94 protein-coding genes and 5 tRNA genes (2 of these 99 running past the window's edge) are annotated in these 115,015 nt (G+C 67.7%); 67 read left to right on the top strand and 32 right to left on the bottom strand.

Annotated features, from left to right (window positions below):
- On the top strand, nucleotides 1–168 hold the 3' end of the coding sequence (locus tag HNR11_RS05350) for an HAD family hydrolase (RefSeq protein ID WP_425488256.1). It extends 696 nt beyond the left edge of the window; 168 of the gene's 864 nt are visible here — the last part of the coding sequence; the start codon falls outside the window, past its left edge; it ends in the stop codon at nucleotides 166–168.
- Between the two features lie 127 nt (nucleotides 169–295).
- Here HNR11_RS05350 and HNR11_RS05355 read toward each other — a convergent pair whose 3' ends face one another.
- A complete protein-coding gene (locus tag HNR11_RS05355) occupies nucleotides 296–2,011 on the bottom strand; it encodes a carbon starvation CstA family protein (protein ID WP_179441442.1) in 1,716 nt (571 codons plus the stop codon).
- A gap of 138 nt (nucleotides 2,012–2,149) precedes the next feature.
- On the opposite strand from HNR11_RS05355, the gene HNR11_RS05360 reads away from it, so the two are divergent.
- The 21 genes from HNR11_RS05360 (at nucleotide 2,150) to HNR11_RS05460 (ending at nucleotide 25,242) form a co-directional block, all read left to right on the top strand.
- Entirely contained in the window at nucleotides 2,150–2,917 is a 768-nt protein-coding gene (locus tag HNR11_RS05360; RefSeq protein ID WP_179441443.1) for a GNAT family N-acetyltransferase, read from the top strand.
- The gene (locus tag HNR11_RS05365) at nucleotides 2,910–4,172 is read left to right on the top strand and encodes a DNA glycosylase AlkZ-like family protein (RefSeq protein ID WP_179441444.1); all 1,263 of its coding nucleotides are present in this window, start codon (nucleotides 2,910–2,912) and stop codon (nucleotides 4,170–4,172) included. The genes HNR11_RS05360 and HNR11_RS05365 overlap by 8 nt, the downstream gene beginning before the upstream one ends.
- A gap of 173 nt (nucleotides 4,173–4,345) precedes the next feature.
- Nucleotides 4,346–4,825: an inorganic diphosphatase gene (locus HNR11_RS05370; RefSeq protein ID WP_058888177.1), complete on the top strand. Its 480-nt coding sequence runs from the start codon at nucleotides 4,346–4,348 to the stop codon at nucleotides 4,823–4,825.
- A 223-nt stretch (nucleotides 4,826–5,048) separates the two neighbouring features.
- Nucleotides 5,049–5,879 (top strand): oxidoreductase, encoded by an 831-nt coding sequence (locus HNR11_RS05375; RefSeq protein WP_058887998.1) that lies wholly within the window; start codon nucleotides 5,049–5,051, stop codon nucleotides 5,877–5,879.
- A 48-nt stretch (nucleotides 5,880–5,927) separates the two neighbouring features.
- Nucleotides 5,928–6,998 carry a zinc-dependent metalloprotease gene (locus HNR11_RS05380; protein WP_179441445.1) on the top strand — a complete coding sequence of 357 codons (1,071 nt, stop codon included), beginning with the start codon at nucleotides 5,928–5,930 and terminating at the stop codon, nucleotides 6,996–6,998.
- On the top strand, nucleotides 6,995–8,026 hold the full coding sequence (gene tilS / locus HNR11_RS05385; RefSeq protein WP_343050594.1) for a tRNA lysidine(34) synthetase TilS: 1,032 nt from the start codon (nucleotides 6,995–6,997) through the stop codon (nucleotides 8,024–8,026). Before HNR11_RS05380 ends, tilS begins: the two co-directional genes overlap by 4 nt.
- Before the next feature lie 39 nt (nucleotides 8,027–8,065).
- On the top strand, nucleotides 8,066–8,617 hold the full coding sequence (gene hpt, locus HNR11_RS05390; protein WP_179441447.1) for a hypoxanthine phosphoribosyltransferase: 552 nt from the start codon (nucleotides 8,066–8,068) through the stop codon (nucleotides 8,615–8,617).
- 111 nt (nucleotides 8,618–8,728) lie between these two features.
- Entirely contained in the window at nucleotides 8,729–10,690 is a 1,962-nt protein-coding gene (gene ftsH / locus HNR11_RS05395) for an ATP-dependent zinc metalloprotease FtsH (protein WP_058888001.1), read from the top strand.
- A complete protein-coding gene (gene folE / locus HNR11_RS05400; protein ID WP_179441448.1) occupies nucleotides 10,683–11,306 on the top strand; it encodes a GTP cyclohydrolase I FolE in 624 nt (207 codons plus the stop codon). The genes ftsH and folE overlap by 8 nt, the downstream gene beginning before the upstream one ends.
- 103 nt (nucleotides 11,307–11,409) lie before the next feature.
- Entirely contained in the window at nucleotides 11,410–12,234 is an 825-nt protein-coding gene (folP, locus tag HNR11_RS05405; protein ID WP_179441449.1) for a dihydropteroate synthase, read from the top strand.
- Between the two features lie 4 nt (nucleotides 12,235–12,238).
- Nucleotides 12,239–13,216, top strand: coding sequence for a 2-amino-4-hydroxy-6-hydroxymethyldihydropteridine diphosphokinase (gene folK, locus HNR11_RS05410; protein WP_179441450.1), 978 nt, complete (start codon nucleotides 12,239–12,241; stop codon nucleotides 13,214–13,216).
- A complete protein-coding gene (locus tag HNR11_RS05415) occupies nucleotides 13,213–13,761 on the top strand; it encodes a DUF3180 family protein (protein ID WP_179441451.1) in 549 nt (182 codons plus the stop codon). Before folK ends, HNR11_RS05415 begins: the two co-directional genes overlap by 4 nt.
- Entirely contained in the window at nucleotides 13,742–14,254 is a 513-nt protein-coding gene (locus HNR11_RS05420) for a PH domain-containing protein (RefSeq protein WP_179441452.1), read from the top strand. The genes HNR11_RS05415 and HNR11_RS05420 overlap by 20 nt, the downstream gene beginning before the upstream one ends.
- A gap of 8 nt (nucleotides 14,255–14,262) precedes the next feature.
- The gene (locus tag HNR11_RS05425) at nucleotides 14,263–16,131 is read left to right on the top strand and encodes a PH domain-containing protein (protein ID WP_179441453.1); all 1,869 of its coding nucleotides are present in this window, start codon (nucleotides 14,263–14,265) and stop codon (nucleotides 16,129–16,131) included.
- Entirely contained in the window at nucleotides 16,121–17,047 is a 927-nt protein-coding gene (locus HNR11_RS05430) for a DUF2520 domain-containing protein (protein WP_218849657.1), read from the top strand. The genes HNR11_RS05425 and HNR11_RS05430 overlap by 11 nt, the downstream gene beginning before the upstream one ends.
- 31 nt (nucleotides 17,048–17,078) lie before the next feature.
- A complete protein-coding gene (gene panC / locus HNR11_RS05435; protein ID WP_179441454.1) occupies nucleotides 17,079–18,020 on the top strand; it encodes a pantoate--beta-alanine ligase in 942 nt (313 codons plus the stop codon).
- A 9-nt stretch (nucleotides 18,021–18,029) separates the two neighbouring features.
- A complete protein-coding gene (locus tag HNR11_RS05440) occupies nucleotides 18,030–20,015 on the top strand; it encodes a M13 family metallopeptidase (RefSeq protein WP_179441455.1) in 1,986 nt (661 codons plus the stop codon).
- Between the two features lie 143 nt (nucleotides 20,016–20,158).
- Nucleotides 20,159–21,688, top strand: a complete 1,530-nt coding sequence (lysS, locus tag HNR11_RS05445) for a lysine--tRNA ligase (RefSeq protein ID WP_179441456.1) — start codon at nucleotides 20,159–20,161, stop codon at nucleotides 21,686–21,688.
- A gap of 79 nt (nucleotides 21,689–21,767) precedes the next feature.
- On the top strand, nucleotides 21,768–21,956 hold the full coding sequence (locus tag HNR11_RS05450) for a hypothetical protein (protein ID WP_179441457.1): 189 nt from the start codon (nucleotides 21,768–21,770) through the stop codon (nucleotides 21,954–21,956).
- A gap of 253 nt (nucleotides 21,957–22,209) precedes the next feature.
- The gene (locus HNR11_RS05455) at nucleotides 22,210–22,512 is read left to right on the top strand and encodes a histone-like nucleoid-structuring protein Lsr2 (protein WP_058888012.1); all 303 of its coding nucleotides are present in this window, start codon (nucleotides 22,210–22,212) and stop codon (nucleotides 22,510–22,512) included.
- A 213-nt stretch (nucleotides 22,513–22,725) separates the two neighbouring features.
- Nucleotides 22,726–25,242, top strand: a complete 2,517-nt coding sequence (locus HNR11_RS05460; RefSeq protein ID WP_058888013.1) for an ATP-dependent Clp protease ATP-binding subunit — start codon at nucleotides 22,726–22,728, stop codon at nucleotides 25,240–25,242.
- Nucleotides 25,243–25,381: 139 nt separating this feature from the next.
- On the opposite strand, the gene HNR11_RS05465 is transcribed toward HNR11_RS05460, so the two are convergent.
- Nucleotides 25,382–25,840: a DUF3817 domain-containing protein gene (locus HNR11_RS05465; protein WP_179441458.1), complete on the bottom strand. Its 459-nt coding sequence runs from the start codon at nucleotides 25,838–25,840 to the stop codon at nucleotides 25,382–25,384.
- A gap of 103 nt (nucleotides 25,841–25,943) precedes the next feature.
- Here HNR11_RS05465 and radA point away from each other — a divergent pair, with 103 nt between their 5' ends.
- Nucleotides 25,944–27,362, top strand: coding sequence for a DNA repair protein RadA (gene radA, locus HNR11_RS05470; protein ID WP_058888015.1), 1,419 nt, complete (start codon nucleotides 25,944–25,946; stop codon nucleotides 27,360–27,362).
- Nucleotides 27,363–27,414: 52 nt separating this feature from the next.
- Here radA and HNR11_RS05475 read toward each other — a convergent pair whose 3' ends face one another.
- The 3 genes from HNR11_RS05475 to arsB form a co-directional block, all read right to left on the bottom strand.
- Entirely contained in the window at nucleotides 27,415–28,482 is a 1,068-nt protein-coding gene (locus tag HNR11_RS05475) for an HhH-GPD family protein (protein WP_179441459.1), read from the bottom strand.
- Nucleotides 28,483–28,615: 133 nt separating this feature from the next.
- Nucleotides 28,616–29,026, bottom strand: a complete 411-nt coding sequence (locus HNR11_RS05480; protein WP_179441460.1) for an arsenate reductase ArsC — start codon at nucleotides 29,024–29,026, stop codon at nucleotides 28,616–28,618.
- A 34-nt stretch (nucleotides 29,027–29,060) separates the two neighbouring features.
- Nucleotides 29,061–30,188, bottom strand: a complete 1,128-nt coding sequence (arsB, locus tag HNR11_RS05485; protein WP_343050595.1) for an ACR3 family arsenite efflux transporter — start codon at nucleotides 30,186–30,188, stop codon at nucleotides 29,061–29,063.
- 162 nt (nucleotides 30,189–30,350) lie between these two features.
- Here arsB and HNR11_RS05490 point away from each other — a divergent pair, with 162 nt between their 5' ends.
- From HNR11_RS05490 to HNR11_RS05505, 4 genes are all read left to right on the top strand, one after another.
- Complete coding sequence (locus HNR11_RS05490) at nucleotides 30,351–30,698, top strand: ArsR/SmtB family transcription factor (protein WP_083504668.1); 348 nt, start codon at nucleotides 30,351–30,353, stop codon at nucleotides 30,696–30,698.
- Nucleotides 30,698–31,237 (top strand): arsenate-mycothiol transferase ArsC, encoded by a 540-nt coding sequence (locus HNR11_RS05495; RefSeq protein WP_179441461.1) that lies wholly within the window; start codon nucleotides 30,698–30,700, stop codon nucleotides 31,235–31,237. The genes HNR11_RS05490 and HNR11_RS05495 overlap by 1 nt, the downstream gene beginning before the upstream one ends.
- Nucleotides 31,238–31,272: 35 nt before the next feature.
- Nucleotides 31,273–31,977 (top strand): hypothetical protein, encoded by a 705-nt coding sequence (locus tag HNR11_RS05500; RefSeq protein WP_179441462.1) that lies wholly within the window; start codon nucleotides 31,273–31,275, stop codon nucleotides 31,975–31,977.
- A 67-nt stretch (nucleotides 31,978–32,044) separates the two neighbouring features.
- Nucleotides 32,045–32,551 (top strand): amino-acid N-acetyltransferase, encoded by a 507-nt coding sequence (locus tag HNR11_RS05505; RefSeq protein WP_058888019.1) that lies wholly within the window; start codon nucleotides 32,045–32,047, stop codon nucleotides 32,549–32,551.
- Nucleotides 32,552–32,607: 56 nt separating this feature from the next.
- Here HNR11_RS05505 and HNR11_RS05510 read toward each other — a convergent pair whose 3' ends face one another.
- The gene (locus tag HNR11_RS05510; protein ID WP_058888183.1) at nucleotides 32,608–33,753 is read right to left on the bottom strand and encodes an FUSC family protein; all 1,146 of its coding nucleotides are present in this window, start codon (nucleotides 33,751–33,753) and stop codon (nucleotides 32,608–32,610) included.
- Between the two features lie 278 nt (nucleotides 33,754–34,031).
- Here HNR11_RS05510 and pstS point away from each other — a divergent pair, with 278 nt between their 5' ends.
- The 4 genes from pstS (at nucleotide 34,032) to pstB (ending at nucleotide 38,253) form a co-directional block, all read left to right on the top strand.
- Entirely contained in the window at nucleotides 34,032–35,144 is a 1,113-nt protein-coding gene (gene pstS / locus HNR11_RS05515; RefSeq protein WP_179441463.1) for a phosphate ABC transporter substrate-binding protein PstS, read from the top strand.
- Nucleotides 35,145–35,275: 131 nt separating this feature from the next.
- Nucleotides 35,276–36,211 carry a phosphate ABC transporter permease subunit PstC gene (pstC, locus tag HNR11_RS05520; protein WP_058888021.1) on the top strand — a complete coding sequence of 312 codons (936 nt, stop codon included), beginning with the start codon at nucleotides 35,276–35,278 and terminating at the stop codon, nucleotides 36,209–36,211.
- Nucleotides 36,211–37,419: a phosphate ABC transporter permease PstA gene (gene pstA / locus HNR11_RS05525; RefSeq protein ID WP_179441464.1), complete on the top strand. Its 1,209-nt coding sequence runs from the start codon at nucleotides 36,211–36,213 to the stop codon at nucleotides 37,417–37,419. Before pstC ends, pstA begins: the two co-directional genes overlap by 1 nt.
- A gap of 54 nt (nucleotides 37,420–37,473) precedes the next feature.
- Entirely contained in the window at nucleotides 37,474–38,253 is a 780-nt protein-coding gene (gene pstB / locus HNR11_RS05530; protein ID WP_179441465.1) for a phosphate ABC transporter ATP-binding protein PstB, read from the top strand.
- Between the two features lie 8 nt (nucleotides 38,254–38,261).
- Here pstB and HNR11_RS05535 read toward each other — a convergent pair whose 3' ends face one another.
- The 3 genes from HNR11_RS05535 to HNR11_RS05545 all read right to left on the bottom strand — a co-directional run bounded on the left by HNR11_RS05535 (nucleotide 38,262) and on the right by HNR11_RS05545 (nucleotide 40,337).
- The gene (locus HNR11_RS05535) at nucleotides 38,262–39,278 is read right to left on the bottom strand and encodes an inorganic phosphate transporter (protein ID WP_179441466.1); all 1,017 of its coding nucleotides are present in this window, start codon (nucleotides 39,276–39,278) and stop codon (nucleotides 38,262–38,264) included.
- Nucleotides 39,279–39,287: 9 nt separating this feature from the next.
- Entirely contained in the window at nucleotides 39,288–39,905 is a 618-nt protein-coding gene (locus tag HNR11_RS05540) for a DUF47 domain-containing protein (protein WP_058888024.1), read from the bottom strand.
- 356 nt (nucleotides 39,906–40,261) lie between these two features.
- Nucleotides 40,262–40,337: transfer RNA gene (locus HNR11_RS05545), tRNA-Lys, on the bottom strand.
- 126 nt (nucleotides 40,338–40,463) lie between these two features.
- Between HNR11_RS05545 and HNR11_RS05550 the strand changes: the two genes are divergently transcribed.
- From HNR11_RS05550 to HNR11_RS05590, 9 genes are all read left to right on the top strand, one after another.
- On the top strand, nucleotides 40,464–41,093 hold the full coding sequence (locus HNR11_RS05550; RefSeq protein ID WP_058888025.1) for a hypothetical protein: 630 nt from the start codon (nucleotides 40,464–40,466) through the stop codon (nucleotides 41,091–41,093).
- A 193-nt stretch (nucleotides 41,094–41,286) separates the two neighbouring features.
- Entirely contained in the window at nucleotides 41,287–42,867 is a 1,581-nt protein-coding gene (locus tag HNR11_RS05555) for a hypothetical protein (protein WP_179441467.1), read from the top strand.
- A 29-nt stretch (nucleotides 42,868–42,896) separates the two neighbouring features.
- The gene (locus HNR11_RS05560; RefSeq protein WP_343050596.1) at nucleotides 42,897–44,264 is read left to right on the top strand and encodes an MFS transporter; all 1,368 of its coding nucleotides are present in this window, start codon (nucleotides 42,897–42,899) and stop codon (nucleotides 44,262–44,264) included.
- Between the two features lie 145 nt (nucleotides 44,265–44,409).
- Nucleotides 44,410–45,495, top strand: coding sequence for a BMP family lipoprotein (locus HNR11_RS05565; RefSeq protein WP_179441468.1), 1,086 nt, complete (start codon nucleotides 44,410–44,412; stop codon nucleotides 45,493–45,495).
- Nucleotides 45,496–45,539: 44 nt separating this feature from the next.
- Nucleotides 45,540–47,129: an ABC transporter ATP-binding protein gene (locus HNR11_RS05570; RefSeq protein WP_179441469.1), complete on the top strand. Its 1,590-nt coding sequence runs from the start codon at nucleotides 45,540–45,542 to the stop codon at nucleotides 47,127–47,129.
- A gap of 23 nt (nucleotides 47,130–47,152) precedes the next feature.
- On the top strand, nucleotides 47,153–48,553 hold the full coding sequence (locus HNR11_RS05575; protein WP_179442875.1) for an ABC transporter permease: 1,401 nt from the start codon (nucleotides 47,153–47,155) through the stop codon (nucleotides 48,551–48,553).
- Complete coding sequence (locus HNR11_RS05580; protein ID WP_179441470.1) at nucleotides 48,550–49,851, top strand: ABC transporter permease subunit; 1,302 nt, start codon at nucleotides 48,550–48,552, stop codon at nucleotides 49,849–49,851. The genes HNR11_RS05575 and HNR11_RS05580 overlap by 4 nt, the downstream gene beginning before the upstream one ends.
- A gap of 99 nt (nucleotides 49,852–49,950) precedes the next feature.
- Nucleotides 49,951–50,445 (top strand): CBS domain-containing protein, encoded by a 495-nt coding sequence (locus tag HNR11_RS05585; protein ID WP_179441471.1) that lies wholly within the window; start codon nucleotides 49,951–49,953, stop codon nucleotides 50,443–50,445.
- A gap of 80 nt (nucleotides 50,446–50,525) precedes the next feature.
- Nucleotides 50,526–51,368, top strand: a complete 843-nt coding sequence (locus HNR11_RS05590) for an NAD-dependent epimerase/dehydratase family protein (protein ID WP_179441472.1) — start codon at nucleotides 50,526–50,528, stop codon at nucleotides 51,366–51,368.
- A 120-nt stretch (nucleotides 51,369–51,488) separates the two neighbouring features.
- Here the strand turns inward: HNR11_RS05590 and HNR11_RS05595 are convergent, their stop codons facing one another.
- Both HNR11_RS05595 and HNR11_RS05600 read right to left on the bottom strand, forming a co-directional pair.
- Complete coding sequence (locus tag HNR11_RS05595) at nucleotides 51,489–53,165, bottom strand: VC_2705 family sodium/solute symporter (protein WP_179441473.1); 1,677 nt, start codon at nucleotides 53,163–53,165, stop codon at nucleotides 51,489–51,491.
- A complete protein-coding gene (locus tag HNR11_RS05600) occupies nucleotides 53,162–53,488 on the bottom strand; it encodes a DUF4212 domain-containing protein (RefSeq protein WP_083504672.1) in 327 nt (108 codons plus the stop codon). The genes HNR11_RS05595 and HNR11_RS05600 overlap by 4 nt, the downstream gene beginning before the upstream one ends.
- Before the next feature lie 276 nt (nucleotides 53,489–53,764).
- On the opposite strand from HNR11_RS05600, the gene HNR11_RS05605 reads away from it, so the two are divergent.
- Genes HNR11_RS05605 through HNR11_RS05625 form a run of 5 tightly spaced genes read left to right on the top strand, consistent with a single transcriptional unit; the run spans nucleotide 53,765 to nucleotide 58,488 of the window.
- Nucleotides 53,765–54,247: a hypothetical protein gene (locus tag HNR11_RS05605; protein WP_058888034.1), complete on the top strand. Its 483-nt coding sequence runs from the start codon at nucleotides 53,765–53,767 to the stop codon at nucleotides 54,245–54,247.
- A complete protein-coding gene (locus HNR11_RS05610; protein ID WP_343050598.1) occupies nucleotides 54,232–54,657 on the top strand; it encodes a hypothetical protein in 426 nt (141 codons plus the stop codon). Before HNR11_RS05605 ends, HNR11_RS05610 begins: the two co-directional genes overlap by 16 nt.
- The gene (locus HNR11_RS05615; protein WP_179441474.1) at nucleotides 54,654–56,336 is read left to right on the top strand and encodes a sodium/solute symporter; all 1,683 of its coding nucleotides are present in this window, start codon (nucleotides 54,654–54,656) and stop codon (nucleotides 56,334–56,336) included. Before HNR11_RS05610 ends, HNR11_RS05615 begins: the two co-directional genes overlap by 4 nt.
- The gene (locus HNR11_RS05620; RefSeq protein WP_179441475.1) at nucleotides 56,326–57,651 is read left to right on the top strand and encodes a histidine kinase; all 1,326 of its coding nucleotides are present in this window, start codon (nucleotides 56,326–56,328) and stop codon (nucleotides 57,649–57,651) included. Before HNR11_RS05615 ends, HNR11_RS05620 begins: the two co-directional genes overlap by 11 nt.
- Before the next feature lie 42 nt (nucleotides 57,652–57,693).
- Nucleotides 57,694–58,488 carry a LytR/AlgR family response regulator transcription factor gene (locus HNR11_RS05625; protein WP_179441476.1) on the top strand — a complete coding sequence of 265 codons (795 nt, stop codon included), beginning with the start codon at nucleotides 57,694–57,696 and terminating at the stop codon, nucleotides 58,486–58,488.
- A 34-nt stretch (nucleotides 58,489–58,522) separates the two neighbouring features.
- Here the strand turns inward: HNR11_RS05625 and HNR11_RS05630 are convergent, their stop codons facing one another.
- Entirely contained in the window at nucleotides 58,523–59,185 is a 663-nt protein-coding gene (locus HNR11_RS05630; RefSeq protein ID WP_179441477.1) for a hypothetical protein, read from the bottom strand.
- Nucleotides 59,186–59,418: 233 nt separating this feature from the next.
- Here HNR11_RS05630 and HNR11_RS05635 point away from each other — a divergent pair, with 233 nt between their 5' ends.
- On the top strand, nucleotides 59,419–60,249 hold the full coding sequence (locus HNR11_RS05635) for an aldo/keto reductase (protein ID WP_179441478.1): 831 nt from the start codon (nucleotides 59,419–59,421) through the stop codon (nucleotides 60,247–60,249).
- A 154-nt stretch (nucleotides 60,250–60,403) separates the two neighbouring features.
- Here HNR11_RS05635 and HNR11_RS05640 read toward each other — a convergent pair whose 3' ends face one another.
- Nucleotides 60,404–62,497 (bottom strand): BCCT family transporter, encoded by a 2,094-nt coding sequence (locus HNR11_RS05640; RefSeq protein WP_179441479.1) that lies wholly within the window; start codon nucleotides 62,495–62,497, stop codon nucleotides 60,404–60,406.
- A gap of 483 nt (nucleotides 62,498–62,980) precedes the next feature.
- Between HNR11_RS05640 and HNR11_RS05645 the strand changes: the two genes are divergently transcribed.
- From HNR11_RS05645 to HNR11_RS13990, 4 genes are all read left to right on the top strand, one after another.
- The gene (locus tag HNR11_RS05645; protein ID WP_179441480.1) at nucleotides 62,981–64,207 is read left to right on the top strand and encodes an endonuclease/exonuclease/phosphatase family protein; all 1,227 of its coding nucleotides are present in this window, start codon (nucleotides 62,981–62,983) and stop codon (nucleotides 64,205–64,207) included.
- 42 nt (nucleotides 64,208–64,249) lie between these two features.
- Complete coding sequence (locus tag HNR11_RS05650; protein ID WP_179441481.1) at nucleotides 64,250–65,230, top strand: hypothetical protein; 981 nt, start codon at nucleotides 64,250–64,252, stop codon at nucleotides 65,228–65,230.
- A gap of 110 nt (nucleotides 65,231–65,340) precedes the next feature.
- Nucleotides 65,341–66,396 carry a glycerophosphodiester phosphodiesterase gene (locus tag HNR11_RS05655; RefSeq protein WP_246310325.1) on the top strand — a complete coding sequence of 352 codons (1,056 nt, stop codon included), beginning with the start codon at nucleotides 65,341–65,343 and terminating at the stop codon, nucleotides 66,394–66,396.
- An 84-nt stretch (nucleotides 66,397–66,480) separates the two neighbouring features.
- Entirely contained in the window at nucleotides 66,481–67,716 is a 1,236-nt protein-coding gene (locus HNR11_RS13990; protein WP_246310326.1) for a universal stress protein, read from the top strand.
- Between the two features lie 210 nt (nucleotides 67,717–67,926).
- Here the strand turns inward: HNR11_RS13990 and HNR11_RS14255 are convergent, their stop codons facing one another.
- Both HNR11_RS14255 and HNR11_RS05670 read right to left on the bottom strand, forming a co-directional pair.
- Entirely contained in the window at nucleotides 67,927–69,933 is a 2,007-nt protein-coding gene (locus HNR11_RS14255) for an NlpC/P60 family protein (RefSeq protein WP_179441482.1), read from the bottom strand.
- 446 nt (nucleotides 69,934–70,379) lie between these two features.
- Nucleotides 70,380–70,745: a metallopeptidase family protein gene (locus HNR11_RS05670; RefSeq protein WP_179441483.1), complete on the bottom strand. Its 366-nt coding sequence runs from the start codon at nucleotides 70,743–70,745 to the stop codon at nucleotides 70,380–70,382.
- 104 nt (nucleotides 70,746–70,849) lie between these two features.
- Here HNR11_RS05670 and HNR11_RS05675 point away from each other — a divergent pair.
- From HNR11_RS05675 to HNR11_RS05690, 4 genes are all read left to right on the top strand, one after another.
- Nucleotides 70,850–70,922: transfer RNA gene (locus tag HNR11_RS05675), tRNA-Glu, on the top strand.
- A gap of 123 nt (nucleotides 70,923–71,045) precedes the next feature.
- Nucleotides 71,046–71,119 (top strand) — tRNA-Asp (locus HNR11_RS05680).
- A 61-nt stretch (nucleotides 71,120–71,180) separates the two neighbouring features.
- A tRNA-Phe gene (locus tag HNR11_RS05685) sits at nucleotides 71,181–71,253 on the top strand.
- A gap of 271 nt (nucleotides 71,254–71,524) precedes the next feature.
- On the top strand, nucleotides 71,525–72,013 hold the full coding sequence (locus HNR11_RS05690) for a CinA family protein (protein ID WP_179441484.1): 489 nt from the start codon (nucleotides 71,525–71,527) through the stop codon (nucleotides 72,011–72,013).
- Nucleotides 72,014–72,153: 140 nt separating this feature from the next.
- Here the strand turns inward: HNR11_RS05690 and fdhA are convergent, their stop codons facing one another.
- Nucleotides 72,154–73,371, bottom strand: coding sequence for a formaldehyde dehydrogenase, glutathione-independent (gene fdhA, locus HNR11_RS05695; RefSeq protein WP_179441485.1), 1,218 nt, complete (start codon nucleotides 73,369–73,371; stop codon nucleotides 72,154–72,156).
- 139 nt (nucleotides 73,372–73,510) lie between these two features.
- Between fdhA and HNR11_RS05700 the strand changes: the two genes are divergently transcribed.
- Nucleotides 73,511–74,758, top strand: coding sequence for a helix-turn-helix transcriptional regulator (locus HNR11_RS05700; RefSeq protein WP_179441486.1), 1,248 nt, complete (start codon nucleotides 73,511–73,513; stop codon nucleotides 74,756–74,758).
- A gap of 76 nt (nucleotides 74,759–74,834) precedes the next feature.
- Here HNR11_RS05700 and HNR11_RS05705 read toward each other — a convergent pair whose 3' ends face one another.
- Together HNR11_RS05705 and HNR11_RS05710 are read right to left on the bottom strand one after the other, a co-directional pair.
- Nucleotides 74,835–75,755 carry an alpha/beta hydrolase gene (locus tag HNR11_RS05705; RefSeq protein ID WP_179441487.1) on the bottom strand — a complete coding sequence of 307 codons (921 nt, stop codon included), beginning with the start codon at nucleotides 75,753–75,755 and terminating at the stop codon, nucleotides 74,835–74,837.
- A 173-nt stretch (nucleotides 75,756–75,928) separates the two neighbouring features.
- Nucleotides 75,929–77,230, bottom strand: a complete 1,302-nt coding sequence (locus HNR11_RS05710) for a M1 family metallopeptidase (protein WP_179441488.1) — start codon at nucleotides 77,228–77,230, stop codon at nucleotides 75,929–75,931.
- 134 nt (nucleotides 77,231–77,364) lie between these two features.
- Between HNR11_RS05710 and HNR11_RS05715 the strand changes: the two genes are divergently transcribed.
- Nucleotides 77,365–77,979, top strand: a complete 615-nt coding sequence (locus tag HNR11_RS05715; protein ID WP_179441489.1) for a 4'-phosphopantetheinyl transferase family protein — start codon at nucleotides 77,365–77,367, stop codon at nucleotides 77,977–77,979.
- A gap of 68 nt (nucleotides 77,980–78,047) precedes the next feature.
- On the opposite strand, the gene HNR11_RS05720 is transcribed toward HNR11_RS05715, so the two are convergent.
- The 4 genes from HNR11_RS05720 to HNR11_RS05735 all read right to left on the bottom strand — a co-directional run bounded on the left by HNR11_RS05720 (nucleotide 78,048) and on the right by HNR11_RS05735 (nucleotide 84,694).
- A complete protein-coding gene (locus HNR11_RS05720; protein WP_179441490.1) occupies nucleotides 78,048–78,251 on the bottom strand; it encodes a hypothetical protein in 204 nt (67 codons plus the stop codon).
- 110 nt (nucleotides 78,252–78,361) lie between these two features.
- Complete coding sequence (locus HNR11_RS05725) at nucleotides 78,362–79,534, bottom strand: heparan-alpha-glucosaminide N-acetyltransferase domain-containing protein (RefSeq protein ID WP_179441491.1); 1,173 nt, start codon at nucleotides 79,532–79,534, stop codon at nucleotides 78,362–78,364.
- 59 nt (nucleotides 79,535–79,593) lie between these two features.
- A complete protein-coding gene (gene dapA, locus HNR11_RS05730; RefSeq protein WP_179441492.1) occupies nucleotides 79,594–80,595 on the bottom strand; it encodes a 4-hydroxy-tetrahydrodipicolinate synthase in 1,002 nt (333 codons plus the stop codon).
- A 31-nt stretch (nucleotides 80,596–80,626) separates the two neighbouring features.
- A complete protein-coding gene (locus tag HNR11_RS05735) occupies nucleotides 80,627–84,694 on the bottom strand; it encodes a Pls/PosA family non-ribosomal peptide synthetase (RefSeq protein WP_179441493.1) in 4,068 nt (1,355 codons plus the stop codon).
- Nucleotides 84,695–85,332: 638 nt separating this feature from the next.
- Between HNR11_RS05735 and HNR11_RS05740 the strand changes: the two genes are divergently transcribed.
- Entirely contained in the window at nucleotides 85,333–85,911 is a 579-nt protein-coding gene (locus HNR11_RS05740; protein WP_179441494.1) for a sigma-70 family RNA polymerase sigma factor, read from the top strand.
- Between the two features lie 423 nt (nucleotides 85,912–86,334).
- Nucleotides 86,335–87,240 carry a DUF4282 domain-containing protein gene (locus HNR11_RS05745; protein WP_179441495.1) on the top strand — a complete coding sequence of 302 codons (906 nt, stop codon included), beginning with the start codon at nucleotides 86,335–86,337 and terminating at the stop codon, nucleotides 87,238–87,240.
- 93 nt (nucleotides 87,241–87,333) lie between these two features.
- Here HNR11_RS05745 and HNR11_RS05750 read toward each other — a convergent pair whose 3' ends face one another.
- Nucleotides 87,334–88,137 (bottom strand): exodeoxyribonuclease III, encoded by an 804-nt coding sequence (locus HNR11_RS05750; RefSeq protein WP_179441496.1) that lies wholly within the window; start codon nucleotides 88,135–88,137, stop codon nucleotides 87,334–87,336.
- 100 nt (nucleotides 88,138–88,237) lie between these two features.
- Nucleotides 88,238–89,065, bottom strand: coding sequence for an ammonia-dependent NAD(+) synthetase (gene nadE, locus HNR11_RS05755; protein ID WP_179441497.1), 828 nt, complete (start codon nucleotides 89,063–89,065; stop codon nucleotides 88,238–88,240).
- Nucleotides 89,066–89,233: 168 nt separating this feature from the next.
- Here nadE and HNR11_RS05760 point away from each other — a divergent pair, with 168 nt between their 5' ends.
- The 4 genes from HNR11_RS05760 (at nucleotide 89,234) to HNR11_RS05775 (ending at nucleotide 93,421) form a co-directional block, all read left to right on the top strand.
- A complete protein-coding gene (locus HNR11_RS05760) occupies nucleotides 89,234–90,055 on the top strand; it encodes a potassium channel family protein (RefSeq protein ID WP_246310327.1) in 822 nt (273 codons plus the stop codon).
- Nucleotides 90,056–90,069: 14 nt separating this feature from the next.
- Entirely contained in the window at nucleotides 90,070–90,687 is a 618-nt protein-coding gene (gene pyrE / locus HNR11_RS05765; protein WP_425488257.1) for an orotate phosphoribosyltransferase, read from the top strand.
- A gap of 118 nt (nucleotides 90,688–90,805) precedes the next feature.
- A complete protein-coding gene (locus HNR11_RS05770; RefSeq protein WP_179441499.1) occupies nucleotides 90,806–92,296 on the top strand; it encodes an NAD(P)-binding domain-containing protein in 1,491 nt (496 codons plus the stop codon).
- Nucleotides 92,297–92,488: 192 nt separating this feature from the next.
- The gene (locus HNR11_RS05775) at nucleotides 92,489–93,421 is read left to right on the top strand and encodes an endonuclease domain-containing protein (protein ID WP_179441500.1); all 933 of its coding nucleotides are present in this window, start codon (nucleotides 92,489–92,491) and stop codon (nucleotides 93,419–93,421) included.
- A 15-nt stretch (nucleotides 93,422–93,436) separates the two neighbouring features.
- Here HNR11_RS05775 and HNR11_RS05780 read toward each other — a convergent pair whose 3' ends face one another.
- Nucleotides 93,437–93,958, bottom strand: coding sequence for a GNAT family N-acetyltransferase (locus HNR11_RS05780; protein ID WP_179441501.1), 522 nt, complete (start codon nucleotides 93,956–93,958; stop codon nucleotides 93,437–93,439).
- A 189-nt stretch (nucleotides 93,959–94,147) separates the two neighbouring features.
- On the opposite strand from HNR11_RS05780, the gene HNR11_RS05785 reads away from it, so the two are divergent.
- Together HNR11_RS05785 and HNR11_RS05790 are read left to right on the top strand one after the other, a co-directional pair.
- Nucleotides 94,148–94,819 carry an O-methyltransferase gene (locus tag HNR11_RS05785; RefSeq protein ID WP_179441502.1) on the top strand — a complete coding sequence of 224 codons (672 nt, stop codon included), beginning with the start codon at nucleotides 94,148–94,150 and terminating at the stop codon, nucleotides 94,817–94,819.
- A 90-nt stretch (nucleotides 94,820–94,909) separates the two neighbouring features.
- Complete coding sequence (locus tag HNR11_RS05790; protein WP_179441503.1) at nucleotides 94,910–95,560, top strand: TrmH family RNA methyltransferase; 651 nt, start codon at nucleotides 94,910–94,912, stop codon at nucleotides 95,558–95,560.
- Between the two features lie 73 nt (nucleotides 95,561–95,633).
- On the opposite strand, the gene HNR11_RS05795 is transcribed toward HNR11_RS05790, so the two are convergent.
- A complete protein-coding gene (locus HNR11_RS05795) occupies nucleotides 95,634–96,212 on the bottom strand; it encodes a YdeI/OmpD-associated family protein (RefSeq protein WP_218849876.1) in 579 nt (192 codons plus the stop codon).
- Nucleotides 96,196–97,071: a Cof-type HAD-IIB family hydrolase gene (locus HNR11_RS05800; protein ID WP_179441505.1), complete on the bottom strand. Its 876-nt coding sequence runs from the start codon at nucleotides 97,069–97,071 to the stop codon at nucleotides 96,196–96,198. The genes HNR11_RS05795 and HNR11_RS05800 overlap by 17 nt, the downstream gene beginning before the upstream one ends.
- Nucleotides 97,072–97,152: 81 nt before the next feature.
- Here HNR11_RS05800 and HNR11_RS05805 point away from each other — a divergent pair.
- The 3 genes from HNR11_RS05805 (at nucleotide 97,153) to HNR11_RS05815 (ending at nucleotide 102,793) form a co-directional block, all read left to right on the top strand.
- Nucleotides 97,153–97,225: transfer RNA gene (locus HNR11_RS05805), tRNA-Ala, on the top strand.
- A 74-nt stretch (nucleotides 97,226–97,299) separates the two neighbouring features.
- Nucleotides 97,300–99,084 (top strand): DUF262 domain-containing protein, encoded by a 1,785-nt coding sequence (locus HNR11_RS05810; RefSeq protein WP_179441506.1) that lies wholly within the window; start codon nucleotides 97,300–97,302, stop codon nucleotides 99,082–99,084.
- Between the two features lie 262 nt (nucleotides 99,085–99,346).
- A complete protein-coding gene (locus tag HNR11_RS05815; protein WP_179441507.1) occupies nucleotides 99,347–102,793 on the top strand; it encodes a pyruvate carboxylase in 3,447 nt (1,148 codons plus the stop codon).
- A gap of 119 nt (nucleotides 102,794–102,912) precedes the next feature.
- Here HNR11_RS05815 and HNR11_RS05820 read toward each other — a convergent pair whose 3' ends face one another.
- From HNR11_RS05820 to HNR11_RS05840, 5 genes are all read right to left on the bottom strand, one after another.
- Nucleotides 102,913–103,671: a 4'-phosphopantetheinyl transferase family protein gene (locus tag HNR11_RS05820; RefSeq protein ID WP_179441508.1), complete on the bottom strand. Its 759-nt coding sequence runs from the start codon at nucleotides 103,669–103,671 to the stop codon at nucleotides 102,913–102,915.
- A complete protein-coding gene (locus tag HNR11_RS05825; RefSeq protein ID WP_179441509.1) occupies nucleotides 103,668–104,465 on the bottom strand; it encodes an ABC transporter permease in 798 nt (265 codons plus the stop codon). The genes HNR11_RS05820 and HNR11_RS05825 overlap by 4 nt, the downstream gene beginning before the upstream one ends.
- On the bottom strand, nucleotides 104,462–105,472 hold the full coding sequence (locus HNR11_RS05830; RefSeq protein WP_179441510.1) for an ATP-binding cassette domain-containing protein: 1,011 nt from the start codon (nucleotides 105,470–105,472) through the stop codon (nucleotides 104,462–104,464). Before HNR11_RS05830 ends, HNR11_RS05825 begins: the two co-directional genes overlap by 4 nt.
- Nucleotides 105,469–105,678 (bottom strand): MbtH family protein, encoded by a 210-nt coding sequence (locus tag HNR11_RS05835; protein WP_179441511.1) that lies wholly within the window; start codon nucleotides 105,676–105,678, stop codon nucleotides 105,469–105,471. Before HNR11_RS05835 ends, HNR11_RS05830 begins: the two co-directional genes overlap by 4 nt.
- A gap of 147 nt (nucleotides 105,679–105,825) precedes the next feature.
- Nucleotides 105,826–115,015, bottom strand: partial view of a non-ribosomal peptide synthetase gene (locus tag HNR11_RS05840; protein WP_179441512.1) — the 3' portion only. 1,535 nt of this gene lie beyond the right edge of the window; the window shows 9,190 of its 10,725 coding nt (coding positions 1,536–10,725); its start codon lies off the right edge, out of view — the gene reads right to left on this strand; its stop codon occupies nucleotides 105,826–105,828.

The following is a 115,015-nucleotide window of genomic DNA, read 5'->3' on the forward strand; positions in this document are numbered from 1 at the left end:
GCCGTCGGCGACGGTCGCAATGACATCGAGATGCTCGCTTGGGCGGCTCGCGGTGTGGCCATGGGGCAGGCGCCCCAGGAGGTCGTCGAGGCCGCCGACGAGCTCACTGCCCCGGTGGAGGAGGACGGCCTGGTCCCGGTCCTGCGGAGTCTGCTGCCGCAGGACTGACGGGAAACACATCGAGTGTGCAATTCGGCGGGTTCTTGTGACCGCTCCCGGTCGAAAACCCGAACAAATTGCACACTCGATGTGAGGGGTGGGGTGGCCGGAGGGCACCGGCGCGAACCCGCCCTGATCAGCGCAGCGGCAGCTTCTCCTCTGCGGTGAGCGCGACGTCGTCCTCGGGCTCCTTCTTCCCGCTCAGGGCCCGCTTCATGGACATGATGCATTCGGCCAGCACCCAGACCGCGGCGAAGATGATCACCACGTTGATGGAGAACAGCAGCCACTCGCCGCCGTTGAAGAAGCTGAACACCTGAACCACTGCGGCCCAGGAGCTCATCACGAGCACGAACGCCATCGGGATCAGCACCGGCAGGAACGGGCGCCTCTTGCGCATCAGCATCACCACGATGATGCCCATGGTCAGTGAGGCGAGCAGCTGGTTGGTGGTGCCGAACAGCGGCCAGATCAGCATGCCGCCGGAGCCGTCGGCGCCCTGCGAGAAGGTCAGGCCTCCGCCGATCACGATCACGATCACCGTGGCCGCGATGACGCCGATCCGGATCTTGGCCAGCTCGCCGATCTCCTGGACCACGAAGCGCATCAGGCGGACACCGGTGTCCATGGTGGTCGCGGCGAAGAGCACCGCCATGGTGGCCAGGATGGTGGCCGAGAGGTCCACCGGGATCCCGAGGCCGGCGTTGACGATGGCGCCGCCGCCCTCGACGAAGTTCCCGACCGGGTTGTCGTTGAAGGAGGCGTAGACGTCCTCCCACTGGGCCAGCGTCTGGAAGCCTGCGGTGGTCGCGATGATCGCGCCCAGCGCCAGCAGCCCCTCGCCCACGGCGCCGAAGTAGCCCACGAACCGGGCGTCGGTCTCACGGTCCAGCTGCTTGGAGGTGGTGCCGCTGGCCACAGTCCCGTGGAAGCCGGAGATCGCGCCGCAGGCGATCGTGACGAACAGCAGCGGGATCATCGAGGGCGTGCCCTCAGGCAGGTTCGTGTTGATCGCCGGGGCCACGATGGTCGGGGTGGCGAACATGGTGGCGCCGTAGAGGATGCCGAGCCCGATGAACAGCTGCACGCCGTTGATGTAGTCACGCGGCTGCAGCAGCACCCACACCGGCAGCAGCGAGGCGATGCCGGCGTAGAGGAAGAGCACGATGATCCATACGCCGTTGGGCGCCAGCCCGAAGGTGCTCTCCGGCAGGCTGATCGGGTAGGAGTTGCCCAGGATGATCAGGCCATAGAGCGCGATCACGCCGACGGCGGTCACCGCCAGCAGGTTCCAGCGGAACCGGTAGATCGCCTGACCCACGGCCAGCGCGACCAGCAGCGCGCCCCAGGTCGGGATGACCGCCCCCGGCTGGGCGACCAGCAGGTTCGAGATCACCACGGCGAAGGCGGCGACCACCATGAGCAGCAGCAGGAACACCACGACCAGGAACAGGTTGCGGCCGCGGGCGCTGATGTAGCGGCCCGAGAGGGTGCCGATCGACTGTCCGCGGTTGCGCTGGGAGGCCCAGAGGGCGCCCAGGTCGTGCATGCCCGCGATGAACACGGTGCCGATGGTCACCCAGAGGAAGGCCGGCAGCCAGCCCCAGATCACGGCGACGGCGGGCCCCACGATCGGTGCGGCCCCTGCGACCGAGGTGAAGTGGTGACCCCAGAGCACGTAACGGTTGGTGGGGACGTAGTCCACGCCGTCGTTGAACTGGTGCGCCGGCGTCTTGAACTCGGCGTTGAGCTTGTAGACCTTCTTCGCGAGGAACCGCGAATAGAGAAAATAGCCGCTCAGCATCATGGCGATGCCGATCACGGCGATGACCAGAGAATTGACCCCGTCCATCGTGTCCTCCTCATTGAGGGGTGCCTGCCCCCAAGGCAGGCACCGGTTACGGTGCGAATGATGTGATGCCAGACATAGTACGCGGCAATGTGTGACCGGGGACACCGCGTGGTTGCACCGGGAAGTTAGGATCATGTGATGCCCCAGCCCAGCGAGCCCCCGGTGACCCTCGAGAGAACTCTGGAGGAGATCTGGCCGCCCTTCGGCCTGCGCATCGAGTCTCCCCGCCTTGAGCTGCGCGTCGTGCGCGAGACCGACTTCCCCGCCTACGTGGCCGCCGCAAGCTCTGGGGTCACACACACCACCCGGAATCCCTTCCGCCAAGCCTGGAATGAGAAGGACCCGGAAGCGCTCATCAAGGCGTCGCTGCCGTTTCTCTGGTCCACCCGCTCCGCGGTGAGCCCGGAGCACTGGCATCTGGCATTCGGGGTCTTCCTCAAAGACTCCGGCGACGAGACTTCCACAGCCGGGCAGCCCGGACCTGGGCAGCCCGGACCTGGACAGCCTGGGCGCGGACAGCCTGCCGAGCTGATCGGGGTGCAGGACTGCTACGCCCACGACTGGCCCATCCTGCGCACGGTCAGTTCCGGCAGCTGGCTGCGCGCGGACCGGCAGGGTCAGGGCCTGGGCACCGAGGCTCGAGCGGCGATGCTGCTCTGGGCCTTCGACCACTTCGGCGCGGAATACGCCGAGTCGGGCGCCTATACCTGGAACGAACGCTCCCGCCGGGTCTCCGAATCCCTGGGTTACTTCACTTCCGGCACCCAGCGGGTCCCCGACGCCCACGGGGTCGAACCGGAGTGGGAGCACCTGTTCCGGCTGCCGAAGAACGACCTGCTCCGTCCGGGCTTCCAGATCCAGGTGACGGGCAACGCCGAGCTCAAGCGCTTCTTCGGCGATGACTGAGCCCGAGACTCACCTCGGCGACGCGCCCACGCCTGCCCGTACCGAAGCCCCCACCACGGCCTGCGCACCGTCGACGACGACGCCGCATCCGGTCACCGCGGACTGGGTCCGCGGCGTCGTCGTCGAAGCCCAGCACATCCCACCCCCCGCCGGTCCCGGGTTCTATGACGATGCGGCCGAGGTGCTGCGCGGCATCGGGCTGATCCAGCTGGACCCGCTGACCCGGGTCTCCACCGCCCAACGGCTCACCACGCTGACCCGGCTGCCGCGCAGCGCACGCGCCGAGGAGGTCGACTCCTCGCTCTGGCCCGCCGGGGCGCCGCTGCACGGGGAGCCGGTCTCCTTCGAGGCCTTCACCAAGGTGGCCTGTGTGTTCCCGATCGAGGACTGGCCCCTGCTGCAGCTGCGCCGGGAACGCGTCCGCGAGACCTACGGGCGGCAGCTGGACACTGGGATGCGGGAGCGGATCCGGGAGGTCGTCGCCGCGGCGCCCGACGGGTCACAGATCGGCGCCATCGAAGCCGCGCTGGGCACCACCCGCACCACCGGCTGGAACTGGTCGGAGATCAAGCAGGCGGCAGAGCTCATGGTCCGCACCGGGGAGCTGGTGATCACGGCCCGCAACGGCATCATTCGACTCTTCGACCTGCCAGAACGTGCGCTGCCCGCTGCGGTCCTTCAGGCCGCCCACCTGCCGCCGGAGCAGCTGCGCGCCGACCTGGCGCGCCGGGCCGCGGGAACCCTGGGGGTGATGACCGTGGCCGACTTCGCGCACCACTACCACCTCGCCTCCGCCGACGCCGCCCACGGCATCGCGCTGGCAGGACTCACCGAGCTGCGGGTGCCGGGCTGGAAGGACCTCGGCTACTGCGACCCGCAGCTGCTTCAACGCCCGCCCGAGGACCTGCCGCCGGCCGGCACAGCTCCCGCCGCGCAGTCCCGACTGATCGGCCCGTTCGATCCGTTGCTGCGAGACCGCGGCCGGGCTCGGCGGATCTTCGGCTTCGACTACACCTTCGAGGCCTATGTGCCCAAGGACAAGCGGCGCTATGGCCACTACGTCATGGCGGTGCTCTCCGGCACCGAGCTCGTGGGCCGGGTGGACCTCCAGCGCGTGGGCCCGGTGCTGCAGATCAACCAGGTCTTCCCCGAGCCTGGACACAGCACCCGCTCCGTGACCGCGCGCGTCCGGGCCGGAGCCAGGACGCTGGGCACCCAGCTCGGCACCCGGGTGCAGCTCCCCGAGGACCTGTGACCCTGCGACGCTGTGACCCGGCGACCCTGCGGCGCTGTGACTCCGTCCCGCTGCGAGCGGGTGCACTGTGTACGCTTGGGCGTGGAAACGGGCGCGCACCGGGGCCTCCACGGGCACCCCGCGCGGCCGCATGACGCCGCCCTTGACGCTCAACATGAGGAGGACCCGTGGCCCTGACCCACGATGTCACCATCGAAATCCCTGAAGGCTCGCGCGTGAAGTACGAGATCGACCACGAGACCCACCGGCTGCGTCTCGACCGGGTGCTCTTCACCCCGATGCAGTACCCGACCCACTACGGCTACTTCGACGACACCCTCGGAGAAGACGGTGACCCGTTGGACGCCATGGTCTGGATCCCCGGAGTGGACCTGGTTCCCGGCGTCGTCGTGGAGTCCCGCCCGGTGGGCGTGCTGAACATGACCGACGACGGCGGCGGTGACGCCAAGCTGCTCTGTGTCCCCAAGGACAAGCGCTTCGACCACATCCAGGAGCTCGAGGACGTGGATCAGTGGACGCGCCAGGAGATCGAGCACTTCTTCACCCGCTATAAGGACCTCGAGCCCGGCAAGTGGGTCAAGATCGAAGGCTGGGCCGGCCGTGCCGAGGCCGAGGCCGAGCTGACCCGCTCCATCGAGCGCTTCAAGGGCTGACCCAGCCCCACCTCTCATCGAGTGGGCGAACTGGGGATCGAATTCAGGGATCTCCCCGCCGCTCCGGCCAGGAACCCTCCCTCAAGACGCCCACTCGATGCATGCCTGCGGTCTTCTCCGTCTCCTCACGGGACCCTCCGGCCCGCCCCGACTCCCAGCGTTCGCCGCGGTCACCCGAGGGCGCTCGCGGATTCCGCCACCACCACACGCAAAGGCCCACAGCATGACCTCCCCTCAGCCCGTCGCGCTGGTCACCGGTGCCTCTTCGGGGATCGGCGCGGCGACCGCGCGCAGACTCGCCGCCGCCGGGTACCTCGTCTACGGCGCCGCGCGCCGTGCTGAGCGACTCGAGGAGCTGCGCGGAGACGGCGTCGTCCCGCTGGTGCTCGACCTGCTCGACGAGGGCTCGCTGACCACCGCGGTGAAGCAGATCCGGGAGGACACCGGACGGCTCGACGTGTTGGTGAACAACGCCGGCTACGGCTCCTTCGGTGCCGTGGAGGATGTGCCGCTGGAGGAGGCGCGCCGGCAGTTCGAGGTCAACCTCTTCGGACTGGCCCGGCTGGTGCAGCTGAGCCTGCCCATGATGCGCTCCCACGGCACCGGCACCATCATCAACGTCTCCTCGGTGGCGGGGAAGGTGGCCGGACCCCTGGGCGGGTGGTACCACGCCACGAAGTTCGCGCTCGAGGGCTTCAGCGACTCGCTGCGCCAGGAGGTGGCCCCCTTCGGGGTCCGCGTGGTGGTGGTCCAGCCCGGAGCGATCAAGACCGAATGGGGCGCCCACGCACTGGACTCGGCCCGCCGAGCCTCCGGGGACGGGGACTACGCGCACCGCGTCGAAGGGCTCGCCCGCGGGATCCTGAACCCCGCCGGCGTGCAGCGCCGCGCCTCGGGCCCCGAGGTCATCGCCCGAGTGATCGAGCGCGCCGCCACCAGCTCACGGCCACGCACCCGTTACGCGCTGGGGCACCTCGCCTGGGTGGGGCTCTTCGGCCGCCGGATGCTCAGCGACAAGCTGCTCGACCAGGTGACCGGCCGGATCATGGGCTGAGGCCCCGGCCCTGCCCCGGCTGAAGGGTTGTTGTGGTGTGATGGAGAGATGAACAGCATCTCCGAGGCTCAAGCCGGTGACCTGATGATCAACTGGGAGCTCGCCAGCACGACGGCGGCGCGAGTCGCGCCTGCGGGGCCCCGGTTCAGCGCTGCCCAGGTCCAGCAGGAGGTGGCCGCGCTGCGCGGCGCCGCCGCAGCCGCAGTGGATCACGTGCACCGGATCACCGGCCTGGATGCGGCCCAGAACCTGGGAGCCGATCCCGCCGAGACCCTGATCGTGGATCGCGCCACCTGGTCCAAGGCCAACGTGCAGAGCTTCCGGGAGCTGCTGGGACCGGCATTGAAGATCGCCCTGGAGCAGAAGCCAGAACTGGGCAGGGAGGGCTCCAACGCGCAGGTCTTCGGCTCCTCCTTCGCCGGAGCCGAGCTCGGCGCGGTGCTGGCCTTCCTCTCCGCCAACGTGCTCGGCCAGTTCGACCCCTTCACGCAGAACCGGCTGATCCTGGTCGCCCCGAACATCGTGGAGATCACTCGCGAGCTCAACGTGGTCCCCGAAGACTTCCGGCTCTGGGTGTGCCTGCACGAACAGACCCACCGGGTGCAGTTCGCCGCCGCACCGTGGCTGGCGGACCATCTGAAGTCGAAGATCACCGAGCTGAGCTCCTCCACCATGGGCATGGCCTCCGGGCTGGGTGACCGGCTCGGTGAGGTCATCGAGCAGATCCGGGCCGGGCGCGGCCTGATCGAGGTCATTCAGACTCCGCAGGACCGCGAGACGATGTCCCACCTGACTGCGGTGATGAGCCTTCTCGAAGGCCACGCGAACGTCATCATGGACGGTGTGGACGCCTCGATCGTGCCCAGCGTGAAGACCATCCGGCGGCGCTTCGAAGCCCGCGGCAAGACCCGCACCCCGTTGGAGAAGTTCATCCGCAGGCTGCTCCAGCTCGATGTCAAGGCTGCGCAGTACCGGGACGGACAGAAGTTCGTCGGGCACCTCGTGGAGACCATCGGCATGGACTCCTTCAACATCATCTGGGAATCGCCCGAGCATCTGCCCACCGAGCAGGAGCTGCACCACCCGCAGGAATGGATCGAGCGCATGAGGCTGGCGTGAGCCCGCGCTTTCCTGATGCGGTGAATCGAGCCCGGCGCGCCGTGGAGGCCGCCCTGGACCCGGAAGGCCTGACCCTGGTGGCCTGCTCCGGTGGCGCGGACTCCCTGGCCCTTGCCGCCGCCGCGGCATTTCACCACCGGCGCCGCAGCACCGCCGACGGCACGACCGGTGCCGGGCGGGTCGGCGCCGTCGTCGTCGATCACCAGCTGCACCCCGACAGCGAGGCGGTCACCGCCGCGGCGCTGACCCAGCTCACCGGCCTGGGCCTGGACCCGGTGATCTCCGTGCAGGCGAGAGTGGACCCGAACTCCACGGCCGGTCCCGAGGCTGCCGCGCGCACCGCCAGGTACCGGGCATTCGCCCAGGCGCTGGAGCAGACCGGCGCCCAGCGGATCCTGTTGGGCCATACCCGCGATGACCAGGCCGAACAGGTTCTGCTGGGGTTGGCACGCGGCTCCGGGACCCGCAGCCTCGCCGGGATCCCGGCGGTGCGCGGTCCCTTCCGGCGCCCGCTGCTGGGCCTGACCCGGGACGAGACCGAGCAGATCTGCGCCCACGCGCAGCTGAGTCCCTGGCAGGATCCGGCCAACACGGACCCTCGATTCCTGCGCTCCAGGATCCGCACCGAGATCCTGCCCTACCTGGAGGCGCGGCTGAGCAGCAGCATCACGGATTCCCTGGCGCGCACCGCGCAGATCGCCGCCGAGGACGCGGACTATCTGGATCAGGCGGCGAAGGCGCGCTTCGAGCTGCTGCTCGAGGACCCCGGCGCAGAGGGTCAGTTGAGGATGGAGCTGCAGGCGCTGGGCGACGAGCCGCCGGCGATCCGCCGCCGGGTGATCGCGCTCGCCGTCATCGCCGCGGGCGGCGCCACCCCCTCCTACGAGCGGCTCACCGCCGTGGAGAATCTCCTGCACCGCAGCGGATCCGCGGGTCCGATCGAGCTCGAGGGCGGGGTCAGCGCGCACCGCGGGACGCGGGGGAGCCCGGACTATGCGAAACTTGTCATCGTTCCACGCCTGAACTGAGGAACGCGAGACTTATCTACTAGGAGCTGGACACCACCCATGGACGCTCAGGATGTCAAAGCAGATCTCACCGAGGTGCTCTACACCAAGGAAGAGATCGACGCGAAGATCAGAGAACTTGCAGCAGTCATCGACCGGGACTACGCAGACAAGGATGTGCTGTTGGTCGGTGTCCTCAAGGGTGCGGTCATGGTCATGGCCGATCTGGCCCGGGCGCTGCGCTCGCATGTGACCATGGACTGGATGGCGGTGTCCTCCTACGGCTCCGGCACCAAGTCCTCCGGGGTGGTGCGGATCCTGAAGGACCTCGACGCGGACCTGATGAACCGGCACGTGCTCATCGTCGAGGACATCATCGACTCCGGGCTCACGCTGTCCTGGCTGAAGACCAACCTGGAGTCCCGCGGCCCGGCCACCCTGGAGATCTGCACGCTCTTCCGCAAGCCCGACGCGGTCAAGGTCGACATCGACGTGAAGTACGTCGGCATGGACATCCCGAACAAGTTCGTCGTGGGCTACGGCCTGGACTTCGCCGAGAAGTACCGCAACCTCGACTGTGTCGGGATCCTGGCTCCGCATATCTACCAGTGAGCTGGCGGCGAACGTCGCCGAACCGGTTACCCGCGCGACGTGGAGCCCGAGTACCTTTAGAGGCCCTAGCACTCAAGCCAGGCTAGGCACATCTGCGTCTGACGGAGCTGCATGAACTTCAAGAAGATCTTCACCGGCCCACTGTTCTGGATCGTCCTGGCAGTGGTGCTGCTGCTGCTCGTCGTGCCGATGATGTTCTCCTCCTCGGCCAACGGCCAGCGGGTGGACACCAATATCGGCATGGAGCTGCTCGCCGACGGTGAGGTCGTCGAAGCCTCGGTGGAGGACGGCGATCAGCGGGTCGATCTGAACCTGAGCTCGCCCTACGAGCAGGACGGTGAGGAAGTCGGCGACGTCGTCCACTTCTTCTACTCCTCGGCGCGCGCCGAGACGGTGGTCCAGGCCATCGCCGACGCCGAGCTCGAGGGCTACACCGATGAGCCCGAGCAGTCGAACTGGCTGCTCTCCATGCTCGGCTTCATGATCCCCTTCCTGATCATCGCGCTGCTCTTCATCTGGCTGCTGACCCGGATGTCCGGGGGCAACTCCCGGGTGATGCAGTTCGGCAAGTCCAAGGCCAAGATGTTCGACAAGGACATGCCCCAGGTGGCCTTCGGCGACGTGGCCGGAGCCGAGGAGGCGGTGGAGGAGCTCCACGAGATCAAGGAGTTCCTGTCCGAGCCGGAGAAGTTCCAGCGCCTGGGTGCCAAGATCCCCAAGGGCGTGCTGCTCTACGGAGCACCCGGCACCGGCAAGACCCTGCTGGCCAAGGCCGTGGCAGGGGAGGCCGGGGGAGCCTTCTACTCGATCTCCGGTTCGGACTTCGTGGAGATGTTCGTCGGCGTGGGCGCCTCCCGCGTCCGGGACCTGTTCAAGCAGGCCAAGGAGAACGCCCCGGCCATCATCTTCGTCGATGAGATCGACGCCGTGGGTCGTCAGCGCGGCGCCGGAGTCGGCGGCGGCAACGATGAGCGGGAACAGACCCTGAACCAGCTGCTGGTGGAGATGGACGGGTTCGATGCGAACACCAACATCATTGTCATCGCCGCCACCAACCGTCCCGATGTGCTGGACCCTGCGCTGCTGCGCCCCGGACGCTTCGACCGCCAGATCCCGGTGGAGGCTCCGGACTTTGCCGGGCGGCGCGCGATCCTCGAGGTCCACGCCAAGGGCAAGCCGATGGTCGAGGATGTCGACCTCAAGGCCGTGGCCCGCAAGACCCCGGGCTACACCGGCGCCGATCTCGCCAATGTGCTCAACGAGGCCGCCCTGCTCACTGCGCGCTCCAATGCGGACCTGATCGATGACCGCGCGATCGATGAGGCCATCGACCGGGTCATGGCTGGACCGCAGAAGCGCACCCGACTGATGAAGGACCACGAGCGCCGGGTTACCGCGTATCACGAGGGCGGACACGCCCTGGTCGCGGCGGCGCTGAACTACTCGGCCCCGGTCACCAAGATCACCATCCTGCCGCGCGGCCGTGCCCTGGGCTACACCATGGTCGTGCCGGAGGAGGACAAGTACTCCACCACCCGCAACGAGCTGCTGGACACCATCGCCTACGCGATGGGCGGCCGGGTGGCCGAGGAGATCGTCTTCAAGGACCCCTCCACCGGGGCCGCGAACGATATCCAGAAGGCCACCGAGACCGCGCGCCGGATGGTCACTGAATACGGCATGAGCGCCAGGGTGGGCTCGGTGAAGCTCGGCTCGTCAGACTCCAGCCCGTTCCTGGGACGCGAGATGGCCCAGGGCAAGGAGTATTCCGAGGACCTCGCCGCCGTCGTGGACTCTGAGGTCCGCGCGATCATCGATGAGGCCCATGACGAGGCCTACCATGCGCTGCACGAGAACCGGCATGTCCTGGATCGGCTCGCCGAGGAGCTGCTGCGCGTGGAGACGCTCAATGCCCACGAGGTCGCCGCGATCTTCCACGACGTGATCAAGCGTCCGGTGCGCCAGGTCTGGGAATCCTCCCCCGGGCGTCCGGTCACGATCACCTCCGAGGTGGTGCCGGAGGACCAGCGGGATCCGGACTACCAGTTCGACGGCGAGAGCACCGATGCCTGATCGGCGCAGCGCCTCGGACCCCGCCGCGTCGGCGACCCCGGGCGCGGTGGATCTGCCGCGCATCGAGGCCGCGGTGCGCGAGATCCTGCTCGCGGTGGGGGAGGACCCGCAGCGTGAGGGCCTCAAAGGCACCCCCGCCCGGGTGGCCCGGGCCTACGAGGAGGCGTTCCAGGGGCTGCGGGAGGACCCGGCCGAGCTGATGTCCACCACCTTCGACATCGGCCATGAGGAGCTCGTGCTGGTCCGCGACGTTCCCTTCTACTCCACCTGTGAGCACCATCTGGTGCCCTTCTTCGGCCACGCCCACATCGGGTACATCCCCTCCCCGGAGGGCAAGGTCACCGGTCTGAGCAAGCTGGCCCGGTTGGTGGACATCTTCGCGAAGCGCCCCCAGGTCCAGGAGCAGCTCACCACCCAGGTGGTGGACGCCCTGGTGGAGCATCTGGCACCGGGCGGTGCGATCGTCGTGGTGGAGGCCGAGCACCTGTGCATGTCCATGCGGGGAGTCTCCAAGCCCGGCGCGCGGACCATCACCTCCGCGGTGCGCGGACAGCTCCGCGACGCCGCCACCCGGGCTGAGGCGATGAGCCTGATGTTGCACGGCCGCCCGCAGTAGGCTTGATCTTTAGCCGAAGCAGCGCAGTGAAGGACCGCGGCGAAGCGTCACAGCCGAACCAGCGCAGCCGAAGCACCCCAGCGGAACCGAAGTGGAGGGCCAGATGAGCACGTCCATCATGGGGATCCTGAATCTCACCCCGGACTCTTTCTCCGACGGCGGACGCTTCGATGACGACGCCGGGACCGTCGACGTCGCCTCGGCGGTGACCGAGGCGCTGCGCATGACCCAGCTCGGGGCAGCGATGATCGACGTCGGCGGGGAGTCCACCCGGCCAGGCGCCGAGCCCACCCCGGTGGCCGAGGAGCAGCGCCGCATCCTCCCGGTGCTCAAGGAGCTGCTGGGCTGCGGGATCACGGTCTCTGTGGACACCCGCCGGGCAGCCACCGCGCTGGCCGCGCTGCAGTGCGCCGACCGCGCCGGGGTGGACCCGCGCACCCTGACCATCAACGACGTTTCCGGTGCGCTCACCGATCCCGCCATGCCGGAACTGATCGCCGAATCCGGGGCGCAGATCGTGATCACGCATAATCGCGGCGACGCCCAGAGCATGGGCGCCCTGACCGACTACGACTCGCTGCTCGAGGACGTGACCGCGGAGCTGCTCGCGGTGCGCGGGAGTTACCTTCACGCCGGGGCCCGCCGGGAGCAGCTGATCCTTGACCCCGGGATCGGGTTCTCCAAGACCCACGAACAGAACTGGGAGCTGGTCCGCGGCCTGGAGACCTTCGTCAGGCTGGGTCACCGGGTGCTCTTCGGTGCCTCTCGCAAGGGGTTCCTCGCCCCGGTCAGCTCGGGGGAGACCCGGGACACCGCCACTGCGGTGCTCTCGGCGATCGCTGCCCAGGCCGGAGTCTGGGGTGTCCGGGTCCACGACGTGCAGGCAAGCCTGGATGCTGTCCAAGTCATCGCCAAGCTGAGAAGCTAGAGAGATGTCGAGCAGGAGCAGGCCCCGTGACAGCATCCGGCTCACCGGACTCACAGCCACCGGCCACCACGGAGTCTTCGACTTCGAGAAGCGCGAGGGCCAGACCTTCCGGGTCGATGTGGAACTCACCCTGGACTTCCGTGCGGCCGGTCGCAGCGATGACCTGGCTGACACGGTCTCCTATGTGGAGATCGCCGAACTGGTCCAGGCCGGGATCACCGGGGCGCCCTTCGACCTGATCGAGGCGCTCGCCGAGCATCTGGCCCGGGCGATCCTGCGCAGAGACGAGCGCATCGCCGCGACCGAGGTGACCGTGCACAAGCCCCAGGCTCCGCTTCCGCAGAGCTTCCAGGACGTCTCGGTGACGGCCCGTCGGGACCGTGCCGACCTCTTGGCCGACCCCGCGGCCGACCTGGCCCCCGACCTGGCTGCCGGACAGACCTCCGGGCAGGACCCCGCGGGGGCATCCGGCGCCGAGGTCGCTGCGGTGCTGGCCCTGGGCTCGAACCTCGGCGAGTCCGCCGTGACCCTGGCCTCCGCGGTCACCGCGCTGGAGGGGACCCAGCGGGTCCGGGTCCTGAAGCAGTCCCCGGTGGCCCGGACCAGTCCCGTGGGAGGACCGGCCGATCAGCCGGACTTCCTGAACCAGGTCATCGAGATCGCGACCACGCTGAGCCCGCAGGAGCTGCTCCGGCGCACCCAGGCCATCGAGGCGGAGCACCACCGAGCCCGCGGCGCGGAGAACGGCGAGATCCGCTGGGGTCCGCGCACCCTGGACATCGACATCATCAGCTACGGGCAGGAGCGGATCTCCTCGGAGACGCTGCAGGTGCCGCATCCCCGGGCCGCCCAGCGCGGATTCGTGCTGGTGCCCTGGACCTGGATGGACCCACAGGCGCACCTGGCAGGGCGCCCCGTGGCCGAACTGGCCCGGGACACCGCAGACTTCGACACCGTGCAGCCGCTGGAGCATGCACCGTGAGCCGGCTCTCCGCCCTGCGCCTGCTGCTCATCGCAGCCCTGGCCGCCCTGACCGGATTCATCACCACGGTCTGGATGTCGGCCCAGGGGATGGGCTCCCCGGTGCTGCCGCGCACCTCCCTGGTCACCGTGCTCGGCATCGCGCTGATCGTGCTGACCCTGGGGCTGCTGGTCTGGCGCGACCAGCGCCGGATCGCGAGGGCCGCGGCGCAGGGCCGGCGTCGTCAGCGCAGCCTGCACCCGCTGCACGCGGTGCGGGTGCTGACCGCGGGCCAGGCCGGAGCCTATGCGGGGGCGCTGATCGCGGGCTGGCATGCGGGTATCCTCGGTGACCTGGTCCCCGCGGCGGCGCTGACCGCGCCGAACGTGAACTCATCCTTGTTGATGATCACGGGCGGCGTGATCTGGGTGATCATTGGATTCGTCGTCGAGCTGCTCTGCAGGGTTCCGCCGGATGAGAATCCAACGGGCCAGCAGCGCCGCGGACCGACCAGACGCGACACAGGACAAATACCCGAGGAGGGCTATGCCCGCGGAACCCATTGACCCCACCGGTGTCACCTGGACCCGAGTGGACGAGCGGTACATCACCGTGAAGTTCATCACCGGGATCCTCGGCTGGGCGATCACAGCGGCGATCGTCGCGACCCCGATCGTGCTCGACGCGATCGGCGTCTTCGGAGGCATTCCACTGTGGATCAAGATCGCTGTCTCCGCCGTGGTGCTGGTCTGGGCGGCCGTCGATCTGAGTCTGATCCCTCGACGCATCCGCTCCATCGGCTACCACGAGCGCGAGGACGACCTGCTGATCCGCCGCGGCATCCTCTTCCAGCGGATGGTCGCGGTGCCCTACGGGCGGCTGCAGTACGTGGACATCGAGGCCGGCCCACTGATGCGCCGCTACGGTCTGTGCACTGTGCAGCTGAAGACCGCAGCCGCGGCCACCGACGCTGTCATCCCGGGGGCCTCGCGTCAGGAGGGTGCGCGGCTTCGGGAAGAGCTCTCCATCCGTGGCCAGGCCCGGCTGGCCGGTCTGTGAGCGCGGACATGGAGGACCAGGCCACCGAGCAGCAGCCCTCCGGGGGTCAGGCTGGCGGGGAATCCGCCGCCGCGACCGAGCGGTGGTTCGATGCCAGCTGGACCAAGGTCCACCCGCTGAGCCCGCTGGTGCGCGGCGGACTCGCCGTCGTCGCGATCCCCGGCATCTTTCTCAGCTACAACTGGCAGACCTGGACGGACGCCTGGCAGGCGTTCCGCAGCGGAGAGATCCAGCGCAGCGTGGAGTCCAACCCCACGCCGTTCCTGCTCGGTGCGCTTGCAGTGCTGCTGGTGATCGCGCTGATCTTCGCCGGCTTCGTGCTCTCCTGGTGGTTCACCCGGTACAAGATCACCGCCGAGCACGTGATGATGAAATCGGGGATCTTCGTGCGCCAGCACCGTCAGGCCCGGATCGACCGGGTCCAGGCGGTGGACCTGCGCCAGCCGCTGCTGGCCCGACTCACCGGCCTCGCCGAGCTCAAGTTCGAGGTGGCAGAGGGCGACGGCACCGCCGCGACCCTGGCGTTCTTGAAGAAGACCCAGGCCGAAGAGCTGCGCTCGGAGATCATGGACCGCGCGGCGGGCCGTGACGAGCCCGCTGCGAGCGCCGAGCGCCCATCCCCCGCGCAGGGCTATCCGGCTCCGGGGCCTCTGCACGGGGCTGGGCACCCCGGCTACCCAGACCAGGCCCTCCCGGTCGACGCCGACTCAACCCAGGGCCCGTCCGGAGCGGTCCCTTCCGAGGCGGCCCAACGTCCGGCCATGGCTGCGGATCGGCTGATCGCCAAGGTCCCCACCGGTCGGCTGATCGGCTCGGTGCTCAGCGGCTGGGGCACGGTCTTCGTGCTGATCATCGTGCTCACCGCGGTGATCGGTCTCGGAATCGGCCTCAGCTTCGGCGCCGACGGCGGATCGGCCTCGGTCTGGGCGGTGCTCACCGGAGCTGCGCTTCCCGCCGTGATTCCCATGGGGATCGCCGCCATCACGATCTACTACCAGCAGTTCAGCACCGGCTTCGGATTCACCTCCACCGCCACCAGCTCCGGGCTGCGCGTGCGCTACGGACTGCTCGAGACCACCAACCAGACGATCCCGCCCGGGCGGGTGCAGGCGCTGCAGATCCAGCAGCCGGTGCTCTGGCGCCCGTTCAAGTGGTTCAAGATCGTGGTGACCGTGGCCGGCTACGGCATCGGAGAGAAGCGCTCGGTGCTGCTGCCGGTGGGCCGGCTCGACGACGTCATGGCCACCGCCGCGGAGATGTTCCCTGACCTGCAGGTTCAGAACCCCGAAGAGGTGTTCACCGCCGGTCTCACCGGTGTGGGCACGGAGCTCGGCTACTCCGAGGTGCCCCGTCGGGCCCGCTTCTTCGACCCCATCGTGCGCCGGCGGCGCGGATTCCGCACCACACCGACCGCGCTGATGTTCCGCGATGGGAGAGCCTCGCGGCAGCTGACCATGGTCCCGCATGAACGGATCCAGTCGCTGAGTCTGCACCAGGGGCCGCTGCAGCGCCGTCGGAGGATCGCAGACATCTCCATCCACTCTCCAGCCGGCCCGTTCGCGGCCAAGCTGAAGAACCAGGACCTGCACGCGGTCCAGGATCTCTTCGAATACGAGTCCCAGCAGGCCGCCAGGGCTCGGCGCTACAGCGACCGCAACCACTGGATGCGTCCCGAGGAGCTCCAGGAGTTCGAGCGCAAGGCCGCCGAGGCGCTGGCCGCACCGGAGGCCCCCCACGCTGCAGAGCCTGACGCTGCGGGTTCGCTCGCCGAGGCACCCCACGGCCCCGCCTCGCCCGCCGCACCGCAAGACCCCGCCGCACCGCGAGACCCCGCCGTACCCCCGACTCATCAGGAGCAGGAGCCCCGTGACCGTTGATCAGCCCGTGGACCCCTACGCCGCGGAGCTCCCGCCCGCCCAGCGGGAAGGCCGCCTCGGCGTCGGAGTGATCTCCGCCGGGAAGGTCGGCTCGGTGCTGGGCGCCGCGCTGCGCGGTGCCGGTCACTCGGTGATCGGCGCCCATGCCGTCTCCGAGGACTCGCGCAACCGGGCGGAGTCCCTGCTGGGCGGGGTGCCGGTGCTGGAGATCCCGGAGATCATGCGCCGCGCCGAGCTGGTGCTGCTCGCGGTGCCCGACGACGCCGTGGCCGAGCTGGTCTCCGGGCTGGCCGAGGCCGGGCACATCCAGGCCGGGCAGCTGATCGTGCACACCTCCGGGCGCTACGGCACTGAGGTGCTCGCCCCTGCCCAGAGCCGCGGGGCCATCGGGCTGGCGATCCACCCCGCGATGACCTTCACCGGGCTGAGCATGGACCTGCAGAAGCTGCACACCTGCGCCTTCGGGGTGACCGCGCCGGGCCCGGTGCTGCCGATCGCTCAGGCCCTGGTGGTGGAGATGGGCGGGGAGCCGGTGGTCATCCGGGAGCCCGACCGGCTCACCTATCACGCGGCGCTGGCGCATGCCTCGAACCACCTGAACACGATCACCGGTCAGTCCGCAGAGATGCTGCACCGGATCGGGGTGGATCATGCCGAGACCGTCCTGCGCCCGCTGATGCAGGCCTCTCTGGACAACGCGCTGGCCTCTGGGGAGAGCGCGCTGACCGGCCCGGTGGCGCGCGGCGACACCGGCACCCTGCGGCGTCACGTGCAGCTCCTGGCGGGCTCGGAGCTGCCGGCGGACATCCGCACCGCTTATATGGCGATGGCCAGGGCCACCACCCAGCGCGCCCTGGACCGCGGCGTGATCACCTCGGGGAAGGCCGCAGAGCTGCTCGACGTCCTCGACGCCTGACCCGGCGCCGTCACGGACCTAGACTGGTCCGGTGAATCCACCGCAGGTCCTGACCACCATCGCCAGTTTCCGCGCCGCGCTCGCCGAGGCGGTCGCCGGGCACCTCCAGCAGCATGGGTCCGCCCCGGTCGTCGGATTGGTCCCCACCATGGGGGCGCTGCACTCCGGGCATGGCGTGCTGATCGACGCCGCCCGGGCAGCCTCGGACATCGTCATCGCCTCGATCTTCGTGAACCCGTTGCAGTTCGACGACGACGCCGACTACCAGCACTATCCGCGCACCCCGGAGCAGGACGTCGCCCTGCTGGGCGAGCACGGGGTGGATCTGATCTTCCTCCCGGAGATCGCCGAGATGTACCCCGGTGACCCCCATCTCCCGCAGGTCCGGGTCAGCGCTGGGGAGCTCGGACATCGCTGGGAGGGCGCGGCCCGCCCCGGACACTTTGACGGGGTGGTCACCGTGGTCGCGAAGCTCTTCAACATCATGAGCCCCCCGGCGCCGGGGAGACTCGAGGCCTGGTTCGGCGCCAAAGATGCCGAGCAGGTCGCGATCATCACTCGGATGACCGCAGACCTGAACCTCGATGTGGTCATCCGCACGGTCTCGATCGTGCGCGATGAGCACGGACTTGCCCGTTCCAGCCGGAATCAGCGTCTGGATGAGCATGACTACGCTTCCGCGCTCGCGCTCTCCGCCGCGCTCTTCGCCCTGGAGGACGACGCCGCGGCCGGGCGGCCCCTGGGGCTGGCCGATCAGGTCTCGGAGCTGAACGCGACCACCGGTGTGGATCTGGACTACCTGGTGGTCGTGGACCCGGGCACCCTGCGGGAGCTTCACCCCGGAGGGGATCTGCTGGACGTGCACGGGGTCCTGCAGGGACCGGCCCTGGCGCTGATCGCGGCCCGGGTGGGTCCGGTGCGACTGATCGACAACATCTCGCTGGATCCGGGCAGGTCACAGCCTCGGGAGTAGGCTGAGTCCATGACCGACACCGCCAGCAGCAGCCCGAACGCCACCGAGTCCTTTCCGTATATCGATCCCGACGTGCGCCCCCAGGATGACCTGCAGCGCCACGTCAACGGGGAATGGCTCAAGACCGCCGAGATCCCTGCGGACATGGACGCCTATGGGTCCTTCCACGAGCTGCGTGACAAGGCCGAGGCGGATGTTCGGCAGATCCTGGAGGAGGCCGCGGCGGGAGAGATCGGCGAGGCTGACCCTGCCATCGCCGGGCGCATCGGCGCCTTCTACACCTCCTTCATGGACGCCGAGGCCGCCGAGCAGCGCGGCCTGGCGCCCATCGAGTCGATGCTCGCCCAGCTGGAGTCCGTGAGCAGCGCCGAGGACCTGGTGCGGCTCTCCGCCTCCTGGCAGCGCCAGGGCGTGGGCGGGATCTTCGTCGCCGGGGCGATGCGCGACGCCGGGGATCCCACCCGGATGCTCTGGCACGTCATGCAGTCTGGGCTCGGTCTGCCCGATGAGTCCTACTACCGCGAGGAGAAGCTCTCCGAGATCCTCGCGGCCTACCAGGAGCACCTGGTCCGGGTGCTCGAGCTCAGCGGAGTCAGCGACGCCGCCGAGGCGGCCGCCGACGTCGTCGCTCTGGAGCGGGTCATCGCGCGCAGCCACTGGGACAAGGTGACGCTGCGTGATGCGCAGAAGCGCTACAACCTGGTCACCGACGACGAGGCTGAGGCCCTGATGCCGCTGCTGCGGGAGGCGTTCGCCGGCTGGGGGCTGGCCCCGCGGCACACCGCGCAGCTCGTGCTCGCCCAGCCCGATGTGCTCCCCGGGATGCAGGCCGCGCTCACCGATCAGCCGCTGCAGACCTGGAAGCTCTGGCTGCGGGTCCAGCTGCTGCGCTGGGCCGCACCGCTGCTGCACGAGGAGCTGGTGAACGAGAACTTCGACTTCTATTCCAAGCGGCTCTCCGGGGCGCAGCAGCTCAAGGAGCGCTGGAAGCGCGGAGTCGCGCTGACCAACGCCCACCTCGGCGAGGACGTGGCGCAGATCTACGTGGCCCGGCACTACCCGCCCCAGGCGCGGGCCGCGATGGACGAGCTGATCGGTGCGCTCATCGAGGCCTACCGCGAGTCCATCAGCACGCTGAGCTGGATGGGCGAGGAGACCAGGTCACGCGCCCTCGAGAAGCTGGACGCGTTCAAGCCGATGGTCGGCTTCCCGGAACGCTGGATCGACTACTCCGGCGTCCAGGTGGACCCGGCGGACGTGGTGGCCAACGTCCGTCGCGCCGCGGCGTTCGAATGGGAGCGTGACATCGCCAAGCTCGACGAGGGACCGGACCCCGACGAGTGGCACATGAACCCGCAGACCGTGAACGCCTACTACTCTCCGCTGGAGAACGTGATCTGCTTCCCGGCCGCGATCCTGCAGCCCCCGTTCTTCTCCGCCGAGCGGGACATGGCGCAGAACTTCGGCGCCATCGGGGCAGTGATCGGACATGAGCTGGGCCACGGCTTCGATGACCAGGGATCCCGCTACGGCGCCGACGGTTCGCTGAGCAACTGGTGGACCGATGCGGATCGCAGCGCCTTCGAGGAGCGCACCTCCAAGCTGGTGGAACAGTACAGCGCCCTGGTGCCGTCCCAGGCCCCGGAGCACACGGTCAACGGCGAGCTGACCCTGGGAGAGAACATCGGGGACCTCGGCGGGCTGGGCATTGCGCACAAGGCCTACCGGGTATGGCTGCAGGCCCAGGGCACAGAAGCCGACGACGTCGAGGGCTACAGCGCCGATCAGCGGTTCTTCTTCGCCTGGGCGCAGGCCTGGCGGAACCTCACCCGTCCCGAGCGCGCGGTCACGCTGATCAGCATCGACCCACACTCTCCGGCGGAGTTCCGCGCCACCCAGGTGGTCAAGAACCTCGACGCCTTCCACGCCGCGTTCCAGACCCAGCCCGGAGACGGGATGTACCTGCCCCCGCAGGAGCGCGTCACGATCTGGTGAGCCGGGGACCGGACTGGCGGCGGGCTGGGGTGGTGTCGGGCTGAGCTGAGGGCGGGCCGAGTCAGTGCCGGGTCGGTCCGGGCCGGAGGCAGGCGAGGCCGGCGCGAGTCGGCCACGGCGCAAGGCACGTAGAATATTCGACTGTGACTGCCCAGAACTCCGCCGCCCCCGGCCCCAATGACCTTGACACCAACGACCAGCGCGCCGTGCGACTGGACAAGCGTGAGCGGCTGCTCGCCTCCGGCGTCCAGCCCTATCCCGTGGTCGTCGAGCGTTCCGCCTCGCTCGCAGAGGTCCGCGCGCGCTTCCCGGACCTTGAGCCCGGGGCCGCCACGGGCGAGACCGTGGCGGTGGCCGGTCGGGTGATGTTCGTGCGCAACACCGGCAAGCTCTGCTTCGCCACCCTGCAGGAGGGCGGCCCCGATGGCGCGGGCGTCCGACTGCAGGCGATGATCTCACTGGCCGAGGTGGGGGAGGCTGCGCTCGCCGACTGGAAGGCGCTGGTGGACCTCGGGGACCACGTGCGCGTCAGCGGAGAGGTCATCGCCTCGCGCCGCGGCGAGCTCTCCATCATGGCGAGTTCCTTCGAGATCGCTTCCAAGGCTGTCCGGCCGCTGCCGGTGCTCCATGCAGAGCTCAACGAGGAGACCCGGGTCCGTCAGCGCTACGCGGACCTGATCGTCCGCGACGAGGCGCGGCAGATGGTGTTCCGCCGGGCGGCGATCACCCGCTCCATCCGTGAGACCCTGCACGGGCGCGGATATGTGGAGGTGGAGACCCCCATGCTGCAGCTGATCCACGGCGGCGCCCAGGCGCGGCCGTTCCAGACGCACCTCAATGCCTTTGATCAGGACATGACTCTGCGCATCGCCACGGAGCTCTATCTCAAGCGGGCAGTCGTGGGCGGCATTGATCGGGTCTTCGAGATCGGCCGGGTGTTCCGCAACGAGGGCGTGGACTCCACGCATTCCCCGGAGTTCACCACCTTGGAGTCCTACGAGGCCTGGGCGGATATGTACGTGATGGCCGAGCGGATGCGCGAGATGATTCTCAACGCCGCCGACGCCGCAGGTGTCAGCCGCCAGATCGAGACCGAGCAAGGCGTCATTGACCTCGACGGCGAGTGGGCCTGGGTCTCCGTCTACCCGGGGCTCTCCGAGGCGGTCGGCACGGAGATCACTCCGGAGACTCCTGCACAGACGCTGCGTACCATCGCCGAGGAGCATCAGGTCTCGGTGGACCCGGCCTGGGACGCGCAGAAGCTGGTCCTGGAGCTCTTCGGCGAGATCGTGGAGCCCACCCTGATCCAGCCCACCTTCGTCTGCGACTATCCGCCCGCGGCACAGCCGCTGGCCCGGGCGCACCGGGAGAAGCCCGGGGTCATCGAGGCGTGGGACCTGATCATCGGCGGCATGGAGCGCGGCACCGCCTTCTCGGAGCTGGTGGACCCGGTGCTGCAGCGGGAACGGCTCGTTCAGCAGTCCCGCATGGCTGCCGCCGGGGACGACGAGGCGATGCAGCATGACGAGGACTTCCTGCGCGCCCTGGAGTACGGCGCCCCGCCCATGGGTGGGATCGGCCTGGGCATCGATCGTCTGGTGATGCTCTTCACCGGAACCGGCATCCGCGAGACGATCCTGTTCCCGCTGTTGAAACCTGAGGCTCAGGGCTGAACGCCGCGCCGATAAAACGCGTACGCTGATATTCAATGTCAGCTTCGCCTTTTAAACCTGAATGCAAGCAAGGAATCTAATGGAAAACTTCTGGACGTACTTCGAAGTTCTTGCACCCTCTATCGGCGTAGGGCTGGTCTTCTGGTTCGCGATCCGGTCTATCTTCCGGGCTGATCGAAATGAGCGCGCAGCCGAGACTCAGGTGCGGGATGAGGCCTCCGACAAGGGGTTCAAGCCCGATCAGGGGTCACCGGAAACGCGCCGCTGAATCACTCCTGTGCGCTCAATCTGATTGTTCCGGGCAACCAGTCATGACCGTCTTCGGTCTAGAAACTGGTTGCTCAACAGAAGCATCTTGCAAGCTGGTAAATCACTGAATCTGCTCGGCTTGACCAAGAATTGCTTTTGTTGAAATACTCGACACTACATAGATCGTTCTTGATCTGTCGCAGTATGAAAAAGCGTCACGAGAGATGAAACTCATGAGTCTCGACGTGTGAGTGAGCAGTGAGGTGTATGAGATGGCTCAGAAGGTAGAAGTGGTTCTCGTCGATGATCTGGACGGCACCGAAGCGAAAGAGACGGTCACTTTTGGACTGGACTCCCGTTTTTATGAGATTGACCTCAGCGATGAGCATGCCAAGGAGCTTCGCGAGACGCTGAAGAAGTACATCCGCAAGGGGCGGGCGATTGCACCGCCATCCCCCCAGAATGAGGCCCGTCAGATTCGGGACTGGGCCGTGAAGAACGGCTATCAGGTCTCCAGCAGAGGTCGCCTGCACCGCGACATCGTGGAGGCTTATCGAAACGCCAAGAAGCGCTGATCGTTCCAGTCGCTTCGGAAGGTTTCAGCACCGAGAAACCTTTGTTCTGACGTGTTGCCCGGTCGCAGCCTCATGCTGTGACCGGGCAACACGTCTCTGTGCAATCACGCCCGCCGGGCGCGTCGACTTTTCCCTACGGCGAACAGCCGCGACGTCACCCCGCAATGCCCGTAGCCTTGAGGCAGAGCACCAACGCTAGGAGTGTCTGTGGCTATGTTCGAGAGATTTACTGATCGCGCCAGGCGCGTGGTTGTGCTTGCCCAAGAAGAGGCACGCATGCTGAACCACAATTACATCGGCACCGAGCACATTCTGCTCGGCCTGATCCACGAAGGTGAGGGTGTCGCGGCCAAGGCCCTTGAGTCGCTGGACATCTCGCTGACCGGCGTGCGCGAGAAGGTGCAGGAGAAGATCGGTCCCGGCCAGAACGCGCCGAGCGGTCACATCCCGTTCACCCCGCGCGCCAAAAAGGTCCTGGAGCTCTCGCTGCGCGAAGCGCTGCAGCTGGGACACAACTACATCGGCACCGAGCACATCCTGCTGGGCCTGATCCGCGAGGGCGAGGGCGTTGCAGCCCAGGTGCTCGTGGAGCTCAATGCCGACCTGAACAAGGTCCGTCAGCAGGTCATCCAGCTGCTCTCCGGCTACTCCGGCGGCAACCAGGAGAAGGCCGGCGCCGGCGTCGGGCAGGGAAGCTCCAATGAGGGCACCCCCGCGGGCTCGGTGGTGTTGGACCAGTTCGGACGCAACCTCACCGCCGCCGCCCGTGAGGCGCAGCTGGATCCGGTGGTCGGCCGTGACTACGAGCGCGAGCGCGTGATGCAGGTGCTCTCCCGCCGCACCAAGAACAACCCGGTGCTGATCGGCGAGCCCGGCGTGGGCAAGACCGCCGTCGTCGAGGGCCTGGCCCAGGCCATCGTCAACGGTGATGTGCCGGAGCTGCTCAAGGACAAGCAGCTCTACACCCTGGACCTCGGGTCCCTGGTGGCCGGCTCCCGCTACCGCGGTGACTTCGAGGAGCGCCTGAAGAAGGTGCTCAAGGAGATCCGCACCCGCGGCGACATCATCCTCTTCATCGATGAGATCCACACCCTGGTCGGAGCAGGTGCCGCCGAGGGCGCGATCGACGCTGCGAACATCCTCAAGCCGCTGCTGGCCCGCGGTGAGCTGCAGACCATCGGCGCGACCACCCTGGATGAGTACCGCAAGCACATCGAGAAGGATGCCGCGCTGGAGCGTCGCTTCCAGCCGATCCAGGTCGAGGAGCCCTCTGTAGAGGTCACCGTGCAGATCCTGCGTGGACTGCGCGACCGCTACGAGGCCCACCACAAGGTCTCGATCACCGAGGAGGCCCTTGAAGCGGCCGCCTCGCTGGCGAACCGGTACATCAACGACCGTTTCCTTCCGGACAAGGCCATCGACCTGATCGATGAGGCCGGCGCCCGGCTGCGGATCCAGAAGATGACCGCGCCGCCGGAGCTCAAGGAGTTCGACGGCAAGATCGAGGACGTGCGGCGGGAGAAGGAATCCGCCATCGACGCCCAGGACTTCGAGGGTGCCGCCAGCCTGCGTGACAAGGAGCAGAAGCTTGTCGAAGAGCGCCAGGCCAAGGAAGACGCCTGGAAGTCCGGGCAGATCGATGAGATCGCCGAGGTCGACGCGGATCTGATCGCCGAGGTCCTCGCGTTCTCCACCGGCATCCCGGTCTTCAAGCTCACCGAGCAGGAGTCCGATCGCCTCCGCCGCATGGAGGAGGAGCTGCACAAGCGGGTCATCGGCCAGGACGAGGCGGTGAAGTCGCTCTCCCGGGCGATCCGCCGGACCCGCGCCGGGCTGAAGGACCCCAACCGTCCCTCGGGCTCGTTCATCTTCGCCGGGCCCACCGGCGTGGGCAAGACCGAGCTGGCCAAGTCCCTGGCCGAGTTCCTCTTCGGCGACGAAGAGGCGCTCATCACCTTGGACATGTCGGAGTTCTCCGAGAAGCACACGGTCTCCCGGCTCTTCGGCGCCCCTCCAGGCTACGTCGGCTACGAGGAGGGCGGTCAGCTCACCGAGAAGGTGCGCCGTCGTCCGTTCTCCGTGGTCCTCTTCGACGAGGTGGAGAAGGCCCACGCGGATCTGTTCAACTCGTTGCTGCAGATCCTTGAGGATGGTCGACTCACCGACTCCCAGGGTCGCGTCGTGGACTTCAAGAACACGGTGATCATCATGACCACCAACCTCGGCACCCGGGACATCTCCAAGGGCGTGATGACCGGCTTCACCTCCAGTGAAGACACCACCACGAACTATGAGCGGATGAAGGCCACGGTCAGCCAGGAGCTGCGCCAGCACTTCCGGCCCGAGTTCCTCAACCGCGTGGATGACACGATCGTCTTCCCGCAGCTGAAGCAGGAAGAGATTGTGAAGATCGTGGACCTCTTCGTGGACCGGCTGCGCAAGCGGCTTGCCGAGCAGGCCATGACCCTCGAGGTCACCCAGCCTGCTCGGGTGTTCCTGGCCGAGACCGGCTACGATCCGGCGATGGGTGCCCGGCCGCTGCGCCGCACCATCCAGACCCTGATCGAGGACGAGCTCTCCGAGCGGATCCTCTACGGCGAGATCCCGCACGGTGCCGGCATCTCGATCGGCGTCGAGGGCGAAGGAAAGCAGCGCAAGCTCACCTTCGAGTGGCACGACCCGCAGGATCAGATCGAGGCAGCGGAAGAACCAGCCGCCATCGAAAGCTGATCATCGCCGAGCATCATGTTCAACACAGAAGGCCCGCACCCGTTCAGGGTGCGGGCCTTCTGTGTGAGGCGTCCGCGGAAGATCTCTGCTGCCGGCCTGCAGGGCAGGCGTCCGCTCAGTCGTCTGGACGCCGGATCGTTCAGCCCCCCGGCGGGCCGATGATCAGCAGCACCACGAAGAGCGCGACGACGCCGGCCGCCAGCGCCCCGCCGATCAGCGCGGGCCGGTTCAGCAACACCCGGAGGGCGCGGTCATGCCAGCTGCTGTCCCGAGGATCCGAGGTGACCTCGGTGCGCCAAGGGCCCTCGAGCCGGCCGCTGCGCTTGAGCCAGAGATCCACCGGGATGGTCGCGTAGGGGATCACCGCGCTGATCACTGCGATCGCGGTAGGCCCGGCGCTGAAGCGCTGATTCTTCGCCACGATCACCGCAGTGGCGGCATAGGCGAGGAAGACGAAGCCGTGGATGCCGCCGCCGATGCTCACCGCGATGTCCAGGTCGTTGGTCGCGCGCAGTATCATCCCGCCGATCAGCAGGGTCCAGGACACGGCCTCGGCGAAGGCGAGCACGCGGAAGAAGGTCTTGGGGGAGCGGAACACGGGACTCCTGGGATTCAGCGAGGGATGGTGGGCTCAGAGCATCGTACGGGGTCTCTCTGGGGTGCGCCGGAATATGTCAGCCCCCGGCGGTAACGTAGGGACCATGGCAACTCGCACCGCGTCCCGGAGCACCGGTAAGTCCCGGTCCAAGGGGTCCCCCTCCTTCGAATGCACCGAATGTGGCTGGCAGACCGTGAAGTGGGTCGGCCGCTGCCCGGAGTGCCAGGCCTGGGGCTCCGTGGAGGAGAAGGGCCAGGTCACAGCCAGGACGACGGCGGCCAGCCAACTGGCCCAGCCGGCCCGGGTGATCCACGAGGTGGACGCCTCGGAGGCCGAGTTCCGCCCCACCTCCATCGGGGAGCTGGACCGGGTCCTCGGCGGCGGCCTCGTGCCCGGAGCTGTGATCCTGATGGCCGGTGAGCCCGGCGTCGGCAAGTCCACGCTGCTGCTGCAGGTGGCCTCCGCAGTGGCCCGCGCCCACCCCGACTCCCCGGTGCTGTATCTGACCGGTGAGGAGTCCGCAGCCCAGGTCAAGAAGCGCGCCGAGCGCATCGATGCGATCTCCGACGGGCTCTATCTCGCGGCGGAATCCGATCTGGGCCAGGCGCTGGGCCAGGTGGAGAAGCTCTCCCCGCAGCTGACCATCATGGACTCGGTGCAGACCTTCTCCTCAGCCGAGGTCGACGGCGCCCCCGGCGGGGTCACCCAGATCCGTGAGGTCACCGCCTCCATGATCGAGTCGGCCAAGCGCCGGAACATGACCATGATCCTGGTCGGGCATGTGACCAAGGACGGCAGCATCGCCGGGCCGCGGATGCTCGAGCATCTGGTCGACGTGGTCTGCCAGTTCGAAGGGGACCGGCATTCCCGGCTGCGGCTGCTGCGTGCGGTGAAGAACCGCTATGGCCCCACCGATGACGTCGGCTGCTTCGACCTCAACGAGGACGGGCTGACCTCACTCGCGGACCCCAGCGGGCTCTTCGTCTCGGCGATGACCGAGCGGGTCCCCGGCACCTGCATCACCATCACGCTGGAGGGCCGCAGACCGCTCACCGCGGAGGTCCAGGCGCTGGTCGCGGAGTCCCAGGCGGCACAGCCCCGCCGCGCAGTCTCCGGGCTGGACTCTCCCCGGGTCTCGATGCTGCTCGCGGTGCTGCAGCGCCGCGCCAAGCTCACCGCCCTGATGAAGTCCGAGGCCTACGTGGCCACGGTGGGCGGGGTCAAGATCACCGAACCCGCAGCGGATCTCTCCATCGCACTGGCGGTGGCTTCCGCGGCGCTGGAGAAGCCGCTGCCGAACCGGTTCGTGGCCTTCGGGGAGGTCGGCCTGGCTGGAGAGGTCCGCCCGGTGCCGGGACTGCGTCAGCGGCTGGAGGAGGCCCAGCGGCTGGGCTTCACCCACGCGATCGTGCCGCGGAAGTCCACCGAGAAGGACGCCGCCCCTGAGGGGATGCGGGTCAGGGAGGTCGGTTCGCTCGCTGAGGCGCTGAACCTGGTGCTCGACGGCGGCCAGTCGGGCTGAGCCAGAGCCAGAGTCAGAGGTAGAACAAGAGCCAGAGCCTGCCGCCTGCGGCCTACTCGGCTGCGGTCTCCCCGGCTGCGGTCTCCTCAGTGGCAGGTCCGCCGGTCGCGGGTCTGCCGGGCTTCGGTGTGGCCGAACCCTGTGATCCGGGCAGGCTGACCTGCCCGCCGTGTTCCGCGGCGAGGCCGTCGCGCAGCAGCGAATCCAGGCAGCGGCTGCGCTGCTCCGCCGAGGCCTCGGGCAGCGGCAGACCCTCGAGCAGCTCCCAGCGCCCCACGGTCTCTCCGGTGCGCAGCACCGCCATGATCGCCCCGCGCACCTGACGATCGGTGCCCGCCCAGGCCTGTCCGCGGGTCTGCTGCTCCTCGGTGGGCGGTGGCGATCCAGCGGCGCGCCAGGCGCAGAGATCCGCCACCGGGCAGATCTGACATTGCGGGGAGCGGGCGGTGCAGATCAGCGCGCCCAGCTCCATGGCCGAGGCGTTCCAGGCGCAGGCGGCGGCGCCGTCGTCGATCTCAGTGGAGGGCATCAGCTCGTGGGCGAGCCGACGCTGTGCGGAGGTGTAGGTCTTGCCCGGCAGGGCGTCCCCGGTGAAGGCGCGCGCATGGACCCGCCGGATGTTGGTGTCCACCACGACTTCGGGCTGGAAGAACGCGAAACAGGCCACGGCGGCCGCGGTGTACTCGCCCACGCCCGGAAGTGCGCGCAGCTCCGCGGCGGTGCTGGGCACCTGGCCGTCATGGTGCTCCACCATGGCCTGAGCCGCGGCCTGCAGACGCAGCGCGCGGCGCGGATAGCCCAGCCGGCCCCAGGCGGTGAGGACCTCCGCGGTGGGTGCCTGCGCGAGGTCCGCCGGCCGGGGCCAGCGCTGCATCCAGAGCTCCCAGCGCGGAAGCACCCGCACCACGGGGGTCTGCTGCAGCATGATCTCGCTGACCATCACCCCCCAGGGCGTGCAGTCGGGATCGCGCCAGGGCAGCGGCCTGGCGCTGGCCTCGAACCACTCGATCACGCGGTCATGGACCAGCGTGGGCTCGGGCGTGAACCCGATGTCGGGGCGGGGGAGCCCGCCCTGAGCGGCGAGCGGGGTGCTGGCAGGAGTCGTGCTGGCGGGTGTCATCGTGAAGAGTCTAGAGAACCCCGGCCCCGGTCGGGCTCCATAGCTGCCGTGCCCTGAGTTTGCCGTGCCCTGGGTATGCCGCGCCCTGGGGTGGCTGCGCGCCCGTGGGCGCCACGTTCCTGCCTCGCCTGACTCAGACCTTCAGGTTCAGGCTGCCGATGAGCTCCTGCACTCGGGCGCGGATGTCGTCGCGGATGACTCGAACTGCTTCGATGCCCTGACCTGCGGGGTCATCGAGCTCCCAGTCTTCATAGCGCTTGCCCGGGTAGAACGGGCACTCATCACCGCAGCCCATGGTGATCACCACATCTGAGGCTTTCACCGAATCGTCGGTGAGCTTCTTGGGGATGCTTGCGGAGATGTCGATTCCCAGCTCCGCCATGGCTTCCACTGCGATCGGATTCACGGACTCCCTCGGGGCCGTGCCGCCGGAGAAGACCTGGACAGCATCACCTGCGGTCTCCCGCAGGAATCCGGCTGCCATCTGGGAGCGTCCGGCGTTGTGGACGCAGACGAAGAGGACGGTGGGCTTGGAGGTGCTCATGGTGTTCCTTCCGGAGGGGTGCCGAACAGGGGATTCAGAGGCTGTGCGGGGCGGCAGAGGCGATGGGGCGCTCCTGCGTCGTCGAGATGTTCGATCCGTTGAAGAATCGGCGCGCCCACAGCGCCACGTAGACCAGTGCGACCAGCACCGGCACCTCGATCAGGGGTCCGACCACCCCGGCCAGGGCCTGGCCGCTGGTGGCGCCGAATGTCGCGATGGAGACTGCGATGGCGAGTTCGAAGTTGTTTCCGGCAGCGGTGAAGGACAGTGTGGTGGTGCGCTCGTATCCCATCCGCAGCAGCCAGCCGATCACCATCGAGGCGGCGAAGATGACCACGAAGTACACCAGCAGCGGGATCGCGATCCGGACCACGTCCATCGGGCTGGAGAGCACCTGGTCGCCTTGGAGTGCGAAGAGCACCACGATGGTGAAGAGCAGGCCGTAGAGCGCCCAAGGGCCGATCTTCGGCAGCACCTTGGCCTCGTACCATTCCCGGCCTCGGGCCTTCTCGCCCAGGGTCCGGGTGAGGTAGCCCGCCAGCAGCGGGATGCCCAGGAAGACCAGCACCGAGACGGTGATCGCGACGATGGAGAACTCCGCCGAGGTGGTCGCCAGCCCCAGCCAGCTCGGTAGGACCTGCAGGTAGAACCAGCCCAGCACACCGAACATGAACACCTGGAACACCGAGTTGACGGCCACCAGTACCGCAGCCGCCTCGCGGTCACCGCAGGCCAGATCGTTCCAGATCAGCACCATGGCGATGCATCGGGCCAGCCCCACGATGATCAGCCCGGTCCGGTACTCCGGCAGGTCGGCGAGGAAGACCCATGCCAGGACGAACATGAAGGCCGGGGCGAGGACCCAGTTGATCACCAGCGAGGTGATGACCAGCTTCTTGTCCTTCAGCACCCGGCCGGTCTCGTTGTAGCGGACCTTCGCCAGCACCGGGTACATCATGATCAGCAGTCCGATCGCGATGGGCAGCGAGACCCCGGCCACCTCCATGGACTCCATGGCCTCACCCACCGCGGGCACGACGGCGCCCAAGGCCAGTCCCAGCCCCATGGCCGCAAGGATCCAGACCGGGAGGAAACGATCCAGCAGCGAGAGCTTGGCCACCACTGCCGAGGTGTCGGGGACAGGTGGGGCAGACTGGGTCACGGAAACTCCTGGGAAGATCGACAAACTTCGATGCCCCGAGTATCGTCAGAAATATCGACGGATGTCAATCCATGTGATGCGCCCGCCACGTCCGTCCCTTGCGGGAGACTGGGCGGGAGAATCGAGGAGACGGGCAGCCATGCCGAACGCTGAGGAGACGCGATGACCACCGAGATCGACTGCAAGGTCCCGCCGACCCCGCAGGCGCACCGGATCCCGCTGGACCCCGAGGCGGCTGCCGAGCTCGCCGTCGGGTTCAAGGCCCTTGCAGACCCCAACCGGATCACGCTGCTCACCCTGATCGCCGCCGAGGAGTCCGGGGAGGCCTGCGTCTGTGACCTCACCGAGCCGCTCGGGCTCGGGCAGCCCACTGTCTCGCACCACCTGAAGGTGCTCGTCGACGCTGGACTGCTCACCCGGGAGAAGCGCGGCACCTGGTCCTACTACTCCGTGGTGCCCGGAGCCCAGCAAGACCTCTTCAACGCCATGACCGAAAGGACCACCCCCTGATGCGCGAGACAGCGACGAACCTCCCCGCGACCGGCGAGGACTCCACCAGCCCCTCCGATCAGCCGGTCCGCGGTGCGGAGGAGGAGATCGCCCCGGTGGCAGCCTCCACGCCGCGCAGCGAGCAGCCGGGCGTGCTCTTCGTGTGTGTGAAGAACGGTGGCAAGTCCCAGATGGCTGCCGGGCTGATGCGCCTGGAGCTCGCCACGGCCGGGCGCGAAGGCGCCGTCCTCGTCTCCTCCGCCGGCACGCGGCCCGGGTCCAAGGTCAACGCGCTCTCCGCCGAGGTGCTCGCGGAGATCGGCGCAGACATCAGTGCCGAGACCCCGAGACAGCTGACCCCGGAGGCGATGCGTGAGGCTGGGCACGTCGTCATCATCGGCGCCGAGGCGCAGGTTCAGCCGCTGGAGGGTGTGCAGATCGAGCGGTGGGAGCTCGAGGAGCCCAGTGAGCGGGGGATTGAAGGACGGGAGCGGATGGAGCTGGTCCGTGACGAGATCCACCTGCGAGTGCGCGAGCTCCGGGAACGCCTGCTCGGCTGAGAATCGACCTCAGTCTCCTCCGCTAACCTGGGGCCATGAGTTCCCAGCGAAGGCGGCAGTCTGCCGAGGTCTACCGGCGCCGACGCATCCTGGTGGCAGTCCTGGCCGTGGTGGTCCTGGCGCTGCTCGGGTGGCTCATCAGCCTTGCTCTGAGCTGGGGCCAGGACACCGAATCGGTGGTCCCAGAGCAGAGCGCCAGCTCCGAAGAGACCCCCGGAGGCTCCGAGGCAGGTTCTGAGGCGGAACCCTCCGAAGGGTCATCCCCGGACGCGGGAGGCGCCGATGATCAGGGCGCCGAGGGTGAGGACGCAGCCGAGGAGGAACAGCCTCAGGACCAGCCGGCTGAGGATGGCAGCTGCCGCACCGGGGATCTCGAGGTCCGGGCCTCCACCGGCGCTGAGTCCTATGGGCCAGGCTTCGCTCCGATGCTGATCATGGAAGTCGAGAACACCGCCGACTACGCTTGTGAGGCTGATTTGGGCACGGCCGAGCAGGAGTACCTGGTGGAGCACGCCGGGGCCACGGTCTTCTCCACCGCAGAATGTTCCGTCTCCCGCGAGTCGCTGCCGGTGCAGCTGGAGCCCGGGGAGAGCGAACAGGCGCACTTCACCTGGCCCCGCTCCGAGTCCTCCGAGGACTGCGCGGAGCCGACCTCGCTGGCGCCCGGCAGCTATGAGCTGACCGTGAGTCTCAGCGGCGTCCGCTCGGAACCCCATGAGTTCAGCCTCAGCGAGGGCTGACCCGACGAGCCGCGGGGCACGCTCGGATTCGCCTCGCCGACACCAGCTGCCCGCATAGACTGTGCCGATGGGTTCCTTCATCATCAGGCCAGCGCGCACCGCCGATGTCGCCGCCATCATGGGCATGGCGGAACCCCTGGTGGACCAGCGCGTCCTGGTGCCCAAGGAGGCCGTCGCCTACTACGAGGCGATCCAGGAGTTCGTCGTCGCCGTGGCCGAGGACGGCACCCTGATCGGTTTCGGCGCGCTGCACGTGATGTGGCAGGACCTTGCCGAGGTGCGCACCCTGGCCACCGACTCCCGCTGGCGCGGGCACGGCGTCGGTTCTGGGCTGCTTCACGAGCTCACCGCCCGAGCCCGCACGCTAGGGGTCAGTCGGGTTTTCTGTCTGACCTTCGAGGTGGACTTCTTCACCCGGCACGGCTTCGGGATCATGGATGACCAGGCGGCCGTGGATCCAGAGGTCTATACAGAGCTGCTGCGCTCGCCCGACGAGGGGGTCGCTGAATTCCTCGACCTGGCGCGGGTCAAGCCCAATACCTTGGGGAACACCAGGATGATCCTTCAGCTCTGACCCCGCGGCAGGGTGACCGGTTCGCGCCGGTCAGAGCTGCGAGGCGCTGCGGACGGTCACAGTTCAGGCAGCTGGTCCCGGGCGTCCTCATGGGATGCCCCCGTGGCCTGGAGCATGTCCACCACCAGGGTGCGCAGCAGCAGCACCACGGTCTCACCCTCCAGCGTCCCGATCCCCAGGGACTTCGGGTGCAGCCGCTGGGCCAGCGCGGAGAGGGCATCTTCGGCGGTCTCCATGCGGCGGGTGTAGGCCGATCCGGGTTCCGCCACAGCCTGGGAGAGCAGCAACGAGCATTCCGCGAACTCGTCCAAGACCGCTGCGAGGTTCTCCACTGCGCCATCACTGAGTGAGGCGTGATCCACGGTGCTGATGACCCGCCGAGCCACCACCCGCATGCTGCGCACCGAGAGATCCACCTGATCGGCCACCTCTGCCATGTGCCGGACATAGTGGCGGTGCTTCCGGTAGGCCGGGGAGAAGACGGTGAGCTCCTTGGCTGAGCGCACCGCGTTGCGCAGCTCATCGATCTGCGGCTGCAGGCCGCGGCAGCGGATCAACGAGTGCCAGGCCTGACGCGAGTCCGAGTTCCGCACCGCCTCGGCCACGTCGCGCAGCGAGGCGGTCATCGCGTCGACCACGCTCTTGAGCTCCGCGATCGGTTCCCGGCGCGGGTCCTTCGGGGTCAGCAGCGTGATCGCCATCGCCACTGCGCCTCCGATGATGGCATCCAGGCTGCGCGTGAACGGCCCGAGCGCGGCGGCCTCCGGGGGAGGGATCAGCACTACGAGCAGCGCCTGCAGACCCATCTGCATGGCCAGCACGGGTCCCGAATCCAGGAAGCGCGCCAACATGATCGAGAGGAAGAGCACCAGTGTGGCCGTGCCCAGATTCGATCCAAGCTGGTGCAGCAACAGGTCACCGATGAGGATCCCCAGGGTGCAGCCCACGCTCACCTCGAGCACCTTGCGCATGCGGGGCTCTTTGGTGAACCCCAGAGCGATCAGGGCAGCAATGGCGGCGAAGAGCGGGTCATCGTGGCCCAGGACCTGCTCCGCGATCGTGTATGCGCCGACCCCGGCCACGGTCATCTGCGCCGCCGGAACCACGGAGCGTCGCATCCTGCGCACGCCGACCCGAACCCGACGTTCGGTGAAGCGGCGCGCCCGGGCCAGCAGGGGCGGTGATGAGCGCTCGGTTGTCACCCCATGAGTGTAGGCGGCAGGCAGTGCGGGGGATACGAGGCGGCTCACATCTGCCCGTGAGAAAGGCCTCAGCCGGCCCGCGCCGGCCTGGGTCCCCGTTCACCAAGCGTTCACCTTAAGTGAGCACCCCGGTCACCTGCGCAGGGTCACGCTGTCACCTGCCATGCCTAATGTGAATCGAGGTTCGCAGGACGCACCCCAGCGGACCGCAAAGACTCGTTCCACTGGCGCGCACCGTCGCCTGATGAGACCTCAGAGAGGCACTGAATACCGTGAAGATGAAGAGCTTCGGTCGCACAGCGGCCATCCTGTCCGTATCAACCCTGGCCCTGGTCGGCTGTGGCGGGTCCAACAACCCCGATGCCGGGGGTGGGGAAGACAGCGGCGAGAACGGTGCCAGCAGCGAAGTGGCCGGCACCCTTGTGGGCGGTGGCGCATCCTCGCAGGAGGCAGCCATGACCGCATGGACCGACGGCTTCACCTCTGTGGCCCCTGACGCCCAGGTCAACTACGCCTCGGTGGGCTCCGGCGGCGGCCGCGACGGATTCCTCGGCGGGGAGTACGACTTCGCAGGCTCCGATGCCGCGATGAGCGACGAAGAGTGGGAGTCCTCCCAGGAGATCTGCGGCCCCGAGGGCGCCTTCCACATCCCGTCCTACATCTCCCCGGTCGCGGTGGCCTTCAACGTCGAGGGCATCGACGAGACGCTGAACCTCGATGCTGACACGATCGCGTCCATCTTCGCCGGCGAGATCTCGAACTGGGACGACGAAGCCATCGCCGAGCACAACCCGGACCTGGAGCTGCCCTCCACCCCGATCTCCGTGGTGCACCGTGCAGATGACTCAGGAACCACCGAGAACTTCGTCGACTACCTCGCCACGGCCTCCGACGTGTGGGACTACGAGGTCTCCGGCGAGTGGCCCGGCGAGATCGCGGCAGAGTCTGCACAGCAGACCTCCGGCGTGGTCGGTCTGACCTCCGAGACCGACGGCGCCATCACCTACGCCGACGCCTCCCAGATCGGTGACCTGAACACGGTGGCCGTGCAGGTCGGCGAGGAGTACGTGGAGTACTCCCCCGAGGCGGCCTCCCAGGCAGTGGCCTCCTCGACCCCGGTCGAGGGCCAGGCCTCGAACAACATGGCCTATGAGCTCGACCGCCGCACCGACGAGTCCGGCGCCTACCCCGTGGTCCTGGTGAGCTACCACATCTTCTGCAACGAGTACCCGGACCAGGAGACCGCTGACCTCGCGATGGCCTTCGGGGAGTACGTGATCTCCGAGGACGGTCAGGCCACGGCCGAAGGCGCCGCGGGCAACGCTCCCATCTCCGATGAGCTGCGCGACGGGGCGATGGAGTCCCTCTCCGCCATCACGGTGTCCGAGTGAGCTTGAGCAGTCTCAGCACCGCATGAACAACACGGACGCCGGGTGGTCGGGTGAGAGTTCAGGCTCCCACCGCCCGGCGTCCGCGTGTGCTTCATCACGCATCCACCACACAGATCTGAGAGGCAGACCAGGTGAGCAGCTCACTGACTCAGTCCGATAAGCGGGGAGTCGCCGGAGACCGCGTCTTCTCGGCGTTGACCGTGTCCGCCGGCGTCGTCATCCTGCTGACCCTGGCATTCGTGGCACTGTTCCTGACGGTGAACTCACGCGACGCCGTCTATCAGGAGGATCAGGGGGGCTGGATCCTCACCGCGTTCCTCGACTATGCATACCCGCTGGTCATCGGCACCCTTATCGCCTCCTTCATCGCGCTGATCCTCGCCGCTCCGGTGGCGGTCGGAGTGGCGCTCTACATCTCGCACTATGCGCCGCCGCGCTTCTCCAAGGGCATCGGGTATGTGATCGACCTGCTCGCCGCGATCCCCTCGGTGGTCTACGGCGCCTGGGGCATGAGCTTCCTCGGCCCAGCCCTGGTTCCGGTCTATGGATGGCTCCACGAGAACCTCGACTTCATCCCGCTCTTCGCCGGGAACCCCTCACAGACCGGCCGGACCATCTTCACCGCCGGCGTGGTGCTGGGTGTGATGATCCTGCCGATCATCACCTCGGTCTGCCGGGAGATCTTCATCCAGACGCCGAAGCTGCATGAAGAGGCCGCGCTGGCGCTGGGCGCCACCCGGTGGGAGATGATCAAGATGTCGGTCTTCCCCTTCGCTCGAGCCGGGATCATCTCCGGAATCATGCTCGGGCTTGGTCGCGCACTCGGAGAGACCATGGCCGTGGCGCTGGTGCTCTCGCCCGGGATGCTCACCGCCTCACTGATCTCCAGCGGGAACAGCACCATTCCAGCAGAGATCGCGCTGGGCTTCCCGGAGGCCCCGCCCGGCTCGGAACGACAGGCCCAGCTCATCGCCATCGGCCTGGTGCTCTTCCTGATCACGCTGTTGGTGAATATGACAGCGCGTTGGATCGTCAGCCGCCATAAGGAATTCTCGGGAGCCAACTGATGACACAGACACCTACTCCGACGCCGGCCTCCGTCCAGGGCCCCTCCGGCCCGCCCAGCATGGGGGACTCGGGCAGCAATGGGGTGCTGCGGCGCAGCTCCCTGACGCAGAACACGCTGCCCTCCTGGCTGTGGATCGCGCTGCTCGGCGGCTCCATCGTCTTCGGAGCCGCGCTCTCGGCACTGCTGGGCTTCAACCTGGCCACCTGGTTCATCTTCACCGCGGTGACCTACGTGCTCAGCAGCTACCTCATCACCAGGACCAGGGTGAACCGACGACGAGCCACCGACGGTCTCTGGACCAACCTGGTCTACCTCGCCTTCCTGATCGCACTGATGCCCCTGGTCTCGGTGATCTGGTCCGTGGCCTCGGTGGGGATCCAGGGCCTGATGGCACCAGGGTTCCTGGTCTCCGACATGCAGGGGATCACCGGACTGGTCGACCAGGCCTCGCAGACCGAGGGCACCGCGGTCCTGGGTGGAATCTTCCACGCCCTGATCGGATCGCTGCTGATCACCCTGGCCGCCACCGTGATCTCGGTGCCGATCGGGCTGCTGACCTCGATCTACCTGGTGGAGTACGCACGTGGCGGACTGCTCGCTCGGGCGATCACCTTCTTCGTCGACGTGATGACCGGGATCCCCTCCATCGTGGCCGGGCTCTTCGCCGGCGCCGCCATGGCGTGGTTCCTCTCGGTCTTCAGCGGCGTGACCGGCCTGCTCACCACCCAGCGCTCCACTCTGGGGATCACCGCGGCCATCGCCCTCTCGGTGCTGATGGTCCCGGTGGTGGTGCGCACCACGGAGGAGATGCTCCGAGTGGTGCCCAACGAGCTGCGCGAAGCCTCCTACGCCCTCGGCGTGCGCAAGTGGCGGACCATCTTGAAGGTGGTCCTGCCCACCGCCATCTCCGGCATCGCCTCCGGGGTCACGCTGGCGATCGCCCGAGTGATCGGGGAGACCGCCCCGATCCTGGTCACAGCCGGATTCGTGGTTAACACCAACTGGAATCTGTTCCAGGGCTGGATGACAGCCCTGCCGGTCTACATCTTCCGGCAATTCCAGAACCCGACCTCTCCGAACTTCTCGGACCCCTCGGAGCAGCGAGCCTGGGCCGCCGCCCTGGTGCTGATCCTGATCGTGATGGGGCTGAACCTCTTCGCTCGACTGATCGCCAAGTTCTTCGCGCCCAAGCAGACCGGCCGCTGACCGCTGCTGCCGCGGCCCCCATCGTTCTTCCCAGAGAAAGTGTGAACAACAGATATGTCTAAGCGAGTAGATGCCGTCGACCTCAACGTCTATTACGGGGATTTCCTGGCGGTGGAGGGCATCAACATCAGCATCGACGCCCGAGCGGTGACCGCGTTCATCGGTCCCTCCGGCTGCGGCAAGACCACCTTTCTGCGCTCGCTGAACCGGATGCATGAGGTGCTCCCGGGCGCCCGCGTGAAGGGACAGCTGCTCCTGGACGGGGAGGACATCTACGACCCCGGTGTGGACCCGGTGACCGTGCGCACTCAGGTCGGCATGGTGTTCCAGCGGCCGAACCCGTTCCCGACCATGACCATCCGCGAGAACGTGCTCGCCGGATACAAGCTCAACGGGGCTCGGCTCTCGAAGTCCGAGTCTGAGGAGATCGTGGAGACCTCCTTGCGCAGCGCGAACCTCTGGAACGAGGTCAAGGATCGTCTGGACCGGCCCGGCTCAGGCCTCTCCGGTGGCCAGCAGCAGCGGCTGTGCATCGCACGCACCATTGCGGTCAAGCCCGACGTGATCCTCATGGACGAGCCCTGCTCGGCACTGGACCCGATCTCCACCCTGGCCATCGAGGATCTGATCGGTGAGCTGCAGCAGGAGTACACGGTGATCATCGTGACCCACAACATGCAGCAGGCGGCGCGCGTCTCGCAGAAGACCGCGTTCTTCAACATCGCCGGCACCGGCAAGCCGGGCAAGCTCATCGAATACGACGACACCACTTCGATCTTCAACACTCCGCAGGAGAAGTCCACCGAGGACTACGTCTCCGGTCGCTTCGGCTGAGCCTGGGCTCAGAGGAGCAACGGACTCAGCGCCAGGGTGAAGATCGCCGTGGCCGTGCCCGCCACCATCGGGGTCAGCACCCAGAACAGGCAGATCCGCCGGAACGCCCGCCAATGCACAGTGGCGAAGCGCTGGTTCGAGCCGGCGCCGATCACAGTGGAGGCCGCGGTCAGCGAGGTGGAGAGCGGAAGCGCGAAGCCCAGCGAGCCGATGAACAGCAGCGCGGAAGTGGTGGTGGTGGCCACCATCCCGCGCAGCGGATCGATCTCCACGAGCCGGTGTCCCAGGGTGTGCCCGATCCTCCAGCCACCGGTGAGGCATCCGGCCCCGATCAGGGCGGCGAACCCGATATAGGCGTAGGGCAGCCAGGCCTGCGCATCCTGGACCCCGGCGGCGATCAGCGCGGTGAGCAGCACGAAGGAGAAGCGCTGGCCCTGCTGCAGACCTGTGCCCAGCGAGGTGACTCCGACGCTCACCGACTGCGCCATCCGTGATGTGGTGTTGACCGCGTCAGGGTCCTCGCCGCGGGCGAAGCGCACCGCCGCGAAGACCAGCAGGTAGGCCAGCCCGAAGGCCACCAGTGGAGAGAGCAGCAGGGTCAGGACCGCGCCGGTCCACGGCATGGCAAGGACCTCAGCGAAGTCGAGATCCGCGACGACGGCGGCGGCCAGGGTGCCGCCGAGGAACCCTGCCAGCAGCGCGTGGGTGGTCGAGGTCGGCATCCCGCGCAGATAGGTGAAGAGGTTCCAACCCAGCAGCGTCAGCGCGGCGGCCAGGACGACCGCGAGAAGCATCCGTGGCTGCATCTGCGGAAAGTCGAACCAGGTGTAGAGGTAGATGCCCAGGGGCAGGGCGAGCAGCACCCCGAGGGCGTTGAAGCCCGCCGCCATCCTCGTTGCCGCCTGCGGGGTCAGCGCGCGCGTGCGCACCGGGATCGCGATGGCGTTGGGAACGTCATGCAGTCCGGCCACGTAGGCGTTGGGAAGTAGTGTCAGGCAGATCAGCCCGAGCAGGATCAGCTCCACCCTGACGCCTCAGGACTCGCGCACGATGATCGAACCGGCGGTGACCGCCACAGCTCGCTGGTCCTGCACTGCGGCGAGCAGCGCATCGGCGATCTGCGCCTGTTGCAGCGCGATATTGGGCTGGAACGCGTTGTCGGTGGAGGTCAACCATGCCCGATGGGTGCGGTTGGCCTGCTTGGTCAGTCGCTGCATCTGGATCCAGTAGTCCTCCAGCAGGTCCAAGTCCTCCAGTCGGGACATCGCGGCCACAGTGAGGTCCAGCTGTCGGCTCAGCGTCTCCAGCTGGTCCGCGCTCTGCGTGGGCAGGACCAGGTGGGGGCGAGCCAGGATCAGGTCGCCGGCGGCGACCACGTGTTCCATGGTCCGGTTCAGCTGCTGCGAGAGCGCGTAGATGTCCTGTCGGGGCAGCGGAGTGACGAAGACGCTGCGGATATGGGTCATCAGATTGAAGTGCAGGTCCACTGCCCTGCCTTCGAGACCGAGCAGCTGCTCGCGCAGCGCGGAGCGCTCGTCGCTGGGGCTGCCGAGCAGCTGGGAGATCAGTTGGACTCCTGACCGCACTTCGCGGGCGATGCTGGCCAGCAGGTCGGTGGCCTCTGGCTTGCGCTGGCCTCTGCGTACGATCATTCGGTGCGTTTCCCCAGGTGAACGAGTGTCGACGTGTCGGCCCTGAGTGTATAGCCCGAAGGTGAACGACCACGCTGGGACGGCAGCTTCTGGCCGTCGCCATGGGGAGGGATCCGCGTGGATCTGAGATGTTCAGGTGTGCCGGGCTGGGAACGCCTCACGGCGCGGGGCCGCTCGGAGCGGCTCAAAAATGGAGCCCGGGGGTTACCGCAGCCCGGCACATCTCCAGTGTGCTCCCTCAGCGGGGGCACGGTCAACTGAGCCCCCGGCGTGGCTGGGAATCGGTGCTCTCACGTGTCATGCCCAGGCCCGCGCTGCGCGCTGACCTGGGCATGACGGTCTCCATCGGAGGGCTATGGTGGGCCCTGCGGGGCTCGAACCCGCGACCAGCGGATTAAAAGTCCGATGCTCTACCAACTGAGCTAAAGGCCCCTGTGAAGCCGCTGGAGACGTGCCCTATGGTATCGCCGCGTGAGCCTGCGGCATAATGGCGGACACCACGCGGGCCGGCAGTCCAGCGGCTCGCAGCCTGCGGCGAATCTCTCCAAGGAGGACGCGATGACCAACCAACCTCGGCACCGTCGGCCACGCTACATCGAACCGGCAGAGTTCGATCAGCGTGAAGGCGGCGCGGATCCGGCCATCATCTCGCAGGCCGCTCACGACACCGCGCATGCACTGGTCTTCCATGGGCGGGATTCCGAGGATCCCGAGGTGACGGAGCGGTTCATCCGACTGGCCGAGACCGAGGGCATCGAAGCCATCGCCGAGCTCTGGTCCGATTCCCCGGCGCATTCTCTTGCCGGAGGCCTCTGGCGGATCTACGCGATCCGTGCCGCGGTGAACAAGGACCCGCAGCGGATGAGCGAGTACTACCAATTGGGCAAGAGCGATTCTGCGCCCCATGCCATCGCCGGAGTCGCGGAGCCTCCCACCGCGCAGGAGATGGACCGTCTTGCGGACCTGGTCCTGGCCGGGATGTACCGAGGCGACATCGATTCCGCCTTCGACCGCGCCGGCGCGTTCTGCCGCGTCATCGCCCGAGGACAGGCGCTGTGGGCCGGAGGATCTGAGCGGCACAGTCCGGAGTCTGCCCGACGGCTCACCGAGCGCGCCGATCAGCTGCTGCGCACGGCAGAGGAACTGGAGAGCGCAGCACGCGGCTGCCGCGCCGGCACCCTCGACTGACCAGCAGGTTTCGAGTGGAAATTGCGAGATCAATCGCTGCTGAGCCCTGGCTGCAGGCGATTCTGACGGTACGCTGAGACTCGCGACACGCCGGTCCAGCAGACCTGTTGTGTTCGCCGACCGGGCCCGGGGGGCTCCGGGGTAAGAAACCAGTCACGAGCCAGCTCGCGCTGGCCGCATCAAGGGGCGCACCATGACAGATCAGCAGCCGAACTCTGGCCGGGAACCAGAGCAGGACGGCTTCACACCGAGCGGCGAAGAGCAGCGGGACCAGGCCGCCCAGCCCGGTCACCACCACGAGCAGGGCCAGCCGAGCTTCGGCCAGCCAGACCAGCACGGCCAATACCAGCAGGGGCAGTTCGAACAATCCGGGTACGGCCAGCACGGTCAGTACCAGCAGGGGCAGCCCGGGTATGAGCAGCACGGTTTCGAGCAGCCTGGCTATGCCCAGCCCGGTTATGCCCAGCAGGGCCAGCATGGGTTCGATCAGCCCGGCTACGGGAACCAGGGCCAGCCCGGCTATGCCCAGCAGGGCCAGCATGGGTTCGATCAGCCCGGCTACGGCAACCAGGGCCAGCACGGCTACGGCCAGCCAGGTCACGACCAGCACGGACCGCAGGGTCCCGGTGGGCCCAGCTCTCCCGGCGGCCCGGGCGGGCCGATGTACCCGCAGGGACCGGGTGGGCCCAGCAGCGGAGGCAAGGGGCCCGGGAAGGGCCTGATGTGGGGATTGATCGCGGCAGGCGTCGTCGTCCTGGGCACCATCGTGGCGCTGATCGTGATGCTCACCGGCGGCGGCGACGCCCAGGCCGATGACCGGGCCGGGGAGACCGAAGCGGCCGGTGACTCCGGTGAAGCGGGTGAGTCTGAGGACTCTGGCAGCGTCGCCACCGACGCCGAGACTCCCTACTCCGCAGTCGAGTCCTACTTCACCGCGCTCGCCGAGGGCGACGCCGAGGCAGCAAGCTCGCTGGTCTACGACGCAGGCGACACCACGCTGCTCACCGATGAGGTCCTCGCGACCTCGCTGGAGCTGGCTCCGATCACGGATCTGGAGGTTACCGAGGAAGAGACCACCGAGGAGCTCTCGTTCTCCCATCAGGTCCAGGTCAGCTACACCCTCGGTGACGCCGGGGTGACCAAGCGGATCTACACCTACCAGAACACCGACACCGATTCCTGGGAGGTCGACGGCGCCGCCGAGATCATGCAGCCCGACTTCGGTGACCTGGAGACCACGGTCAACGGCGAGCCGGTCTCCGGCTCGGAGGCCACCGTGTTCCTGGGCCTGATGTATGAACTGGCCATCGACGATGAGAACTTCACCATCGACGGCGACGGTCTTCTCGAGGTGACCGAGACCTACGCCAGTGCCGGCACCCTCGACGTGGGCCTCACCGAGGAGGCGACCGAGACCTGGCGAGAGCTGATCCTCAGCGATGTCGAGGAATGTGTGGCCTCCACCGATCTGGAAGCCGGCTGCGGGTTGGATATGCCCGAAGACGTCTCCGGAGCCACCGTGGTGGAGGGAAGCATCTCGCGCTCGCTGCCGGCCGAGACGGATCAGGCGCTCCAGCGGCTGACCCCGCAGCCGAACTACAGCACTCCCACGCTGGTCGGTGCCGAGTACTTCACGGGTCGGGTCGATGTGGAATACGAAGCCGAAGAAGACGGCGTGACCAGTCTCTACGAGCTCTATTTCGGGGAACCGGGCACCTTGGGCACCCCGTTGGTGGACATGACGGCCGATGAGCTTGAGGTCATCTGGGAGTAAGTCGCGCACCGCGGGCTTACACTCGCTTCGTGCATCACAACACTGCGAACACCTCGACGGCGCTGCCCACCGGTGAATCGGTCCTGCAGAGTCTGCCCTGGCGGTGGAACACCCAGGGCCGGATCTTCCTCATCGGTGGGCTGGGGTTCATGTTCGACGCCTGGGACGTCTCGCTCAACGGGATCCTGATACCGCTGCTCTCCGAGGAGTGGGACCTCACACCCTCCGACGCCGCCTGGATCGGCACGGCGAACCTGATCGGCATGGCCGCGGGCGCTGTCATGTGGGGCACCATCGCGGACCGGATCGGACGCAAGAAGGCCTTCGCCTGGACGCTGCTGATCTTCTCGCTGTTCACCGTGGCCGGCGCCCTGACCGGAAGCCTGGAATGGTTCGTGCTCTTCCGCTTCCTGGCCGGGGTCGGCCTCGGTGGATGCATCCCGGTGGACTACGCCCTGGTGGGAGAGTTCACTCCGGCCAAGCAGCGCGGCCGGGTGCTCACCGCCATGGACGGCTGGTGGCCCATCGGAGCAGCGCTGGCCGGCTTCGTCTCGGCCTGGCTCATCGGCACCTGGGGTGACTGGCGGCTGCCGCTGCTGGCGATGATCCTGCCCGCACTGCTGGTCTTCGCGGTGCGGCTCTTCGTGCCTGAATCTCCGATGTATCTCATGCGCCAGGGGCAGATGGAAGAAGCCCGCAAGGTCATCGACTCGATGGTGACCCGTACCGGGGCGCCGGTGCAGGCCTACACCTTGGAGACCACCCAGGCGCCGGCGAGGCTGAGCTTCCGCGCGGTGGGGGAGCAGCTGCGGCTGGTCTGGGCGCACGGCTGGCGGGTCACCACCGTCTCCTGGGTGCTCTTCCTGGCGATCATGACGGTCTACTACATCGCGATCCAATGGATGCCCACGCTGCTGATCGAGGCAGGCTACGAACAGGATCAGGCCTTCATCCGAACCGCCGGCATGGCCGCCGTCGGGCTCCTGGGGGTCGTGATCTCCACGGTGCTGGTGGAGATCACCGGACGACGCGTGCTTCTGGCGATCTCCGCCCCCGCGGCCACGGCGATGCTGGTGGTCCTGGGACTCACGATGCACCTTCCTGCCGCTGTGCTGATCCTGCTGCTCGGCTTCGGGCTGGTGATCCAGATCGCGATCCCGGTGCTCTACACCTACGTCTCCGAGCTCTACCCCACCGAGCTGCGCGGCTCCGGGTTCGGCTGGGCCTCCACCATCTCGCGGATCGGCGCCGGGCTGGGGCCGCTGCTGTTCATCGCCTGGATGGAGCCGACCTTCGGTCTGGCCGGAGCCTTCGGCATCTGTCTGATCGGCGTCGTGCTCGCGGTGCTGCTGATGCTCAGGCTCGCCCCGGACACCACCGCGAAACAGCTCGACTGAACCGAGTCCCGGTTCCTCGCGCCGGTGAACATCCCCGAAACTTCCGGGCAATGTTTGATGTAGGAATGTGTCGTACTATTGCCTGCATCACTCGTTTCTCGGCACCCGTATGGGTGCCGTTCTTGCACCATGAGGAGAGCCCCACATGAAGAGGTCCTTCAAGACCAGCGGCGCCATCGCCGCCACGGCCGCCGCAGCACTGCTCCTGTCCTCCTGCGGAGAGGCCCCCGAGGAGGACGGCGAGGGCACCGCCTCCGAAGAGGTCGACTACAAGGCCTGCCTGGTCTCCGATGAGGGCGGCTGGGATGACCGCTCCTTCAACCAGTCGGCCTTCGAAGGCCTGGAGATGGCCATCGACGAGCTGAACATCGACTCCGCGAACGCGCAGTCCACTGCCGAGTCCGAGTATGGTCCCAACGTGGACACCATGGTCCAGCAGAACTGTGACGTGGTCTTCGGCGTGGGCTTCCTGCTCGAAGAGGGCCTGCGTGAAGCCGCCGAGGCCAACCCGGAGACCGACTTCGCGCTGATCGACTCCTACTTCAACTTGGAAGAGGGCGAAGAGCTCGAGAACGCCAAGCCGCTGGTCTTCAACACCGGTGAGGCCGCCTACCTGGCCGGCTACGTCGCCGCCGCGATGAGCGAGACCGGCGTCGTCGGCACCTGGGGCGGCATCCAGATCCCCTCGGTGACCGTGTTCATGGACGGCTACGCCGACGGCGTGGAGCGCTACAACGAGGACAACGACGGCGACGTCGAGCTGGTCGGCTGGGACAAGGAGGGCCAGACCGGCTCCTTCTCCGGGGACTTCAGCGACCAGACCCAGGGCGGCGAGGTCACCGAGCAGCTGCTGAGCCAGGACGCCGACATCATCATGCCCGTGGCCGGCAACGCCGGCGTCGGGGCCGGCCCCGCCCTGGAGGCGGCCGACGCCAAGATGATCTGGGTCGACTCCGACGGCTATGAGTCCACCGACTTCGGAGACATCGTGCTGACCTCCGTGCTCAAGGAGATCGGCCAGTCGGTCTACGCCACCATCGAGGAAGGCACCCAGGACGGCTTCAGCAACGAGTCCTACGTGGGCACCCTGGAGAACGAGGGCGTCGGCCTGGCACCCTTCCACGACTTCGAGGACGAGGTGCCCTCCGAGGTCGCAGATGCCATCGAGCAGCTGCGCCAGGAGATCATCGATGGCGACACCGTCATCGAGTCCGAGAACGCCCCGTCCTGACCACCGCATAACCCTACGTATAACTGATCGGCGACACCGCAGCGATGAAGCTTGAGCTCAGAGGGGTCACCAAACGGTTCGGCTCCTTCACCGCCAATGACCGGATCTCACTCACCGTCCAGCCAGGAGAGATCCACGCGCTGCTCGGTGAGAACGGAGCCGGGAAGTCCACCCTGATGAACACCATCTACGGGCTCTACAGCCCCGACGAGGGTGAGATCCTGCTGGATGACCGGGAGGTCAGCTTCAACGGGCCCGGTGACGCAGTGGCCGCCGGGATCGGCATGGTGCACCAGCACTTCATGCTGATCCCGGTGTTCACCGTCACCGAGTCCGTCGCACTGGGCTATGAGCCCACGCGCGCTGCGGGCATCATGGACATGGCCGCGGCCCGCGCGAAGGTGCTGGAGATCTCGGCACGCTTCGGCTTCGATGTGGACCCCGATGCTCGCATCGAGGACCTCCCCGTGGGAGCCCAGCAGCGCGTGGAGATCATCAAGGCGCTCTCTCGCGATGCGAAGGTGCTGATCCTCGATGAGCCCACCGCGGTGCTGACCCCGCAGGAGACCGATGAGCTGATCACCATCATGGGGCAGCTGCGGGACTCCGGCACCTCGATCGTGTTCATCACCCACAAGCTGCGCGAGGTCCGCGCGGTGGCGGATCGGATCACCGTGATCCGGCGCGGCGCCGTGGTGGGGGAGACCTCGCCGCGCTCCACCGAGACCGAGCTGGCAGGGCTGATGGTCGGCCGCGAGGTCAGCCTGACCACTGCCAAAGAGGTCGCCGATCCGGGCGAGGTCAGCTTCGAGGTGCGCGGACTGACCGTGCTCAACAGCGCAGACAAGATCGTCGTGGACGACGTGGACCTCTCCCTGCGGCGCGGGGAGATCCTGGTGATCGCCGGGGTCGACGGCAATGGACAGAGCGAGCTGGCTCAGACCATCCTCGGGATCCGGAGCCCGGTGGCAGGCAGCATTCTGCTCGATGACAAGGACCTGGCTCCGCTGAGCATCAAGCAGCGCCTGGCTGCGGGACTGGGCTTCGTGCCCGAGGATCGCAGCACCGACGGTGTCATCGGCGCATTCACCATCACCGAGAACTACGCCCTGGACATGTATGACCGACCGCCCTATGCCGGCGGGCCCGGCAACATCGCGCTGCGCCTTCCGGTGATGCGCGAGGCTGCGCAGACCCAGGCCGAACGCTTCGATGTGCGCATGGGCACCGTGGACGACCCGATCTCCACCCTCTCTGGGGGCAACCAGCAGAAGGTCGTGCTGGCCCGCGAGATGAGTCGAGACCTGCGGCTCTTTGTGGCCAGCCAGCCCACCCGTGGCCTGGACGTCGGCTCGATCGAGTTCGTGCACCGCACGATCATCGAGGAGCGGGACAAGGGGACCCCATGCCTGATCGTCTCCACCGAGCTCGATGAGGCGCTGAACCTGGCGGACCGGATCGCGGTGATGTACCGCGGCCGAGTCGTGGGCATCGTCCCGGCCAGCACCAGCCGCGACGTGCTGGGCCTGATGATGGCAGGAGTGCCCGCCGAGGAGGCGCAGACCCAGGCCGCCACCCACCACACCGTGCTGGCCGAGGCCGATGAGCGGGCCGAAGCAGAGGAGAACAAGTGAGCGCAACAGGGCCCCAGACCGGGATGACCCCTGCCCCGAAGCCCGAGCAGCAGAGCCCCTGGGCCGAGGCCGAAGGCCGACTCTCGCGCGCCCTGCGCGAGCTGGGTCAGACCTCCTGGGTGGTGACGGTCCTCGCCGTCGTCGTGGCCCTGGTGGTCGGCGCAGTGCTGATCCTCGCCGCCAGCCGGGACGTCCAGGCCAGCCTCAGCTACTTCTTCGCCCAGCCCAGCGCCTTCCTGGAGACCTCCTTCCAGGTGCTGCGCGAGGCCTACTCCGCATTGTTCCGCGGCGCCGTCTTCGACTGGCAGGCGCCCTCCGTGGCACGTTCGATCCGTCCGCTGACCGAGACCATGGTCTACTCGGTGCCGCTGATCCTGGCCGGACTGGGCATCGCGATCGGCTTCCGCTCCGGGATGCTGAACATCGGTGGTCAGGGCCAGATCATCCTTGGCGCGACCTCCGCCGGGTTCCTGGGCTACGCGCTCTCGATGCCGGTGGGGCTGCACGTGCTCCTGGCACTGGCCGGCGGCATCCTCGGCGGCGCCATCTGGGGCGGGATCGCAGGTGTGCTCAAGGCGCGCACCGGCGCCAATGAGGTGATCGTGACGATCATGCTCAACAACATCGCCATCTACCTCCTCGCCTATCTGCTGCAGCAGCAGTGGTTCAAGCAGACCGGCTCCAACCAGCCGCTCTCGAGCTCGGTGGATGAATCGGCGCAGCTCTTCTCCCTGCTGGGCCCCGGCTTCCGGCTCCACGCCGGCTTCCTGGTCGCGATCCTGGCGACCATCGCCGTCTGGTGGCTCCTGGAGCGGTCCACCCTGGGCTTCGAGTTCCGCGCCATCGGAGAGAACCCGGAGGCCGCCCGCACCGCGGGGATCAACGTGCCCAAGGCCACCGCGCTGGTGCTGGTGATCGCCGGTGGTCTCGCCGGGCTCGGCGGCGCCGCGCACGTGCTGGGCACCGAATACCGGCTGGCCGGCGGAGTCGCCGGCACGCTGGGCTTCGATGCCATCACGGTCGCGCTGCTCGGCCGCTCCAAGCCGCTGGGCACCTTCCTGGCCGGTCTGCTGCTGGGCGGGCTGCGTGCCGGCGGGGTGCTGATGCAGGCACAGACCGGCACCCCGATCGACATCGTGCTGGTCCTGCAGGCTGTGATCGTGCTGATGATCGCCGCACCGCCGCTGGTCCGGGCGATCTTCTTCCTGCCCCATGCCGACGGACGTCCCCGGATCGGGCGTCGCCGCGCGCGCAGCAAGACTCCCCGTGAGCATGCCGCCGCCGAGACCCCGGAGCGTGAGCTGCAGACCGCCGGCGCACCGAGCGCCCCACCCGGGACCGCAGCATCCGACACCGACACGCCGGGTCCTGAAGCACCGAACCCCGGTTCATCGAGCAGCAACCCACAGGAGCCTGGCAAGTGAGCGAACAGACCGTTGGCAGCACTGCCGTCCACGCCGAACCGGCGGAGCGGCCCTCCACCGGAGTCCGGCCGATCTCCTGGAAGTACCCGATCACCTACGCCGTGCTGGCGGTGCTGGGAGTGTTCTTCGCACTGACCACCCCGGCAGGAGCGCGTACCAATTTCCGGCTCTCCTCAGGACGGGACTTCTTCGAGATCCCGCTGGTGGAGCTGCCCTCGCGTCCAGCGGCCTGGATCCTGGCGGTGGCGCTGCTCGCCCTGGCCGGGCTCGCCATCTTCCAGGCGTCACGCCGGAGGAAGACCGGACTGTGGCTGCCGCTGCTCTTCGGGGTGCTCTTCGTGTTCGCCTTCCTGGTCTGGGCCGGTGCCGATCGCGGCGCCGTGATCCCGCTTGTCACCATGCTCACCGGAGCACTGGCCCTCTCGGTGCCGCTGATCTTCGGCGCCATGTGCGGGCTGGTGGGTGAGCGTTCGGGGGTGATCAACATCGCCATCGAGGCTCAGCTGCTGGCCGGGGCGTTCCTCGCCGCCGTGGCGGCCTCCGTGTTCACCAGCGCCTATATGGGTCTGGTGTTCGCCCCGATCGCCGGGGCGCTGGTGGGTGCGCTGTTGGTGTTCTTCTCCGTGAAGTACCAGGTGAACCAGATCATCGTGGGTGTGGTGCTCAACGTGCTGATCATCGGTCTGACCGGGTACCTGTTCTCCACGGTGCTGACCCAGAACCCCGAGCTGTGGAACGCCCGGCAGCAGCTGCCGCGGCTGCCGATCCCGGGGCTCTCACAGATCCCGGTGATCGGTCCGGTGCTGTTCAACCAGACCATTCTGGTCTACCTGATGTACCTCATCGTCGGGGTGCTCAATGTGTTCCTGTTCCGCTCGCGCTGGGGCCTGCGCACCCGCGCGGTGGGCGAGCACCCCAAGGCCGCGGACACTGTGGGCATCAAGGTCAACCGGATGCGGGTCTACAACGTGATCCTGGCCGGGGGGATCGCCGGCCTGGGTGGTGCGTTCTTCACCATCGGGCAGGGGCTGGCCTTCGGCAAGGAGATGTCTGCAGGTGCCGGCTTCATTGCGCTGGCCGCGATGATCCTGGGCCGGTGGCACCCGATCGGGGCGCTGCTGGCGGCGCTGCTCTTCGGCTTCTCCACCTCGCTGGGCAACACCCTGGCTACCATCGGGACCCCGGTGCCCTCGGAGGCGCTGCTGATGCTGCCCTATGTGATCACCATCTTCGCCGTGGCCGGCTTCGTCGGAAGGGTTCGGCCGCCCGCGGCGAACGGCACTCCGTATGTGAAATAGCTCCAGCTCAAAGGTGACGTTTTTACCGCGGGAGAGGTTCCGGATAGTCTCTTAACGGCTCAAGCAGCGGGCTCTTGGTTCACTAGTCAAGGGTTTCCCATGGAGCACATCTCACCTTTTGCCGCCCGGCCTCCCGGGCCCCCCGCCGCAGTGTCCCCGCAGGACGCGGGAATCGCCCGAGTCGCTGATCTCATGTCGCCGGTGGAGTCGGTGGTCTCAGTGACCGCGCCGCTGCGCGACGCCGCCGAGCTGGTGCACGGACTTGATACTGCCGCCGTCGTCCTCGGGCTCTCGCACCAGCCGCTGGGCCTGATCACCGCCGCGTCCCTGAACGAGGCTGCGCAGAAGCACCCGCAGGACTGGCAGAAGAAGCGCTGCGCCGCCCTGCTCGGCGGCGCCCCGCATCCGGTGTCCCCGGAGGACTCGATCGAGGACGTGCTGAGCCGTTACCGCCGGGCCGGAGCCCACCCGCTGCTGGTGCTCGACGCCGGTGAGGCAGTAGGCGTCCTTTACCCGGACCCGGTTTTCAGCTGGTGCCTCACCCAGCCCTCCTCGGTCTTCGACGCGCTGGGACTCGGCCCCGATCCCCGCTGAGCCGGTGGCATCTGGACTACTCTGAGCACGGGATCGGCTGAGACCCAGCACACCATTCGAGCACAGGAAATCGAGGCGCCATGAGAATCGCAGTCACCGGATCCACCGGGAAGCTCGGGACCGTCGTCGCGCGGGAGCTGCGCGCCGCGGGGCATCAGGTCATCGGATTCGACGCGGAAGGCACGCGCGGGCCCGGTTTCGTGAAGCTTGACCTCACCGACTACGGGCAGGTCATCGACGCGCTCGGCGGAGTCGGTGATCAGCACGACGGTGTGGAGGCGCTCGTGCACCTGGCGGCCGTTCCGGCGCCTGGGATTCGGACCGACGCGGCCACCTTCCACAACAACATCACCGCGACCTTCAACGTCTTCTGGGCAGCGGCCCGGCTGGGGATAGAGCGCATCGTCTACGCCTCCTCGGAGACCGTGCTCGGGCTGCCCTTTGAGACTCCGCCGCCCTATATCCCGGTCGACGAGCAGTACCCGGCGCGGCCCGAGTCCACTTACTCGCTGGTCAAACATCTCGAGGAGCAGATGGCCATCGAGCTGGTCCGGTGGAACCCGAAGCTCTCGATCACCGCGCTGCGCTTCTCCAACGTGATGAACCCCGAGGACTACGCCGAGTTCCCGGGCTTCGACTCCGATGCGACGCTGCGCAAGTGGAACCTCTGGGGCTACATCGACGCCCGCGACGGCGCCCAGGCCGTCCAGCGCGCCCTCGAGGTCGCCGGACCCGGGTTCGAGCGGTACATCATCGCCGCCGCGGACACGGTGATGTCACGCGCCAATGCGGACCTTGTCGCAGAGGTCTTCCCGGACGTCGAGCTGCGCGGAGAGCTCGGCGTGAATGACACGCTGCTCTCCATCGAGAAGGCCCGCCGCGAGCTGGGCTACGAGCCGAGACACTCCTGGCGCGATTCCTGAGGGACCCCGCTCCGGGCGCAGAGCAGGGACCCCGCGCCAGGCGCAGAACAGAGGCCCCCTCTCCAGCGTTGGAGCGGGGGCCTCTGCTCGATCTGGCTGCGGCCTGGGCCGCAGCCAGGATCAGGAACGCACTGCCGCCTTTCGGGTCTGCGGGTACCGGATATCTTCGACCATCTCCTGGACCGCGGCGCTGGGCGGTGCCGTCAGCTTCGAGACCACGATGGTGACCACGAAGTTCACTGCCGCGCCGACCGCGCCGATGCCCTCGGGGGAGACGTTGAGGATGTGTTCGTTCGCGCTGGTGCCGAAGACCTCCAGCGTGTAGATCATGTAGGTGCCGGTGAACGCCAGACCGGTCAGCATGCCTGCCGTGGCGCCGGGGCCGTTGGCCTTCTTCCAGAAGATCCCCAGGATCAGGATCGGGAAGAAGCTCGCCGCCGCCAGTCCGAAGGCGAACGCGACCACCTGGGCCACGAAGGCCGGTGGGTTGATGCCGGCCCAGATGGCGAAGAGGATGGCCACGCCCATCGCGATGCGACCGACCATCATCTGCTCCTTCTCGGAGGCGCCGTTCTTCTTGAAGACCCGGAAGTAGAGGTCATGCGAGGCGGCCGAGGAGATGACCAGCAGCAGGCCCGCCGCGGTGGACATGGCGGCCGCCATGCCGCCGGCGGCCATCAGTCCCACGATCGGGGCCGGCAGTCCGCCGATCTCGGGGGAGGCCAGGACCAGGATGTCGTTGTTCACGATCAGATCCGCCCCGGAGGTGGCGAGGTTGGAGACGGTCTGGATCGACTCGGCGTCCTCGTTCACCGTCACCAGACCGGTCGCGCCCCAGGTGTTGATCCAATCCGGCAGCGAGTCCGGGCCCTGGCCCTGCACGCCCTGGAGCAGGTTCAGCTTGGTGAAGGCCCCCACCGCAGGGGCGGTGAGGTAGAGCAGCGAGATGAAGAACAGCGCCCAGAAAGCCGAGTAGCGTGCGCCGCGGACCGTCTTGGTGGTGTAGAACCGGATGATCACATGCGGCAGCCCCGCTGTGCCCAGCATCAGCGAGAGCGTCACCAGGAACACGTCGATCTGGCCGCCGGCCCGACCGGAGAACGCCTCGGTGAACTCGTTGAGGCCGAACTCCACGCTGAGCGAGTCCAGCTCCGTGAGGATCTGTCCGTAGGAGATCTGCGGAACCGGGATCCCCGTGGTCTGGTAGGCCACGGCGAAGGCCGGAATCAGGTAGGCGATGATCAGCACGGTGTACTGCGCCACCTGGGTGTAGGTGATCCCCTTCATCCCGCCGAGCACGGCGTAGACGAAGATGACGACGGCGACCAGCACCACGCCCCACTCCACCGAGAGGTTCAGGAACCGGCTGAACACGATGCCGCCGCCGGCCATCTGACCGACCACGTAGGTGAAGGAGACCACGATGGCGGCGATGGCCGCCACGATGCGCACCGACTCGGAGTACCGATCGCCCACGAACTCCGGCACCGTGAACTTGCCCCATTTGCGCAGGTAGGGCGCCAGCAGCAGGGCCAGCAGCACGTAGCCGCCGGTCCAGCCCATCAGGTAGACCGAGCCGTCAGAGCCCAGGAAGGCGATGAGCCCTGCCATGCCGATGAAGCTGGCCGCGCTCATCCAGTCGGCCGCGACTGCCGCGCCGTTGGCGAGTGTCGGGACCCCCTGAGAGGCGACGTAGAACTCCTTGGTCTCCTTCACCCGGGAGCGCCAGGCGATGATGATGTAGATCCCGAAGGTCAGGATGATGAAGAAGAACGTCCAGAACTGGGTCTCAGTCACTTGTAGCCACCCTCTTCATTGCGCTCGGCCACCCCGAACTCGTCGTCGATCCGGTCCATCCACAGCGCGTAGACCAGAATCAGGATGACGAAGACGTAGATGGAGCCCTGCTGGGCGAACCACAGGCCCAGCGGGAAGCCCAGGATCACGATGTTGTTCAGCGGCTCGATCAGCAGAATGCCGAAGCCGAAGGAGACGGTGAACCATATGGCCAGCAGCGTGATCATCAGCCGGAGGTTCTTTTTCCAGTAGCGCTTGCGCCAGCTGATGTCCTCCGCCTCTGGCGGACCGCCGGAGATGCCCTCATGTGCCACATCGGACATGTCAGGCTCCCTTCTTTCGTATGCGAGTGATTCGCCCGCGCGGGTGCGCAGGAGCTGACCTAAGCCAGCCAAAATGTGAGACAGATCACAAGGGGTTGGATGACCAGCGGTGCATCTGTGTTTGCCAGCGGCGGGAATCCGCCGCTGAGCGGGTGAGTCGGTTCGGTGGACCGTTCAGCGCGCAGAATCCACCGCTCGGGGCCGGGGATCCACCGCTTGAAGGGGTTCTCAGCTTCAGACTTCGCCTGTGTCATGGATCACACCTAAGATGGCGACATGACCACGACAGCAGACAAGGGCCTCTACGGCGGGATCACGGCCCGCCTGAAGGCTGGCAGCGCCACCGGCTGGGGGGTCTTCCACCCCGGCAGCAAGGCGATGATCCTGGGTGGACTGATGCTGATCGTCTCGGCCTTCCTGCCCTGGGTCTATCTGCCCTTCATGGAGCAGGTCACCGGGGAGACCTACGCGCTGCGCGGCACGGATGGACCAGGGGTGCTGACCCTTGCCGTGGGCTTCTTGGCCTTCGCCGGCGGATTCGTGCCCCGCCGCAGGCTGGCCATCGCCCACGCCATGATCCCTGGTCTGCTGGTCGCGGGGATCGTGGTGCTGCAGGCCTGGAACATCCTCGCCTTCTCCGCGAGCTCCGGCGCCTGGGGCGGGCTGCTGCCAGGGATGGGTCTCGTGCTTGCCGGCGGCGGCGCCGTGGTGCTGCTGAAGTCCGCCTGGAACATGTACCGGACGTGGCTCCCCGCCTGAACGGGCGTCCCACCGAGGTGATCGGACCGACTTCCTCGCCACCCTCGCCGGAGGACCTGCCCGCCGAGGCCGCCGCTGACACCGAGGTCCGAGACACCCCCGCCGAGGTCGACGCGGCCTTCCGGGCCCAGCGCGGCATCGCCATCGCCTACTTCTTGGTCTTCCTGGTCCTGGTCGCCGCGTTTCCGGTGCTGACCATCACGCTGCAGTGGTGGACCGGGGCGCGGGTTCTGGGGGAGCTCAGCCCCGGCTTCGTCGCCGCGGCCGGCGGCCTCTACCTGGCCTTCGCGGTGATCGGGATCGCTGCGGCGCGACTCAGCGCCTCGGTGGAATCACGGATGCTGGGTGGTCAGCAGCACCCCGACGACGACGCCGGCGCCTCCGCGGGCAGCGGAGAGGCACCCCGATGACCTCGACCGCGGTGGTGACCCTGGCCGCCGTACTGATCATCGTGCTCGGGGTATCCTTCATCAGCCGCCCCCGCGGGCCCTCCACGGTGGACTTCTACCTGGCCGGCCAGCGCGTGGGCGTGATGACCAACTCCTGGGCGATCTGCGGAGACTACCTTTCGGCCGCCTCATTCCTGGGCGTGGCCGCCGCGGTCTACGTCTCGGGTCTGGATGGGGCCTGGTACGCGGTGGGTTTCGCCGCCGGCTTCGTTCCGGTGCTGCTGCTCATCGCCGCGCCGCTGCGCCGTTTCGGGGAGTTCTCGCTCGCCGACTTCCTGGGCCGGCGAATGGATTCGGACCCGGTCCGGCTGGCCTCGGTGGGGGTGGTCCAGCTTGTCATCCTCGCCTACCTCGTCCCGCAGTCGGTGGGTGGCGGGATCACCTGGGAGCTGCTGGTCGGCCAGGGCCTGCTGGGGCTCTCTCCGTACGCGACCGGGGTGCTGCTCTCCACGGCGGTGGTCGCCGTCGTCGTCGCCTTCGGTGGGATGCGCGGGACCACCTGGAACCAGGCGGTGCAGTTTCTGCTGCTCTTCGCCGCGCTGGTCTGGCTCGCCGTGGTGGTCACCGCCGATGGCTTCCGCTACGGGGAGGCGGTGCAGTCCCTGAGCGAGGCGCCGCTGGCGAACCCCACCCTCGGCGCCGACGGGCAGGAATGGGCGCTCACCGAGGAGACCAACCACATGCACCCGGGGGAGCCGGCGCTCTTCGGTGAGCCCGGCGCCCGGTACGGGCCGCTGGGCCAGGTCGCGCTGGTGGTCACCCTGGGTCTGGGCACGGCCGGGCTGCCGCATGTGATGAACCGCTACTTCACCTCACCCACCGGGAAGGCCGCCCGCACCACGACCGTCTGGGTGCTGGTGCTCATCGGTGCGTTCTACTCGATGGCGATCATGTTGGGCACCGCCGCCCGGGACATCATCCCCGAAGCGGTCACGGGCAGGCCCTGGCTGCAGGAGCTCACCGTCAACGGGGTGCTGCATACTCCGGAGCACGCGCTGCCGGTGCTCGGCCGGATCTACGGCGAGCAGACCGGGCTGGGGCTGATCGCTGCCGCCGCACTGATCGCTGCGATGTCCACCGTGGCGGGGCTGCTGCTGGCCTCGGCGGCGACCTGGGGCCATGACGTGTATGAGCGCCACATCAACCCGCGCGCCACGCAGCGCCAGGCGGTGTGGGCCGGGCGGATCACCACCCTCCTGGGTGCCGCGCTCGCGGCGGGACTGGCCATCGCGCTGCGTCCCGAGGCGTTCGCCCCGGCCATGCCCTCGCTGGTGGCGACCATGGTGACCTGGGCCTTCGCGGTGGCTGGGTCAGCGCTGACACCGGTGCTGGTGCTGGCCATCTGGTGGCACCGCACGACCGCGGCAGGCTCCCTGGCCGGGCTGCTCACCGGGGCGGTGCTCTCGGTGTCTATGTTCATGACCGCCGGTCTGATCACCACCGACTGGCTGCGGGAGCTGCTCGCCGCGCCGACCCTGGTGGTCGCCCCGATCACCGTGGCGGTGGTGGTGCTGGTCTCGCTGCGCACCAGGGCCCCCGACGGGGTGCAGGCGCACTGGGTGCGGATGCATGGAACAGCCGCGGACCGCCGTGCCGAGCGTATGGCCCGACTGACCCGAGGAGGCGTGGATGCGAGGTAGCGCGATGCTGGCGGCCGGGGTGACGCTGATCTGGGTGCTGGTCTATCTCGGCACCCAGGTCTTCGCCGACCCGGCGCTGCCGATGCTGCCCACTCTGGGGCTCGGGCTCGGGCTCACGGTGGCAGCGGTGCTGGGCTACCCCTCGGCGCTGCGCGGGGCTTCCGGTCGGCGTCGTCAGCGGCCGGTCTCGCCGCGGGAGGTCGAGGTCAGCCGCGGGGTGCGCAACCTCGCCGCCGCGGGTCGCTCGATGCCGCTGCGCGCAGGGCTCACCCCGGAGGCCGCCCGGCGCACCTGTGAGCTGCTGCGCCCGATGCTCTCCGGGGACGCGGTCTCGATCACCGACCGCGAGCAGATCCTGGCCTATGTGGGACCCGGTGCCGATCATCATCGCGAGGGTGCCCAGATGCAGACCTCTGCGGCCCCCCGCACGATCGCCAAGGGCAAGACCCAGGTGGTCCGCGACCGTGCCGGGGTGGGCTGCCGGAAGCCCGACTGCGAGGTCACCTCGGCGGTGATCGTGCCGCTGCGTGTGGGGGCCCGGGTGATCGGGACCCTCGGGGTCTACCAGGCCGAGGCCGAGATCCCGCCGCGTCAGCTGGTCGAGGACATGGCCGCGATGCTCTCTCTGCACCTGGAGCTCGCGGAGCTGGACCGGGAGAAGCAGCTCGCCACCGACGCGCGGCTCAACGCGCTGCGCGCCCAGATCAACCCGCACTTCCTGTTCAACATCCTCAACACCATCGCCTCGAAGGCTCGCACCCGGCCCGATGAGGCCCGCGAGCTGCTGCTGCGACTCTCCGAGTTCTTCCGCTACGCGGTGCGCCAGGAGGGGCACTACGCCGAGTTCGCGCAGGAGTACTACTTCGTGCGCACCTATGTCTCGCTGGAGCAGGCGCGGTTCGGAGACCGGCTGAAGGTCCGCTACGACATCGACCCCCAGGTGCTCACCACCCGGGTGCCGGTGCTGATGATCCAGCCGCTGGTGGAGAACGCGGTCAAGCACGGCATCGCGGGCAAACCTGCGGGCGGGACCGTGCACCTGCGGGCCAGAGTGGATCCGCTGGCCCGCACCACCAGCATCCGGGTCAGCGACGACGGCGTCGGGATGGCCTCAGAGGTGCTGGCGCAGATGGCCGACGGCGCCGGTCGTCTGGGCGGCGGCGAGGCGCCTCCGGAAGACCCGAACCACGCCGGGGTCGGGCTGCAGAACATCACCGAACGGCTGAACTCGCTCTTCGGCGACCGCTATGAGCTGGCCATCTCCACTCCGCGCACCGGAGGCACCGTGGTGGAGCTGCAGATACCGCTGCGGTGATCAGCATCACAGTCACCTGAATATTGGCTCTATACTGGGCGAATGCACCCCCGGGCTCTGATCGTGGACGACGAAGCCCCTGCGCGCGAGGAGCTGCGATTCCTGCTCGAGGAGATCGGAGGTGTCCAGGTGGTCGGAGAGGCCACCAATGGCGAGGAGGCGCTGCTGCTTCTGAACTCCCTGGCCTATGACCTGGTGTTTCTGGACATCCGGATGCCGGGGCTCACCGGGCTTCAGGTCGCGCAGCAGCTGCACGCCGCCGAGGCCCCCGCCGGGTCGCGCAGGCCTCAGGTCATCTTCACCACCGCCTACCCGGATCACGCAGTGGAGGCCTTCGATCTCTCTGCGGCGGACTATCTGGTCAAGCCGTTCTCCGCCGAGCGGCTGCAGCGATCCGTGCAGCGGGCGCTCGCCGGAGCCGAAGGTGCCGCCTCCCCCTCCGCCGCGGCGACGGCGGCCCCCGCAGCGCCGGGTCCGGCTACCCCGGCCCCGCAGGGAACCCAGCAGCTGGTGCGCATCCCGGTGCAGAGAGACGGCCGGACGGTGCTGGTGGACGGGGACGCGATCGTCTACGCGGTGGCGGCGCGGGGATACGCCTCGCTGAAGCTCACCGAGGATCGGGTGCTGGTGTCCTTCTCGCTCAACGAGCTCGAACGACGGCTCCAGGGCCACTTCTTCCGCGTGCACCGCTCATATCTGGTGAATCTGCGCTACGTCCGGGAGCTGGTGCCCGACTTCCGGGGTGCTCTGGTGCTGGTGCTCAACGACCGCCAGCGCAGCCGGGTCGAGGTCTCACGCAGACACGCCCCCGAGCTTCGCAGGCGCCTCGGGGTGTGATCGGTGCCGGCCGACCGGAGAGGGCTGGGCCGGCTCAGCGCCGCGGGCGGTCTTCCGGAAGCTCCTGCGAGATCGGCCGAGTGGGCTGAGTCTTGGTGGGAGAAGCCTCCCCGGGCTGGGCGTTGGGCGTGCCACCGGGCTGCGCCGGAGCCTCCGGGGTGCGCTCGAGGCTGCGCTGGCCGCGTTCTGAGGTCGACTCCCGGCTCTGCCGCTGCTTCGTCGAAGCATCTGGCGCGGAATCCTTCTTGGCGCCAGGCTTCCCGGCCGCCGCGGGGGAGCCGGTCCGGCCGGGGGAGGTGTGAGCAGCTGCGGGCTGGCGGCCCCAGGCTTTGACGCAGCCCAGCACCACGTAGGCGATCAGCAGCGCCAGGGCGAGCAGCCCGTGCAGGATCATGGTCGCCGTCGCCCCGGCGGCGTCCTGATTGGTGAACGCGAGCACGAACATGCCGACGCTGTGCACGATGGTCAGCTCCATCAGCCCCGGATAGGCCCTCGGGCGCCAGGCGACCAGGGCGAAGAGTCCCGCGAAGACGATCAGGCCGAAGGCGTGCCAGGCGTCGGAGAGAAACGTCTCGGTCGAGGCGAGCTGGAGCTGGGCCAAGGACCATCCGGCGAATCCGGCTGCGCCGAGGGCCGAGACGATCAGCAGGGTGCGTCCGGTGGCTCGGCGTCGTGATGCGGTGACCTCTGCAGTCATGATGGATCCTCCGTGTTCGGTGCCGAGCTGCGCACCGGGAGCGATGCGAACCTGTCACCTCAGCTTAGGCGGGTCAGCATCGGCTGACCAGTGAGCAGAACAGCGCGGGCCTTCGAGGTGGGTCGCGTGGGACGAGGGGCAACCTCATGGAATGATCCTGACAGTTGCGTGGTTCACACAACACGAGGGCGAAGCTGCCCTCGGACATGTCCGCAGGATGAGAGAGGTCGCCGATGGCTACTGTTCCCACAATCACACTCAACGATGGTGCTACCATCCCGCAGCTCGGCTTCGGGGTCTGGCAGGTTCCGGCGGAGGACGCCGAGAAGGTGGTCGCCGAAGCGCTGAAGGTCGGGTACCGGCATCTCGACAACGCCGCCGTCTACGGCAACGAAGAAGGCGTGGGACGGGCCATCGCAGCCTCCGGCGTTCCCCGCGAGGAGCTCTTCATCACCACCAAGGTGTGGGTCAATGACTTCAAGGCCGGAAACACCAAGCAGGCGCTGCGCACGTCACTGGAGAAGCTCGGCGTGGACTACGTGGATCTCTACCTGATCCACTGGCCATCCCCTGCGGATGAGGCCTACCTCGACGCATGGAAGGCCATGGAAGAGATGCAGGCCGAGGGTCTGATCCGCAGCATCGGCGTCTCGAACTTCCTCCCCGAGCACCTTGACCGGGTTGTCGAGGCTGGCACCGTCGTGCCGGCGATCAACCAGGTGGAGATCCACCCGGCGCTGCAGCAGCGCGAGATCCAGGAGGCCAACGAGCGCCACGGCATCAAGACCCAGGCCTGGAGCCCGCTGGCCCAGGGCGCGGTCTTCGAGGATGAGCCGGTCAAGGCAGCCGCCGAAGCCCATGGCGTCTCCCCGGCGCAGGTGGTCATCCGCTGGCACCTGCAGCGCGGCCGGATCCTGTTCCCGAAGTCTGTGACTCCGGAACGCATCGCGTCGAACTTCGACGTGTTCGGCTTCGAGCTCAGTGAAGAGGAGCTCTCGGCCATCGACGGGCTGGAGCGCGACGGGCGGACCGGTCCGAACCCGGGCGAGTTCAACCCCTCCTGAACCCGAACCGGCTCCCGGCAGAGCCCCGGCCGAGCAGGCCACGGTCACCCAAGCGGCCGGTAGGCGACAGCTGGTTCACCCAGAACAGACGAGCGGGACCCCAGTTCATCAAGAACTGGGGTCCCGCTCGTTCTATGGGTCAGACCGCGCGCAATCAGCGCTTCGAGTTCTCCTCCGGGGTGGTCCCCGGAGTCGACTCGGACTCGCCGTTCCCCACGGCCTCCTCGTAGATCTGCTCAGACTCCCACTGCTGACCCGTGGCGGACTCAGCGAACTCCGGGGTCTCGAACACCTGGTCGGCGATCGGGTCGTGGTACGCCACGTCCTCATCCCAGCCGATGGTGCCCGTGTCCGGGTTGACCACGGTGGAGTGGGCCGGCACGTCCTGGATCGCGAAGACCATGTCATCAGCGGAGAACTCATCCGGGGCGTCCGCCTGCTTCGAGGCGGGCTTCTCCAGTCCGGAGAGCGTCGCCGAGGTGCTGCCGAAGAAGCCCTTCAGGGCGGCGCGCTGGCCGGTGACCATGGAGCGGAGGTTCCGGTGGACCTCCCGGGTCGAGTCTCCCTCGACGCCGTGGCGCGCTGTGTCCACCAGCGCCGTCTTGCTCGCCGTGGGACGGATCCGCACATAGCGCGGCATGGTCTGCGTCTCGTAGGTGAACATGCGGATCTGCGCGATCACGGCGAGCACCATCACGATGGACAGCGGAGCCGCCGCGGCGATGGAGGTCACCTGCAGCACGCGCAGCGCCGCATCCGCGGCCTCGCCCCCGGCTGCCAGCAGCACGATCGCGGTGATCGCGATGAAGATGGTCCAGAACACCCGGGTGAGCTTCGGGGTGTCGGTGCGCCCGCCGTAGGAGAGCACGTCGGTGACCAGTGATCCGGAGTCTCCCGAGGTGATGAAGAAGATCGCGATCACCAGGATCGCCACCACTGCGGTGATCGAGGCCAGCGGGAGCTGCTCGAGCAGGGAGAAGGTGGCGCCGACGGTGTCGACGTTGCCGTCCTGGACCATCACGCCCTCGGTCATCTGGTAGTAGATGCCGGAGGAGCCGAAGATCGTGAACCACAGGATGCTGACCAGCGTCGGCGCCAGCAGCACGCCCATGACGAACTGGCGGATGGTGCGCCCGCGGGAGATCCGCGCGATGAACATGCCCACGAACGGGGACCAGCTCATCCACCAGCCCCAGTAATAGATGGTCCAGTCTCCGGACCATCCGGCATCCTCGCCGCCCACGTAGTTGGCGCTGGTCTCGAACATCAGCTGCGGGAAGGCCATCAGGTACTCGCCGAGGTTCCCCACAAAGGCCTGGAGCAGGAACAGCGTGGGCCCTGCGGCGAGCACGAACAGGGCCAGGATCGCGGCCATGACCATGTTGAAGTTCGAGAGCCACTTCAGGCCCTTGTTCACTCCCGTGATCACCGAGAAGGTGGCGATCGCCATGATGACCACGATGATCACGGTCAGCAGGACGGTGTTGGCAGGATCCTCGATCCAGCCCATGAAGCCCAGGCCGGCCGCGATCTGCTGCGTGCCGATGCCCAGGGAGGTCACGATGCCGAAGACCGTGCCCACGATGGCGACCACGTCGATCACGTGCCCGACCCAGGATTCGATCAGCTTGCGACCGAAGATCGGTTCCAAGAGCCAGCGGACCGAGAGCGGACGTCCGCGGCGGAAGGTCATGTAGGCCAGGCCCAGCCCGACAACCACGTAGATGGCCCAGGCGTGCAAGCCCCAGTGGAAGATCGACTGGCCCATGGCGGTGCCCATGGCCGCCGAATCCCCGGCGGTCACGACCTCGCCGGCGGCGTCGGTGCCGACGGCGCCGGTGACGTCCGGGGGAGCGATGAAGTGCCACAGCGGCTCGGCCACGCCCCAGAAGACGAGTCCGATGCCCATGCCGGCGGCGAAGAGCATGGTGAACCAGGAGCCCAGGGAGAACTCAGGCTTCTCGTCGTCGCGGCCCAGCCGGATGTTGCCCACCTTGGACAGGCCGGCCCAGAGGGCGAAGACGACGAACCCGGTGGCGATCAGGACGTACCACCAGCCGATCGTGTCCACGATGGTGGCGTTGAGCGTCTCAAAGGCATCGGCACCGTTGGCTGAGCCCCAGATGGTGGCAAAGATCAGGCCGATGACGATGATGAGCACCGCCGGGATGAATACGGGCTTGTTCAGGCCGCGCCAGGCATCGGCTGGCGACCAGTCCCGTAGTCGAGCTTCGGGTTGCGAAGCCATGAAGTCCTCCTCAGTCAGGTGAGAGTGTTCTCTGGTGAAGTGCAAGGTAAGTCAGTGCGCAGTGATCTCTTTGCTCTAGACACGCAAAAGACGACGCCGACTCCGTGGTCGCTGCGGTGGGCTGGTGCGCCATCGCATCGCGACACTGGCAGGGGCCCGCGTCGTCGTCAGAAGTGTCTCGACCCTCGAGAATCACAAGGTGTCTGTCTACTATTTACACACCCGATGGACTTATAATGCAACTGCTGCAGCCCAGATGACGCCGCTATGGTGCCCGTTCCGAGGTCCGGGCGAGTGGCGCTGCACGGTCTGCCGGACTATTACGCCTTGGTAACTGTTTCCCCAAGTCCCATTCTGAGGTTGGCACGGGCATGGAGCGGCATTACGGTGTATCGCATGCCCAATGGCCAGCAACGTTCTGAGCTGCGGGCCAGAGGATTGACGCGCAGCAGTATCACTGGCTGCCTCGTCGCCGGTCTCGTGATGGCCGGATCTTCCGGCGCGCACGCCACTGACCTCACCAGCGACTCCGCCGGTGCAGCGTCCCCGACCTCCTTCTACCCGACCCCCGGGCAGCCACCGATCACCCCGGATTCTCAGGATCCGACCACCACGGTGGAGAAGTCGATGGGTGACCTGCGCGTGGCCACGCTCCATGCTGAGATCAGTGGTGGGTCCTCCGCCGAGGTCCTTGAGGAGCTCAGCGGCGGGATGCACCCGCAGGCACGCGTGCTGGCGGAGACCGTGCAGCTCAATGCACCCGACGTGCTGGTGCTGACCGGGCTCAGCTATGACGAGCATCAGCAGATCGCCGCCAGCATCAACGAGGAGTACCTCTCCCGGGGCCAGAACGGCCAGACCGGCATCGATTACTCCCATATATACACCGCCCCCACGAACTCTGGTATTGATTCGGGTGCCGATTTCGACGGCGACGGTCGGGTCGGTGGGCCCGGGGATGCGCTGGGCTACGGGCGCTACGCCGGGGAGCGGGGAATGGCCGTCTTCTCGGTGCATCCCATCGTCGAGGACGAGGTCCGCACCTTCCAGGAGTTCCTCTGGCAGGACATGCCGGAGAACTCGTTGCCCGCCGATGAGTTCTCCACGCTGGAGAAGTCCGTGCTCCGGCTGCCCAGCACCAGCATGTGGGACATCCCGCTGGAGGTCCCCGGCGAACCGGACCCCGTGCACCTGGTGGCAACGGACCTCAACAGCCCCCCAGGTCCCACCGCGCCGGACACTGCGCGCAGTGAGGATCAGCGCCGCATGGTCTCGGAGTACGTCTCCGGGGCAGCCTGGTACCTCTATGACGACGACGGCACCTACGGCGGACTCGACTCGGGGGCCCCGTTCGTGGTCGCCGGTGGACTGGCCGACGCCCAGGAGCTCCAGACCTGGCCCAATCAGCGAGTCCCCGAGCTCTCCTCCCTCCTGGAGGGCGAGAGCATCCAGGACCCGGGCCCGGAAGCGATCACCGAGGAGCCGCTGCCGGAGCGCCGGGATGCCACAGTTGATCCCCAGGCCACCCACGGTCTGAGCGGTGACACCGCAGTCCGTTCCTCCTATGTGCTTCCCGCCGCCGCGCTGAACGTGGACAACTCAGGTGTGTTCTGGCCCGCGGAGGGGGAGTTCGGCTTCGATCTGGTGGACCCTGCGGACCCAGACTCCCCGGCTGGACGGCTGGTCTGGCTGGACATCGCCGGAAGCTGAATCGCTTCCCACCCTGCCGGGGTCACGGCCTAGACTGAGCCCATGAAGAAGTCCTATGTCAACGGAAAACTCATGGGCACTGCGGCCTCCGGCTTCTTCGCCCAGCAGACCGTGTCCATGGTCAAGGGTCATGCCTTCGATGATTCCGGGCGACTCACTCCACGGGCAGAGAGCTGGCTGACCCGCGCCGTCACCGTGCAGCGCCCGTTGGTGCTCGCGAACATCCGCCGCCTCCGCAAGGCCCACCCGGACTTCTCCAACCACCAACTCGCCGCGCAGCTGGACAAGGACTTCACCCGGGCCATGACCGGGGGAGGTGCCCTGATCGGCGCCACGGCCGCAGTGCCGGCGGTCGGCACGGTGACCTCCCTGGGACTCTCCGCCGCCGCCACGGGAAGCTTCCTCGAGGCCTGCGCGCTCTACGCGCAGTCCATCGCAGAGCTCTCCGGTGTCAGTACCGCAGACCCGGACCGTGCGAAGCTGCTGGTCATGGGTGTGATACTCGGGGATCAGGGGCGCCAGCTCCTGGGGGAGCTCTCCCAGCAGGCCGGCGGGAAGGGAGCAGGCCCGTTCTCATCGCTGGTTCCGATCAAGACCACTGGCAGCTCCTCCGGCGTGTCCGGGCTGGTGGTCAATCAGATCAAGCGTCAGTTCATGCGCAGATTCTTCATCCGCTCCGGCACCACGATGGTAGCCCGCGCCATTCCCTTTGGAATCGGCATGGTGGTCGGCGGCGCGGCCAATCATCGTCTGGCCAGCCAGATCGTGAAGTCCGCGCACAAGACGTTCGGCGATCTGCCCGAGCAGCTCCCGCAAGGGCTGGTCGCTGATATGGAACGCGCGCAGCAGCGGGAGCGGCTCCGCGCCGAGCGCAAGGAGCGCCGCAGCCGCAAGCGAGCCCTCGTCGCCCAGCGGGACTCCAAGGCAAAGTCCCAGCGGGAATCCGAGCGTGTCTCCGCCGGCGAGGCCTCGAAGATTGATCTCGACTCAGGCCGACCCGATGCTGAGCTGCCACAGGGCTGATCGCCACCGGCGTCTGCGGGATGGTTCACACCAAGTTCATCCGCGCTTCCTCCAACCGGCCCCCTGCCCGTCGCATTCTGTTGTCCGGATGAGCCCAGTCTGAGGCCGTGATGCCAGAACTGGTTCGGAACCGAGATTTCGCAGGCGCGCTGGGCGTGGCTCCACCGGTCAGCCGGATGGCCACCCCGGTTCACTGCACTTCACCTGCGGAGCCTGAGGATCTCCTCGCATCCGCGCGCCGGGACGGAGCGCGAGCGAAGATCTTCGCGCATCGAGGAGCCTCGGGGCTGTTCGCGGAGAACACTCGGGCGGCCTATCAGAGGGCGATCGAGGAGGGCGCAGACGGTCTGGAGATCGATCTGCATCTGACCGCCGACGGGGAGCTGGTCTGCTTCCACGACGCCACCGTGGACCGCACCAGCAACGGCACCGGAGCTGTGGCCGAGCTCAGCCTCGCCCACATGCGCAGCCTTGATGTCTCCACCTGGAAGACCCCCAGGCTTCCCGGTGACTACGGCGGACGCCACGACCAGCTGATGACGCTCGCCGATGTCCTCGAGCTGATGACCGAGGCGGGCCGCGACCTCGACCTCGCGGTGGAACTGAAGCACCCCTCACCGTTCGGGGATCGGCTGGAGCACACCGTGCTGCGCACGCTGCTGCGTTTCGGGTGGGACCCCGAGACATCCGTGATTCCCTCCGGGGCACGCGGTGAGCACGCGGTGACCGTGTCCTTCATGAGCTTCTACCCTGGCTCGCTGCTCGGGCTCTCGGACATGGTGGCACCCGATAAGCTCTGCGCGCTGTTCAGCTCCGTGACCCGGGCTCAGGTCCAGAAGCGGCTGAGCCGGCTCCCGTTCGCCCCGGCGTTGCGGCCCGCGGTGCGGCCGGTGGTGGCCGCGGTGATGCACAGAACCCGCCGGGACTCCGAGGCGCTGGTGTGGAACGGGACCGTCGGAATTGCGGGGCCGGGACTTGCCTACGTCAAGACGCACCGCGCCGAGGTCAAGGCGTGGCTGGCGCGGGGATCCCGGCTGCGTGTCTGGACCGTGGATGACCCTGAGGATGCCGATCTGCTCCTGGACCTCGGTGTGCGGGAGATCACGACGAACTATCCGGCACGGCTTCTGAAAGCGGTCACTCCCGCGGGGCCTGCACCCTGCTGAGCTGCGGACGCCCACAGATGTCGCAGTGGACATGGAGCGATATCATGGGCGCACGCTGTTCGCTATGGCCGTCAGGAGCTCGTCATGAACCCCGCACCGCACCGAGGATCCCCAGACAGCGGCTCCTCGCCGCGTGACCGTTCGACCCGACCCTCCGTCCCGGATGAGCCTGCCGGTCAGACGGGCTCGGGACGACGCAGGGTCCGTGGCGTCGTCGTCGGGGTTGATGGGTCCGAGCAGTCGCTGCGCGCCGCGCACTGGGCGGCGGCCGAGGCGCACCGCCGTGGGCTTCTGCTGACTGTGGTCACGGCCTATTCGATTCCCGCCTTCGCCGCCTCATCGATGGACGGTGGCTACGCACTGATGGATGATGCAGCGCTGCGCCAAGGCTCAGAGAAGGTCCTCGAGCAGGCCGCCGAGTTCCTCCGGGACTACCCCGGAGAGGTGCGCTACGAGGTCGAGTCCGGGGACCCCGCAGGGGTGCTGCTGGACTACTCGCACGACGCCGTGGTCCTGGTCGTGGGCAGCCGAGGCAGGGGAGGGTTCCTCGGGAGGCTGCTCGGATCGGTCTCCTCCGCGCTTCCCGCCCACGCGAAATGTCCCACTGTCCTGGTGCCGCTGAAGTTCTCCTCCAAGGAGTCCAATGCGGTCACCACTGCCACAGGTGCCATTCCCATCGTGGGTGGGACCACCCAACAGGGCTCGACGGCGGATCACGGCTCATCGTCGGGTCGGGTCTCGTCGGGTCGGGTCTCGTCGGGTCAGGACTCAGGATCGCCAGAGTCGGACTCCGCGGGGCCGGCCTCCGTGATCCCCGAAGGGGCTCCATCGATCCAGTCCAGAGATACGCGCCCGGTGGCCGCTGGGGTGGACGGATCAGATTTCGGTCGAGTGGCCGCACTGGTGGCCGCTCGTGAGGCCAGTGAGCGGGGCACCCGTCTGCGGATCGTATGTGCGCTGCCCCCGGTGGGAGCGACCCTGGTCTGGATCCCGACCAGCATCGACAACGACGCGGCACTGCGCGAGCTCCGCGAGAAGCTCGAGGCAGGGCGGCTCTGGCTGCACAGCCACTACCCGGATCTGAAGATCGACGCCGAGGTCATCGATGGCACGGCGGTTGATGTCTTGGTCCAGGAGACCCGGGGAGCGCAGCTCACCGTCATCGGCACCCGCGGCCGCGGCGGGTTCGCCGGAATGCTCCTGGGATCGACCTCCCAGGGCGTGCTGCACCATGCGGAGGGTCCGCTGATGGTGGTCCCGGAGAACGAGGACTCACGCCTGGAGAACCGACCGCAGTTCGGCCCGGTGCTCGGAGACTGAACCTGCCCGTGGGAGGTCTGGCTCTTAGGGTCTGGGCCCAGGAGTCTGGCGACGGGGCGTGGGCATAGATGTCTTGATACAGAGAAATGAAGGCCCCCGGTGTCCGACGCCGGGGGCCTTCATCATCTTCATCTTTCATGTGTCTCGCCGCCCTACCGCGAGCGGGAGATCCAGTGAGAGGTTATTCAGTCATGCATTCGACTTCTGGGTTCAGAGCACTCGGCGAACTGCAGATGGTGTCTGGTAGACCGATCGCACGGTGATCCCGCGGCTCGGGTTGGAGGCATCGACCATCTGGCCGTTGCCCAGGTAGATGCCGACGTGGCCCGGAGCCGTGGCGCTGCCGAAGAACACCAGGTCCCCACGGCGCATATCGCCCACAGACACTGCCTGTCCTTCGTTGACCTGGCTGAACGTGGTGCGGCTCAGGCTGACTCCGGCCTGACCGAAGGCCTGCTGCACCAAGGACGAGCAGTCGAAGGCATTGGGGCCGTTGGCGCCCAGGACGTAGCGGACGTCACCACGGTTTGCCTGCGCCACCGCCCAGTTGATGGCGATCTCCGCACCGTTGGAGTTGCTGCTGGCCGGGACCACGTTCGTGGACTGTGACCGGCTCTGCGACTGGCTCTGCGACTGGCTCTGCGCAGGCGCAGGAGCCTGGGTGCGCTCCGGAGCGGGCGCCGGGGTGGGCTCGGGGGCTGGGGCCCGGGTGGGCTCCGGCTCCGGCTCGGGCTCTGGTTCGGGCTCTACCTGAGCTGAGAGGTAGTCCACGTGCCAGCGCATCTTGTTCCAGGATGCATTGCCATCGGCGTTGGTCAGTGCCCCGTTGTTCAGCACAGCCCGGTAGTAGTCCTGAGCGCCTCCGCTGAAGGAGGACTCCAGCTCAGCGCCCTGGCGCATCAGTGTCTGCATGCTGGTGCTGAGCTCATTGAACGAAGCGATGACCGGCTCTGGAGCAGGTGCAGGCTGTGGTTCCTCGGAAGGTGCGGCTTCCCCTTCCGCACCTTCCGAGGAAGTCTCTTCAGCGGCAGCAGCAGCGGCGGCTGCCTCCTCTGCGGCCTGAGCGGCGGCGGCCTCTTCGGCTTCGGCTGCTTCAGCGGCGGCCTGAGCGGCTGCTGCTTCCTCGGCTTCGGCTGCTTCAGCGGCGGCCTGAGCGGCTGCTGCTTCCTCGGCTTCGGCTGCTTCAGCGGCGGCCTCCTCGGCGGCCTGAGCCGCGGCTGCCTCTTCGACTTCGGCGGCGGCAGCTTCTTCAGCTTCAGCGGCGGCTGCCTCTTCAGCTTCGGCGGCGGCAGCTTCTTCAGCTTCAGCGGCGGCTGCCTCTTCAGCTTCGGCGGCAGCGGCCTCTTCGGCTTCGGCTGCTTCAGCGGCGGCCTCGTCGGTGATGCGCGCCTGCTCGGCGTCGGCCCGCAGCGTGGTGATCCGGTACGTCAGCTGTTCGTGATCGACCTGGCCGTCCTCGTCGATGAAGTCACTGTTGCCAAGGATCTGCTCGAAGAAGCTCTGCAGATCCCCTTCCCAGCCCTCGAGCTCCATCAGGGTCTCAAGCAGCCCCTGGAGCGTCTCTCCCACCTCTGCGACGTCAGTGCGCGTCGTCTCGGTGGCGCGATCTGCGTTCTCCTCCGCCTCTGCGGCGCTCGTGGAGTTCTGGCGCGCCTGCTCCGCGAGGCTCTCAGCCTCGGCGGCAGCCTGCTCAGCGGCGGCCGCGTCGAGCTCGGCCTGCTCCTGGAGCTGGGCATCGGTGGCGGCGTCTGCCAGGCTGTCTTCCTCGGTGAGCAGGACCTCAGCAGCGGAAGTCTCCGGCTCCTGGTACTCCTGGGCCGCAGCGGCCTGGGTCTCCTCCGCGGCGGTGCGAGCTTCATCAGCTTCCGCGGCCGCCTCGTCCGCCTCTACCTGCGCCTGGACAGCCGCCTGGTGCTGTTCCTGCATCGAAGTCTCCAGCTCCAGCGCGCGCTGGCTGGCCTGTGAGATGCGGTCGGAGATCTCATCGATCATCTGCTCGGTGGCCTGAGAAGAGTCTCGGGCGGTCGAGATCTCCTTGGCGGACGGAACCGCGGGGAGTTCAGTCAGGCTGACTGAATCGGCGGAATTGCGATCATTCTGTTCGACGGCAGTGGCGGCTCGGTCGGCCACCAGATCGGGGAGAGTTGTCCCGACCAACGCTGTCGTCACGACGGCGGCAGTGACTGCGGCCACCGCAAGATTGCGACGGTATTTCACGGTAGATCCTCACTTAGTCCTCACTGGGGAAGCGCCGCAGCCCGTCTCACGGGGCAAAGCTCGACTCGCGGGTGCCTCAGCTCGTGGACTCACGTGGCCAGGCGGACCTAAGGAAAGACAGTTGTGGAAACCCTCAATCAAAAAGGTGATCGCCGTGCGGTGATAGCCGTGTGATCCAGAGGCCGAAGCGTAACGATGGGAAACGCGAATCGAGCCTTTTGGCGCTACGCCGGCAACGATAGTTGTGGATTTGTCATGTTGGCAACAGGTCGTGTCGTTCCTGTGATCTAACTGTGAGGGCTACTTCCGCGTCATTCCAGGGATGTAGCGGGGTAAAGCATAAGGCTCAACCTTCAAGTAGGTTGAAGGTTGAGCCTCCCGGACATTGGAATGGCACTGTGCTAATGGCGTTATCCACGGCCGGTAATGCCGGCGGCTCGCGGCATTCAGCCCCAGCCGAGGCGGTGCAGAGTTTCGTCGTCGATGCCGAAGAAGTGCGCGACTTCGTGAATCACTGTGATGGTGACCTGATGGATCACTTCTTCCCGGCTGTGGCACATCTGCAGGATCGGCTCCTTATATAGGGTGATGCGATCCGGCATCGCCCAGCCTTCTGGGCCGCGCTCGGTGAGCGGTATGCCCTCATAGAGGCCCAGCAGCACGACTGAAGGGTCTTCCCATGACTGTGGCTGATACCGGTCCTCTACAAAGACCGCTACGTTGTCGAGCTGTGCGGCAAGGTCTGCAGGAATGCTGTCGAGCGCCTCAGTGGTGGCGGCGTCGAACTCCTCGTCACTCATGGAGAAAGCCATGGCTTCATCCTATGAGGACCGTCCGGATGTGCGAGTGCTCGGCGATCGATTTGCTCTGCGCGGGTGCTGGACCTAAACTTTTACAGGTTCCCACCAGGGATCGGGCCCCCATCGTCTAGCGGCCTAGGACACCGCCCTTTCACGGCGGCGGCACGGGTTCGAATCCCGTTGGGGGTACTCTGGTGAGACGGATCAGCGGGTCCGACTCGCAGGTCACGGTCTGAATCCGGCGGAAGTTGGATTTGGCCCAAAGGGGTGGAGCTGGTAAAGTTTCACTTCGTGCCTAGCGGCACACAGCAAGGCCCTGTAGCGCAGTTGGTTAGCGCGCCGCCCTGTCACGGCGGAGGTCGCGGGTTCAAGTCCCGTCAGGGTCGCTCCACTCTCTGAACAGAGGATCTGGCCGGAGAGCAAGTCGTCGCACTAGTCGGCGATCCTGGCTCTGTAGCTCAGTTGGTAGAGCGTTCGACTGAAAATCGAAAGGTCACCGGATCGACGCCGGTCGGAGCCACCTTTACCCGGCAACGGGAGAGAGAACCCCTGGATATCCAGGGGTTTTCTTGTGTCCGGGGGTACTCCCCAGCCGCGGCGGATCAGTCGGGGAACGGCGGCCGCCCAGGGTGGACCCGGTTCCCCGCTTGACGCCCTCGCGACAGGACTCACTAGACTCAGAACCCTGGCGCGCAGATGTCCGCGGCTGGCCTTTGTGAGTCTGATCCTTGATCGGATGCTCCGGGCGGCGCGCCGACCTTGTCATCTGGCCACAGTAGAGGGGGATCGTCATGGACCGTGTCGCTGAGCTCGAGGAGCAGGCAGCCGAGATCGCAGCAGCGGTGGGGAGGCTGCTTGCTGAGCGCGGGCTCACTCTTGCCGTCGCGGAGTCCCTGACCGGGGGCAAGCTGGCGAACCAGTTCGCCGCGGCGAAAGGGTCCGGCGAGTGGTTCGCTGGTGGCGTTGTGACCTACCAGACCATGTCGAAGCACCGTGTCTTGAATGTGCCTGAGGGGCCGGTGATCTCGGAGGAGGCAGTCCGGAGCATGGCCCAGGGTGTCACTGCCATGTTCGACGCCGATGTCGGCGTCGCTGCGAGCGGGGCGGGAGGTCCGGAGGGCCAAGAGGGTCAGGCCCCTGGGACCACCTGGTTGGCGGCCTCGGTGTCCGGCACCACGCGGACGCAGCTGCGGCATTTCTCCGGAGAGCCCCTCGAGATCCTGGCGCAGACCCAGCTGTATTCTCTGCGCCTGCTGCACTCTCTCCTGGCCGCAGCTTGATGGAGCTGCCCAGAAGACCGTGACCGGCGGCTCCGGCGCGAGCTGTGACTCAGTGACGCGAGTCGGCCCGCCTCATCCAGAGCTGAGGAGCCCCTGGAGAAGACGGGCCGAATTCGCGCGTGGTGGGCCGGACCGGCGGCTCAGTTCTTGATGTAGTCGTTGGGGTTCAGGACGAACTTCTTGGCCGCGCCCTTGTCGAATTCCGCATAGGCGGCCGGCGCGTCCGCCAGGGGTATCGCGGTGGCTTTCACAGCCTTGGCGATCTGGACCTTCTCCTGCAGGATGGCCTGCATCAGGTGACGGTTGTACTTCATCACCGGGCACTGACCGGTGGTGAAGGACAAGGACTTGGCCCATCCCAATCCGAGGCGAATCGAGAGCGAACCGACCTGGGCGGCTTCGTCGATGCCACCAGGGTCTCCGGTGACATAGAGTCCGGGAATCCCCAGCGCGCCTCCTGCCTCGGTGAGATCCATCAGCGAGTTCAGCACCGTTGCTGGAGCTTCCGTCGCCGAATCGGCGCCGTGTCCGCGCGCCTCGAAGCCCACCGCGTCGACACCGCACTCCACCTCTGGCACCCCGAGGATCTGCTCGATCTGGTCGCGGGGGTCACCCTTGGAGACATCCACCGTCTCACAGCCGAAGGAGCGGGCCTGGGCGAGGCGTTCCTCATTGAGGTCCCCGACGAGCACCGCGCCCGCTCCGAGCAGCTGGGCACCGACTGCAGCAGCCAACCCCACAGGTCCGGCACCGGCGATGTACACCGTGGACCCCGGGCCAACGCCTGCGGAGTAGGCGCCGTGGAAGCCGGTGGGGAAGATGTCCGAGAGCATGGTCAGATCGAGGATCTTCTCCAGCGCCTGATCACGGTCGGGGAACTTCAGCAGGTTCCAGTCGGCATACGGAGTGAGCACATACTCTGCCTGCCCGCCGACCCACCCTCCCATGTCCACATAGCCATAGGCGCTGCCCGGGCGATCCGGATTGACGTTGAGACAGATGCCGGTCTTGCGCTCCTTGCAGTTGCGACACCGTCCGCAGGAGATGTTGAACGGCACCGAGACGATGTCGCCGACCTTGATGAACTCGACGTCAGGGCCCACTTCGACGACTTCGCCGGTGATCTCATGCCCGAGAACCAGCCCAGCCGGTGCCGTGGTCCGCCCACGCACCATGTGCTGGTCGGAGCCACAGATGTTCGTCGCGACGGTCCGCAGCACGGCACCGTGCGGCACCTTGCGTCCGATGTTGGCGGGATTGACGCCGGGGCCGTCCTTGAGTTCAAAGTCCGGATAGGGGGTATCGATGACCTCCACGACTCCCGGGCTCTTATATGCGATTGCTCTGTTCTCAGACATTGCTATCCTCTCGCTGGACCGTGATAGGCGGGCTGCCTCACATGCCTCAAGTCTCTATCTGGGTGTGACGTGGCTCAATGACCAGGGGGGCGGGCTGTAGCCCTACCTTCGGGTAGGTCCTGTCAGTAGTATGCGAGCTATGGATCGCGTCACCCTCACAGACGGTCTGCTCCACCAGCTCTTCGACGTTCTGTCCTCGCCGCTGGGTTCGATAGTTCGAAGCCTTTCGGACCTGTTGAGTCCCATGGTCAACCACTCGGCACTGGTCATCTTCACCGCTGATGCCAGTGGCGGACGCATACAGTGCTCCGGGGACCCGGCGGTCCACCGCGGGGTGCGCGGGCTTGACCTGGACCAGCTGCGCGGGGCGACCGGCGGCGTGGAGGGCGTCCAGCCGACGGCCCTGAGGATCGGCGACGTCGAGCGCGCGGTCCTGCAGGTGCAGGCGCGCAATGGATCGCTCCTGGTGATCATCGACCCCGGTCCGGTGTCAGACGAGCAGCGACTTCTCGACGTCTGGAACATCGTCTCGCTGCATGTTCAGGAGCACGCAGACGAGGCGGGCCCGGACTACCTTCGCCACGCACGCTCCAGCGCCGGGGTGCGCCTGCAGGCACTGGGTGAGATCCAGGATGAGTATTCAGCGACCTTGGACGGGATCCTGGCTCCGCTGCGGGCTGGGCGGTTGTCTGACGCCTCGGCGCGGGACGCTGCCATTGCCCGATCCGCAGCGGGGCTGGATCGACTTCGGATGCTCAGCGAACACGCAAGCGCAGTGGCGCAGGAGCCGGCCTCGCTGGCCTTTGCCCGCTTGAAGGAGGAGCTGTGGTCCGCGGCCCGCTATTGGCACGTGGAACTGGAGTTCGTGGAGCCGACTCAGGGACACCACCCGGTTCCGGATGACATCGCCCGCGGCGCCCGGGCCGTGGTCCACCGGGTGATTCTCCGTCGCGTGGAGAGCCCGGGGATCACCCGGGTGCGGGTGCAGTGGGACTGCGACGGAGTCCAGCTGGTCGTCCACGTCCGCGACGACGGCGAGGGTGGTCCCACGGACCAGCAGGCGCTGCGCCAGATCGCCGAACAGCGAGTCCAGGCCCTCAGGGGCCAGCTGTCGGTGATCTCCACGACAGGCTGGGGTGCAGAGCTCTCAGCCCTGTTCCCGCTGGACCCTCCCCAGGTGGGACGCTCCGCCGCGGCCATCGCGGAGCTGCGCCCTCGGGAGAAGCAGGTGGCGAACCTGCTGGCATCGGGGAGCAGCAATCGCAGCATCGCCGAAGAGCTGGGCATCAGCGAGAACACCGTGAAGTTTCACATCTCTCGGATTCTGCACGCCCTCCAGGCAGACTCCCGCGCGGAGGCCATTGCCGCGCTCCTGACCGAGCCCTAGGCCCTGCCCAGGCGCCCCGGTGGCAACGTCCCGGCGCCCGGCCGAGACGCGCCCGCATGGCCGACGTCGTCGGTCGTCACTGCCGCAGAACGTCCTCGAGAATCCGCGCCTGAGGCAGCGAGAAGTGGTCCTCTCCTTCGGGGAACTCAGCCCGCACCTGCTCGAAACCCTGTTCGCGGTACCAGCTGGAACCCTCCTGAGCTGCGGTCAACGCGTCGAACGGGGCGTAGGGGACGCTGCCGTCGTCCAGGGTCCCGGTGATCCAGGTCAGATCAAGGGAGGCGCGCTGCTCAGCCGTCGGTTCCTCGCGCAGAGCCCCCGGTGACCCGCCACCGCCGATCATCACGGCGCCGCCGGTCACCGCCTGAGGGGTGCGCGGAAGCACCCCGTAGGTGATCATCTCCGCACCGCCGGAATATCCCATCCACCAGACATCCTCGGTGTCCGGGGCGTAGGTCTCAAGGACGCGTGTGCTCAGCAGGTCCTGGAGCCAGGGCAGGTTCGTTGAGATGTCTTCCCACCAGGTCTCCTCACCCTCCACATCAGGGGTCAGTGGGGCCAGCAGCATCATGTTGTGCGACGCGGCGACTGCGGCCAGGCAGTTCAACAGGCCATCGGGATCGGCATACTCAGCCCCACCGTCACCGTGGAGTCGAACCACCACGCCCACGGACTCATCGAAGTCCACGTCCCGGGTGTAGAGGTGGTAGCCACTGGTGACACCGTCGGCGGTGAACTCCTGATCGAGCTGGACCGCGCCCTCTGCACCGGCGGCCTCATTCTCGGCCCCACTGACCGGTTCCGGGTCCGCCCGAGGGTCCGGTGACGAGATCCCATGTTCTTCACACCGGGCCGGGCCCGCCGCGCTGGCCTCGGGGTCCTCGTCCTGACTCAGCGGCACCGTCGGGCCGAAGAACACGAGAAGCCCCAGAAGCACGAGGATCACCGCGAGCACGGCCGCGACCAGCACCGGGAGTCGTGCTAAACCTCTGGTCATAGCTGCAATCCTTGCCGTTGCGCCGCCGGGCGGCTCCGCGGGTATGCGGAGACACCAGCCGATCGGGCTGATGGGGTTCCTGCATCGGCCCGAGGGCTTCTGCGAGAAGTGTAAGAGATCGCGGCGGGGCAGGAGCGAGAGCCCTGCAACGGGGAGCACCGGGGTTTCATGGCTCAGGGCAGATCCGGGAGCTGGGCCCCGAACAACCAGTCCCGCAGCAGGGACCCCGCCGGGTGCCCTGTCACTCGCTGCGCATGTGTCAGGAAGTCTGCGGTGGACACGGTTCCGTGACGATTCAGCGCCGTCCAGGAACGCAGGGTCTGAAAGAACCCGTCCTCGCCCACATGGCATCGCAGGGCATGAAGGGTGAGGGCTCCACGCAGATAGACCCGATCGTCGAACATCCCCGGCCCGCCGGGGTCGGCCAGCACGATGTCCTGCGGCATCGATGCCAGCTGTTCGTAGGCCGCGTCTGCCCGTGAGTTGGCATCGGCCTGGTCGGAGGCCTCCGACCAGAGCCACTCGGCGTAGCTGGCGAAGCCCTCGTTGAGCCAGATGTCAGACCATTGATGCGGGGTCACCGAGTTGCCGAACCATTGGTGGGCGAGCTCATGGGCGATCAGGCGCTCCGAGTTCCATCCCGCGCCCAGATGGTTCGGCCCCAGAATCGAGAGCGGTTGGGATTCGAGCGGGATCTCCAGATCGTCATCGGTGACGACCACTTCGTAGGAGTCGAAGGGGTACTCGCCGAAGTGCTTCTCGAAGACCGTCAGCATCGCGTGCTGCTTGGCCAGTGCGTTCTGGCCCTGCCGCCAGAGGTGGTCCCCACAGGCCAGTCGGAGCGGGACCCTCGCGGATGTGTGGGTCTTGCTCGGCAGCGGGCCACGCCGGTACTGCCCGATCTGCACGGTTGCCAGGTAAGTCGCCAGTGGGGCTCTGGATTCCCAGGTCCACACGGTTCGGCCGTCGCCTGGGGTGCTGTGCAGGAGTTCGCCGTTGCTGATCGCGGTGTAGTCCGAGTCGACCTCGATGCTGCAGCGCCAGGTGGCCTTACTTCCGGGGTGATCGTTGCAGGGAAACCAGGTGGCAGCCCCGTTCGGCTGCCCCGCCACCAGCACGCCGTCGGTGAGCTCCTCCCAGCCGACTTCGCCCCAGGGCCCCTTTTGGACTCGGGGCTTGCCGGAGTAGGAGACCTCGATGATGACCGCGTCTTCAGCCGTCAGCGGGCTGCGCAGCACCAGCTTCGTGCGGGTCTGTTTGAAGCGGACCGCGCTGCCGTTGAGCTGCACCTGGCTGACCTTCAGGCCTCGCAGGTCGAGTGCGAGGGCGGAGGTGTCGGTGAGCACCTGCCCGTGCAGCACGGCCACCCCGAGGAGTCGGTTCGAGTAGATGTCATAGTCCAGCGTGAGGTCATAGTGATCCACACGCAGTTCAGCCGACCCAGAGGTCGGGGTATAGGGGTCGGGCTGGATCATGAGCGGGACACGCGTCCTTTGCGAAGATCATCTGTGTTGGGCTCACAGCCTCAAGAACTGCGAAAGGGTGTGAAGATGGGGTCATCCGTTCCTGGTCGGTGTGCAACGGGTTCAAGGCTTCAGGAGGCGCGACGATGGAGTGGACCTATAGCTCCGGCGGCAGCGCCGACTCGATCGTCCTCGCCCTGGTGGCCGAGGCGCACGGTGTCGACCCTGCTCGGGTGGAACTCGTCCCTCGCCGTGGGGCACCGGAAGCGAGGGTCGCCGGCAAGCGGGTAGAGGTCTCCAGATCGCGATCTCACGGGTGGATTGCGGCAGCCTGCGCCGGCCCCGGCGAAGCCAGCTCCCTGGGCATCGACATCGAGCTGATCGATCCCTTCCTGCGTTCGACGACGCAGCCGGCAGGATTCGCGGAGGTGATTCTGGCGCCGGAAGAATCTCCGTGGTTCCGTCTGACCGAGGGCCTTGACGACGCCGATCGACTCTACTGGCTGCTGCGCACCTGGGTGCGCAAGGAGGCGGTGCTGAAGTCGCTGCACATCGGCTTCGACGTCGGGCGTGGGGGTCTGCACCCCACGGCCGTGGTGCTCAACGAGCCCTGGGAGCCCCCGCTCTGTCTGAGTCATCCCGCAGTCACGCTGACCGACCTGCCGCGGAGCTCTCACTCTGCGCGCGATGCCCGGGAGGGCCTGCCCGTGATGCTTGCCCTGGCGGAGAATTCCGGACCGCTTCTGGACCCTCGCCGCTGAGCGAGTCTCCGGGTCGGCCTCTGCGTCGGAAACTTGAACCGGGTGTCGTCGAACCCGGATCGAGGTCGCTAGCGGCCCTGACCTTCGGAGCGCCGCCGGGGCCCTCGCGAACCCTCCTGGGTGCTCGAGAGCTCGGTCTTCTGCCGCCACCGTTCCTTCACGTCCTCGGGCAGGTCTTCCCATGGCTCCGCCTCCGACATCATCAGACCGGCAAGCAGCTTTCGTCGTTCGTCGTAGAGCGCTCTGCCTGCATCGTCCCGGTTACTGCGCACGCACCCCTCCGGCACCCTGGAAAACTCATGTCAGAAGTCGTGCGCCCGTGGCAACGCCAGCTTCTCGGTGCCAGTGTAATGGACCGGAAACCGCAGGCTATGCCGCCTTGCTAGCCGGGCGCCTTTCGCTGGATCCGCGCATAGACCCGATCCCGGACAGCGCGGGTGGCCACAGTGACTCCGCGCTCCAACGGGCCGGAATCCTTGAAATGCAGCCAGATCATGGCGAAGCCTACGGCCGCCGCGGTCTGCACGATGAGCGACGCCCAGGGCGCCTGGGCGAGCAGGCCGGTGGCCAGCACCAGCAGATGTGCGCTGTACAGGGTCAAGGTCATGCTTCCGATGGCCGTCAGCGGCCGGAGTGCGCGGCCGGCGAACCTGCCGATCAGAAGCATCGCGCCGAGCGCGGCCGCCGCGACTCCGAGGGAGTGGAACACCTCGAACGGGGTGGCGGTGTACGGTGCCAAGACGGTGAGCCACCACCACGTCGTCGTCGGGAGTTCCGGAAAAGGCCCCCAGATGAGGAAGTCTTGGATCTCGGTCGCAGACCACGGGGTGGCGGCCATCAGCTGCTCCCGACCCCCCAGTGGGCCCTGGAGCAGAGCAGAGGTCAGCCAGGCGCCCAAGGCCGTGAGGACGCCGGCGACGAAGAGTCGGAGCGCGGTCCGCTTGTCCCGCAGGTCCAGACGGCCCAGGGCGAGTCCCGCACAGACGTAGGCCATCCATGGGATGACCGGGAAGCTGCCGGTGAAGAGCACCACGCTGAGGAACGTCACCGGTTCGGTGAACAGGGTGGTCAGGGTGGGGTCGTAGCCGGAGAGGTCAGGAAGGACGTCTCGCGTGAGGTGCACGAGGATCGGGCCCAGCACTGCGATGCCGATGGCGAGAGCCGCCAGAGCTCTGGGTGAGAGCCGAAGCAGCGGGATGGCCAGCAGAAACATGGCCCCGTAGTAGACCAGGATGATCGCCGCAGGGGGATCCACAGCGGCGAGGAGCATCCCCAGGACGGCGATCAGGGCGGCCCGGACGAGAAGACCAGCTCGAGAAGCAGTCAGCGCGCTCCCGCTGAGCGGGCGGGGACCACCAGTCAGGAAGGCCAGCGTGAGTCCGGCCAGGAGGGCGAAGAGTGTGGCTGCCACGCCTGAGAACGCAGACCAGACGAGGGTCGGGTCTCCGTTCTCATCCCAGGCAGGCAGGATATGGATCGCCATCATGCCCAGCAGCGCGAGGCCGCGAGCCGCATCGACCCCGGTGAGGCGGCGTCTGCGCTTGTCCGCGGTCAAGGCTCCTGCGGCGGGCGAGCTCGATGGTGTGCCGGTCGGGAGGCCGCTGCTGGTGCCCCTCACTGCAGCCTCAGGCTCAGAACGGGTCCGGTTCGGCCAGAGTCGGCGTCGCGGACATCCGCCGCCGAGGGGCGATGCGGAATCACCCGATCCGGGATGCCGGAGGCGACCAGGTCCAGCGAGAGCTGCTTTCTCTGTGACTCGTCCAAGTTCACCAGAGGCAGCCGTACCGGGCCGCCTGGCAGCCCCTGCATGGCCAGTGCTGCCTTGACCGAGGCAGCTGCCGGAGCCCGGAACATTCCCTCGTAGACGGCAAGGAGCTGGCGGTGGATCCCTGCCGCCTGCGCCGTCCTGCCCTGCAGATGGCACTGCCGCAGGCAGCGCAGCAGATCCGCGGCGACGTGTCCGACGACCGAGACGAACCCGACCGCTCCGATCGAGAGCAGCGGGAGGTTCAGCACATCCTCCCCCGAGTAGTAGGTCAGACCAGTGTGCTGCATGACCCAGGAGCTCGCGGCGAGATCGCCCTTGGCGTCCTTGACCGCGATGATCCGCGGGTGCTCAGCAGCGGCCAGCAGGGTCTCGCGATCAATGGCCACCCCGGTACGACGCGGGATGTCGTAGAGCATGACCGGCAGCGAGGTGCTCTCGGCGATGGCGGTGAAGTGTCGCAGCAGACCAGCCTGGCTTGGGCGGCAGTAATACGGTGCGACCACCATCAACCCATCGGCACCGGCGCTCGCGGCCGCCTGCGCCAGCTCGATGCTGTGCTGAGTGCTGGCCACACCTACCCCGGCGATCACCGAGGCTCGCCCCCCGACCGCGGCGGAGACCGTCCTGATCATGGCCGTCTTCTCTGCATCTGTGGTGCTGATCGACTCGCCGGTGGTGCCGTTGACCACCAGCCCGTCGTTCCAGCCGTCGCGGGTGAGCCAGCGCGCGAGGTCGCGAGCACCTTCGAGGTCCAGCTGCCCGAATTCGTCGAAGGGGGTCACCATGGCCGTCATCACCGTGCCGAACTGCGGGGTGATCCGGAACCTGAGATCGGGTGTCAATTCCATCGTGTCTCCTTCTTCGGCACTTTCTGTGTCCTCAACGAGCTGCCCCGGCGGCCGCGAGGGATTCTCGAGTGGAGAGGACGCCAACGGTGCGTCGGATCGGATTGCCGTTCCACGTGGTGGAGCCCGGGATGCTCTCCGAGCGCATCACCAGCGAGCCCGCACCGACACTTGCGTGAGGGCCCAATGAGCTGCCGGGAAGAACGATGCTGTTCGGCCCGAGGGAGGAGCCCTCTTCGAAATGGACCCGGTCCAGGCGCATGATCCGGTCGTGGAAGAGGTGCGTCTGCAAGACGGTGCCGCGGTTCACCGAGGCACCTTTGTCGAGCCGGATCAGATCGAACTCCGGCAGCCACCAGGTCTCGCACCAGACACCGCGTCCGATCTTCGCGCCCATTCCGCGCAGCCACAGGTTCAGCAGCGGGGTGCCCAGACTCATTCGGATCAGACCAGGGACAGCCAGCGCCTCGGAGAAGCAGTCGGCCAGCTCGTTGCGCCAGACGAACGAGCTCCACAGCGGTCGCTGGGTCGCTTTGAACCGACCGACCAGGAGCCATTTAGCGAGCATCGCGGTCAGTGCGGCGGCGATCCCGCTGGCCAGCAGCACCGGGCCGGAGAGCGCCACGGCGGTGAGGAAGCCGAAGCTGGTGTAGATCAAGGCCAGCACGTAGACCGTGACCAGCGCCAACCACGCCGTGATGAACATCGGCAGGATGCGACACAGCTCCACCGCTGCCCGGGCCAGCTTGAGCCGACGCGGCGGGTCATAGGTCAGCGACGCGTCGACGTTCTCTGCAGCACGAGGAAGTTCGATCGGGGGGTTGCCGAGCCACAGCGAGTTCAGCGGCATCTCCTTGGGTGCGGAGGAGAGCACGGCGACCAGCGAGTTGGAGGGCATCCTCTGATTGGGACCGAGGATGGCCGAATTGCCGAGGAACGCCTTCTGGCCGACGCTGCCGCTCTCCAACCGCAGCTGGCCGTGGCGGACATACTTGGCGGAGACCAGCGAATGATCGGCCAGGAACGACTTGTCGCCGACGCTGGTCAGATGCGGGATCGCCTCCACGGTGGCGGCTTCCACGTCCTTGCCCACGTGCGCACCGAGCAGTCGCAGCCAGGAGGGGGTGAGCATGCTGGAGTAGAGCGGGTACATGTTGATCAGTGACTTCGCCATCAGACGTCCCGACATCCAGGCGGCCCACGCGGGGAGGCTGTGCACCGAGTGGATACCTCGAGGCATGAGACGGCCCATCAGCCGGACGGAACCGGCGAGCAGACCGAGATACGTCACCACGGTGATCACGATGAACACCGGGGTCCAGGCGGCAAGCGTCCACAGGGCCGGGGCCAGCGTCTCGTAGTCCGAGATCAACAACAGCATGAGGGCGGCCCCCGGCAGCGGTGCTGAGAGGGCGAGCAGTCCCAGCATCAGGAGTCCGATCGGGTACATCAGCGCGACACCCAGGTGACCCCGGGCCGCGGACTTCTCGGTCACCGGCCAGTCCTGCCCCGAGACGCCGATCCTCTGCAACGGGGAACCGGCCCAGTGCTCGTTCTCTGGGACCATGTCGGTGACCACACTGGCGGGTGCGATCTCCGCATTGGCGCCGACCACGGCTCCTCCCTGGAGGGTCGACCTCATGCCGACGCGTGCATTTTCACCGATCCGCACGACTCCGATATGGAGCTGATCGCCCTCGAGCCAGTGACCGGCGAGGTCGACGTCCTGTTCGATGGAGGCCCCGGACTCGATCGCGGCGAGGCCCGTGACGGGGGGAAGCGCGTCCAAGTGGACGTTCTTGCCGACTCCTGCGCCCATGGCACGTGCGAAGGCGGGGGCAAGGGGCGTGCCCATCAACGCGTCTAACTGACAGAAGGTGAGGATCCGCTCTGCCGCCCAAAGGCGAACATGCGCGACCCCGCCACGCGGATAGATGCCCGGTCTCACGCGGTAGAGCAAGACTCGGGCCGAGACGATCGCCGCGATGGCCCGTGCGGGCAGGCTGAAGAGCAGAAGCCAGGCGATGATCGTGGGGACCAGGGGTGGATTCGGCACCCAGGGTGTCTCTCCGATCTGGAACAGCACCAGACACACGATGGCGATCCCGGTCACATAGCGCAGACCGATGATGCTGTAGAGACCGGCGATCAGCGGCATCTGGAGGAATCCGGTCCAACGGGGAGTGGGGCGCGTCGTGCGCTCCATGGAAGTCTTGGGATCGAGTTGGCGAAGATGCGAAGACATCTCGGAGAGTGAGGGGTGAGCATAGAGATCTGCGATCGAGACGTCCGGATAGCGCTTGCGCAACGTGGAGACCAGCTGGGCGGCCGTCAGGCTGGAACCGCCAAGGGCGAAGAAGTCGCTCTCGGCGCTCAGCGGCACCGGACCCAACAGGCCGGTCCACCGCTCAGCCAGCCAGACGAAATCGGCATGCAGCTCAGTGGCTGCCGCCGCCGCGCTCGGGTCCGCCGGCAGCGGCCAGGGGAGCGCCTTGCGATCTACCTTGCCGGAGGTCTTCACCGGGAGCTCATCGATCACGGCAAGTGCAGGGACCAGCCGCCCGGGAAGCTTCTCGCTCAGAGCAGCGCGCGCCTGGACCAGGTCGATGGTCTTGCCGGCGGCGGGCACCAGGTATCCAGCGAGGATCCCATTGCCGTCTGGGCTCTTCTGCACCGCGCTGGCGCCTGCGGCGACGTTGGCCAGATTGCTCAGCGCATTGTCTACTTCTCCGAGCTCAACTCGCTGACCGGCGAGCTTGACCTGATCGTCCGCTCTGCCGACGAAGATCAGGCCTTCCATCTCAGCGCGGACCAGATCACCGCTGCGGTAGGCGCGGGGCCAACCAAGAGTGGTCATCGGCGCGTACTTCTCCGCGTCCTTCACCGGGTCCAGGTACCGACCCAGCCCGGCTCCGCCGATGACCAGCTCGCCTACTTCGCCCCAGGGCACCGGCTGGTCCTCCGCATCCACCACAGCCAGCTGCCACCCGCGCAGGGGAAGCCCGATGCGCACCGGCCCTGAACCGTCGACCAGGGCGCCGCAGGAGACGACCGTGGCCTCGGTGGGGCCGTAGGTGTTCCAGACCTCCCGGCCCGGGGTCGCCAGACGTGCCACGAGCTCCGGCGGGCAAGCCTCCCCGCCGAAGATCAGCAGCCGGACGTTCTTCAGAGACTCGGCGGGCCACATCGCAGCCAGCGTCGGCACGGTCGAGACGGCCGTGATCCCGCGCTCAGCCAGCCAGGGCCCGAGGTCTTCACCTGAACGGACGACGTCACGCGGTGCCGGCACGAGGCAGGCGGCGTAGCGCCAGGCCAGCCACATCTCCTCACAGGAGGCGTCAAAGCTCACCGAAAGCCCGGCCAGGACCCGATCTCCCGGTCCCAACGGAGCATCGACGCAGTACACAGAAGCCTCGGCGTCCACGAATGCCGCCGCGGATCTGTGCGAGATCGCCACCCCCTTGGGCTTTCCGGTGGACCCTGAGGTGAAGATGATCCAGGCATCGTCGTCGCCGTTAGGGGGGCGATCTTCTCCGCGCGGGGGTGAATCAGGCAGCAGGCGCACGTTGAGACCGGACTCGATCACGGCCGTGACGCCAGCTTCCTGCCACACCATGCGCGCACGTTCCTGAGGCTCATCATGATCCACCGGCACGTAGGCGGCTCCTCGGTAGAGCGCCGCCAGGATCGCGATGTAGAGCTCCACGGTTCCGGAGGGGACCCGGATGCCGACCCGATCTCCTGTGCCGATGCCCGCTTCCCGCATGACCACGGACACCTTCTCGATGCGATTCAGAAGTTCCAGGTAGCTCAGCTGGACCACGCCGTCGTCGAGCGCGGTCGCGTCCGGAAAGTTGTCGACACTGTGGAAGAAGATGTCCAGCAGAGTCCGCGGGGCGGTGACGGCTCCGCCGGAGTACACGGCAGTTGAAGGTGCAAGTTTGTTCCAACTCCCGATGGGTCGCGAGGCGCCGGCGGGGGCGGTCAGTGCAATGACCTCACCCGGCGGCTCCTGGTGCAGCTCTGCGGTGGCGGGGGGCTTGAGTGCAAGGTCCGGGGTCACCGTGGGGAGGGCCTTCGGCGAGCCTTCGTAAAGAACCATAAATCACCTTTTCGGCTGGAAAAGTCGGCACCCGATCGTGTCTTGGGCACGACTTAGGGGTTCCCGCTCCGCAGGACGGACCGGTTGTAGCAAGGGATACGCCGGTCACACAGGTCTCATTCATCACAGCCCTGAAAATCTTTTGAGCAGGGCTGTGCAGAGCCGAGTCCCGATGTGCTCCGAAGATCGAACACTGCCGATGCGGGGCGGTCCGGGTTCGGCATTCAACGGGGCCGAGCGCGCTGAGATGCTGGTTTCGGTATTGCTTAGCTCTCGAAAACGAGTATCATGCGCAGATCGCGCTCGATTATTGAGAGATCTGTCACATCTTGAAATATTCAATAGCGTGCGGATACGCTACAGAAGGCTTGAAGCAACTAAGGACCGTGCCGGTCTGACATCCTTGCACCGGATGTGCCCAGGGCCTAGAAAGGTCTTCCCCCCCATGCCTGTTTCTCCGCCCGTTTCACGGAGTACCTCGAGAAGGTCGTCGCTGCGCGGTGATGACGCGCTTGGTAGGCGAAATTGCAGGTCTCGACTGCCCATGGAGAGACAGCGGGGTGGACTGCCAGGCCAGCCCGTGAGGGGCGAACCTTTCCTGGCCAGCCCGGCCCGCCCTGCTCAAGGGGGTGCCTGCCATGGATCCAGCGGGTGAGGACGTCCCTTTCGATGTCCGGGAGGCCTTTGCCGCGCACGGCGGGGCGCTCTTCGCGTTCGCGCTCAATGCGCTCGGCGACCGGTCCGAGGCTGAGGACTGCGTCCAGGAGGCCTTCATCCGCGCCTGGCGGAATCGGGATCGTTACAGCAGTTCTCGCGGTTCAGTGAGGACCTGGCTCTTCGCCATAGCGCGGAACCTCGTCATCGATGCCTTGCGTGCTCGTGCCAGACGACCCGCCCCCTCGGACCCGGAGAAGATCGAGTGGGCCAGTGAGCCGGTGGCCGAGGATCTGCTCATCGTCGAGCGGCTGGTCCTCTATGAATCCTTGGCCACACTCACCTTCGAGCATCGAGAGGTCATTTTCGCTGTTCAGCTCAACGGCGTAGGCTACGAGGAGCTTTCGGAACAGACGGGCGTTCCGGTCGCGACCTTGCGGACGCGGATGTACTACGGGCTGAGATCACTGCGGAGGGCACTGGGGGGTAATGCTCACGATGGGGGAAATGCCGTCGCGGCGCGAGGAGCTGATCGCAGGGGCGCTGACGGGCAGTCTCAGTGACGCCGAGTGGCAGGAACTGGACCAGGCCCGAGCCGCAGACCCGACGATCGACGACGAGCTCGCGGAGCTCCGCGCAACAGCCTCGCGTCTTGATGCCGCCGACCTGAGCTGGCGGGAAGAGACTCCGCCTGCGTCGCTTGAAGAACGCATCCGCGCTGCGACCTCAGAATCAGAGGAAGAACCAGGCCGGGACAGCGACGACGGACACCCTTCCTCCGGTACCTGACGCCCACCGAGCGTGATCCTGCTCCTCGGATCCCTCCCGCGATCCCGCTGCAGCCACGATCGCGTGCACCTGTCACTCGCCGCTGACTGCCGCTGGTTCTGCAACGCGCTGACCTGCGCTGAGAATGCTCGACGCCCCATGATGGGCTCGTATAGGTTGAGCACGACGCGAAGCGACCGCACAGCACAGGAGGCGCCATGACTCAGCATCCAGACCAGAACGAGCCGTCTGAAGGCGAGAACCCGAAGAGGGAGCGTTCGCCGGGGGAAGGCTCTGGTTCGCCCGGCCACCAGCCCACCACCCCCCTGGGCGATCGCCCCGGAAACGCCGGAGGCCCGGGTCTGCCGGCAGGGCCCGGCCCCGCACAGGCAGGTCAGCAGCCCCGGCAGCCCGATCACCCGGGTCAGTCGAGTCCGACGGGTGAGTCCGGTCCTGGTCCCTACGGCCGGCCAACCTCGCCGCAGCAGGCTCCTGGTGCGGGCGCCGGGGCGGGCTACGGGCAGCCCCAGGGTGGATATCCGGGTCCAGGCGAGTCGGGGCCCGGTCAGTCGGGAGCCGGTCAGTCGGGTCCGGGCCAGTCCGGGCGCCCGCAGTCGGGACAGGATCAGCCCGGCCAGCCGCGACCCGGCCAGCCCGGTCCATACCCGGCTCAGCCCGGCCAGTACCCGGGTCAGCCCGGCCAGTACCCGGGCTCCTCGGGACAGTACCCGGGACCGGGCTTCCAGCAGCAGCCGTACCCGCAGCAGTCTCAGCGTCCCGGCGGAACCAATCAGAACGCCGTCGAAGGCAAGAACTTCTTTGCGGCCCTGTTCGACCTCTCCTTCCAGAGCTTCGTGACGGTGAAGTTCGCCAAGTTCATCTATGTGCTGTTGATCGCGTTCGTCGTGCTCGGGTACCTGGTCGTGGTGGCCTCCGCGTTCACCGAGGGTCCCGGGGTGGGCCTGTTCGCGCTGCTGCTCGGCTGGATCCCTGCCGCGATCTACCTGATCCTGATCAGAATCACTCTGGAGTTCATGATCGCGCTGGTCCGCACCTCGCAGAACACCGCTGGCACCCGTTCCGAGATCGAGGCGCTGCGGTCCGAGTTGAAGGACCGCCGCTGAACCTCACGGCAGATGTTCCCTGAGGCCGGACACGACGACGGCGCCTGACTCTCCGCGCGGAGGATCAGGCGCCGTCGTCGTCGGGGCTCAGGATCAGCTCAGCTCCACCACCACGGGGGCGTGGTCCGAGGCACCCTTGCCCTTGCGCTCCTCGCGGTCGATGGAGGCAGCGCTCACGCGTTCGCTCAGCGCGGGGGAGCCCAGCACGAAGTCGATGCGCATGCCCTCCTTCTTCGGGAAGCGCAGCTTGGTGTAGTCCCAGTAGGTGTAGACCCCGGGGCCGGGCGTGTGTGGGCGGACGACGTCGGTGTACCCGCTGTCCAGGAAGCTTTGGAACGCCTCACGCTCGGCGGGGGAGACGTGTGTGAGTCCCTGTTCGCGGAAGAAGTCGATGTCCCAGACGTCCTCGTCCTGCGGGGCGATGTTGAAGTCACCCATCAGCGCGATCTGGGCCTGCGGGTCCTTGTTCAGCCATGACTGGGCGTGGTCGTTGAGCTGACGCAGCCAGGCGAGCTTATAGCTCATGTGCTCATCCTCGAGTGAACGGCCATTGGGCACGTAGAGACTCCAGATGCGCACGTCGCCGCAGGTCGCAGCGATGGCGCGTGCCTCCTGGATCGGGTCCTTGCCGCCCTTGCCGAAGACCGGCTGGTCTTCGAAGGTGCGCTCCACATCCTTCATGCCTACACGAGAGGCGATCGCCACACCGTTCCACTGGTTCAGACCGAAGTGCGCCACGTCGTAGCCGTTGGCCTCGAAGAGCTCCCAGGGGAAGTTCTCGTCCTTGCACTTGGTCTCCTGGATCGCCAGGACGTCCACGTCAGAGCGGTCCAGCCAGGCCTCGACCCGGTCGGCCCGGGCCCGCATCGAGTTCACATTCCATGTCGCAATCCGCATGGGCTCAAAACTACCAGCGGGGACCCGCCGCTCGGCCCTCCGCTCAAGCGAGGTCCTGGCTCACCGGGTGGGTCTCACCGGGCGCTTCGACCGGGGCGGCTCAGCCGTGGCGCCACCAGTCGTCCTGAATGGACACCGGGACGGTGCGCTTATGGCGGGTGCGCAGGTAGTGCTTCTCCAGGATCTCGGCATCGATGTCCGGGATCTCGCGGCCCTCGAGGTAGTCATCGATGTGGTCATAGCTGATGCCGAGCTCGGTCTCATCGAGCTGACCCGGGCTGTCATCGAGCAGGTCTGCCGTAGGTGCCTTGGACCAGAGGGTCTCCGAGGCGCCGAGGTGCTTCAGCAGCTGGCGGACCTGCCGCTTGTTCAGAGTGAACAGCGGGAGGATGTCCGCGCCGCCGTCGCCGTATTTGGTGAAGAACCCGGTGATGGACTCTGCGCCATGATCGGTCCCCACGACCAGCAGGTCGTGCTCACCGCCGATGGCGTACTGCACCGTCATGCGCAGTCGGGCCTTCACATTGCCGCGGTGGTAGTCCTTCATGGGACGGCCGAAGGCCTCATCGAAGGCGATGTTCACCCCGGTCACGGCCTTCTCGATGTTGAAGGTGTGTGTCTGATCTGGGCTGATGAACTTTAGCGCGGTGTCGGCATCGTCGGCGTCGTGCTGGACGCCGTGGGGAAGCCGCACCGCGTGGAACTGTGCCGGGTGGTCCTGATCGCGCAGCTTCTGCGCCGCGAGCTGGCAGAGTCTGCCTGCCAAGGAGGAGTCCACGCCACCGGAGATGCCGAGCACGAAGCCCTGGGCTCCGGCTGCTCGGGCGTACTCCACGAGGAAGTCGACGCGCCGACTGACCTCCTGCGCCGGGTCGATCTCGGGCTTGACGCCCATCTCTTCCACGATGTCTGTCTGAAGCTCACGCATGGCCTGAGTCTACCCAGGCGCAGGTTTCACTCAGATGACTGGGGCCTGTGTGTTCGCAGAATCCCGCGAGGGCCGAGACTGCAGGCGGTGCGCCAGGCATGGTTGTTGCGCCGACCTGCTGGGTAGGCTGAATCGACACTGCGGTGCAGCCCGGAGGGGGAACCTGTGATGGCCTCAGAAGAGATGTCCGGTTCTGAGCGGCGTGGCTCTGCGGCCGAATCCCGGGCGGGGGTCGGGGATTCCTCCAAAGCAGACTTCGGTGCCCGGTACCGGCGCTGGGACAGGGTCACCGAGCTCCCGTTGGCAGTCGTGGCGTTCTCCTTCCTGCTGGTGTATGCCTACCTCGTGCTCGCCAACACCCGGCCCACTGAGACCTCATGGCCAGCGGTCTACCTGCTCGTCGTCTGGTCGATCTTCGTGCTGCACTATGTGATCAGCCTGGTGCTGGTGCAGCAGCGGGGGCGCTGGTTCGTCACCCATCTGCACGAGCTCGCGATGGCGGCACTGCCGTTCCTGCGCCCGCTGCAGCTGTTGCGCCTGGTCAAGGTGGTCGCGGTGCTGCACCGCACGGTGGGCTCCGCTCTGCGCGGACAGGTGTCGGTCTACGTCGCCGGCGTCGCGGCGATGCTGCTGCTGGTTGCCGCCCTGGGGGTTCTCGACGCGGAGCAGAACGCGCCAGGCGCGAACATCACGGGTTTCGGCGACGCGCTCTGGTGGGCCTTCGTGACGATCAGCTCGGTGGGATACGGCGACCACTATCCGGTGACGGCTATGGGAAGGCTGGTCGCGATCGGGCTCATGTTCTCGGGGATCGCGCTGCTCGGCTCGGTCACGGCCACGATCGCCTCCTGGTTCGTGGAGCGCATCGTCCAGGCGCAGCAGCAGGTCGCCCACCCTGGGGGTACGGTCGAGCCGGTCAGGAGAGGCGGAGGATCCCCCAGGGGTGGGTCTGAGTCAGCCCCGGGCGAGGAGCCGCAGCCTGGTGCGTAGCTAGGATGGGTCCCATGACTGAGACTGCCGCCGGAACTCCGCAGCCCGCCGACCAGCCCGCCGATCAGCAGGCAGGCCACGCCGCCGATCGCCAGCGCCTGAAGGAGCTCATCGGTGAGCTCGCCGTGGTGCGCGGGAAGGTCACGCTGTCCTCGGGCAAGGAGGCTGACTACTACATCGATCTGCGTCGGATCACGCTCCAGCACGAGGCCGCCCCGCTGGTGGGCCGCGTCATCCGCACTCTGCTCTCCGAGGCCGGGATCAACTACGTCGCTGCGGGTGGGCTGACCATGGGTGCGGACCCGGTGGGCACCGCGGTGATGCACGCCGCCGCGCAGGACGGGGTGGCCACCGACACCTTCGTGGTGCGCAAGGCGCAGAAGTCTCATGGCATGGGACGTCAGGTGGAGGGGCCGAGCGTGGAGGGCCGCAAGGTCGTGGTCTTGGAGGACACCTCCACCACCGGCGGGTCAGCGCTGACCGCAGTGGACGCCGTGCGGGCCGCCGGGGGGATCGTGCAGGCGGTAGCGGTGATCGTGGATCGTGACACCGGCGCCAAGGAACACATCGAAGCCACGGCGGGAGTCCCGTATCTGTTCGCGTATTCCAAGAACGACCTCGGACTGGACTGACCCCTCCTTCCATTGACGGTGATCGATAAAAGCGCCTAAGCTCGCTATATCGAACATTGTCGATGCATCCCGCGGGTGCACCCGCGCCCCGTTGGATGCACCCGGAGATGGAGCCACCATGGAGTCCTCACCCGCCAGCCTCGCTGAGCTGCCCGTCGTCGTCGTCGGGGCTGGTCCCTCGGGGCTGGCCGCCGCCGCCCACCTGCTCGAGAACGGCCTGGAGCCGCTGGTCCTGGAGGCCGGGCCCCAGGTGGGCGCCGCGATCCGAGAATGGGGACATATCAAGCTCTTCTCACCCTGGCGGTACAACATCGATGCCGCCGCGGCGAAGCTGCTCGAGCCCACCGGGTGGGAGCCTCCGCGTGCCACGGCGCTGCCCACCGGTGCCGAGCTGGTGCGGGACTATCTCGAACCGCTGGCCAGGACGCCGGAGCTGGCAGACCGGATCCGCACCGAGCACCGGGTGCTCGCGATCAGCCGTGGAACGCGGGACAAGACCCACGTGGCTGCCCGCGCCGACCAGCCCTTCGTGCTGCAGGTGGCGCACTCCGGACAGGTGCTGCAGCTCCAGGCCCGCGCGGTGATCGACGCCTCAGGAACCTGGGGCGCCCCGAACCCGATCGGGTCCGCCGGGCTGCCGGCGCTGGGGGAGGACGACCCCGCAGTGGCAGCGCGGCTGCTGGGATCGCTGCCCGATGTGCTCGGCGCCCGGGCGGCGCGGCTGCGCGGTCGCCACACCCTGGTGGTGGGAGCCGGGCACAGCGCCATCAACACCTTGCTCAATCTCGCAGCGCTGCGGCGTGAAGATCCTGCGACCAGGATCAGCTGGGCCATTCGCGGGGCATCGGCCGAGCGGGTCTACGGCGGCGGGGATGCCGACCAGCTCCCCGCACGAGGTGCGCTCGGGCAGCGGCTGCGCCGACTCGTGGAGGGCGGCGAGATCACCCTGGTCACCGAGGCTGAAGTCCACGCGCTGAGTGTCGCAGAGTCGAGTGATCGGGAGTCGGGCGTCCGGGAGTCGAGTGGTGATCCCGACGACGACGCAGCCCTCCCCGCTCTGGAGGTCGCCCTCGCGGATGGTCGCCGGCTCCGGGCGGATCACCTCGCCGCTGCCACCGGATTCCGACCGCAGCTTCGGATGCTGCGCGAACTCCGGTTGGAACTCGACCCCGCCGTGGAGTCCCCGCGGCGGCTGGCCACGCTGATCGACCCTGAGTCCCATTCCTGCGGCACCGTTGAGGCCCATGGCGCGGACGTGCTGGCGCACCCGGAGGAGGGCTTCTTCCTGGCCGGGATGAAGTCCTATGGCCGGGCGCCGACGTTCCTGCTCGCCACCGGATACGAGCAGGTGCGTTCCATCGCGGCGCACCTGGCCGGTGCGGACGCGGCCGCCCGGGACCTGAACCTTCCCGAGACCGGCGTGTGCTCCGGCGTCGGCGCTCCTGATCCCGAGGAGTCGCCGTCCTGCGGCGCGCCGGAGCCCAGCTCGCCCGCGCAGAACCAGGCACAGATGCCGGCGTCGTCCTGCTCCAGTCCCGCGCCCGAACCAGTGGCGGCAGGATCGCGCATCGGCGCCTCCACCGGCGTGCTGCACGGCCGCACCGGCTGAGCTCCGCGCGACCGGGCGCTGACCGCGCGGATCCGCCCCTGAAAAGTGGCACTCCGCCTGATCCGACATCGACTGTGCAATTTTCGGGGATTTCGAGGCTGAATCGACGTCCATCTTCCCCAAAATTGCACAGTCGATGTGCCCGTGTGGAAAACCGCCGGCACGTTCGGGAGGGATCGAGACACTTGCTCCATGTATGCACTTCCGCAGCAGCTCATGGACCGAGCCTTCACCGCGGCGGAGGCCTTCAGTCGGGATGTGCCCCGGGAGCGATTGAGGCGCAAGGACATTGTTGCGCTCGGCTCAGGCGTCTACGCAACCAAGGCGCTCGCTGAGCGGAGCACGCCACGCGGGGTCCTCGTACTCAAGGTGCAGGCCCTGGCCCGGGAGCGTCCTGACATCTGGGCCTCGCATGTCACAGCGGCGCAGCTCCATGAATTGTGGCTCCCTCCGCGGCTCCTCGATGATGATGCCCACATCCACCTCTCCCAGCCTGCGGAGACCGTGATCTGGGTTCGCCGGAAAGGGGTCTGCGGGCACCGTGTGGTGATTCGCCCTCAGGATGTGGCGACGCGGGATGGGTTCCGGCTCAGCACGCCCGGGAGAACCTGGCTGGAGGTCGCCAGTCTCTGCAGCGTGCGCGAGCTGATCATCATGGGTGACCAGCTTGTGCGTCATCCATATCCTCGGTTCGAAGGTCGGACGGAACCACACACCACGGTGCAAGACCTTGCCGCACTCTTGGACGGCTCCCGCGGCGCCCCAGGGCGACGACGCTGCCTCACCGCCCTCGGGTGGATCCGCGTGGGTGCGGATTCCGTGCAGGAAACCGCGCTGCGGCTCGCATTGATTTCTGCAGGGTTGCCGGAGCCCACGCTCCAGGTTCCCGCGAAGCCGGGATTCCGGTGGTCACCGCGCGCGGACCTCGGGTACCCGGCGTTCAAGCTGGCGATCCAATACGAGGGAGACACACATTTCACGCCGCAGCAGCAGCGCGCCGACCAGCGCCGCGACAACATCTTCCTGGCGGAGGGGTGGCGGGTGCTGCGCTTCAACGCGGAGGACTCCAGAGAAGGCTTCCAGCGGGCGGTTTCCCAGGTGCGCGCGGCGTTCGGCCTCGTCTGAGTCGGCGGCCCGGGGTCAGCGTCCCAGCGAGCGCTGCATCAGCACCGTGCTCAGCGTCTGCCCGCGCTTGACCCCTACCTCGGTCAGCCGTCCCACCTCGGTGAACCCGAGCTTGATGTGCAGCGCGTAGGACGCTCGGGTCGAGGGGTCGTCGGTGAGCACAGCGATGACCTGGCGGTGTCCGGCAGCCTCGCAGCGGGTCAGCAGCTCGGTGAGCAGCGCCCGTCCGACGCCGCGGCCCTCCGCGCCGGGGCGCAGGTAGATCGTGTCCTCCACGGTGTGCCGGTAGGCGGACTTGAGTCGCCAGTGCCCGGCGTAGGCGAATCCCAGGATGACTCCGTCCTGCTCCGCGAGCAGGAACGGGTGTCCTGCCGAGCGCTTCTCCGCATGGCTCTGCGCCCATTCCGCCACGCTCAGCGGCTCCTCGCTGAACGTGGTCACCGTGTGGTGGGCGTAGTGGGTCTGGATCTCCACAACGGCCGGCAGGTCAGCGAGCTCGGCGTCGCGCAGGTGCACCGGGGAGGCAGCGTCAGGCATAGCAGGAGCATAATCCCCAGTGGGCTCCGGCGCCGTCGTCGTCGGGCAGGTCATCGGGTCCAGCCCGCCGACGGCGCCCTGCCCTGGCCGGCTCGGCCCAACTCTGCCGGTATTCGCCCGGATCGGAACACGGGGCGCCCCCACCGTCCACCCTGGTGCGCACCGTGCCACCGGCCCTAGTGTGCTTCCATGGGCACAACACCGGATGACTTCGCCGCCGTCGACACCTACCTGATCGAGAAGCTGGTGCCTGAGGACGCCGCGCTCGCGGAGACCCGGCGCAGCTCCGCGGAGACCGTCACCCCGGGGATCGACGTCACCCCGAACATGGGCGCCTTCCTGGGGCTGTTGGTGCAGATCACCGGCGCCACGAGGGTGCTGGAGTTCGGCACCCTGGCCGGGTATTCCAGCATCTGGATGGCACGCGCCATGGACGACGACGGCGCCGTGGTCACCTTGGACATCGACCCGGCGGCAGCCCAGGTGGCCCGCCGGAACTTCCACGCCGCTGGCGTCGCCGATCGGGTGCAGCTGCGCATCGGCCCGGCACTGGACTCCGCGAAGGCGCTGATCGCAGAGGGCGCGGGGCCCTTCGATCTGGTCTTCATCGACGCGGACAAGGCGAACAACCCGCACTACCTTGAGGCCTCCCTGACCCTGTCCCACCCGGGCACGGTGATCGTCATCGACAACGTGGTCCGTTCCGGCGCAGTGCTCGAAGACGAGAGTGCAGACCCGGACATCCACGGCATTCGCACCCTGATGACCCACATCCAGGCCGATCAGCGGCTCAGCGCCACCGCGCTGCAGACCGTGGGGCTCAAGGGCTGGGACGGGTTTCTGCTGGCCAGGGTGAACTGACGCCGCCTGAACGCCTGCGGCCGCAGCGCCGGTGCCGGGCCGCCAGAGTCGTGATCTCTGCGACCTCACCGGTGGGATAGCCTCGAATCCATGGATGAACAGGGGCAGGCCGAGGCCACAGCGCGGCAGCCCACGGAACGCGAGATCGGGGTGGGCCCGTGGCAGGGGCCCTGGCCTGCGGGTGAGCACTACGACCCGGAGCTGCTGCGTGAGGGTGATCGCCGCAACGTCACCGATGAGTACCGCTACTGGTCCCACGACGCGATCGTCGCCGACCTCGACGCGCGCCGGCACGACTTCCATGTGGCCATCGAGAACTGGCAGCACGACTTCAACATCGGCACCGTGGTGCGCACTGCCAACGCGTTCCTGGCCAAAGAGGTCCATATCATCGGGCGCCGGCGCTGGAACCGCCGCGGGGCCATGGTCACCGACCGCTACCAGCACGTCCGCCACCACCCCTCAGTGGAGGACTTCGTGGCCTGGGCCGAATCCGAGCGGCTGCCGGTGCTCGGCGTCGACCTCTTTCCGGACTCCAGGCCGATCGAGACCTACGCGCTGCCGAAGCGGTGCGTGCTGGTCTTCGGCCAGGAGGGGCCCGGGCTCAGCGAGGAGGTGCGGGAAGCCGTCACGGACACGCTCTCCATCGCGCAGTTCGGCTCCACCCGGTCCATCAACGCCGGCACAGCGGCCGGGATCGCGATGCATGCCTGGATCCGGCAGCACCGGTTCACCGACTGAGCAGCCGCAGCAGCGCGCAGGCGGCCGCCGCGGCTCCAGCCTTCGGGGCAGCCACTGGGCCGGCCGCGCAGACCTACGGCGTCTCTCCGCGGCTCAGCTTCTCCAGGAACTTCTCGATCCGCCTGGCCCGCGTGGCCGGATTCGCGGCGATCATCAGCTGGTGCAGCACGTGGTACCGGCCCTGGCTGCCCAGTGCCTCGAAGGTCGCCTGCGCGGTGGGCGAGGCCTGAAGCGCAGCGGCCAGATCCGCCGGGACCTCGGCTGACGCCTGGCCGGAGTAGGCCCGGTCCCACCGGCCATCGGACTGGGCCCGCTCGATCTCCGCGAAGCCGCGCGCCCGCATCCGCCCTTCGGCGATCAGCGCCTCCACATAGCCCACGTTGCGCTGCGACCAGATCGAGGCCCTGCGCCGCGGGGTGAACCGCTGCCGGAACGTGGTCTCATCCCGAGCCTTGCGCTGCCCGTCGATCCACCCGCTGCACAGCGCCTCCTGCAGCGCGTCCGCATAGCTCAGCGAGGTCGGGGTGGTGACGCCCTTCTTGGCCAGCACCAGCCATACGCCTTCTGAGCTGCCCTCATGCTGATCCAGCCAGGCGCGCCAGGCGGCGACGTCGGGCAGGGTCAGCTCGAGCTCCTCACTCACCGCGGCCAGCCCTGGTGTTCTCCGGATCTGCGGCCCAGCGGCGGAGGAACTCGGCCCCGGCCTCGTCGTGGATCGCGTCGGTCTCTGAGGTCAGCACCTCGTACTCGGTCTCCGGGATGCCGTCTTCGGGGCGGACGTCCACGTGGGAGACCGGGATCCCGCGCTCGTGCAGCCAGGTCGCCATGGCGTAGTCGGTGCGGGAGTCGCCCATGGTGAACCAGCTCTGCGCGGTGATCCCGCGTGCCTCCAGCAGGGTCAGGGTCCGCTCGGCTCCCACGTCCTTGCCCACGCCCTCGTGCTCAATATCGGTGGAGATGATCGTCGGGTCGATCCGGACATGCTTCAACTGGTGCTTCTCCAACAGGGGTGGGATCGCGGCGTCGAACTCCTTCTGGGCTTCCAGGTAGTCCTTGTTCTCCACGTCGGTGGACTGCTCCACGGAGACCATGGAGCGTTTGGTCTCGTCGAAGAACATGTGCCCGCTGAAGCGCTCGGCCACCAGGTCACGGATGTCATCGGAGAGCCCGGTGGGGAGCTTCAGCTCCTCGTCGATGTGGATCTCCCCCAGGCCCTCCGGGGTGACCTCGGCCCAGACAGCGCCCTTCTCCGCGATCGTGAAGACCGGGGTGTCTGGGAGCAGCCCGGCGGCGCGCATCGGCGGGATCACCTGCTGGGCGATGAAGTCATCGGAGCGTCCGGTGTTGAAGATGACCGGGATTCCACGATTGGCCATCAGGGTCAGATCCCGGGCGATCGACTCGATGGCGACGGTCCGGCTGACCGGAGAGGCGATGGGCCCGTCCACATCCAGCAGCAGTCCGAAGGGCGGGGCGGGGTTGAATGAGGCAGTCTCAGCAGAAGAAGTCACCTATCCATTATCCTGTAAAGGCCGACGCCGAGTGTCAGGTTGGCCGGAGAAGTCCGGCTTTCACCGGCGCAGGCAGGTCACGGGGCTATAGCTCAGCTGGTAGAGCGCGTCGTTCGCATCGACGAGGTCAGGGGTTCGACTCCCCTTAGCTCCACAATTTCGCTGGCGGGAGCGACAGAGATGCGCGTTGCGCTGGAAGACTCTGAAGAATGCCGATAAAGTCAAATCATGCCTGATCAGCGCTATGACGCAAACCGCCAGACCATCGGCTCGCTACTCAGCACGACCAGCCCTCGCGTGGAGGTTCCGGAGTGGCAGAGGTCGTACGCGTGGGGCGCCGAGGAGATCGAGGCGTTTTGGCTCGACTTGTTGAACTTTGACGGGTTGTATCCAGGTCGGAACATCCAAAATGAAGAATACTTTCTCGGATCCGCAGTTCTCGTCACGGGCGGAAACACCAACTTATTACTCGATGGGCAACAGCGTCTCGCGACCGCAACTATCCTGCTATCGGTCTTGCGAGACGCGAGACGAGTTTTCAAGGCCGATGCCGCCACGCGTTTGCAGAACAAGTTCATCGCCGATCTCGACGATGCGACTGGCGAGACCACGCCAGTCCTCACTTTGAACGTCTACGACCGCGAGTACTTTCGTGCAGAGGTTCAGGATGAGCGCACAGGAGACCAAGCTCGCCCCACGGCCACACTTAAGTCTCACGGACTTGTCCGCAAGGCTCGGGATTACTTCGCGATGAAAATTGCGGAGGAGGAGCAATTGGTTGGAGGCGGCAAGTCAGGTTTCGAAAGAAATCTAAGAATATCAGACGTTCTCTGTAGCCATATGTCCCTTGTCGTTATTCACTCCAGTGACGAAGATAACGCCGCCGCCGTTTTTGAAACTCTCAATGACCGTGGAATTGGTTTATCAACTCCGGACCTCTTGCGCAACCTATTGCTTCGTCGCGCCAGTGGGGCCGATGCGCGGAGCCGGGTCGTCTCGGCTTGGCAGAACGTGCTTGGTATAGCCGACGAAGCTTCTGTTGATGAGTTCCTGCGTCACTTCTGGGTTAGTAAGCGCGGTGATGTCAAGGCACGCAAGCTCTATCGAGAAATTAAGGAAGCGATACTGATTGAGGACATTGACTCTGTCGAGTTCTCCCTGGAGCTGGCGGATGCAGCGCCCATATACCGCGACCTAGTCCGCGGTCGCGACAGTGACAAAGGTCTTCAACGCCAATTAGAGGGGGTCCGGATGCTGGGTGCGAAAGTGTTGCTCCCAGCGCTACTTTCTGGTCACGCATCTTTGTCGGAAGATGAAAGTAAGGGGGAGCTCCAGTCGCTAACTTCTGCCCTGACCACGCTGTTTGTCAGACACTCGGTTATCGGAGGAAGAGATTCGACCACTCTGGAATCCACGGTCTACTCTGTGGCCGCCGAGCTTAGACGTACAGGCGACTTCGGTGCAGCGGTTGCAGCTTTGCGGGCGTTCGCGCCGGACGCAGAGGACTTCGTAAGCCGGTTTGCTCGCGCCAGCGTTAGCAGAATCGCCACCGCGCGTTACCTGTTGCGCGAGATTGAGCACGCGAAACGCGCGACGAGCGAGGTGGCAGTCGAGCTTGCAGACCGTGTGCACGTAGAGCACATTTACCCGCAGACTCCCGAAACAGATGCACGATGGTCGGTCCATGCTCAGATGATTAACCGATTGGGAAACATGACCTTGCTAGGCAAGCGCTTAAACACCTCAATAAAGAACGCCGACTTCTCCACTAAGAAGGAGAAGGGGTACGAGGCGTCAGACATCCTTTTGACAAAAGAGCTCCTGGTTCATGGGACTTGGTCGCCAGCCATTGTAGAGGCGAGGCAAAAAGAGATGTCTGAACTGGTGTTTCAGATCTGGAGTTTCCCGGGTGAAGCTCCGCCAAGCCCACAAGCGAGCGACGGGCCTGATGTACCAAAGCACGATGCAAATGATGCCCAGACACTCGATGAGCTTCCGGAAGTGCCTGCGTAGGAGCGTTTTATAGTGCCAGACCATAGATAGCTCGAGGCTCGCGCATTAAGTGTCTTTGTTCCAGTCTCTCCAGAGGCAGCATTTAGGAAAGCCCGGCTGTTTTTGGTTCGTCTTGCGAATGTGGGGAACTCGTTTCGCCTTCGAAGCCCCTCGTAGGGCGATCAACCCGTCCTCCTCCTCACCCGAACCCACAGCCCGGTAGGATCGCCCCAACGCCGCCACAATGAGGTGGCGGCGCCATGAGTTGAGGGAGATTGCAGATATGTTCTCAAAGATCCTGGTCGCCAACCGCGGGGAGATCGCGATCCGCGCCTTCCGCGCCGGCGTCGAGCTCGGGGCGCGCACCGTGGCCGTGTATCCGCACGAGGACCGCAACTCCTTCCACCGGCAGAAGGCCGACGAGGCCTACCGGATCGGCGAGGAGGGCCACGCGGTCCGGGCCTACCTCGACATCGAGGAGATCATCCGGGTCGCCAAGGACTCCGGCGCCGATGCCATCTACCCCGGCTACGGATTCCTCTCCGAGAACCCCGACCTGGCCCGCGCCGCGGAGGCCGAAGGGATCACCTTCATCGGCCCGCCCGCCGACGTCCTGGAATCCACCGGTGACAAGGTCAAGGCCCTGCGCGCCGCCAGAGAAGCCGGCGTTCCCGTGCTGCAGAGCTCCGAGCCGTCGAAGGACACCGAGGAGCTCACCCGCGCCGCCGAGGAGATCGGCTTCCCGATCTTCGTCAAGGCCGTCGCCGGCGGCGGCGGTCGCGGGATGCGCCGGGTGGACAAGCGCGAAGACCTCGCCGAATCCCTGCGCTCAGCCATGCACGAGGCCGAGACCGCCTTCGGCAACCCCACCGTGTTCCTGGAACAGGCCGTGCTGCGCCCCCGGCACATCGAGGTCCAGATCCTCGCCGACGGTGAGGGCAACGTGGTCCACCTCTTCGAACGCGACTGCTCGCTGCAGCGCCGCTACCAGAAGGTCGTGGAGATCGCCCCGGCCCCGCACCTGGACGAGGAGATCCGCCAGGCGCTGCACCGCGACGCCGTGGCCTTCGCCAAGGCCATGAACTACCGCAACGCCGGCACCGTGGAGTTCCTGGTGGACACCGTCGGGGAGCGCGCGGGCCAGCACGTGTTCATCGAGATGAACCCGCGCATCCAGGTCGAGCACACGGTCACCGAAGAGATCACCGACATCGACTTGGTCTCCGCGCAGATGCGCATCGCCGCCGGTGAGACCCTGGAAGACCTCGACATCCGGCAGGAAGACCTGCGCGTGCGCGGCTCCGCCATGCAGTGCCGGATCACCACCGAGGACCCGGCCAACGAGTTCCGCCCAGACGTCGGCACCGTCACGGTCTACCGCTCCGCCGGCGGCTCCGGCATCCGGCTCGACGGCGGCACCGTCTACGCCGGCGCTGAGATCAGCCCGCACTTCGACTCGATGCTGGTCAAGCTCACCGCCCGCGGCCGCAACCACCAGACCGCCATCGCCCGTGCCCGCCGCGCACTCTCCGAATTTCGGATCCGCGGAGTCGCCACCAACATCGGGTTCCTGCTCAACGTGCTGGACTCCAAGGAGTTCCTCGCCGGGGACGTGGCCACCGACTTCATCGACGCGCACCCCGAGCTGGCCAAGATCAACCGCTCCCAGGACCGCGGCTCCAAGGCGCTGCAGTACCTGGCCGACATCACGGTGAACCGGCCGCACGGCCCCCGGGTGGAGGGCATCGACCCGCGCGACAAGCTCCCGCACTTCCCCGGAGACAAGCGCGACGAGCCCGACCGCAGCCCCTTCGACGGCCCTTCGGATCACCCCAAGCCCGACGGCTGGCGCCAGGTGCTGCTGGCTGAGGGCCCCGAGGGCTTCGCGAAGAAGCTCCGCGAGCAGACCGCCCTGGCGGTCACCGACACCACCTTCCGCGACGCCCACCAGTCGCTGCTCGCGACCCGGGTGCGCACCCGCGACCTGTTGGCCGCCGCGCCCGCCGTGGCGCATGTGACCCCGGGACTGTTCTCGGTGGAGGCCTGGGGTGGGGCCACCTACGACGTCGCGCTGCGGTTCCTCTCCGAGGACCCCTGGGACCGGCTGCGCCTGCTGCGCGCGGAGCTGCCGAACATCCCGATCCAGATGCTGCTGCGCGGGCGCAACACCGTGGGCTACACCCCCTACCCGCTGGAGGTCACCGACGCGTTCGTGGCCGAGGCCGCCGCCACCGGGGTGGACATCTTCCGGATCTTCGACGCACTCAATGATGTGAACCAGATCGTCCCGGCCATCGAGGCGGTCCGCAAGACCGGCACCGCCGTGGCCGAGGCCGCGATCTGCTACACCGGCAACCTCACCGACCCGGCCGAGGACCTCTACACCCTTGACTACTACCTCGACCTGGCGCAGCAGATGGTCGACGCCGGCGCGCATATCCTCGCGATCAAGGACATGGCCGGACTCCTGCGACCCGCTGCGGCGAAGACCCTGGTCACCGCCCTGCGGGAACGCTTCGAGGTGCCCGTGCACCTGCACACCCACGACACCGCCGGCGGCCAGCTGGGAACCCTGCTGGCGGCGTCCGAGGCCGGGGTCGACGCCGTCGACGTCGCCGTGGCCTCCATGGCCGCGACCACCTCGCAGCCGCCGGCCTCGGCCCTGGTCGCAGCGCTGGAGCACACCGAGCGCGACACCGGCCTGGGGCTGGAGGCCGTGGCCTCCATGGAGCCCTACTGGGAGGCGGTGCGCTCGATCTACACCCCCTTCGAGTCTGGTCTGCCCAGCCCCACCGGCCGGGTCTACCGGCACGAGATCCCGGGAGGCCAGCTCTCGAACCTGCGCCAGCAGGCCATCGCGCTGGGCCTGGGGGAGCGGTTCGAATCGATCGAGGACATGTACCACGCGGCCGACACCATGTTGGGCCGGCTGGTGAAGGTCACCCCGTCCTCGAAGGTGGTCGGGGACCTGGCGCTGCAGCTGGTCGGGATGGATGTGGATCCGCAGGAGTTCGAGGCCAACCCGCAGAGCTTCGACCTGCCCGATTCGGTGATCCAGTTCCTGGCTGGTCAGCTCGGGGACCCGCCAGGCGGCTGGCCCGAGCCGTTCCGCTCCAAGGCGCTTCAAGGCCGCACGGTCAAGCCTCTGGACCAGGAGCTCGGCGAAGAAGACTCCCAGGCGCTGCGCTCAGATGACCCCGCCGTCCGGCGCCGCACGCTGAATCGGCTGCTCTTCCCCGGCCCCACCAAGGACTTCGAGGCGGCCCGGGAGAAGTACGGCGATGTCCAGGTGCTGCATACCCGGGACTTCCTCTACGGGCTGCGCACCGGGTACGAGCATGTGATCTCCCTGGGCAAGGGGGTGCGGCTGCTGGTCACGCTGCAGACCGTCTCGGACCCGGACCCCAAGGGGATCCGGACCGTGATGTGCACACTCAACGGCCAGGCCCGCCAGGTGGGCGCCCGGGACGACGCGGTGGAGGCCTCCGTGGCCATCGCGGAGAAGGCCGATGCCTCCAAGTCCGGCCACGTGGCCGCGCCCTTCGCCGGAGCGGTCTCGCTCACCGTGGAAGAGGGCGACACCGTGGAAGCCGGTCAGAATGTGGCCACCATCGAGGCCATGAAGATGGAAGCCGGGATCACCAGCCATGTTGCGGGCACCGTCACCCGGGCGGTGATCAGCGGCGTGCAGCAGGTCGACGGCGGAGATCTGCTCGTCGTCGTCGAGTAGCCGACTTTCGGGCCGGAATCTGGGCTCCGTGCCGGAAGCCGGATTCAGGCCCGGAAGCTGGTGGCCGACCGCGCGCGGCAGTGCCTGGGTCCAGCCGACAGCCGACGGGGGCCGCGGCCTCAGTCTTCCCAGGAAGCAGCGAGGTCGCTGATGTCCTCCGGTGAGCGAGCTGCCACGGCGGCCACCCAGCCTGGCGGCGCGGGAATCAGAGTGCTCCAGATCCCCTCCACCCGGCTGTCCCCGGTCTCCAGCACCGGCGCCCAGCTCAGCTCAACGCTGCCAACTCGGCCGTGCCAGCGCGTGGAGACCTCAGGGGTGCCCAACAGCAGCTCCTCGGGTGGATGGTTCAGCCCGACCCCGGCGGCCTTGAGCACGGCCTCCTTCAACACCCAGTGCTCGATCACCGCGGGGATCTGCGCCGCCGCTGCCAGTCGCTGCAGAGCCCCCCGCTCAGCCCGGTGCAGGGCGTACTGCGTGAACTCGGGGGAGAGCCGCTCCGGGATCGCTTCGATGTCCACGCCGACGTCCCGCCCCGGGGCCGCAGCGCCGGCGAGCACGTGCCGGGACGAACTTGAGCTGCTCAAGCTGATCCCATCCAGCTGGGGGCGTCCATGCGGGCCGCCGCATTGCTCACATCGCCGCCGGATCTCCAGCTGGGCCGCCTCCTGCGCTCCTGCCCCAAGGTGTTTGGCGGCGGTCAGTCGCAGGGCACCTCGGGCAGCGAGCACGCGCTGCTGGTCTGCCGGGTCGAGCTTCGCCGCGGCAGCCGTCTGATCCTGCTCAGTCACCACCTCCTCAAGGCGGATCAGTCTCCCCCCGGTCAGGCGTGGCAGCTGCGCCTGCAGCGCGGCGCCGGAGGTCAGCAGGACCGAGATCATCGCCGGCTGATGCGCCGGTACTGGGTCACTGCGATCGGCGCGAAGACGGCGATGATCGCCACGCAGCACAGGGTGGCGTAGAGCATCGCGTTCTCCGCGGGCCAGCCACCGGCCACCTCGAACTGCGCCGGGGCGGTGTTGCCGAAGCCCTGCCGGGCGGCGGTAGCGATGGCGGTGACCGGGTTCCACTCCGCGATCCCGCGCAGCGGACCCGGCAGCGAGTCCGCCGAGACGAAAGCCCCGGAGATGAAACACACCGGGAACAGCCAGAGCAGACCCAGGCTCTGCGCCACCTCCACGCTGCGTGCGGTCAGCGCGACGACGGCCCCCACCCAGGCGATGGCGAAGGCGTAGAGCAGCAGCAACAGGAAGGTCAGGGTGATCGTGAGCGGATCGGTGGTGGCTCGCCACCCGATCGCCAGCCCACAGAGCACCAGCACCACTGTGGAGATCACGCTGGTGATCAGGTCAGACCAGGTGCGTCCCAGCACGACACCGACCCGGGACATCGGCAGCACCCGGAACCGGTCCACGATCCCCTGGTGCAGGTCCTTGGCCAGGTAGACCGCGGTGAAGGAGGAGTTGAAGGTCAGGGTCTGCGCGAGCAGCCCGCCGATGAGGAACTCCCGGTAATCAGCCCCGCCCAGGGCGCCGCCGAAGACGAAGGCCATGATCAGCACGAAGATGATCGGCTGGGCCACACCGGTGACCAGGGCCCCGGGGGTCCGGCGGACATTCGTGAAGTTTCTGCGCGCGATGATTCCGCCATCCCGCACTGCGGTGATCACACTCATGAGCGGACCTCCTCTCGGGTCGGTGCCTCGGCGTGCTGGGTGGCGGGATCGGTGGCGGCGTCCTCGCCGGAGCGCGCCCCGGCAGGCCTCTGGGTGATCTGCAGGAAGACGTCGTCCAGGGTGGGCTGGCGCAGCGAGGCTTCGACGACCTCGATCTGCGCCTCCTCCAGGGCGAGGAGCGCCGCCTGCAGGCTCTCCTGGCGGTGCGGTGCGGTCGCGCTGAGTCGCAGCGCGGCATCATCTGCGGTGACCTGAAGGCCGATGCGACTCAGAGCGGCGCGCGCCGCAGGGACCGTGCCGGCGCGCTCGAAGACCATGTCGATGCGGGCACCTCCGGCTTGAGTCTTCAGCGCCGCGGGGGTGCCCTCGGCCACGATCCGCCCGCCGTCGATCACCGCGATCGAGTCGGCGAGCTCGTCGGCCTCCTCGAGATACTGAGTCGTCAGCAGCACCGCAGTGCCGTCCTCGGCGAGCGCGGAGATGGCATCCCAGGTGTCTCGTCGGCCGCGGGGGTCCAGCCCGGTGGTGGGCTCGTCGAGGATCACCACCGGTGGGCGGGCGACCAGGGCTCCGGCGAGGTCCAACCGGCGGCGCATCCCGCCGGAGTAGGAGCCGGCACGCTGACCCTTGGGCACGCCGTCGAGCCGGAAGTGCTTCAGCAGCTCATGCGCCCGGGCCTTCGCGGTCTTGCGGCGCATGCCATAGAGCTGACCCACCAGGGTCAGGTTCTCGAGTCCGGTGAGCTTGTCATCCACGGCGGCGTATTGTCCGGAGACCCCGAGGCTGCGCCGGGCCGCGTCACCCTGCGTGCGCACGCTGTGCCCGGCGATGAACGCGTCACCGCCGTCGGGCTCCAGCAGCGTGGTCAGCACGCGCACCGTCGTCGTCTTGCCTGCCCCGTTGGGGCCCAGCAGTCCTTGGACCGTGCCGGCCGCGACCTCGAGGTCCACGCCGTCCAGCGCCTGGAAGGTGCCGAAGCTCTTGGTGATGGACTGCAGCGAGATCAAGACACGGCCAGGTCGCGTTCGAACACCGGGGTGATGTCAGCCCAGTGCTGCTCGACGTAGTCGAGGCAGTCCTGGCGGGCGGCCGCGCCGAAGACGGCCACCCAGCCGCTGGGGACATCGGCGAACTCCGGCCAGAGCGAATGCTGGCCAAGCTCGTTGATGACTACCCGGAACTGCACATCATCTCGGTCAAAGGGGTTGGTCATCGCTGCACTCCTGGGTCGGTTTCTCGTCACTCGCCGCACTGGTTCTCGCGGCGTCATGAGTAGTTCGTAACCGGCCCGTGATCAGATGGTCGTGTTCTGCAACTTTTCACGACCTGCCGAGAACCTCCCGAGACTCCGGGCCGCGGATCAGTCCTCAGCCAGCACCGCGGCAAGCGCGCGGACTCCCGCGGGCTCCAGCATGCGAGCGTGCGGAAGCTCTGCACGTTCCACGATGATCTCCCCGGTGACATGCGGGGTCCAGGCGCTCGGCGCCGGACGGTCCGCCGGGACATCCGTGGTGGCCTCCACCAGGTGGAGGTCGCCGCGGTAGACCGGAACCGGGCTGCGATCGAAGAGCGTCCCGATGGTGCGGAAACGTGTGGCGCTGCGCCGCATGGTCTCCTCCGGCACCGAGGCCAGCGGGCTGCCGGCCTCGCGCAGCAGAGACCGGGCGCGGCCGGCCGAGAGTCGACCATGAGCCGGGGCGCGGACACCCTGGGCGCCGAGGAACGCACGCCAGAGGCTCTGCTCATCGGTGATCCCGGCCATCGACTCCTCCGCAGGGTAGGCGTCGAGCACCGCGAGCGTGCCCACCTCGTGACCCTGCTCCTGCAGCGCGGCCGCGATGGCATGAGCCAGCCGACCCCCGAAGGACCAGCCCACCAGGTGGAAGGGGCCCTCCGACTGCTCGCTGAGGATCACATCCACGTACTGGGTGATCAGCTCCTGCATCGTGGCGGGCTCCGTGGGCACCGGCTCATCGGCGGCGATGCCTGGCATCTGCAGACCGAGGATCGGTCGCGCAGTGTCCAGGTGGGTCACCAGTGAGGAGAAGGACCAGCTCACGCCGCTGCCAGGGTGCACGGCGAAGAGCGGGCTGCCCGTCCCCTCCCGGCGCAGCGGAAGCACCGCGCGCAGGCTCTCGGCGACGTCGGCCGCACCGGACTCCACCAGCGCGGCGAGTCCCTGCACCGTGGGTGCCTGGAAGATCGCCTGCACCGGCAGGTCTGCGGTCAGGGCGGTGTTGATCGCCGAGATGACCGGCTGAGCCAGGAACGAGTGGCCGCCGAGGTCGAAGAAGGAGTCCTCCGCAGTGACCTCTGCCGCGCCCAGCACCTGAGAGAACGCGTCCGCCACGGCCTGCTCGGCAGGGTTCCGCGGGGCGCGCCCCTCGCGGCCGGCCGTCGAGGACTCAGGCGTCGGCAGCGCGCGGTCATCGACCTTGCCGTTGGGGGTCAGCGGGATCTCAGCCAGGAGGCCGACCGCCGCCGGGACCATATATCCCGGAAGCACGGCACGCAGCCGACGCATCAGCTCCGACTGCAGCTCAGGCTTCGCCGTGGCGTCCGGTCCTTCCCCGGAGTCCAGGGTCACCCAGGCCAGCAGCTCGGTCCCGCGCTCCAGGGCACGCGGACGCACCACGGCCTGCGAGACCCCAGGTGTGCCACGCAGCACAGACTCCACCTCGGCCGGCTCCACGCGGTAGCCGCGGATCTTCACCTGTGTATCGGCGCGTCCCAGGGACCGCACGCGAGGGCGCTGTCCTTCCGCGCCGGATTCGACGACGACGAGGTCGCCGGTCCGGTACATCCGCCCGCCCACGGCGGAGAACGGATCCGCCACGAAGCGGCTGGCAGTCTCAGCGGACCTGCCGCGGTAGCCGTCGGCCAGCTGGGCCCCGGCCAGCCAGAGCTCACCCACTGACCCATCGGGAACCGGCCGCAGCCGCTCATCGAGCACGTAGGCCCTCGTGGCAGTGGTGGGGGAACCCAGGTCAGGCTGGGAGTCACCGGCCACCGGGGCGACGAGGGAATCTACCCCCACCTCGGTGGGGCCATAGAGGTTCCAGGAGGTGGTGGTGCTGCGCTGTCGCAGCCACCCCCACAGGTCAGGATCCACCGGCTCCCCACCCAGCAGCAGCACGAAGGGGTCCTCCGGGCTGCTCGCGTCGAGGTGATCTCCCAGTCCGGCGTGCGCGGTCAGGGCGCTGACATAGCTCGGCGTGGTCTCCCAGGCCGTGATCCTGTGTTCCTGGAAGTAGCCGACCAGCGCCTGCGGGTCCCGGCGAGTGGCGTCCTCGATCAGGTGCACCTGATGCCCGGCGGCCAGCCAGAGGATCGGGTCCATGGCGGCGTCGAACCCCACCCCCGTGGTGTGCGCCAGCCGCTGGGGCTGCTCCTGCGCCGAGGGCATCAGCGTTCCACGGTGCGAAGCCAGCAGGTGCTCCAGTGCGCCATGCGGCACCTGCACACCCTTCGGCGTCCCGGTGGTGCCCGAGGTGAAGATCAGATACGCCGCGTCCTGGGCGCGTGCCGGCGCAGGGCGAGAGCCCTGCCCGGAGAGCGAGTCCCCGACCGGTGTGCTCTGGCTGAGCAGCGCGTCCATCCCGCGCAGCTCCGCGCCGTCGAGGGAGGCCTGCTCCGCGGCGTCGCGCGCCAGTTCGGAAGAGCTCTTCAGCGGCCCGGCGGCGGTGGCCTCCTCCCCGTGCAGCAGCATCCGGGGCGCTGCCGCGGCGAGCATCGCCGCGACCCGGGACTCCGGCAGGGTGGTGTCGATCGGCATCGCGACCGCGCCGGCCCGCCAGCTGCCGAGCAGGGCAGCCACGGTGTCCACGGAGCGTGGCAGGCACAGCGCCACCACATCTCCTGGCTGGACCCCGTTCGCGGCGAGTCCCGCAGCGATCGTGAGGGTGCGGGTCTCGAGTTCGCCGAAGCTCAGGCTGGCCCCGGATGTGACCAGGGCGGTGGCATCGGGCGCTCGGCGCACGCTCGCAGCAAGGGAGTCCAGCACTGTGGCTCTCCGGTCCTCTGGACCGGAGGCGTCCGGCCAGGGCGTCAGATCAGACGCGGTTCCGGCCAGCTCGGCGTCCAGCAGCGGCCGGTCCGGGACCTGCCCGACCTCCTCCAGGAACCGCATCCAGTTCCGGATGAGGGCCTGGGCGGCACGTTCGGAGAAGAGCGCCGCATTGAACTCCAGCACGCCGTCCACATCGGTGTCCTTGCCAGCGCCGGGACGCAGCGTGAAGGAGAGGTCCACCTTGGCGCTGCCGGTGGTCCCTGGATCCAGCGGGGTGGCCGTGACGTTGGGCAGGTCCAGACTGAGGTCGGTGGGCTGCTCCACCGAGAGCATGGTCTGGAACAGCGGGTGGCGGCCGAGTTGGCGCTCCGGGCGCACCCGTTCCACGATCTGCTCGAAGGGGACGTGTTCGTCCTCCAGCGCGGCGAGCGTCTGCTGGCGGGCCAGTGACACCGCGTCGGCGAAGCTCAGCGATTCCTCGGAGAGGTCCAGACGCAGCGGCAGGGTGTTCACGAAGAACCCGATCAGCTCCTCGACGTCCGGGTCGGTGCGACCCGCGGAGGGGGAGCCGATGACCACGTCCTCCCCGGCGCCGATGCGCCGCAGGTAACCGGCCAGCCCGGCAAGCCAGCCGTGGAAGCTGCTGGCGGACTGCGCGGTGGCCGCGGCGGCGACCTTCCCGGCGAGTTCCGCCGGGATGGTGAAGCGCAGCTGCCCGGCCGGCTGGCTCGCGCTCTGCGCCCGCTGCCCGTCCTTCGGCAGCGCCAGTTCGGTGGGCGCCGCGTCGAGCCGGTCCACCCAGCGCAGCAGGGCCGGGTCCTCCTCACCGCGTGCCCGGATCAGCTCCTGCAGGTGAGCTTCCCGGCGCGCCACATCACCGAACTGCACGCTCAGCGGTCGGCGCAGGGCAGTGCCTCCGCAGGCCCGGGCGGTGTAGGAGGCCGCGAGGTCGCGCACCAGGGGCGCCAGGGAGGCGCCGTCGGTGGCGATGTGGTGCAGCACAAGCTCCAGACGCCAGGTCTGCTCCGTCTGCTCTGCTCCACCGCCTGCACTGGTCTGATCCCCGAGGTCGACCAGCGCCGCGCGCAGCGGCTTCTCCTTGCTCAGGTCGAACCCGGCGGAGATCTCCAGCGGCTCATCCCCGAGCACCCCGGATCGGGGTTCATGCACGAGCTGCACCGGTCGGGCCTCGGCGGCAGCCGGTGCGTCGGAGCGGGACGGTGAAGCGGATCCCTGGGCGGGGAAGCTGGTGCGCAGCACTTCGTGGCGGGCCACCAGATCATCGATCGCCCCGCCCATCGCGGCGGCGTCCAGCGCTCCGCGCAGCTCCACGTGCAGGACCACGTTGTACTCAGCCGAGGAGGGGTCCAGCTGGTTCAGGAACCAGAGCCTGGACTGGCCCGCGGTCAGTGGCAGCTCCGCGCCGTCGAGGCGAGGGTGGTCCTGGACCCAGGTCTGCAACGAGCCGAGCATCTGCTCGGCAGGTGTCGAGGAGGTGTTCTCGGCCCCCGACCCTGCATCAGCGGGGGCTGGGCGCGCCCCGATGCGCAGCAGCTGCGCCGGGGTCCCGGCCTCAAAGACTGCGCGCAGCGGGATCGAGAGTCCCAGCTGCTTCTCCAGTCGGCCCACCAGGGTGACTGCGAGCAGCGAGTGCCCGCCGAGCGCGAAGAAGTCGTCGTCGAGCCCGACGCTTGGCACTCCGAGCACCTCGCTCATCACGTCGCAGACGGCCTGTTCCCGCTCCGTCTCGGGCTGCCGCGCACCTGTGGTGACCGCAGGTTCCGGAAGCGCTGCGACGTCGACCTTGCCGTGGGAGGTCAGCGGGATCTCCTCGACCCCGAGGATCCGGGTGGGGAGCATGTACTCCGGCAGCAGCCGGGAGGCGGCGGACTTCAGGTCCTCCGGGGTGCGTGAGCCGACCACCCAGGCGGCCAGCTGTGCGGTGTCCGCGCCGCCGGGGGTGACCACCCGCACGACGGCGGACTCCACGCCCTCGAGCGCGCCGAGCACGGATTCCACCTCTGCCACCTCGATCCGGTGCCCGCGGATCTTGACCTGGTCATCATCGCGACGCAGGAACTCCAGGGTGCCGTCCTGCCTGCGGCGCACCACGTCCCCGGTCCGGTACATCCGTCCGCCGGTGCTCCAGGGATCGGCGACGAACGCCGACGCGGTCTCCGCGGGGCGTCCACGATAGCCGTGCGCCTCCGAGATCCCGGAGAGGTAGAGATCTCCCTCCACGCCCGGGGGCACCAGCGCCAGCGAGGAGTCCAGCACTCGCGCGGTCAGGTTGTTGATCGGTCGACCGATATGCGGTTCGTCCCCGGTGATCGGGGTCAGCACGGAGTCCACCGTGAACTCGCTGGGGCCATAGAGGTTCCAGCCCTGGAGTCGTGGGGAGTCCGCGACGGCGCGCCAGAGCGCGGCCGAGATGGCCTCGCCGCCGAGGGCCAGCGTGAGGTCCCGGTCCTGAGCCTCGAGGGCGTCCAGCAGGCCCAGGCTGAGCAGCTGCTGGGCGTAGGACGGGGTGGTCTCCACCACGTCGATCCCGGTCGCGGGGGTCCGGTCCGCGCCGCGAGAGTCCGGGGCGGGCTCGCCGGCTCCGGTGAGCAGCCCGACGACGGCCTCGGCGTCGACGCGCTGTGCCTCCGCAGGGATCACCACCGTGGTGCCGGAGACCAGCCAGAGGATCGGGTCCCAGGCGGCGTCGAAGCCCAATCCGCTCAGGTGCAGCATCCTCGGCAGCGCCGGCGCGCAGCGTTCCTGGGCCGGGCCGATCAGCCGGTGCTGGTGGTGGTCCAACACATTGCGCAATGCGCTGTGCGGCACCTGCACGCCCTTCGGTGTGCCCGTGGTCCCCGAGGTGTGGACCAGGTACGCCGCGTCCGCGGGCTGCGGAGCCGGCGGCACGGCGGCACCGGTGGGCCGTTTGAGGTCCTCAGCGCGCAGCCGCAGCAGCTCGGGGCGCTGCCGGAGCAGCTCCTGCTCCAGCCCCTGGGGGTCCGCGGCCTCGGGCAGGATCGCGGCCCGCGGCGCGGCGCTGGCGGCGATCTGGCTGATCCTGCCCACCGGGTAGCTCACGTCCACCGGGACCGCGATGGCGCCGGCGCGCAGGATTCCCAGCAGAGCGCTCAGCGCGTCGACGCTGCGCGGCAGAGCCAGCAGCACCGGCGCACCGCGTCGCACCCCTGCCTGGTGCAGGTTCGCGGCGATGGTCTCGACCTGATCCAGCAGCTCCGCGAAGCTCAGCTGGTGATCTGCGTCCTGCAGCGCCGGGGACTCCGGATGTTGCGCAGCGGTCTGCTCCAGGGCGTGGAGAATCGTGCCGGAGGTGGCCAGCGCCGGGGCGGTGCTGTGCTCCTCGAGCCAGCTGCGGGTCTCCTCATCCACCGCGCTCAGCCCGGACAGGCGCGTCTGGGGCGCCTGCGCCATGGTGTGCAGCCCGCGCAGCAGCGTGTCCAGGATGCGCTGGGCGCTCGCGGGGGAGAACAGCGCGGCGTCATAGGCCAGGGCGAGGTGCAGCCCGCCGTCGTCGCCCGCGGGGGCGCTGACGTCGACCATCAGGTCCGTCTTGACCCCGGCGCTGGTCATCTGGGCGGGCACGGTGATCTCCACCCCGTCCAGTTCGACCCGGGCCGGTTCGGTGTTCTGCAGGGTCAGCAGCACCTGGAAGATCGGGTGCATCTGCGCGGTGCGCGGCGGGTTCACGGCGTCGACCACCGCGTCGAAGGGGAGCTCCTGGTGCGCGTAGGCGCGGGTGTTCGCCTCGCGCACCCGCTCGAGCACCTCGGCCAGCTCGGGATCCTGGTGCAGGCGGGTGCGCAGCACCAGAGTGTTCACGAAGAACCCGACCAGCTCATCGAGCTGCGGGTCGCTGCGTCCAGCCACCGGGGTGCCCACGACGATGTCCTCCCCGGCGCCGTGCTGCTTCAGCGTCACGGCCAGCGCCGACTGCAGCACCATGAACAGGCTGGCGCTGTGACCCGCGGCCAGGCTCCGCAGCTGCGCGTGCAGGGCGGGGCTGATCTCGGCGTCGAGCTGCCCGACGCCGACCGCCGGGTCCTGCTGCAGGCTCGGGCCTGCCTCCGGATCGGCTGGGTCCTGCGACACGCTCCTCGACACATCCTGCGACGAGTCCTGGGGTGCGACACCGCGCGCGCGGTCCCGCGGCAGCGCGATCTCGGCGGGCGCGCCGTCGAGCTCGCGGCGCCAGAACTCGGCCTGCGCATGCGCCTCGCTCCCAGCATCGGAGGGATCCCCCAGGTGCTCGCGCTGCCAGAGGCTGAAATCACTGTATTCCAGGGCGAGTTCGCCCAGGTCGGGGCGCTGACCGGCGGCGCGTGCGGCGTAGGCGCGGGACAGATCGGTGGCGAAGGGCCGCAGCGACCAGCCGTCGGAGGCGATGTGATGCATCACGGCGACCAGCGTGTGATCGGTGTCGGAGGAGCTCAGCAGCAGGCCTCGCAGCGGGGTCTCCACCGTGATGTCGAAGGGTCGTTCGGCTTCCTGAGCCACCACGTGCTCAACCCGCTCCGCCGGGACCGAGACGGCGAGGAAGGGCGGGCGCGCCGCCGATCCCGCGAGCACCTCCTGGATCGGTTCTCCCTCACGCAGCGGGAAGACGGTGCGCAGCGGCTCGTGCCGGGCGGCGACGTCAGCGAACGCCTCGCGCAGCGCGGCGGTGTCGATCAGGCCTCTCAGCTTGAGCACCACGGGGATGTTGTAGGCCGCGGACTCAGGCTCCAGGCGGTTGAGGAACCAGAGCCGGCGCTGGGTCAGCGACACCGGCAGCGTCTCGGGGTGCGCCATCCGGTGCAGCGGCGCCGGTCCGTCCGCGGACTCGCCCTGTTGCAGACGTTCCGCCAGACCTGCCACGGTGGGGCGCTCGAACACATCCCGGACGCTGATATGAGACTCGGCGGGGGAGGAGAGGATCGAGGCAAGCTGGGTGGCCAGCAAGGAATGACCGCCCGCAGCGAAGAAGTCCTCGTCGACCCCGATGCCGTCGACGTCGAGCTTCAGCACCTCGGCGAACGCCTCGGCCACGCGCCGCTGCATCGCGGTGCGGGGGCGCTGTGAACTTGCCGCCGCGGTGGCCTGCGGGCTCGGCAGCGCTTTGCGGTCCAGCTTGCCGTTCGGGGTGAGCGGGAAGCCGTCCAGGACCATGATGACGCTGGGCACCATATAGTCCGGCAGCGCGGCACGGAGCTGGTCCCGCATCGCATGACCATCCAGGGCGGAGGCGATCCCCGGGTTGGCGGCGGGGGCGACGTATCCGGTCAGCCGGGCGGCCGGCCCGTCGCCGTGGACCAGGGCGGCGGCCTGGCCGACTCCTGGCTGGCTGCGCAGCGCGGCCTCGATCTCGCTGAGTTCCACCCGGTAGCCGCGGATCTTGACCTGGTCGTCCATGCGGCCCAGGAAGCGCAGGGAACCGTCGCCGCGACGCCGGACGACGTCGCCTGTGCGGTACATCCTGGAGCCGTCGGCGGCGAAGGGGTCTGCCACGAAGCGCGCGGAGCTCATCCCCGGCTGCCCCACGTAGCCGCGGGCCACGTTGGTGCCGGCCAGGTAGAGCTCACCGACGGCACGGTGCGGGACCGGTTGCAGCGCACTGTCCAGGATGTAGTGCCGGCTGTTGCGCACCGAGCCGCCGATGTGCGGCTCGGCATCCGCGGTGATCGGTGCCACCAGGCTGTCCACCGTGGTCTCGGTGGGGCCATAGAGGTTCACGGCGTGCACGCCGTCAAGGGCGGCGAGGCGGTTCCACAGGTCAGGTCCGACCTCTTCGCCGCCGACGGCGATCACACTGGGATGGTGCCTGCGGGGGAGGGTCGCGCTGGCCTCGAAGAGACCGGTGGACAGCAGCGCCTCGGCGAAGGAGGGGGTGGTCTCGATGGAGTCGATCTCGCGCTCGCTGAGCAGCTCCGCCAGGCGCTGCGGGTCACGGCGGTCCTCGTCGCTGATCATGTGCAGCTCGTGGCCGGCGAAGAGCCACAGCAGCGGGTCCCAGGCCGCGTCGAAGGAGAGCCCGGCGGTATGGGCGACCCTGGCCCGCCGGCCGAGGCGCTCCTGGGTCGGGTCGAAGAGCTCGTCCCGGTGCTCCTGGAACAGGTTGCGCAGCGCGAGCCGCTCGACGCCCACTCCCTTGGGTCGGCCGGTGCTGCCCGAGGTGAACACCACATAGGCCAGGTCATGCTGGGACACCAGCGGAAGCGTGCTCGGGTCATCGGTGGCCCGGCGCCAGGCCTGTTCGGTGTCAGCGTCCACCGCCATGGTGGGCAGCTCCCAGTCGGCGCCCGCCGCGCGGTCCGATTCTGCCTGCGCGCGGCTGGTGAGCAGCAGCGCAGGGGCGGAGTCCTCGATCATCCCCTGGACCCGGTCGATCGGGTATTCGGGGTCCAGCGGGACGTAGGCGCCGCCGGACTTCAGCACCGCCAGCACCAGCAGCGGCAGGTTGACGCTTCGTTCGATCCGCACCGCCACCAGCGCTCCAGGCCCCACGCCGCGGTGGCGCAGGTGGTGGGCCAGCCGTGTGGAGTCC

Source organism: Nesterenkonia sandarakina, assembly GCF_013410215.1.
Lineage (GTDB): Bacteria > Actinomycetota > Actinomycetes > Actinomycetales > Micrococcaceae > Nesterenkonia > Nesterenkonia sandarakina.

Excerpts from the sequence above, each read along its gene's own strand:
- HNR11_RS05355 (WP_179441442.1), bottom strand. The coding sequence starts at position 2,011 with ATGGACGGGGTCAATTCTCTGGTCATCGCCGTGATCGGCATCGCCATG.
- HNR11_RS05360 (WP_179441443.1), top strand. The coding sequence starts at position 2,150 with ATGCCCCAGCCCAGCGAGCCCCCGGTGACCCTCGAGAGAACTCTGGAG.
- HNR11_RS05365 (WP_179441444.1), top strand. The coding sequence starts at position 2,910 with ATGACTGAGCCCGAGACTCACCTCGGCGACGCGCCCACGCCTGCCCGT.
- HNR11_RS05375 (WP_058887998.1), top strand. The coding sequence starts at position 5,049 with ATGACCTCCCCTCAGCCCGTCGCGCTGGTCACCGGTGCCTCTTCGGGG.
- HNR11_RS05380 (WP_179441445.1), top strand. The coding sequence starts at position 5,928 with ATGAACAGCATCTCCGAGGCTCAAGCCGGTGACCTGATGATCAACTGG.
- hpt (WP_179441447.1), top strand. The coding sequence starts at position 8,066 with ATGGACGCTCAGGATGTCAAAGCAGATCTCACCGAGGTGCTCTACACC.
- ftsH (WP_058888001.1), top strand. The coding sequence starts at position 8,729 with ATGAACTTCAAGAAGATCTTCACCGGCCCACTGTTCTGGATCGTCCTG.
- folE (WP_179441448.1), top strand. The coding sequence starts at position 10,683 with ATGCCTGATCGGCGCAGCGCCTCGGACCCCGCCGCGTCGGCGACCCCG.
- folP (WP_179441449.1), top strand. The coding sequence starts at position 11,410 with ATGAGCACGTCCATCATGGGGATCCTGAATCTCACCCCGGACTCTTTC.
- folK (WP_179441450.1), top strand. The coding sequence starts at position 12,239 with ATGTCGAGCAGGAGCAGGCCCCGTGACAGCATCCGGCTCACCGGACTC.
- HNR11_RS05420 (WP_179441452.1), top strand. The coding sequence starts at position 13,742 with ATGCCCGCGGAACCCATTGACCCCACCGGTGTCACCTGGACCCGAGTG.
- HNR11_RS05425 (WP_179441453.1), top strand. The coding sequence starts at position 14,263 with ATGGAGGACCAGGCCACCGAGCAGCAGCCCTCCGGGGGTCAGGCTGGC.
- HNR11_RS05440 (WP_179441455.1), top strand. The coding sequence starts at position 18,030 with ATGACCGACACCGCCAGCAGCAGCCCGAACGCCACCGAGTCCTTTCCG.
- HNR11_RS05450 (WP_179441457.1), top strand. The coding sequence starts at position 21,768 with ATGGAAAACTTCTGGACGTACTTCGAAGTTCTTGCACCCTCTATCGGC.
- HNR11_RS05455 (WP_058888012.1), top strand. The coding sequence starts at position 22,210 with ATGGCTCAGAAGGTAGAAGTGGTTCTCGTCGATGATCTGGACGGCACC.
- HNR11_RS05460 (WP_058888013.1), top strand. The coding sequence starts at position 22,726 with ATGTTCGAGAGATTTACTGATCGCGCCAGGCGCGTGGTTGTGCTTGCC.
- radA (WP_058888015.1), top strand. The coding sequence starts at position 25,944 with ATGGCAACTCGCACCGCGTCCCGGAGCACCGGTAAGTCCCGGTCCAAG.
- HNR11_RS05475 (WP_179441459.1), bottom strand. The coding sequence starts at position 28,482 with ATGACACCCGCCAGCACGACTCCTGCCAGCACCCCGCTCGCCGCTCAG.
- HNR11_RS05480 (WP_179441460.1), bottom strand. The coding sequence starts at position 29,026 with ATGAGCACCTCCAAGCCCACCGTCCTCTTCGTCTGCGTCCACAACGCC.
- HNR11_RS05490 (WP_083504668.1), top strand. The coding sequence starts at position 30,351 with ATGACCACCGAGATCGACTGCAAGGTCCCGCCGACCCCGCAGGCGCAC.
- HNR11_RS05495 (WP_179441461.1), top strand. The coding sequence starts at position 30,698 with ATGCGCGAGACAGCGACGAACCTCCCCGCGACCGGCGAGGACTCCACC.
- HNR11_RS05500 (WP_179441462.1), top strand. The coding sequence starts at position 31,273 with ATGAGTTCCCAGCGAAGGCGGCAGTCTGCCGAGGTCTACCGGCGCCGA.
- HNR11_RS05505 (WP_058888019.1), top strand. The coding sequence starts at position 32,045 with ATGGGTTCCTTCATCATCAGGCCAGCGCGCACCGCCGATGTCGCCGCC.
- pstS (WP_179441463.1), top strand. The coding sequence starts at position 34,032 with ATGAAGAGCTTCGGTCGCACAGCGGCCATCCTGTCCGTATCAACCCTG.
- pstA (WP_179441464.1), top strand. The coding sequence starts at position 36,211 with ATGACACAGACACCTACTCCGACGCCGGCCTCCGTCCAGGGCCCCTCC.
- pstB (WP_179441465.1), top strand. The coding sequence starts at position 37,474 with ATGTCTAAGCGAGTAGATGCCGTCGACCTCAACGTCTATTACGGGGAT.
- HNR11_RS05540 (WP_058888024.1), bottom strand. The coding sequence starts at position 39,905 with ATGATCGTACGCAGAGGCCAGCGCAAGCCAGAGGCCACCGACCTGCTG.
- HNR11_RS05550 (WP_058888025.1), top strand. The coding sequence starts at position 40,464 with ATGACCAACCAACCTCGGCACCGTCGGCCACGCTACATCGAACCGGCA.
- HNR11_RS05555 (WP_179441467.1), top strand. The coding sequence starts at position 41,287 with ATGACAGATCAGCAGCCGAACTCTGGCCGGGAACCAGAGCAGGACGGC.
- HNR11_RS05565 (WP_179441468.1), top strand. The coding sequence starts at position 44,410 with ATGAAGAGGTCCTTCAAGACCAGCGGCGCCATCGCCGCCACGGCCGCC.
- HNR11_RS05570 (WP_179441469.1), top strand. The coding sequence starts at position 45,540 with ATGAAGCTTGAGCTCAGAGGGGTCACCAAACGGTTCGGCTCCTTCACC.
- HNR11_RS05575 (WP_179442875.1), top strand. The coding sequence starts at position 47,153 with ATGACCCCTGCCCCGAAGCCCGAGCAGCAGAGCCCCTGGGCCGAGGCC.
- HNR11_RS05585 (WP_179441471.1), top strand. The coding sequence starts at position 49,951 with ATGGAGCACATCTCACCTTTTGCCGCCCGGCCTCCCGGGCCCCCCGCC.
- HNR11_RS05590 (WP_179441472.1), top strand. The coding sequence starts at position 50,526 with ATGAGAATCGCAGTCACCGGATCCACCGGGAAGCTCGGGACCGTCGTC.
- HNR11_RS05600 (WP_083504672.1), bottom strand. The coding sequence starts at position 53,488 with ATGTCCGATGTGGCACATGAGGGCATCTCCGGCGGTCCGCCAGAGGCG.
- HNR11_RS05605 (WP_058888034.1), top strand. The coding sequence starts at position 53,765 with ATGACCACGACAGCAGACAAGGGCCTCTACGGCGGGATCACGGCCCGC.
- HNR11_RS05615 (WP_179441474.1), top strand. The coding sequence starts at position 54,654 with ATGACCTCGACCGCGGTGGTGACCCTGGCCGCCGTACTGATCATCGTG.
- HNR11_RS05620 (WP_179441475.1), top strand. The coding sequence starts at position 56,326 with ATGCGAGGTAGCGCGATGCTGGCGGCCGGGGTGACGCTGATCTGGGTG.
- HNR11_RS05625 (WP_179441476.1), top strand. The coding sequence starts at position 57,694 with ATGCACCCCCGGGCTCTGATCGTGGACGACGAAGCCCCTGCGCGCGAG.
- HNR11_RS05630 (WP_179441477.1), bottom strand. The coding sequence starts at position 59,185 with ATGACTGCAGAGGTCACCGCATCACGACGCCGAGCCACCGGACGCACC.
- HNR11_RS05635 (WP_179441478.1), top strand. The coding sequence starts at position 59,419 with ATGGCTACTGTTCCCACAATCACACTCAACGATGGTGCTACCATCCCG.
- HNR11_RS05640 (WP_179441479.1), bottom strand. The coding sequence starts at position 62,497 with ATGGCTTCGCAACCCGAAGCTCGACTACGGGACTGGTCGCCAGCCGAT.
- HNR11_RS05645 (WP_179441480.1), top strand. The coding sequence starts at position 62,981 with ATGGCCGGATCTTCCGGCGCGCACGCCACTGACCTCACCAGCGACTCC.
- HNR11_RS05650 (WP_179441481.1), top strand. The coding sequence starts at position 64,250 with ATGAAGAAGTCCTATGTCAACGGAAAACTCATGGGCACTGCGGCCTCC.
- HNR11_RS05655 (WP_246310325.1), top strand. The coding sequence starts at position 65,341 with ATGCCAGAACTGGTTCGGAACCGAGATTTCGCAGGCGCGCTGGGCGTG.
- HNR11_RS13990 (WP_246310326.1), top strand. The coding sequence starts at position 66,481 with ATGAACCCCGCACCGCACCGAGGATCCCCAGACAGCGGCTCCTCGCCG.
- HNR11_RS05670 (WP_179441483.1), bottom strand. The coding sequence starts at position 70,745 with ATGGCTTTCTCCATGAGTGACGAGGAGTTCGACGCCGCCACCACTGAG.
- HNR11_RS05690 (WP_179441484.1), top strand. The coding sequence starts at position 71,525 with ATGGACCGTGTCGCTGAGCTCGAGGAGCAGGCAGCCGAGATCGCAGCA.
- fdhA (WP_179441485.1), bottom strand. The coding sequence starts at position 73,371 with ATGTCTGAGAACAGAGCAATCGCATATAAGAGCCCGGGAGTCGTGGAG.
- HNR11_RS05700 (WP_179441486.1), top strand. The coding sequence starts at position 73,511 with ATGGATCGCGTCACCCTCACAGACGGTCTGCTCCACCAGCTCTTCGAC.
- HNR11_RS05705 (WP_179441487.1), bottom strand. The coding sequence starts at position 75,755 with ATGACCAGAGGTTTAGCACGACTCCCGGTGCTGGTCGCGGCCGTGCTC.
- HNR11_RS05710 (WP_179441488.1), bottom strand. The coding sequence starts at position 77,230 with ATGATCCAGCCCGACCCCTATACCCCGACCTCTGGGTCGGCTGAACTG.
- HNR11_RS05715 (WP_179441489.1), top strand. The coding sequence starts at position 77,365 with ATGGAGTGGACCTATAGCTCCGGCGGCAGCGCCGACTCGATCGTCCTC.
- dapA (WP_179441492.1), bottom strand. The coding sequence starts at position 80,595 with ATGGAATTGACACCCGATCTCAGGTTCCGGATCACCCCGCAGTTCGGC.
- HNR11_RS05735 (WP_179441493.1), bottom strand. The coding sequence starts at position 84,694 with ATGGTTCTTTACGAAGGCTCGCCGAAGGCCCTCCCCACGGTGACCCCG.
- HNR11_RS05740 (WP_179441494.1), top strand. The coding sequence starts at position 85,333 with ATGGATCCAGCGGGTGAGGACGTCCCTTTCGATGTCCGGGAGGCCTTT.
- HNR11_RS05745 (WP_179441495.1), top strand. The coding sequence starts at position 86,335 with ATGACTCAGCATCCAGACCAGAACGAGCCGTCTGAAGGCGAGAACCCG.
- HNR11_RS05750 (WP_179441496.1), bottom strand. The coding sequence starts at position 88,137 with ATGCGGATTGCGACATGGAATGTGAACTCGATGCGGGCCCGGGCCGAC.
- nadE (WP_179441497.1), bottom strand. The coding sequence starts at position 89,065 with ATGCGTGAGCTTCAGACAGACATCGTGGAAGAGATGGGCGTCAAGCCC.
- HNR11_RS05760 (WP_246310327.1), top strand. The coding sequence starts at position 89,234 with ATGGCCTCAGAAGAGATGTCCGGTTCTGAGCGGCGTGGCTCTGCGGCC.
- pyrE (WP_425488257.1), top strand. The coding sequence starts at position 90,070 with ATGACTGAGACTGCCGCCGGAACTCCGCAGCCCGCCGACCAGCCCGCC.
- HNR11_RS05770 (WP_179441499.1), top strand. The coding sequence starts at position 90,806 with ATGGAGTCCTCACCCGCCAGCCTCGCTGAGCTGCCCGTCGTCGTCGTC.
- HNR11_RS05775 (WP_179441500.1), top strand. The coding sequence starts at position 92,489 with ATGTATGCACTTCCGCAGCAGCTCATGGACCGAGCCTTCACCGCGGCG.
- HNR11_RS05780 (WP_179441501.1), bottom strand. The coding sequence starts at position 93,958 with ATGCCTGACGCTGCCTCCCCGGTGCACCTGCGCGACGCCGAGCTCGCT.
- HNR11_RS05785 (WP_179441502.1), top strand. The coding sequence starts at position 94,148 with ATGGGCACAACACCGGATGACTTCGCCGCCGTCGACACCTACCTGATC.
- HNR11_RS05790 (WP_179441503.1), top strand. The coding sequence starts at position 94,910 with ATGGATGAACAGGGGCAGGCCGAGGCCACAGCGCGGCAGCCCACGGAA.
- HNR11_RS05810 (WP_179441506.1), top strand. The coding sequence starts at position 97,300 with ATGCCTGATCAGCGCTATGACGCAAACCGCCAGACCATCGGCTCGCTA.
- HNR11_RS05815 (WP_179441507.1), top strand. The coding sequence starts at position 99,347 with ATGTTCTCAAAGATCCTGGTCGCCAACCGCGGGGAGATCGCGATCCGC.
- HNR11_RS05820 (WP_179441508.1), bottom strand. The coding sequence starts at position 103,671 with ATGATCTCGGTCCTGCTGACCTCCGGCGCCGCGCTGCAGGCGCAGCTG.
- HNR11_RS05825 (WP_179441509.1), bottom strand. The coding sequence starts at position 104,465 with ATGAGTGTGATCACCGCAGTGCGGGATGGCGGAATCATCGCGCGCAGA.
- HNR11_RS05835 (WP_179441511.1), bottom strand. The coding sequence starts at position 105,678 with ATGACCAACCCCTTTGACCGAGATGATGTGCAGTTCCGGGTAGTCATC.